The 96,250-nt window shown below is 63.3% G+C and carries 71 protein-coding genes and 2 riboswitches (1 of these 73 cut by a window edge); of the genes, 52 read left to right on the plus strand and 19 right to left on the minus strand.

Going from position 1 to position 96,250, the window contains the following annotated elements; all coding sequences use genetic code 11:
• The 8 genes from F2P44_RS08665 to F2P44_RS08700 all read left to right on the plus strand — a co-directional run.
• A protein-coding gene (locus F2P44_RS08665) for a sensor histidine kinase (protein WP_167086291.1) crosses the window boundary here: on the plus strand, positions 1 to 1,063 show its 3' portion. The gene continues 281 nt to the left of window position 1, outside the view; 1,063 of the gene's 1,344 nt are visible here — the last part of the coding sequence; its start codon lies beyond the left edge, outside the window; the stop codon is at positions 1,061 to 1,063.
• A 154-nt stretch (positions 1,064 to 1,217) separates the two neighbouring features.
• Positions 1,218 to 1,799, plus strand: a complete 582-nt coding sequence (locus F2P44_RS08670) for a GspH/FimT family pseudopilin (RefSeq protein ID WP_167086292.1) — start codon at positions 1,218 to 1,220, stop codon at positions 1,797 to 1,799.
• A gap of 15 nt (positions 1,800 to 1,814) precedes the next feature.
• Entirely contained in the window at positions 1,815 to 2,258 is a 444-nt protein-coding gene (pilV, locus tag F2P44_RS08675; RefSeq protein ID WP_167086293.1) for a type IV pilus modification protein PilV, read from the plus strand.
• Entirely contained in the window at positions 2,255 to 3,067 is an 813-nt protein-coding gene (locus F2P44_RS08680) for a PilW family protein (RefSeq protein ID WP_167086369.1), read from the plus strand. The genes pilV and F2P44_RS08680 overlap by 4 nt, the downstream gene beginning before the upstream one ends.
• Positions 3,067 to 3,621 carry a pilus assembly PilX family protein gene (locus F2P44_RS08685; RefSeq protein WP_167086294.1) on the plus strand — a complete coding sequence of 185 codons (555 nt, stop codon included), beginning with the start codon at positions 3,067 to 3,069 and terminating at the stop codon, positions 3,619 to 3,621. The genes F2P44_RS08680 and F2P44_RS08685 overlap by 1 nt, the downstream gene beginning before the upstream one ends.
• Before the next feature lie 32 nt (positions 3,622 to 3,653).
• The gene (locus tag F2P44_RS08690; protein ID WP_167086295.1) at positions 3,654 to 7,124 is read left to right on the plus strand and encodes a pilus assembly protein; all 3,471 of its coding nucleotides are present in this window, start codon (positions 3,654 to 3,656) and stop codon (positions 7,122 to 7,124) included.
• Entirely contained in the window at positions 7,121 to 7,537 is a 417-nt protein-coding gene (locus tag F2P44_RS08695) for a type IV pilin protein (protein WP_167086296.1), read from the plus strand. Before F2P44_RS08690 ends, F2P44_RS08695 begins: the two co-directional genes overlap by 4 nt.
• Positions 7,538 to 7,655: 118 nt before the next feature.
• On the plus strand, positions 7,656 to 9,317 hold the full coding sequence (locus F2P44_RS08700) for a peptide chain release factor 3 (RefSeq protein ID WP_167086370.1): 1,662 nt from the start codon (positions 7,656 to 7,658) through the stop codon (positions 9,315 to 9,317).
• Between the two features lie 7 nt (positions 9,318 to 9,324).
• On the opposite strand, the gene F2P44_RS08705 is transcribed toward F2P44_RS08700, so the two are convergent.
• The 5 genes from F2P44_RS08705 to F2P44_RS08725 all read right to left on the minus strand — a co-directional run bounded on the left by F2P44_RS08705 (position 9,325) and on the right by F2P44_RS08725 (position 14,638).
• A complete protein-coding gene (locus tag F2P44_RS08705; RefSeq protein WP_370662654.1) occupies positions 9,325 to 11,241 on the minus strand; it encodes a putative bifunctional diguanylate cyclase/phosphodiesterase in 1,917 nt (638 codons plus the stop codon).
• Positions 11,238 to 11,777: a YfiR family protein gene (locus tag F2P44_RS08710; protein WP_167086297.1), complete on the minus strand. Its 540-nt coding sequence runs from the start codon at positions 11,775 to 11,777 to the stop codon at positions 11,238 to 11,240. The genes F2P44_RS08705 and F2P44_RS08710 overlap by 4 nt, the downstream gene beginning before the upstream one ends.
• A complete protein-coding gene (locus tag F2P44_RS08715; RefSeq protein ID WP_229423462.1) occupies positions 11,767 to 13,779 on the minus strand; it encodes a TonB-dependent receptor plug domain-containing protein in 2,013 nt (670 codons plus the stop codon). Before F2P44_RS08715 ends, F2P44_RS08710 begins: the two co-directional genes overlap by 11 nt.
• Positions 13,780 to 13,883: 104 nt before the next feature.
• Entirely contained in the window at positions 13,884 to 14,252 is a 369-nt protein-coding gene (locus tag F2P44_RS08720; protein WP_370662656.1) for a cupin domain-containing protein, read from the minus strand.
• A 14-nt stretch (positions 14,253 to 14,266) separates the two neighbouring features.
• Complete coding sequence (locus tag F2P44_RS08725; RefSeq protein ID WP_167086299.1) at positions 14,267 to 14,638, minus strand: hypothetical protein; 372 nt, start codon at positions 14,636 to 14,638, stop codon at positions 14,267 to 14,269.
• A 215-nt stretch (positions 14,639 to 14,853) separates the two neighbouring features.
• Between F2P44_RS08725 and F2P44_RS08730 the strand changes: the two genes are divergently transcribed.
• Positions 14,854 to 15,291, plus strand: a complete 438-nt coding sequence (locus F2P44_RS08730; RefSeq protein ID WP_167086373.1) for a cache domain-containing protein — start codon at positions 14,854 to 14,856, stop codon at positions 15,289 to 15,291.
• Between the two features lies 1 nt (position 15,292).
• Positions 15,293 to 16,915, plus strand: a complete 1,623-nt coding sequence (locus F2P44_RS08735; protein WP_167086300.1) for a methyl-accepting chemotaxis protein — start codon at positions 15,293 to 15,295, stop codon at positions 16,913 to 16,915.
• 73 nt (positions 16,916 to 16,988) lie between these two features.
• Here the strand turns inward: F2P44_RS08735 and gcvP are convergent, their stop codons facing one another.
• From gcvP to gcvT, 3 genes are all read right to left on the minus strand, one after another.
• Positions 16,989 to 19,886: an aminomethyl-transferring glycine dehydrogenase gene (gene gcvP, locus F2P44_RS08740; protein ID WP_167086301.1), complete on the minus strand. Its 2,898-nt coding sequence runs from the start codon at positions 19,884 to 19,886 to the stop codon at positions 16,989 to 16,991.
• 102 nt (positions 19,887 to 19,988) lie between these two features.
• On the minus strand, positions 19,989 to 20,369 hold the full coding sequence (gcvH, locus tag F2P44_RS08745) for a glycine cleavage system protein GcvH (protein WP_054262937.1): 381 nt from the start codon (positions 20,367 to 20,369) through the stop codon (positions 19,989 to 19,991).
• A gap of 61 nt (positions 20,370 to 20,430) precedes the next feature.
• Positions 20,431 to 21,549 (minus strand): glycine cleavage system aminomethyltransferase GcvT, encoded by a 1,119-nt coding sequence (gcvT, locus tag F2P44_RS08750; protein WP_167086302.1) that lies wholly within the window; start codon positions 21,547 to 21,549, stop codon positions 20,431 to 20,433.
• A gap of 72 nt (positions 21,550 to 21,621) precedes the next feature.
• Positions 21,622 to 21,727, minus strand: a riboswitch (glycine riboswitch).
• Between the two features lie 18 nt (positions 21,728 to 21,745).
• Positions 21,746 to 21,831: riboswitch (glycine riboswitch) on the minus strand.
• A 127-nt stretch (positions 21,832 to 21,958) separates the two neighbouring features.
• Between gcvT and F2P44_RS08755 the strand changes: the two genes are divergently transcribed.
• Complete coding sequence (locus F2P44_RS08755) at positions 21,959 to 22,519, plus strand: ATP-dependent Clp protease proteolytic subunit (protein WP_167086303.1); 561 nt, start codon at positions 21,959 to 21,961, stop codon at positions 22,517 to 22,519.
• A 174-nt stretch (positions 22,520 to 22,693) separates the two neighbouring features.
• On the opposite strand, the gene F2P44_RS08760 is transcribed toward F2P44_RS08755, so the two are convergent.
• Together F2P44_RS08760 and F2P44_RS08765 are read right to left on the minus strand one after the other, a co-directional pair.
• Positions 22,694 to 22,972 carry a hypothetical protein gene (locus F2P44_RS08760; protein WP_167086304.1) on the minus strand — a complete coding sequence of 93 codons (279 nt, stop codon included), beginning with the start codon at positions 22,970 to 22,972 and terminating at the stop codon, positions 22,694 to 22,696.
• Between the two features lie 182 nt (positions 22,973 to 23,154).
• On the minus strand, positions 23,155 to 23,838 hold the full coding sequence (locus tag F2P44_RS08765) for a hypothetical protein (protein ID WP_167086305.1): 684 nt from the start codon (positions 23,836 to 23,838) through the stop codon (positions 23,155 to 23,157).
• A gap of 178 nt (positions 23,839 to 24,016) precedes the next feature.
• On the opposite strand from F2P44_RS08765, the gene F2P44_RS08770 reads away from it, so the two are divergent.
• The 8 genes from F2P44_RS08770 to F2P44_RS08805 all read left to right on the plus strand — a co-directional run bounded on the left by F2P44_RS08770 (position 24,017) and on the right by F2P44_RS08805 (position 36,046).
• The gene (locus F2P44_RS08770) at positions 24,017 to 26,440 is read left to right on the plus strand and encodes a DUF1631 family protein (protein WP_167086306.1); all 2,424 of its coding nucleotides are present in this window, start codon (positions 24,017 to 24,019) and stop codon (positions 26,438 to 26,440) included.
• Between the two features lie 128 nt (positions 26,441 to 26,568).
• Positions 26,569 to 27,237: a phosphatase PAP2 family protein gene (locus F2P44_RS08775; protein WP_187363272.1), complete on the plus strand. Its 669-nt coding sequence runs from the start codon at positions 26,569 to 26,571 to the stop codon at positions 27,235 to 27,237.
• Positions 27,238 to 27,360: 123 nt separating this feature from the next.
• The gene (gene smc / locus F2P44_RS08780; protein WP_167086307.1) at positions 27,361 to 30,888 is read left to right on the plus strand and encodes a chromosome segregation protein SMC; all 3,528 of its coding nucleotides are present in this window, start codon (positions 27,361 to 27,363) and stop codon (positions 30,886 to 30,888) included.
• Positions 30,885 to 32,018 (plus strand): cell division protein ZipA C-terminal FtsZ-binding domain-containing protein, encoded by a 1,134-nt coding sequence (locus F2P44_RS08785; RefSeq protein ID WP_167086308.1) that lies wholly within the window; start codon positions 30,885 to 30,887, stop codon positions 32,016 to 32,018. Before smc ends, F2P44_RS08785 begins: the two co-directional genes overlap by 4 nt.
• A gap of 63 nt (positions 32,019 to 32,081) precedes the next feature.
• The gene (gene ligA / locus F2P44_RS08790; RefSeq protein WP_167086375.1) at positions 32,082 to 34,115 is read left to right on the plus strand and encodes an NAD-dependent DNA ligase LigA; all 2,034 of its coding nucleotides are present in this window, start codon (positions 32,082 to 32,084) and stop codon (positions 34,113 to 34,115) included.
• Positions 34,102 to 34,995, plus strand: a complete 894-nt coding sequence (gene galU / locus F2P44_RS08795) for a UTP--glucose-1-phosphate uridylyltransferase GalU (RefSeq protein ID WP_167086309.1) — start codon at positions 34,102 to 34,104, stop codon at positions 34,993 to 34,995. Before ligA ends, galU begins: the two co-directional genes overlap by 14 nt.
• Positions 34,992 to 35,528, plus strand: a complete 537-nt coding sequence (def, locus tag F2P44_RS08800; protein ID WP_167086310.1) for a peptide deformylase — start codon at positions 34,992 to 34,994, stop codon at positions 35,526 to 35,528. The genes galU and def overlap by 4 nt, the downstream gene beginning before the upstream one ends.
• An 8-nt stretch (positions 35,529 to 35,536) precedes the next feature.
• Positions 35,537 to 36,046, plus strand: coding sequence for a hypothetical protein (locus F2P44_RS08805; protein ID WP_370662657.1), 510 nt, complete (start codon positions 35,537 to 35,539; stop codon positions 36,044 to 36,046).
• Here F2P44_RS08805 and F2P44_RS08810 read toward each other — a convergent pair.
• Both F2P44_RS08810 and F2P44_RS08815 read right to left on the minus strand, forming a co-directional pair.
• Complete coding sequence (locus F2P44_RS08810; protein WP_167086311.1) at positions 36,030 to 36,743, minus strand: dienelactone hydrolase family protein; 714 nt, start codon at positions 36,741 to 36,743, stop codon at positions 36,030 to 36,032. The two genes, F2P44_RS08805 and F2P44_RS08810, sit on opposite strands and share 17 nt — an antisense overlap.
• 82 nt (positions 36,744 to 36,825) lie before the next feature.
• Entirely contained in the window at positions 36,826 to 38,460 is a 1,635-nt protein-coding gene (locus F2P44_RS08815) for a M28 family peptidase (protein ID WP_167086312.1), read from the minus strand.
• Between the two features lie 213 nt (positions 38,461 to 38,673).
• Between F2P44_RS08815 and F2P44_RS08820 the strand changes: the two genes are divergently transcribed.
• Both F2P44_RS08820 and aqpZ read left to right on the plus strand, forming a co-directional pair.
• Entirely contained in the window at positions 38,674 to 39,561 is an 888-nt protein-coding gene (locus tag F2P44_RS08820) for a CPBP family intramembrane glutamic endopeptidase (RefSeq protein ID WP_167086313.1), read from the plus strand.
• Positions 39,562 to 39,686: 125 nt separating this feature from the next.
• Positions 39,687 to 40,400 (plus strand): aquaporin Z, encoded by a 714-nt coding sequence (aqpZ, locus tag F2P44_RS08825; protein ID WP_370662658.1) that lies wholly within the window; start codon positions 39,687 to 39,689, stop codon positions 40,398 to 40,400.
• A gap of 30 nt (positions 40,401 to 40,430) precedes the next feature.
• Here the strand turns inward: aqpZ and F2P44_RS08830 are convergent, their stop codons facing one another.
• The 3 genes from F2P44_RS08830 to F2P44_RS08840 all read right to left on the minus strand — a co-directional run bounded on the left by F2P44_RS08830 (position 40,431) and on the right by F2P44_RS08840 (position 55,678).
• Positions 40,431 to 46,364 (minus strand): Tc toxin subunit A-related protein, encoded by a 5,934-nt coding sequence (locus tag F2P44_RS08830; protein WP_167086315.1) that lies wholly within the window; start codon positions 46,362 to 46,364, stop codon positions 40,431 to 40,433.
• 215 nt (positions 46,365 to 46,579) lie between these two features.
• Entirely contained in the window at positions 46,580 to 53,974 is a 7,395-nt protein-coding gene (locus F2P44_RS08835) for a SpvB/TcaC N-terminal domain-containing protein (protein ID WP_167086316.1), read from the minus strand.
• A 231-nt stretch (positions 53,975 to 54,205) separates the two neighbouring features.
• Positions 54,206 to 55,678: a family 43 glycosylhydrolase gene (locus tag F2P44_RS08840; RefSeq protein ID WP_167086317.1), complete on the minus strand. Its 1,473-nt coding sequence runs from the start codon at positions 55,676 to 55,678 to the stop codon at positions 54,206 to 54,208.
• Between the two features lie 993 nt (positions 55,679 to 56,671).
• Between F2P44_RS08840 and F2P44_RS08845 the strand changes: the two genes are divergently transcribed.
• The 9 genes from F2P44_RS08845 to F2P44_RS08885 all read left to right on the plus strand — a co-directional run bounded on the left by F2P44_RS08845 (position 56,672) and on the right by F2P44_RS08885 (position 67,691).
• Complete coding sequence (locus F2P44_RS08845; protein WP_167086318.1) at positions 56,672 to 56,851, plus strand: hypothetical protein; 180 nt, start codon at positions 56,672 to 56,674, stop codon at positions 56,849 to 56,851.
• 490 nt (positions 56,852 to 57,341) lie between these two features.
• The gene (locus F2P44_RS08850) at positions 57,342 to 57,944 is read left to right on the plus strand and encodes a hypothetical protein (protein WP_167086319.1); all 603 of its coding nucleotides are present in this window, start codon (positions 57,342 to 57,344) and stop codon (positions 57,942 to 57,944) included.
• Complete coding sequence (locus tag F2P44_RS08855) at positions 57,941 to 59,284, plus strand: YcaO-like family protein (RefSeq protein WP_167086320.1); 1,344 nt, start codon at positions 57,941 to 57,943, stop codon at positions 59,282 to 59,284. Before F2P44_RS08850 ends, F2P44_RS08855 begins: the two co-directional genes overlap by 4 nt.
• Before the next feature lie 4 nt (positions 59,285 to 59,288).
• A complete protein-coding gene (locus F2P44_RS08860) occupies positions 59,289 to 60,146 on the plus strand; it encodes a TOMM precursor leader peptide-binding protein (protein ID WP_167086321.1) in 858 nt (285 codons plus the stop codon).
• Positions 60,143 to 61,009, plus strand: a complete 867-nt coding sequence (locus F2P44_RS08865; RefSeq protein ID WP_167086322.1) for a SagB/ThcOx family dehydrogenase — start codon at positions 60,143 to 60,145, stop codon at positions 61,007 to 61,009. The genes F2P44_RS08860 and F2P44_RS08865 overlap by 4 nt, the downstream gene beginning before the upstream one ends.
• Entirely contained in the window at positions 60,996 to 62,144 is a 1,149-nt protein-coding gene (locus F2P44_RS08870; RefSeq protein WP_167086323.1) for a M50 family metallopeptidase, read from the plus strand. Before F2P44_RS08865 ends, F2P44_RS08870 begins: the two co-directional genes overlap by 14 nt.
• A gap of 5 nt (positions 62,145 to 62,149) precedes the next feature.
• The gene (locus F2P44_RS08875) at positions 62,150 to 64,831 is read left to right on the plus strand and encodes a lantibiotic dehydratase (protein ID WP_167086324.1); all 2,682 of its coding nucleotides are present in this window, start codon (positions 62,150 to 62,152) and stop codon (positions 64,829 to 64,831) included.
• Positions 64,828 to 65,856 (plus strand): thiopeptide-type bacteriocin biosynthesis protein, encoded by a 1,029-nt coding sequence (locus F2P44_RS08880; protein ID WP_167086325.1) that lies wholly within the window; start codon positions 64,828 to 64,830, stop codon positions 65,854 to 65,856. Before F2P44_RS08875 ends, F2P44_RS08880 begins: the two co-directional genes overlap by 4 nt.
• The gene (locus tag F2P44_RS08885; protein WP_167086326.1) at positions 65,853 to 67,691 is read left to right on the plus strand and encodes a nitroreductase family protein; all 1,839 of its coding nucleotides are present in this window, start codon (positions 65,853 to 65,855) and stop codon (positions 67,689 to 67,691) included. The genes F2P44_RS08880 and F2P44_RS08885 overlap by 4 nt, the downstream gene beginning before the upstream one ends.
• Positions 67,692 to 67,973: 282 nt before the next feature.
• Here the strand turns inward: F2P44_RS08885 and F2P44_RS08890 are convergent, their stop codons facing one another.
• The 3 genes from F2P44_RS08890 to map are packed head-to-tail and all read right to left on the minus strand — an operon-like array spanning position 67,974 to position 72,194.
• Entirely contained in the window at positions 67,974 to 68,720 is a 747-nt protein-coding gene (locus F2P44_RS08890; protein ID WP_167086327.1) for a pseudouridine synthase, read from the minus strand.
• A 51-nt stretch (positions 68,721 to 68,771) separates the two neighbouring features.
• On the minus strand, positions 68,772 to 71,354 hold the full coding sequence (locus F2P44_RS08895) for a [protein-PII] uridylyltransferase (protein WP_167086328.1): 2,583 nt from the start codon (positions 71,352 to 71,354) through the stop codon (positions 68,772 to 68,774).
• Positions 71,355 to 71,366: 12 nt separating this feature from the next.
• Complete coding sequence (gene map, locus F2P44_RS08900; protein WP_167086329.1) at positions 71,367 to 72,194, minus strand: type I methionyl aminopeptidase; 828 nt, start codon at positions 72,192 to 72,194, stop codon at positions 71,367 to 71,369.
• 363 nt (positions 72,195 to 72,557) lie between these two features.
• On the opposite strand from map, the gene rpsB reads away from it, so the two are divergent.
• The 17 genes from rpsB to F2P44_RS08985 all read left to right on the plus strand — a co-directional run bounded on the left by rpsB (position 72,558) and on the right by F2P44_RS08985 (position 89,195).
• Positions 72,558 to 73,307 (plus strand): 30S ribosomal protein S2, encoded by a 750-nt coding sequence (gene rpsB / locus F2P44_RS08905; protein ID WP_166879227.1) that lies wholly within the window; start codon positions 72,558 to 72,560, stop codon positions 73,305 to 73,307.
• Between the two features lie 95 nt (positions 73,308 to 73,402).
• Complete coding sequence (gene tsf, locus F2P44_RS08910; protein ID WP_167086330.1) at positions 73,403 to 74,311, plus strand: translation elongation factor Ts; 909 nt, start codon at positions 73,403 to 73,405, stop codon at positions 74,309 to 74,311.
• A gap of 102 nt (positions 74,312 to 74,413) precedes the next feature.
• Positions 74,414 to 75,130, plus strand: a complete 717-nt coding sequence (gene pyrH, locus F2P44_RS08915) for a UMP kinase (RefSeq protein ID WP_054262915.1) — start codon at positions 74,414 to 74,416, stop codon at positions 75,128 to 75,130.
• 27 nt (positions 75,131 to 75,157) lie between these two features.
• The gene (frr, locus tag F2P44_RS08920) at positions 75,158 to 75,718 is read left to right on the plus strand and encodes a ribosome recycling factor (protein ID WP_167086331.1); all 561 of its coding nucleotides are present in this window, start codon (positions 75,158 to 75,160) and stop codon (positions 75,716 to 75,718) included.
• Positions 75,719 to 75,807: 89 nt separating this feature from the next.
• Entirely contained in the window at positions 75,808 to 76,560 is a 753-nt protein-coding gene (gene uppS, locus F2P44_RS08925) for a polyprenyl diphosphate synthase (RefSeq protein WP_167086332.1), read from the plus strand.
• A complete protein-coding gene (locus tag F2P44_RS08930; RefSeq protein ID WP_167086333.1) occupies positions 76,560 to 77,393 on the plus strand; it encodes a phosphatidate cytidylyltransferase in 834 nt (277 codons plus the stop codon). The genes uppS and F2P44_RS08930 overlap by 1 nt, the downstream gene beginning before the upstream one ends.
• Before the next feature lie 21 nt (positions 77,394 to 77,414).
• Positions 77,415 to 78,596: a 1-deoxy-D-xylulose-5-phosphate reductoisomerase gene (ispC, locus tag F2P44_RS08935; RefSeq protein WP_167086334.1), complete on the plus strand. Its 1,182-nt coding sequence runs from the start codon at positions 77,415 to 77,417 to the stop codon at positions 78,594 to 78,596.
• A complete protein-coding gene (rseP, locus tag F2P44_RS08940) occupies positions 78,593 to 79,987 on the plus strand; it encodes an RIP metalloprotease RseP (protein WP_167086335.1) in 1,395 nt (464 codons plus the stop codon). Before ispC ends, rseP begins: the two co-directional genes overlap by 4 nt.
• A gap of 17 nt (positions 79,988 to 80,004) precedes the next feature.
• Positions 80,005 to 82,338, plus strand: a complete 2,334-nt coding sequence (bamA, locus tag F2P44_RS08945; protein WP_167086336.1) for an outer membrane protein assembly factor BamA — start codon at positions 80,005 to 80,007, stop codon at positions 82,336 to 82,338.
• Positions 82,339 to 82,379: 41 nt separating this feature from the next.
• Positions 82,380 to 82,895 (plus strand): OmpH/Skp family outer membrane protein, encoded by a 516-nt coding sequence (locus F2P44_RS08950; RefSeq protein ID WP_167086337.1) that lies wholly within the window; start codon positions 82,380 to 82,382, stop codon positions 82,893 to 82,895.
• A gap of 30 nt (positions 82,896 to 82,925) precedes the next feature.
• Positions 82,926 to 83,975 (plus strand): UDP-3-O-(3-hydroxymyristoyl)glucosamine N-acyltransferase, encoded by a 1,050-nt coding sequence (gene lpxD / locus F2P44_RS08955; RefSeq protein WP_167086338.1) that lies wholly within the window; start codon positions 82,926 to 82,928, stop codon positions 83,973 to 83,975.
• 7 nt (positions 83,976 to 83,982) lie between these two features.
• Positions 83,983 to 84,483: a 3-hydroxyacyl-ACP dehydratase FabZ gene (fabZ, locus tag F2P44_RS08960; protein WP_099878183.1), complete on the plus strand. Its 501-nt coding sequence runs from the start codon at positions 83,983 to 83,985 to the stop codon at positions 84,481 to 84,483.
• Positions 84,484 to 85,272 carry an acyl-ACP--UDP-N-acetylglucosamine O-acyltransferase gene (gene lpxA / locus F2P44_RS08965; protein WP_167086339.1) on the plus strand — a complete coding sequence of 263 codons (789 nt, stop codon included), beginning with the start codon at positions 84,484 to 84,486 and terminating at the stop codon, positions 85,270 to 85,272.
• Positions 85,256 to 86,449: a lipid-A-disaccharide synthase gene (gene lpxB, locus F2P44_RS08970; RefSeq protein WP_370662655.1), complete on the plus strand. Its 1,194-nt coding sequence runs from the start codon at positions 85,256 to 85,258 to the stop codon at positions 86,447 to 86,449. Before lpxA ends, lpxB begins: the two co-directional genes overlap by 17 nt.
• Positions 86,446 to 87,132 (plus strand): ribonuclease HII, encoded by a 687-nt coding sequence (gene rnhB / locus F2P44_RS08975; RefSeq protein ID WP_167086341.1) that lies wholly within the window; start codon positions 86,446 to 86,448, stop codon positions 87,130 to 87,132. The genes lpxB and rnhB overlap by 4 nt, the downstream gene beginning before the upstream one ends.
• The gene (locus tag F2P44_RS08980) at positions 87,129 to 87,917 is read left to right on the plus strand and encodes a TrmH family RNA methyltransferase (RefSeq protein WP_167086342.1); all 789 of its coding nucleotides are present in this window, start codon (positions 87,129 to 87,131) and stop codon (positions 87,915 to 87,917) included. The genes rnhB and F2P44_RS08980 overlap by 4 nt, the downstream gene beginning before the upstream one ends.
• A 78-nt stretch (positions 87,918 to 87,995) precedes the next feature.
• Positions 87,996 to 89,195: an EAL domain-containing response regulator gene (locus F2P44_RS08985; protein ID WP_167086343.1), complete on the plus strand. Its 1,200-nt coding sequence runs from the start codon at positions 87,996 to 87,998 to the stop codon at positions 89,193 to 89,195.
• 7 nt (positions 89,196 to 89,202) lie between these two features.
• Here F2P44_RS08985 and F2P44_RS08990 read toward each other — a convergent pair whose 3' ends face one another.
• Entirely contained in the window at positions 89,203 to 89,529 is a 327-nt protein-coding gene (locus F2P44_RS08990; protein ID WP_167086344.1) for a hypothetical protein, read from the minus strand.
• A gap of 378 nt (positions 89,530 to 89,907) precedes the next feature.
• On the opposite strand from F2P44_RS08990, the gene F2P44_RS08995 reads away from it, so the two are divergent.
• The 5 genes from F2P44_RS08995 to F2P44_RS09015 all read left to right on the plus strand — a co-directional run.
• Positions 89,908 to 90,384 (plus strand): DcrB-related protein, encoded by a 477-nt coding sequence (locus F2P44_RS08995; protein WP_167086345.1) that lies wholly within the window; start codon positions 89,908 to 89,910, stop codon positions 90,382 to 90,384.
• The gene (locus F2P44_RS09000) at positions 90,385 to 94,656 is read left to right on the plus strand and encodes an RHS repeat-associated core domain-containing protein (RefSeq protein ID WP_167086346.1); all 4,272 of its coding nucleotides are present in this window, start codon (positions 90,385 to 90,387) and stop codon (positions 94,654 to 94,656) included.
• Between the two features lie 230 nt (positions 94,657 to 94,886).
• Positions 94,887 to 95,357 (plus strand): hypothetical protein, encoded by a 471-nt coding sequence (locus tag F2P44_RS09005; protein WP_167086347.1) that lies wholly within the window; start codon positions 94,887 to 94,889, stop codon positions 95,355 to 95,357.
• 4 nt (positions 95,358 to 95,361) lie between these two features.
• Complete coding sequence (locus F2P44_RS09010) at positions 95,362 to 95,922, plus strand: group-specific protein (protein WP_167086348.1); 561 nt, start codon at positions 95,362 to 95,364, stop codon at positions 95,920 to 95,922.
• Between the two features lie 30 nt (positions 95,923 to 95,952).
• Positions 95,953 to 96,250, plus strand: a 298-nt coding sequence (locus tag F2P44_RS09015; protein ID WP_502572629.1) for a transposase, incomplete at its 3' end; no start/stop codon positions are given.

The following is a 96,250-nucleotide window of genomic DNA, read 5'->3' on the forward strand; positions in this document are numbered from 1 at the left end:
CGGGGACAGCGATTTTCCGGCGCTGGCCACGCCCAGTAGCCAGGCCTATGACGACACCATCCGCGGCGAACCGGTGCGGGTCACCAGCCGCATGGTGCTGGCCGGCGGCGAAAAGATCCGCATCGGCGTGGCCAAGACGCTGCGCAAGCGCAAGCAAATCCGCTCGGCCACGGTGCGCGCGCTGATGCTGGTCGAGTCCCTGTTTACCGTGGCGCTGGTCGGGCTGATCTGGTTTTCGGTCACCAACGGCCTGCAACCGCTGGCGCGCATGCGCGCCAACCTGCTGGCGCGCGAGGGCAACGAGCTCGCGCCCATCGATGGCGCCGCCATTCCCGATGAACTCAGTCCGGTCGTCAACGCCTTCAATGAGCTGCTCGACAAGGTGCAAACCGGCGCGCGCGCCCAGCACGATTTTTTGGCCGACGTCGCGCACCAGCTGCGCACGCCCCTGGCCGGGCTCAAGCTGCAGCTTGAATGGCTGGGCGCGCGCCACCAGGCCGACCCCGACACCGTCCATTCGGTGCGCCTGATGCTGCTCTCGAACGAACGCATGATCCGTCAGACCAACCAGTTGCTGGCCCTGGCGCGCGCCGAGCCGGCCCGCTTCGAAAAAACCCGGCTCGAACGGCTCGACCTGTCGGTGCTGATCGAGCAGGTAATCCAGTATTTCGTCGACGAAGCGGGCAAGAAACGCATCGATATCGGTTTCGAGCTGCAGCCGACCCGGGTCAGCGGCGACAGTTTCCTGCTGCGCGACCTGATCGACAACCTGATCGACAATGCCGTGCGCTACACCCCGGACGCGGGCACCGTGACGGTCCGCTGTTATCGGGAAGGCAAGTGCGGGGTGCTGGCGGTGGAAGATTCCGGCCCCGGCATCCCGCCGCACCAGCGCGCCACGGTGTTCCAGCGCTTCGTGCGCCTCGACGACAAGATTCCCGGCAGCGGCCTGGGGCTGGCGATCGTGCGCGACATCGCCCAGGCCCACGGCGCCACGGTCGAGATCGGCAACGGCCCTGGCGGCGCCGGCGTGCAATTCGTGGTCAGGTTTCCCGCCAGCTGAGCATGGTTGTCGTATTTATCGCGCGAAAAGGCGGTTTACTTCGCCTTGTCAGCATTCTGTCAGCCTTTCCTCAGTGTAATGCAAGCTTCGTTCTTTATAATTAGCAACAACAGGGGCATTCCGTCCCGGCTATCTACTTCAAAGGTGCAGGATGATGTTATCTGCGAAACCAAACAGAGCACGCGGCTTTTCGCTCACCGAGTTGCTGGTCACGCTGACCATTATCGGCGTGACCAGTGCCATCGGCTTTCCCATGTTGACCGAATACGTCGACGATGCGGCCGTGTCGACCCAGGCCGATCTGATGCTCGACACGCTCAATTACACCCGCTCCGAAGCGGTCAAGCGCAATACCCGGGTCACGATGTGCCGCAGCGCCACGGGCACGAGCTGCGCGGTGGGGGTCACCTCCGGCGACTGGCGCATGGGCTGGATTGTTTTTGTCGATGACACCGTCGGCGGCACTGTCGGGCAGGTCGACGCCACCGAAACCGTGCTGCGCGCGCAATCGAAGTTTTCGGGACGCGGCCAGCTGGTCGCTACCGGCGGCGTGCAGAACTTTGTGTCGTATGCCAGCAATGGCCAGACCAGGGATCAGGCCGGGTTGGCCATTGCCGGCAATTTCTTCATGTGCGGCAAATCGGTCAAGACCAAGCGCAGGCGCATTGCGCTGACCGCCGGCACCGGCTGGGTCGGAGCGACGATCCTCAGCCCCGCAAGCAGCTGCTCAGCTTAAAAAGGAGATTTAGAAATGCGACGTCAACAGGGTTTTTCGATGCTTGAAGTATTGATCACGATGATCGTGATCAGTGTCGGCTTGCTCGGCATTGCCGGGCTCATCATCACCAACATGAAAGCCAACCACAGCGCCTACTCGCGCGGCCAGGCGACCATCCTGGCGATGGATATCATCGACCGCATGCGCGCCAACCGCAATATCGCCCAGGCCGGCGCGCCGTACGTGATCGATGTCAATGCGGCCACCCCGGCCGCGGCGGCGACCGTGGGCGACCGTGACATCAAGGAATGGCGCGATGCGCTTGCCAGTGCGCTCAAGGAAGGCACCGGCGGGGTGGCCTTCGACGTCGATGGCAATGTGACCGTCACCATCCAGTGGGACGACACGCGCGCCACGGGCGACGGCGCCAGGATCGGCCTGAAGAAGCAAACATTTACGCAGGAGACGCGGTTATGACAGTTCGTCCAAGCGCGCCGCGCCAGCTCGGCGCAAGCAAGCAGCAGGGTATCGGCCTGGTAGAAGTGCTGGTGGCCATGACGGTCGGCCTGGTGCTGCTCGGTGGGGTGGGCTATATGTTCATCGGCTCGAAGCAGATGAACACGGCCCAGACCGATATGGTTCGCATCCAGGAGAGTACCCGCAATGCCCTCGACGTGGTTGGCACGGCCCTGCGCCAGGCCGGCTACCGGCTCAATATGAACCGCATCGAAATCGAGGGCCGGTCGGTCGAAGGCACCGTCGGTGGCGACTCGGATACCCTGATCGTGCGCCACGATCCGAACTGGGTTGTCGATACGGCCGTGCCGCCGAACCGCATGCTGGGCCGCGAGCGCAACTGCGTCGGGGTCGACATCACCTCCGACAATGCATTCAATCCGGCGACGGCGGGTGCCCAGATCAACAATAACCTGATCATCTACCAATTCAGGGTCTTGAACGGTCAGCTGATGTGCTACGCCAACGCCTCCGCGACAGCGCCCGGCACGGGCGTGGTCGTGGCCGACAATGTCGAGCGGATGAAGATCACCTACGGGATCGGCGTCGGGGGCGGCCAGGAAACGGTCACCACCTATGTGGCGGCACCGGCCGATTTCACCCACGTGTCGGCCGTGCGCGTCAGCCTGCTGTTGCGCGGCCCGTCCGGCGGCGTCACGGTCGGCCCGCAAACGGTCAGTTTCAATGGTGCCAACGTCACCACCAATGATGGCCACCTGCGCCGGGTTGTCACCGCCACCTTCAACGTTCGCAATCGGTCGAGGTTCTAATGTCCCACGCTACTTTTTTCCGTCCACGGGCCACGCAATCGGGCGCCGTTCTGGTGACCGGACTGGTTTTTTTACTGGTCCTGACGATGTTCGTCCTCGCCCTGGTGCGTAGCGGCACGCTCGAAGAGCGCATGGCGCGCAATGCGCGCGACCAGCACATGGCGCGGGAAGCGGCCGAAGCGATCTTGCGCGACGGCGAAACCGTGTTGTTCAACAAGGCGCCCTTCGATCCTTACGATTCCTCGGCGTTTTCGCCGAAGTGTCCGAATGGGCTGTGCTTCAAGCCGGGCGCCGCGTCCAGCTGGGATAGCGTCGACTGGAAGGACCCGGCCGTCACGCGCGGCTTCTCCGCTGCCGCCCTCGACCTGGCTGAGATCACGACCCAGCCACGTTATATCGTTGAAATGATCACGCCACCTGCGAAGGCAAGCAGTTCCGGAGACTGCGATTACGGTGTCGTACGGCTTACCGCGCGTGGCCAGGGTAATGGCGGCGCGACCTCCTTTGTGCAAACCACCGTGCGCTTTCGTGTGTATTCCAAAATTTGCGATTAGTACTGCAACCACCCTTCTGCGGGAGAATTCTCATGCAACTGAAAACAAAAGTCGCCGTCGGGGCGGGCCTCGTCGGCCTCGCCACCGCGGCAATCGTCACCGTCATGGCGGCAGCGCCATTCGATTCGGCCCAGCAGCCGATCGGCTATGTCGGCCAGCCGGTCGCGTCCAATAGCAATGTGGGCAGTGGCACTGCCCGGATGTTTGCCATCGATTACAACGCCGCCACCCTGGGCGGCAACGTGCACTCGTTTCCGATCAGTACCACGGGCGCCATCGGCACCACCGATAACTGGAGCGGCGGTGCCGAGGCCATGATCGCGGCCCAGGCGCTGGCAGGCAAGCGCAATATCGTGACCATGAGCGACGCAGCGACCCCGTCCGGTATTCCATTTACCTGGGCCACGCTGTCGACCGCCCAGCGCAACCTGGTCGACAAGGCTTCGGCCACGGCCAATAGCTCAGTGTCGCCGGTCGTCAGTTACCTGCGCGGCGTCAAGACCGGCGAAGGCACCACCTACCGTGTCCGTACCAGTTCGCTCGGCACGATCATCCATTCGACCCCGGTCTACTGGAAAGATGCGTCAGGCAATGAAACCGTGTATGTCGGCGCCAACGACGGCATGATGCACGCCATCGATGCGGTCACCGGCAATGAGCGCTTTGCCTACATTCCCCGCACCTTGTTGCCGCGACTGGAAGTACTCTCGAGCAAAACTTTCACGCCGCAATACTACGTCGATGGCCGTCTGGACGTGCGCAAGTTCAGCACCAAGACCGTTCTGGTCGGCACCCTGGGCGGCGGCGGCAAAGCCGTTTTTGCGCTCGATGTGAGCGATGGCGCGGCCGCCACCGAAGCGGGCGCCGCGGCAAAAGTCATGTGGGAAGTGAACAATACCTCCACCGGCTTTGCCAACCTGGGCGATACCTATGGCGCGCCAGTGCTGACCCGCTTGCTCAAAAAGAAGGCAGTTTTGCCAACCGAGCAAAACGAGTATTATGAAGCGCTGGTGATGGGCAATGGCTACAACAACAAGGGTACAGGTGCTGCCTCCTTGCTGGTGATCGATGCCCTGACCGGTAAGCTGATCAAGGAAATCACCACCCCGGGCGGCAGCCCGACGGCGCCGAACGGCCTGTCGTCGCCGTCGCTGTGGGATACGGACGAAGACGGTGTCAAGGACACCGCCTACGCCGGCGACATCGACGGCAGCCTGTGGAAGTTCAATCTGAACGACCTGACGGCGGCGCCGGTGCAGGTGCACGTGCGCGAGGACAGCGATCCGGCGCGCGCCATCACCACGGCCCCGGGCCTGGTGCGCCACCCGAGCGGCGGCGTGCTGGTGGCGTTCGTCACCGGCCGTTTGTTTAATGAGGCCGACATGAAAGTGAACGATACCGTTCATTACGCTTACGGCATCCGCGACATTTCCGCCAGCAGCCTGCCGCTGCTCGAGCAGACCTTGACCGAGTACACCTTCGGTACCGGCGCCAGCGCAATCCGGGTACGGACATCGAGCAACAAGCCGATGAACTGGCTCACGAACCGCGGCTGGAAAGTAGCGCTGCCGAAAGGCGAACGCGTGGTTGGCGATGGTATCTTTATCATGGGCGATGTGTTCCAGTTCTTCAGTACCAATCCGACGGTCAGCACCACGGCCAAACCGCCTGGCGAAAACTGGTGGATGCAACTGAACTGGCTCACTGGCGGCAGTACCGGCGATGTCATTTTCGATCTGAACAGCGATGCCAAGTTTAACTCCGATGACATGGTCAAGGAGGCCGGCACCAACCTGAACCTGCCACCGGTAGGCCGCCATATGGGTGGGGGCGTGCGTTCGCAGCTGATCGGACTGTCGGCTGGCGGCCTGGACGTATACCAGTCCAATTTCGACCAGAACGATGCACCGAAACCGGACACGATCAACGTCAGCACCGCCACCGTCGGCGGCGAGCGCGGGGTCGCGGGCGGCCACTTCGATACCGATATTTTCTGCTACGACAAGTGCGGCGGCGCCACGACCTTAGGTTACTTTGGTGGTCCGGCTTCCGCCAGCGGACGGTACGCATTCGGGCGTGAAGCGACCACTGGTGCGGTTGCTAACCAGAACTACATTCACGTCCACGAATACGACGATATTTACGACGTGCTCGGCCTGAATATGCTGCACCCGAGCCAGGATGAGCAACGCCTTTCCTTGACCGTCGCCTCGTCGCAAGACACGTATTCGCCGAACCTGCCGCTCTTGATGAGCCAGAACAGCGGCCCGCCGAATCCGACGATCGTGTCGACCAGCAACTGGACTGGCAAGACGTCGAATGGCCAGGCCTCGCCTTCGAGTACCTATACGGAGGGCGCACGCACGGCTGTGGCCGGTTATCCGGTGACGGTGGTCGCCGCCGACGGCTCGATCACCTTCACGACCCAGGTCACCTATCTCACCACGCGCCGCTCCGTCGAAGTGAGGAACGTCCAAAAAGTATGGGGTACCAACAACACCTATTCGTATGAACAGCGGGTCATCGTCAGCACGTGGACCACGACCCAGACCATGGTCGATACGATCCCGAATACGCGCTTCAAGGTATTGGTGTCGAATCAAGCTTATTCGCCGGCCATCAAACTGAGCCTCCTCGGTTCGGACGGCACCGGCACGGGTGGCACCTACAGTGGCGCGGTGACGGGTTACCAGACCGGTGCCCTGACGGTTTCCACAATGCCTGCTTACAAGATGAATGACATCAAGGACTTGCAGGTATCGATGCCGCTCGACGCCTTCGTCGCCCGCGACTGGGGCAGCGGCATCGTGCGTAACGGCGTCCATCCGATCAAGCCGCAATGCGCCGGCGTGGTCGATGGCTACTCCGATCTGGGCCCGAAAGGCGAGTGGCGCAACGGTGCGCTGACCGTCCAGGTGGTCAAAGCCGACATCGCCCAAAGCGACGTCCAGCTCAACGTGGCGGGCCGTCCGGACCTGGGCTACCGCTTGGTTAATGGCAAACTGCAGGACAAGCTGGTTGCCGAGTATCTGATCTATTGGCACCATCCGACCAATCTGTGCATGGGCGATCCAGGCTGGACATTTGCCGCTGCGCCGGATAACGAGGCGTCCACCGCCATGCAAGGTTCGCCGGCACCCGGCGCGCTCGATCCGAAGGGTTCGTTCCAGCAAGGTAATGGCGATCCTGCGCCACCGACCAAGCCGGCGACCAATCCGCCACCGGTCGTCGTCGTCAATCCTGACGGCAGCACGACCACGACGACGATCAAGTACACCGACCTGGCAAGCGGCGGTTACGTGATTGAAACCACGGTCAAGATCAGCTGGCCGGCCTCGTCGGGCAGCCCGACAACCGGTATCGTCACGGGTGGCGCGGTCAGTCCCGGTGGGACCGACCCGTCCTGCACGGTCAACTGTGGTGGTGGTGTCGTCGATAAAAAAGGGCTACTGCAGGAAACAGCCACACTGGGCCGTATTAACTGGAGGGAGCTGCAGCGATGAAACACTTTCATTTGAATCGGCCGGCCGCCGGCTTCACCCTGATCGAATTGATGATCACGGTGGCCATCGTCGGAGTCCTGTCGGCGGTCGCGTTCGAGTCGTACACGAAGAACGTGCTCAAGTCCCAGCGTTCGGTCGCCAAGGGCGTGTTGATGCAAAACGCCCAGTTTCTCGAGCGTTACAACACGACCAAGGGCGACTATGCGGGGGGAACCCTGTCCTCGGCCACCTCGCCCAAGGACGTGGCTGTTGGGGCGGTGCGGTATAACATCACCAACACCATTTCGGCGGACGGATCGACCTTCTTGCTGAAGGCAACGCCGACCATCAAGCAGGCAGCCGATGAGTGCGGCACATTGACCTTGAGCAACACCGGGGTCCAGGGCCCCACCACGCCGGCCGACTGCTGGTAAGTAAATAAATAGCAGGACCCGGGCGCGGCTCTCCGCCGCGCCCGAATCAGTTCACACGAGCAGGGCAAGTATCGGTAAAATCCACGGTTTTGTGCGAGGCCATGTTATGGCTGAGAATATGGCCAACGATACCGATACTTCCCTTCCCGATTCAGACCTTCCCGCACCGAGCGCGACGGTCGCCCCTGCGGCGATTGCCCGCGAAGTTGCGCGCCGCCGTACCTTCGGCATCATTTCCCACCCCGACGCCGGCAAGACCACGCTGACCGAAAAGCTGCTGCTGTTTTCGGGCGCGATCCAGATGGCCGGCACCGTCAAGGCCCGCAAGAGCGGCCGCCACGCCACCTCCGACTGGATGGAAATCGAAAAGCAGCGCGGCATTTCCGTGGCCAGCTCGGTGATGCAGTTCGAGCACCGCGACCACGTCATCAACCTGCTCGACACCCCCGGCCACCAGGACTTTTCGGAAGACACCTACCGCGTGCTCACCGCCGTCGACTCGGCCTTGATGGTGATCGACGCGGCCAAGGGTGTGGAAGCGCAGACCATCAAGCTGCTGGCCGTGTGCCGCATGCGCAGCACCCCGATCGTCACCTTCATGAACAAGATGGACCGCGAAACGCGCGATCCGCTGGACCTGCTCGACGAACTCGAATCGGTCCTGAAAATCCAGTGCGCCCCGGTGACCTGGCCGATCGGCATGGGCAAGAACTTCCGCGGCGTGTACCACCTGCTGCGTGATGAAATCATGCTGTTCAAGGCCGGCGAGGAAAAGGCCGACGGCGCCTTCGAGATCGTCAAGGGCATCGACAATCCGAAACTGGCGGCCATGTTCCCGCTCGAAATCGAGCAGCTCAAGATGGAAGTGGAACTGGTGCACGGCGCTTCGCACCCCTTCGACCTGGCGCAATTCCTGGCCGGCGTGCAGACCCCCGTGTTCTTCGGTTCGGCGATCAACAACTTCGGCGTGCGCGAAATCCTCTCGGCGCTGGTCGACTGGGCCCCGGCCCCGCGCGAGCGCGACGCCACCGTGCGCGTGGTGGCCCCGGGCGAGCAGCCATTCTCCGGTTTCGTCTTCAAGATCCAGGCCAATATGGACCCGGCCCACCGCGACCGCATCGCCTTCCTGCGCGTGTGCTCGGGGCGCTTCGAGCGCGGCATGAAGGTCAAGCACCTGCGCCTGGGACGCGAGATCAAGGTCTCGTCGGTGGTCACCTTCATGGCCTCCTCGCGCGAGCAGGTCGAGGAAGCCTACGCCGGCGACATCATCGGCCTGCCGAACCACGGCAACATGCAGATCGGCGACAGCTTCTCGGAAGGCGAGATGCTGCAATTTACCGGCATCCCGTACTTCGCGCCGGACTTCTTCCGCTCGGTGCGGATCCGCAATCCGCTCAAGATCAAGCAGCTCCACAAGGGCTTGCAGCAGCTGGGCGAAGAGGGCGCGGTGCAGGTCTTCAAGCCGGTGCAGGGTGGCGAGCTGGTACTGGGTGCGGTCGGGGTGCTGCAGTTCGAAGTGGTGGCCAGCCGCCTGCTCAACGAGTATGGGGTGGATGCCGTGTTCGAAGGCACCAGCATCAGCAGCGCGCGCTGGGTCAGCGGCGACGACAAGCGCATCCTGGCCGATTTCGAGTCGGCGCTGGGCCACAACGTGGCCTACGATGCGGCTGGCAACATGGCTTACCTGGCCACTTCCAACGTCAACCTGCGCCTGACCGAAGAGCGCTGGCCCAAGCTGACCTTCCACGCCACCCGCGAGCACGCGGTCAAGCTGGCGTAAGCCGACTCTAGGCCCGCTCGCCCCAGCTGCTGCGCTTTTCGCGCAGCAGCGCGGTCAGCTGCGCGGCCGGCATCGGCCGCGCAAAATAATATCCCTGCATGATGTCGCAGCCGGCCTGGCGCAGGAAGTCGAGCTGCGCCAGCGTTTCCACGCCTTCGGCCACTACGCTTAACTGCAGGCTGTGTGCCATCGCGATGATGGCCGTGGCGATCGCCTCGCCGTCGCCCGGCACGTCGTGCACGAAACTGCGGTCGATCTTCAGCTGGTCGATCGGGAAGCGCTTCAGGTACGCCATCGACGAGTAACCGGTGCCGAAATCGTCAATCGACAGATGGATGCCGGCCGCCTGCAAGCCATGCAGCAGGTCCAGGTTGGCGTTCACGTTCTCCATCAGGACACCCTCGGTGATTTCCAGTTCCAGCAGGCTGGCCGGCAGGGCGGTTTCGTCGAGGATGGCGCGGATTTCGTCCATCAGGGCGCCGTCGCGGGTCTGGCGCGCCGACAGGTTCACCGCCACGTGCACCAGCGTGTCGAGCAAACCCTGGTCGCGCCACGCCGCCGCCTGGCGGCAGGCGGTGCGCAGCACCCAGCCGCCGAGCGCCACGATGATCCCGGTCTCTTCGGCCACCGGAATGAATTCGGCCGGGCTGACGTGCCCCAGTTCGCGGCAATGCCAGCGCGTGAGCGCCTCCACCCCCACCACGCGCCCGCTGCGCACGTCGATCTGCGGCTGGTAGTGCAGTTCCAGTTCGCCCAGGTCGAGCGCGCGGCGCAGGTTCGCTTCGAGCTTGAGGCGCTTCTGGGCGCGCTGCTCCATGGCCGGCTGGAACGCTTGAAAGCCGTTCTTGCCCTTGGCCTTGGCGTGGTACATGGCGGTGTCGGCGCTGCGCATCAGGGTGCGCGCGTCGAGCGCGTCGCGCGGATAGACGGCCACGCCGATACTGGCGCTCATATGCAGCTGGTGTCCTTCCACCTGGAACGGCGCGGCCAGCGCGGCGAGGATCTTGCGCGCCACTTCATCGACTTCGTCCGGCTCTCCGGCGGCCGTCTCGCGCGGCTCGACGATGATCACGAATTCGTCGCCGCCGATGCGGCAGATGATGTCGTTCTCGCGCAGGGTGTGCACCAGGCGCGCGGCCACCAGCTTGAGCAGGTGGTCGCCGCTGTCGTGGCCGAGCGTATCGTTGACCACCTTGAAGTTATCCAGGTCGAGCAGCAGCAGGCCGACCTCGCCCTCGGCCCGGTCGGCGCGCTCGAGCGCGAACGGCAGGCGCTCGTTGTATTCGTGGCGGTTGGGCAGGGCCGTGACCGAATCGACGTGCGCCAGATGGTGCAGGTGCTCCTCGGCGCGGCGCACCGCGCGCCGCATCGACGACACCAGCGCATAGGCCAGCGCGAGCGACGCCAGGGCCACCGCCAGGGTCAGGCCGGCGTAGGTGAGCAGGCGCGCGAACAGCTGCTCCAGGGTGGCGCGGATCAATACCACGCCGACCCGCTGCTGGTTCACGCGCACCACGTGCACCACTTCCACCACGTCGGGCCCGTAGCGGTAACCGGCATCCAGCAGGGCGCCATCGGGTGCGGCCGGCTGGGCGCCGGTGCCGCGCTGGTAGTGCGCCAGCAGCACGCCGCGCGCGTCGAAAATGCTGGCGCTGTCCACGCTGGGCGAGACCGCCAGGCCCGCCAGCGTTTCCTCGCCCGCCTTGACATCGTTGAACAGCAGGGCCGCGCTGCTGTTGTTGCCGACGATCTGGGCCTGCACCCGCAAGTCGTCCGCCAGCACGCCGCGCATCGACAGGAACTGGAAGACGATCAAGGCCAGGCTGGCCACGAACAGCGCGGCGGCGGCCGTCAGGATGGTGGTCAGCGCCAGCTTCTTGCCGAGCAGGCGCGGAGCGCTCATGAGCGCCGGGCGCGCGCTCACTGCACGCTCCTGGCAAGGCGCAGCAGCTTGGAACTGAGGTTCAGCCGGGCCGCGCGCGCCGGCGCCATGTCGACGTCGAACACGATGCGTTCATCCATCACCGCCATGGCGATGACCACGCCGTCCGGACCGATCACGCGGTCGTCCGAGACGGTCAGCACCGGCGCGCCGGCCAGCTCGCGGCGCAGCTCGCGCCAGCGCTCGCGGTCGATCTGTTCGACCACCAGCACATGGCAGCCGCGCAGGGAAGCGCCGGCATGGCGCACCGCGATGGGGTGGCCGTTGACGACCTTGTCGTGCAGTTTGCTCAGCGACGCGAACAGCGCGCCGCCGGCGTTGGCGCACAGGCTGATCGGCGCGCCGCCTGCCAGCGCTTCCGGTGGCCACTCGGCGAACACGGTGAAATTGAAGACAAAGGCGGCCTTCATCGCGTTTTCCGGCACCGGGTCGGCGCGCGCCGCCGCTGCGGCGGCCAGGCCGGCCGCCAGCAGCCAGAAAAAGCGCCGCGCGCGTGGAGGGCGGCGTTCAGAAGGCATACGCCAGCCTTGCGCGCAGGCGCCGCCCGTCCTGCGCGATCACGCCCTGGCGGTGTTCGATGGAGGCGGGATCGGCATACGCGCGGTCGAACAGATTGGTCACGCCGAGCGAGAGTTCAACATTGCGCAGCAGGCGCGCGCGCACCAGGTTCGCGTTGACCACCACATAGCGCCCGGCCGTGCCCGACATGCCATGGCGCGCGCCCGCATACTGGCCTTCGAGCGCGGCGCGCCAGCCGTCGGCGCCGAGCGGTGCGGACAGATTGAGCTTGGCCAGGCGCGCCGGCGCGTTGACCGGCTGGCCGAGCGCGTCGCTGACCCGGAACGCGCTGTAGCTGGTGCGCAGCGACAGGCCGCCCAGGGTGCCGCGTTCGTATTCGATTTCCACGCCGCGCGCGCCCAGGCGGCCGATATTTTCGAAGCGCACGCTGGCCGGCTCGTGCTGTTCGAGCGGCGCGATCAGGTTGGACAACGCGGTCCGAAATGCCGACACGCTCACGCGCGCATTCTCGCCGAACTGCCGCACCAGCGCCAGTTCGGCCGAGCGCACCCGTTCCTCGCGCAAGCCGGGATTGCCGGTCTGGCCGTCGGCGCCGGGGAAGGCATAGAATTTCTCATAACTGTTGGGCGAGCGGAAGGCAGCGCCGTAGATCGCCTTGACGGTGGTGGCGGCGGCCACATCCCAGATCAGCGCTGCGCGCGGACTCCATACGCCGCCGCTGCCGCTGTTGCGGTCGTAGCGCAGGCCCAGGTTGAGCAGCACGGCCGCGCCCAGCGCCACCTGGTCTTGCAGATACAGGCCGGCGCGCCGCCCGCTGCGGCGGTCGTCCAGGTAGCTGTAAAACGGCGCGACGTCGAAACTGTACTGGTGCAGGCGGTAGTCGCGCTGCAGGTCGATCCCGGCCAGCACGGTGTGCCCGGCCAGGCGCGTGCTCAGCACGCTGGCGTCGATGCCCCACCAGCGCGCGCCGCTGCCGTCGTGGCTGAGCGTGCGCGCCTCGTCCTGCGCCACGTAATCGCCGAACGAATCGTACTGGCCCCAGAACAGGCGCGCCTTGAGCTGTTCGAGCGCGCCGGGATCGCTGCGCCAGGCCGCGTTGACATAGGTCTGGCGGTCGGTGGTGGCCGGGCGCGGATCGTTGAAGCTCTGGCCGTAGGAGGCGGTCGGGATGCCCTTGACCCGGTTTGCGTGGATCAGGCTCAGGGTGGCCGCGCCGTGCGTGGCGCGCGCGAAAAAGCGCTGCCCGCGTTCGTCATCGAGGCCGCTCGCCACGCCGTGGTTTTGCTCAGGCGTATCGAATTCGGGGAAGTACAGGTCGCGCCCATCGCTGCGCCAGGCGCTGGCGGCGAGCAGGTACTCGCTGCCCTGGGGCGAGCGCCAGCCAACGCTGGCCGCCGCCTTGCGCGCGCCGTCCTGGCCCGCTTCGAGCGAGCCGCGCGTGCCGGCCAGCGCGCCCGGCTGCTTGGTGATCACGTTGATCACGCCGATGATGGCGTTCGAGCCGTAGATTGACGACCCCGGGCCGGGCACGAACTCGATGCGTTCGACCAGGTCCAGGTCGAGCGGGAATTCGGCCCCCACCGGCGCCTGGTCGTACACCGCGTCGTTGATGCGGTTGCCGTCGACCTGCAGCAGGAAGCGGGTATTGAAGTCGCCCGGCCGCAGGATGCCGCGCTGGCCAAGATAGCTGTAGTTGCGGTCATAGCTGACCATCATGCCGCGTACACTGCGCGCCACGTCGGCCAGGGTGTTCCAGCCGAACTGGCGAATGTCGGCGGCCGTGATCACCGTCACCGACGAGGGTGCGCGGCTCGACTTTTGCATGAACCTGGAGGCGCTGTAGACCTCCATCGACATCAGCTGTTCGAGGGGCAGGGTGGTCAGGTCGGGCGTGTCGCCGGCGCGCGCGCCGGCGCTGGCGATGGCCAGCATCGACAGCGCCAAAACGCACGCATGGCGCGGCAGGCGGAGCGGGGTCGGACGGGTGGGCGCTGGCATCATAGTGGGTACGTCTTGAGAATTGACGTACAACAACATCTTGGCAGCTTGTGGCTTGCTTGTACAGAAATGACCCTGCGCTTGTCGGTCCAGCGCCACAATCGTGTCTATTTGGCCGGGGTGGCCAGCGGCTTGCCCTGTTCGACCATGTAGACGCCGACCAGGCGCATGGTGGCGGTGCCGGGATTGTGGGCGTCATGCACGGTGCCGGCCGGGATCACGAAGGCCTCGCCGGCGCGTACCGTGCGCGGCGCGGCGCCGTCGACCAGCAGTTGGCCCTCGCCTTCGAGCACGTAGCCGATTTCGTCGCCCGGGTGGCTGTGGCGCCCGGCGCGCGCGCCGGCGGCCAGTTCGACCCGCATCACCACCGCCTCGGTGTTGGGAAAGGAGGATGCGGCCCTGAGCACCGGCGTACGCACGATGCCGCCGGCCTTTGGCGCGGCGCAGCCGGCCAGCGCCAGCACGCCGGCCGCCATCCAGCCGAGGCGGATCATGATGTACTTTCCTGCTTGCGTGGCGGCGCGCCCCGTTCCTGCGCGCGCGCCAGCAGCCAGGCGTCGACCAGGCTCGCCACCCAGCACGCCAGCATCACGGCGGCGGCGATATTCATCAGCGGCGTGGCCGTCTCGCCCTGCCGGTGCAGTTGCTCGGCGATCAGCACCGGATCGGCCGCCAGGGAACCGCTCAGCACGTCGTCGACCATGCGCGAGGCGGTGTCGACCACTTGCTTGAAAAAATAAATGGCCGCGAGCAAGGTCGGCACGATAAACAGGCAGGCGCGCGCGCGCCGGCCCAGGTAATACTGTCCGGCACCCGGAAACACCAGGCCCGACAATAGCAGGGCAACCACAGAACGATTCATCTCTCTTCCTTGACTGATAGGCGCGATCCGCACGATTGATCCCGCGCAAACCGGCGCCCCGCGCGAACGCGTAAATTAACCTATGCGCTCAGGAAACATTGCGCCAACTCATCTTGCGCAGGCCGGCTGGCAGCCAATCATACCTGTCCCGGCGCCCGAATGCGCGTTCACCGACGTTGAAGGACATCATTGTGAAGATACTCATCAAGGCTGGCATGCTGCTGGCCTGTTTCTGGAGCGGCGCCGGCTGGAGCGCCCCTGCCGTCGCCGAGCCGGACGAAAAAGACGCGGTGGCGCTGGTGGAGAAGGGCGCGCGCTTCATGAAGCTGCGCGGCAAGGAAGAAATGATCCGGCTAATCAATACCCGCGACCCCGAGTACAACCGTGGCGCCCTGTACGTGGCCATGCGCGACCTGTCCGGCATCACGGTCGCGCACCCGACCACGGCGCTGATCGGCAAGGACTTGCGCGACGTGCCCGATGCCGACGGCAAGCTGTTCCGCCACGAAATGATCGCCATCGCCAACGGCCCGGGCCGCGGCTGGGTCGACTACAAGTTCAAGAACCCGGTCAGCGGCAAGGTCGAGGCCAAGACCACGTATGTGTTGCGTATTGGCGACGTGGCCCTGGAAGCCGGCGTCTACAAGCACTGACATGCTCGAGCGCCTGCGCATCGGTCCCAAGCTGCTGCTCGCACCCGGCCTGGTGCTGCTGTTGCTGATGCTTTCCTCGGGCAGCGCATGGTATGCGATGGTGCGCCAGAACCAGGCGGTCGACATCATCGTGGGCGAGCGCGCAGCCCGCATCCGCGACGCCAATGAACTGGTGGCCGATGCGCAGCACGCGCATGCGCGCATGTACCAGCTGCTGACCTGGATCAGCGCCAGCTTTTCCGCGCCGCGCATCGATGCGCTCGGGCAGGACATTTATCAGCGCCACGCCGCCATCGAACGCAAGTTCGCGGCCCTGGCCGGGCGCACCGGCAGCGCCGCTCCCGAGCACCGCTTCGTCACCCAGGCCGGAGCCGCGCATGGCGTCTACATGCGCGCCATTCTCGATGTGATCGAACTGTCCCAGGTCGACCACTCGATGAGCGCCAACGCCATGTCCAAGGCCGAACAAGCGTTCGGCGTGGTGGCCTTGCGGCTGTCGGAACTGGCGCGCCTGGAGCAGGAACTGAGCGAACGCGCCTCCGCGCGCGCCGCCGCCGATTTTGCGGCGCTGTCGGTCCTGATGCCGCTGCTGGTCGCCCTGTCGGTGGCCGGCACGCTCGGCATCACCATGCTGGTGCGGCGCGCGCTGCTGCGCGAAGTGCGCGATCTCAGCGAGACCGCCGGCGAACTGGCCAGCGGCAACCTGACGGTCAAGAAGCGCAGCTACGGACGCGATGAAATCGCCGACACCGCGCGCACGCTCGATGCCAGCATCGGCACCCTGAACGCGACCCTGAAAAGCATCCTGGTGTCGGCACGCTCGATCGACAGTGCCTCGCGCGACATCGCCTTAGGCAGTGCCGGCCTAGCCAGCCGCAACGCGGCCCAGGCCAGCGTGCTCAAACACGCCGCCAGCGCGGTCGAGGGGCTGGGCACCACGGCGGGCATGGCCGCCGACAGCGCGTACAGCGCCAACCGCCTGGCCGACGAAACCTCGGCGCAAGCCATGTGCGGCGGCGGTGTGCTCGACCGGCTGGTGCTGACCATGGCCGCGGTACGCGGCAGTTCGCAGCGCGTTGCGCAGATTATTGGCGTGATCGACAACCTGGCTGGCCAGACCAATGCGCTGGCACTCAACGCGGCCGTCGAAGCGGCCAAGGCCGGCGAGCAGGGCCACGGCTTTGCGGCAGTGGCGGGCGAGGTGCGGATACTGGCGCAGCGCTCGGCCAGCGCCGCGCGCGAGATCAAGGAACTCATTGCGCAGGCGCTCGCCGAGATCGACGGCGGCAGCGCGGGCGCCTCGGAAGCGGGCATGCGCATGGTGGGCATCGCGCAATCGGTGCAGCAGGTGGGGGACATGGTCAGCCAGATCGGACAAGCCAGCGCGGGGCAGGCCGGCGGCATCGGCGCGGTGAGCGACGCGATCGTGCAGATGGACCAGATGACACGGCAGAATTCCGTGCTGGTGGAAGAAGCAGCATCGGCGGCGCAAAGGCTGCAGCGCCAGGCGCTGACCCTGTCGAAAGCGGTCAGCGGATTTCGCATCGACGACAGCGTGCCGGATGCGGCAGGGCCGCCGGCGAAAACCACGCCGCATCTGCGGCTGGCCTCGCGGCGGCCCTGACCAGGGCGGCCCTTACCTGGGCGGCCCTTACCCGGGCGGCCCTTACCCGGGCGGCCCAGGCGACACTACAGGCTTACTCGTAGTCGCTGATCGGCGCGCAGCCGCAGAACAGGTTGCGGTCGCCGTACACATTGTCGGCGCGGCCGACCGGCGGCCAGTACTTCTGCTTGCGCAGCGACGCCACCGGGAAGGCAGCTACCTCACGGCTGTACTTGTGTTCCCAGACGTCGGCGGTGACCACTTCGGCGGTGTGCGGCGCACCCTTGAGCGGGTTGTCCATGCGGTCGTATTCGCCGCGCTCGACCTTGACGATCTCGGCGTGGATCGCGATCATCGCATCGATGAAGCGGTCCATCTCGGCCTTCGATTCGCTTTCGGTCGGCTCGATCATCAGGGTGCCCGGTACCGGGAAGCTCATCGTCGGCGCATGGAAACCGAAGTCCATCAGGCGCTTGGCCACGTCTTCGTTGCTGATGCCGGTGGCGTCGGTGATCGGACGCAGGTCCAGGATGCACTCGTGCGCCACCAGGCCATCGTGGCCCGTGTACAGCACAGGGTAGTGCGGCGCCAGGCGGCGCGCGATGTAGTTGGCGGCCAGGATTGCCGTTTCGGTGGCGGCGGTCAAGCCTTCGCCGCCCATCATCGCGATGTACATCCACGAGATCGGCAAGATGCTGGCCGAGCCGAATGGCGCCGCGCTGACCGCGCCGATGCCGGCTTCGTCGCGCGTGTAGCCGCTCGAACGCTGGTTCGGCAAGAACTTGGCCAGGTGCGCGCCCACGCCGATCGGACCGACGCCAGGGCCGCCGCCGCCGTGCGGAATGCAGAAGGTCTTGTGCAGGTTCAGGTGGCTCACATCGCCACCGAAGCTGCCCGGTGCCGCCACGCCGACCAGCGCGTTCATGTTGGCGCCGTCGATGTAGACCTGGCCGCCGTGCGAATGGATGATCTCGCACAGCTCTTGAATGCCTTCCTCGAACACGCCGTGGGTCGACGGGTAGGTGACCATCACGCAGGCCAGGCTGGCGCTATGCTGTTCGGCCTTGGCGCGCAGGTCCGCCAGGTCGACGTTGCCGCGCTCGTCGCAGGCGGTGACGACCACCTTCATGCCGACCATATTGGCCGATGCCGGGTTGGTGCCGTGCGCCGAGGAGGGAATCAGGCAGATATTGCGGTGGCCTTCGCCGCGCGATTCATGGTAAGCCTTGATCACCAGCAGGCCCGCGTACTCGCCCTGCGAGCCGGCGTTCGGCTGCAGCGACACGGCGGCATAGCCGGTCAGCGCGCACAGCATGTCTTCCAGCTGGCCGATCATGTCGCGGTAGCCGACCGTTTGCGCGTCCGGCGCGAACGGGTGGATGTTGGAGAATTCGGGCCAGGTGACCGGGATCATTTCGCTGGTCGCGTTGAGCTTCATGGTGCACGAGCCAAGCGGGATCATGGTGCGGTCCAGCGCCAGGTCCTTGTCGGCCAGGCCGCGCAGGTAGCGCAGCATTTCGTGTTCCGCGTGGTAGCGGTTGAAGGTCGGGTGGGTCAGGTAGGTGCTGGTACGCGCCAGCGCTTCCGGATAGGCGTCCTGCGCGCTCGCTTCGATGGCATCAAAATCGGGCGAAGCAGGGGCGGTCGAGACGCCCTGGGCGAAGATGGTCCACAGCAGCGCAATGTCTTCGCGGGTGGTGGTTTCATCGAGCGAGATGCCGACGTGGCTGGCATCGACCTTGCGCAGGTTGACGCCATGTTCGATGGCGATCGCGTGCAGTTCGGCCGCGCGCGCACTCTTGATGGTGAGCGTGTCGAAATACGTCTTGTTGACGACGTCGTAGCCGAGCTGGCCGAGCTTGGCGGCCACGATGGCGGTGAAGCGGTGCACGCGGCGCGCGATGCGCTGCAAGCCTTCAGGACCGTGGTAGACCGCGTACATCGATGCCATCACCGCCAGCAGCACCTGCGCGGTGCAGATGTTGGAGGTGGCTTTTTCGCGGCGGATGTGCTGCTCGCGCGTTTGCAGCGCCAGGCGGTACGCCTTGTTGCCCTGGGCATCGATGGTCACGCCCACCAGGCGGCCGGCCATGCTGCGCTTGAATTCGTCGCGCGTGGCCAGGTAGCCGGCGTGCGGGCCGCCGAAACCGAGCGGCACGCCGAAGCGCTGGCTGTTACCGACGACGACGTCGCAGCCCCAGTCGCCCGGCGGCGCCAGCAGGGTCAGTGCCAGCAGGTCGGCGCAAGCGATCACCATGGCGCCGGCCGCATGCAGTTTTTCGACGGCGGCGCGGTAGTCGCGTACATCGCCATTCACGCCCGGGTACTGGATCAGCACACCGAAGCAGGGCTCGGACAGGCCGGCGATGTCGGCCGCCGCGATGGTGCGCACTTCCACGCCGATCGGCTGGGCGCGCGTCTGCACCACTTCCAGCGTTTGCGGCAGCACGTCGTCGGCCACGTAGAACACGTTCGAGGCCGATTTGCCGACGCGCTGGATCAGCGTCATCGCTTCGGCGGCGGCGGTGCCTTCGTCGAGCATCGACGAGTTGGCGATGCCCATGCCGGTCAGGTCGGTGATCATTTGCTGGAAGTTCAGGATCGCTTCCAGGCGGCCTTGCGAAATCTCGGGCTGGTACGGCGTGTAGGCGGTGTACCAGGCCGGGTTTTCAAAGATATTGCGCAGGATGACGCCTGGCGTATGGCTGTTGAAGTAGCCCTGGCCGATCATCGACTTCATGACCTTGTTCTTGGCGGCCAGCGCCTTGAGTTTGCCCAGCGCAGCCTGTTCCGGCATCGGGTCGAAGAACTGGCCCAGTTCCAGCTTGCTCTTCTTGCGGATGTTGGCGGGCACGATGGCGTCGATCAGCGCCGCGCGCGATGGATAGCCGAGCGTGGCCAGCATGGCTGCCTGTTCGGCGGTGGACGGGCCGATATGGCGCGGAATGAACGAATCGCGTGCTTCGAGTTGGGTCAGGCTGGTGCGGGTCATGGTAGTCGGGGCCGAAAAAGGACTGCCACCGGCGCTGTCGGATACACGGCGCGGCGGCGGACTGGAAAGAAACGGCCGCCAGCGGGCGGCGGCCAGGAGTTTTTATTCTGCGGTGGCTTTGCCGTAGGCAGCGGCGTCGAGCAGGCCATTGATGGCGCCGGCGTCGCTTGGTTTGAGCTTGAACAGCCAGGCCGCGAAGGCGTCGGTATTGATCGAGTCCGGCGCGTCGGCGACGGCGTCGTTGACGGCGATGCACTCGCCCGATACCGGCGCGTAGATGTCGCTGGCCGCTTTCACCGATTCGACCACGGCGGCGTCGTCGCCGGCGGTGAAGACCTTGCCTACCTTCGGCAGTTCGACGAAGACGATATCGCCCAGCGCGTCCTGCGCATATTCGGTGATGCCGACGGTGAGGGTGCCGTCAGCTTCGGCGCGTACCCATTCGTGGGACTCGGTGTATTTCAGGTCGGCTGGGATGTTCATAATGTTTGCTCCAAGAGGTCGCGGTCGATGTAAATGCTACTTAATGAGTGTGTTGCCCCGATCAGGCAGCGAGGATTTTACCGTTTCGCACGAACGGCAGCTTGATCACGCTGGCGGCGAGCTTTTTGTCGCGGATTTCAACGTGCACGGTGTCGCCCACGGCCACGCCCATCGGCACGCGCGCCAGGGCGATCGCTTCCTGCATGGTCGGGCTGAACGTGCCGCTGGTGATTTCGCCGGTGCTGCCATCCTGCGCGACCACTTTCTGGTGCGCGCGCAGGATGCCGCCTTTTTCGCGCAGGATCAGGCCCACGTACTGCGCGTTCTGGCCCATCGCCTTGAGCGCGGTCTTGCCGATGAAGTCGCGCTCGGCGTTCAGGTCGACGGTCCAGGCCAGGCCGGCGTCAAGCGGGTTGACCGTGTCGTCCATGTCCTGTCCGTACAGATTCATGCCCGCTTCCAGGCGCAGCGTGTCGCGCGCGCCCAGGCCGGCCGGCTTGACGCCGGCGGCGACCAGCGCATTCCACAGCGCCTCGGCCTGGGAAGCGGGGAAGGCCAGCTCGAACCCGTCTTCGCCGGTGTAGCCGGTGCGCGCCACCATCACCTCGCCGAAGGCGGTGTCCTTGACGATGACGGCGTTGAACGGTTTGAGTGGCTCGGAAACAGCCTGGGTGGTCGGCAGCACCTGCCACACCTTGGCGCGCGCGTTCGGACCCTGGACGGCGATCAGCGCCATCGGCTCGTTGCCGTCGCGGCGCTGGGTGATGGTCACGCCGCTCCTGGTGGCGTGGTTCTGGGCGCTGATCCAGGCCACGTCTTTTTCGGCGGTGCCGGCGTTGACGACCAGGCGGAACCAGGTCTCGCTGAAGAAGTAGACGATCAGGTCGTCGATGACGAAGCCCTGCGGATTGAGCATGCATGAATACAGTGCCTTGCCGGCCACCTGCAGCTTGTCGACGTTATTGGCCAGCAGGCCGCGCAGGAAAGGGCGGGCGCTCTCGCCTTCGATATCGACCACGCACATGTGCGAGACGTCGAACATGCCGACATCGCTGCGCACCCCGTGGTGTTCTTCGATTTGCGAGCCGTAGTTGACGGGCATGTCCCAGCCGCCGAAATCGACCATCTTGGCGCCGGCGGCGCGGTGTGCGGAATTGAGCGGGGTCGCTTTAAGCGTCATGGAATCCTCAGGGCAGAATGAATGGGGGTACGACGAGCAGACGTGGAGCGGCTCTTGCCGTTCCGGTATGCTTCGCGCCCCTCTGTCCTTGGTACCTGAGAGATAGCGGATTGACGTCCGCTTGCCCCTTCGGTGGGCCGCCGGCATGGTGCCGCGGCCGCTCTCCAGAGTTCAGCCGGTAGCGCTGCGCGCCGCCGACCCCTGACCGGTCCTTTTGCCTGAGAGTTTTTGGGTGATGCCCCTTCGGCGGCAGCGTGCGCTGCCCTCTCCCGATCAAGACTGTGGAGCATATGCCAGCAAGGCGTAACTGTCAACCTTGCCTGGGGTGCGCACGAATGAGATACGCATGGAAAAACCCTGGCTCGTCCGATTTGTTAAAATAATTCATCTACTTTGCGAGCAGACAGCCATGAGCGAAGAAAAATCCACCAAAGAGACCGATGCCTGGTTCACCTTGTCGGGCGATGTCAACAGCGATATGGTGCACCGCGTGTTCGAGGCGGTGTCCGGCATGAGCGAAAACGGCGTCGAAACGGCGCACGTGCTGATCCAGTCGAACGGCGGCTACGTCAGCGACGGGCTGTGCCTGTACAACTTCCTGTCGAACTCGCCCGTCAAGTTTGTCATGTACAACGCCGGGGCGGTGGCGTCGATCGCCGTCATCCTGTTTCTGTCCGGCACGCGCCGCTACGCCAGCGAGACTGCGCGCTTCATGGTGCACAAGTCGCATGCGACGGCCTCGCCCGGCGCGCGTCCGGATGCGCTCAATATCATCGTCGAAGGCTTGCGCGCCGACGATGCACGCACCGAATCGATCTTGCGCAAGCATATCGAGTTGCTGCCGGAGCAGTGGGCAATCCACCAGTATTCCGATCTGCACCTGACCGCGCGCGATGCCAAGGTCGCCCGCATGATCAATGACGTGGCCGACTTTGCGCCGCCCAAGGGCGTTCACATTCGCAATATCTGAACGCGCCGCCGTGATTGGCCCTTGCCGTGCCGGCCGCAGCGGCCCGGTCCGGCGTCCGGCCAAAAAAAGAGCCTGTCAACGGCCGGGCCGATGCAGACTCTGTCTATTGTTCCCTGTTTAAATAGGGCATGGCGCCGCCCGCAAACCCGGCGACGCCCGCTGTGCTAGCGGTGATCAGCGTTTGTCGCCGCCGCTTTTGCTGCCGCTGCTGCTGCCGGAATTCGATCCCGACTGCTTGCTGCCCGAGCCCGAACCGGATTGCTTCGAGCCGCTCTCCTTGTCGTCATTCTTGTGGCTTTGGCGGCCGGCTTCCACGTGCTGCTCATGGGTTCCGCCCTGGGTGCCGCCGCCGGAGCGCGAACCGCTGCCGGAACCTTGCGAGCCCGATTGCTTGTTCGAGCTGGAACTATCGCTTTGCTTGCTGCCTTGACCGCTTTTCTGATTCGAGTTCATGTCCATTCCTTTTCAAAGTTTGAAAATGTCGTGCTCGCCGGTGATGCTGATGGGGAGCTCTCTTCAGCGTTTCCGGTAACACAATCATGCGAGCCGCACCGTTGAAGAGGTATCGGAATTCACCTTGAACTTGTGTAGGAGGAGTTCCTACAGGATTGCAACTAATGCACAGCGGAAATCGTTCAGGATTGCGGCGGCAACTGCCCGGTGCGTGCCGCCTCGACTGCGGCATTGACGGCGAGAATGGTGGTGTGGAAGGCGAGGGCATCGATGATCCGGCTCAGCCGTGCAAGCCGGGCCGCCGCCTCGCCCGTTCCCGCCGCGGCGCTGCGCGGCGCCGGAACAGTGTGCGCCCGGGCGCTCCCATCGCCCGCGCCGTGGGTGGCGGCTGCGTCGCGCGGCGCGCCGCCCTCCATGGCACGCACGATCAGGCTGCGGCCGGCCGCGCCAGGCTTGCGCCGCAGCGGCGCCGCAGGCGCTACCGTCACTGCCCGCAGCCACAGCGCCAGCAGGATGGCTGCCGCCGCATTGGCGCCGATGCAAAACCAGACCCACAGGCGGGCGGCGGCGTAATCTTCCCCGGCGCACGCGGCGGCATCGTCGAGCGTGATCCCGGTCAAGGGGCCCAGGCTGCGGCCTAAACTTTGCAGCGCCGGCGCCGTTACCGCTTTCATCTGTTCAAGCTGACTCAGCAGTACAATGGAAAGCCAGGCACCCAGTCCGAGCACGATGGCAAAGCCCAGATACAGGGGGAACTTGAGATCGCGGCGGCACATCGTTATCATGGCGTAGTCCTCAAGAATAAAATTGCTGTGTGGAATTGTGATTATCCTAGAGAAACTTCTGGCTTTGAATTTGTGTTCCATCAACAGTTCAAATGATGAAAACGGGCTTCCTCTGGAGGGAAAAGCAAGAGTGGACATGGAAATAATGCGGTTGAACAAAAAATAACGGGTTGTTTCAAATTTTCCCGTTGCCAGTCGGCAATAATGTGAGAGAATGTTTGTTATGGCAAAAGATATCTAACCCCCCAACGAGCAGACAATGGCTCCACCTTCACCGTCCGTAGCTGCAGCAAGGAAGACAGGTCCGTCGCGCCACGAGCTGTTGGAGGCGCTTGTCGCGACCGTGACCAAGCATGCCAACGACCACTTGATGGCGGTGGCGACACGTCTGGTTGCAAGCTTGCTCGATGTGACGGACCCGGCGCTCGATGCACGCTCCGTGTTCCAGCGGGTCAAGTCGGGGAATCTGCTAAAAAACAACACCTACGCTTTCTTTCATGTCGCTGCCGCCGGCATCGCTCGCGCCATGCGTGCCGAAGTCGACGTGCTATTGCCGCCGCTCAAAAAAGCCGCGCTAGCCTTGCCCACCTCGCTGGAATTGGTGCCCTACGAGGAAATGGATAGCCGCGTCGCCTTCGACGCCATCAGCCGTCCATTCGAAATGCAGTATGCGAGCCAGATCGCCACCCTGAATGTACGCCTCGGCTTCCTGCTGGAGCGCGATGTGCTGCGCATCAGCCAGAATCCCTTCCGTCCCGAAATGTTCCTGTCGGCCTTGAACCAGGCCTGGCGTGAGTTCGAGCCGGACGAGGAGGCCCACGGGCTGATTCTGCCGATGCTGCGCCCGTCGCTGCTGTTCGACTTTGCGCCGATGTACGATGCGCTGTGCGACCTGCTGATGAACAAGGGCGTCCAGCCCGGCTCGGTGGACGCCTTCAAGATCAAGAAAACCGAAAGCGCGGCCGCAGCCAGGAAGGCGCGCGCCAGCGGCCAGGCCGAACTGGCCAAGCAGCTGCGCCAGTTCCTGCGCGACGACGACGATGACGCGCCCGCGTCCGGCTTCGATATCCCGATGATTCCCGACCTGCCGGCCATGGCGCCATCGGGCGGCGGCTGGCGTCCGAGCGGCGCCGCCGCCTTCCAGGGCGCGCCCGGCAGCGCGGGCGAGGCCAGTGTGCCGGCCGCGCCGTGGCATGGCGGCCCGGCGCCCCAGGGCGGTGCGCCAGGGCAGGGCGTGCACGCCGCGGGCGGTTTTGCGCCGGCCGCGTTTGGCGGCGGCGGGGGCATTGCCGCCGGCGGCTTCGGTCGCGCCATGGAGGGCGGCCAGGTGATGGTGCCCGCGTCCCTGCTGGAGATGCTCAAGGGTTTGCAGGGCCGCCTGCCGGAACAGTTCAGCAACGTGGCGCCGACCCCGGCCGAGGCGCAGGCGGGCAATGTGTTTTATCTGCCGCGCCTGAAGGAAAGCATCCCGAAAGGGGCCCTGTCGCGCGGCGATGAGAGCACCATCGACCTGTTGTCGAAGATTTTCGAAACGGTGTTGCTCGACCCGAACATCCCGAAAGATTCGCGCGACCTGATCCAGTCGCTGCAGATTCCGGTGCTCAAGGCGGCGCTGGCCGACAAGAATTTCTTCTTCGAGGAAACGCACCCGGCGCGCCGCATGATCGACCTGATGTCGACCATGGGCCTGGAGCAGCGCTCCGGTCCGGACGATCCTGTGTTCCAGGTCATGCAGCGCAGCGTGGAGCGGGTCGGGCGCGACCAGGACGATGGCGGCGCGCCGGCCGACGTGTTCTCGAAAGTGGTGGCCGAGCTCGAAGAGACGATGAAGGCCGAGGAAACGGCGGCAGCGACCGCCATCGCGGCGCCGATCGCCGCAGCCTTGCGCCAGGAAAAAGTCACCGCCGCGACACGCTCGGCCCGCAGCGCGGTCGCCGCGCGGGTTGGCAGCGGCCAGGTGGTCGCCATGCTGGAAACCTTCCTCGAAAACAAGTGGACCTCGGTGATGACGGTCGCCTACAGCGTCGAGGATGACAAGCCCGGCGCGGTCGGCAACGCCACCAAGACGATGGATGAGCTGATCTGGAGCGTCAAGCCGAAGATCACCCACGAACAGCGGCGCGACCTGATCGGTAAGTTGCCGAGCCTGCTGGCAACCCTGAACAAATGGCTCGATGTGATCAAGTGGCAGGATGCCGACCGCATCCAGTTCTTTGCCGACCTGGCCGAGTGCCATGCGTCGATCGTGCGCGCGCCGCTCGACATCACGCCCGAACGCCAGCTCGAAATCGCCGTCGAAGTGGCCCAGCAAGACGCGATGCGCCGGCTGGAAAAGGAAAACGAAGCCCTGGCCGCCGCCGAGGAAGCCGCGCACGCCGAGCTGGACGACGCCGAACTGGGCGTCGACGCCCTCGAACGCAATATGTGGATCGAATTTACCGATCCGGACGGCAGCATCCGCAAGGTCAAGCTGGCCTGGATCAGCCCGTTGCGGACCCTGTATATTTTCTCGACCGGTGCGCGCCAGGAAGCGTTTTCGCTTTCCTCCGACAAGCTCATCGAAGCGTACCGCGCCCAGCGCGTGCGCCTGATGAAGGTCGAGGGCGTGGTCGGACGCGCGCTGTCGCAGGCCATGGACGAAGCGCTCGGCGAGTCGGAAAAGGCGCAGTCGGTCGCCGCCTGAGGCGTGCGCCGGCACGCCTGATATCGTTGGCAATCCCATATTATTAACATTGGCGTATCATTCGGGCCGGGCCTGATCGGCATTGCAGCGCCGGCCAGGCCCGGCTTTTTTCACTTCCGACCCTGTCTATGAATTGGTATCACCTTACCGCGCTGGGCGGCATCGCCGTCACCGCGCCCCTGGGCATCGCCATTGCCGTCTGGCTGGCCGCCGCCCACTGCCGCCGCCGCGCCCTGTACTGGTGCCTGCTGTTCGGCGCCACCCTGTTGATCGTCATCGCCAGCAAGATTGCCTTCCTCGGCTGGGGGATCGGCATCGAAGCTGTGCATTTCGCGGGCTTCAGCGGCCATGCCGCGCGCGCCGCGGCCGTGTTCCCGGTGGCCGCCTATCTGGCGCTGTGCGGGCGCGCCAAGGCCTGGCGCTACCTCGCGGTCGGCCTGGGCGTGGCGCTGGCGCTGGCCGTCACGCTTTCGCGCGTGATGGTCGACACCCATAGCGTCTCGGAAGCGATCCTCGGCTGCCTGCTCGGGCTGGCGTGCGCTGGCGCTTTCATCGCGCTGGTGCGCTCGAACCGCCAGTTCCAGCCCAGCCTGACCCTGATCGCGCTCACCTTGGCCGTACTGCTCATTCCCTACAAGGGCGAGCCGCACAATTCGCAGCAATGGATGACGGGCCTGGCGCTCGGTTTGTCCGGCGCCGACCGGGTCTACACGACCGCTACCTGGGGCCCGACGCGCAATCCGTACTCGCCGCCATGTCCCAAGGCCGATCGTTACTTCAACTACGTCTGTTTTTAGGCCCGACAAGCGCCGCCTGCCCGCCTGGAGCAACTGCGCGGGCGGGGCGACGGCTGTTCTCCGAAAACATGGCAACAAATGGTATGATGGACACCTTTAGGATTCCCGAGCTAGCTATACAACGTGCGCCTGTCTTCCATTAAATTGTCGGGATTTAAGTCTTTCGTCGATCCCACCAATTTCCAGGTGCCGGGGCAGCTGGTTGGCGTGGTCGGCCCCAATGGTTGCGGCAAGTCGAACATCATCGACGCGGTGCGCTGGGTGCTGGGCGAATCGAAGGCCTCCGAGCTGCGCGGCGAGTCGATGCAGGACGTCATTTTCAACGGCTCGACCCACCGCAAGCCGGCCGGGCGCGCCTCGGTCGAACTGGTGTTCGACAATAACGACGGCAAGGCGTCCGGCCAGTGGGGCCAGTATGCCGAAATCGCCGTCAAGCGCACCCTCACGCGCGACGGCACCTCGACTTACTACATCAACAGCCAGCCGGTGCGCCGGCGCGATATCCAGGACATCTTCCTCGGCACCGGCCTGGGGCCGCGCGCCTACGCCATCATCGGCCAGGGCATGATCTCGCGCATCATCGAGTCGCGCCCGGAAGAACTGCGCGTGTTCCTCGAAGAAGCGGCCGGCGTGTCGAAGTACAAGGAGCGCCGGCGCGAGACCGAAAACCGCCTCAACGACACCCGCGAAAACCTGCTGCGCGTGGAAGACATCCTGCGCGAACTGAACGCCAACCTCGAAAAGCTCGAAGCGCAGGCGGTCGTCGCCAACAAATTCCATTCGCTGCAAGCGGACCAGGAAGAAAAGCAAAAACTGCTCTGGCTGCTGCGCAAGAACGAAGCGCAGACCGAGCAGAATCGCTTCTTCCGCGAGATGGAGCAGGCCCAGACCGACCTGGAGGAGCAGACGGCCAAGCTGCGCCACGTCGAACTCAATCTCGAACACATGCGCCAGGCGCATTTTTCGGTGGGCGACCGCCTGCACACGGCGCAGGGCCACCTGTACCAGACCAATGCCGAAATCGGCAGCCTGGAAGCGCAGATCAAGTTCGTCATCGAATCGCGCAGCCGCCTGCAAAACCAGCTGGCCGCGCTCAACGCCCAGCGCAACCAGTGGCAGACCCAGGGCCAGGATGACCAGCAGCAGATCGAGGAAGCCGAGTACCTGCTCGAAGAACTGGGCGGACGCGTCGAGCAATCGCAGATGAACGCCGAAGCGCAGGGCGAGCGCCTGCCGGACCTGGACGCGGCCTGGCGCGCGGCCCAGCACAAGACCACCGAATCGCGCGCCCGCATCATGCAGGCGCAGCAGCAGATCGAACTCGAATCGGCGCACCAGCGCAATGCCTCGAACATCCTCAATGGTTTGCAAACGCGGCGCGAGCGCCTGCAGCAGGAAAAGAACGGCCTCAATCTGCCCGACAGCAGCCACCTGGCCAACCTGCGCATGCAGCTCGAAGAAAAGCAGCAGGCGCTGGAAGAGCAGACCATGCTGCTCGAAGAAGCGACTGAACAGCAGCAGCGCACCGAGGAAGAGCGCAGCGCCGCGCAGGCGCAGGTGAACCTTGAGACCGCAGCCAACGCGCAGCTCGAAGCGCGCCTGTCGGCCCTGAAGCAGATGCAGGAACGCGTGCAAACGCAGGGCAAGGTCCAGCCCTGGCTGCAAAAGCACGAACTCGACGCGCTGCCGCGCCTGTGGCACAAGCTGGGCATCGAACAGGGCTGGGAAACGGCGCTCGAATCGGTGCTGCGCGAGCGCACCGGCGCGCTCGAAATGTCGAACATCGACTGGGCCAAGGCCTTTTTCAGCGATGCGCCGCCGGCCAAGCTGGCGCTGTACGCGCCATCGCTGGCCGGCGCCGCCGCGCCGCTGGAAACGCCGGGCCTGAAATCCTTCGCCAGCCTGCTCAAGCTCAATGAACCGGGCCTGCGCGGCTTGCTGCAAGACTGGCTGCACAATGTCTTTGCCGCCGAAGACACCGCCAGCGCCTTTGCCGAGCGCGCGCGCCTGCCGCAGGGCGGTTCGTTCATCACGCGCCAGGGCCACGTGGTGACCCAGTCCAGCGTGCGTTTCTACGCGGCCGACAGCGAGCAGGATGGCATGCTCGGGCGCCAGCAAGAGATCGACAACATCGGCAAGCAGTTGCGCGCGCAAACCATGCTGGCCGACCAAGCGCGCGCCCGCGCGGTGCGCGCCGACGCCGCCATGTCGGACCTCACGCGCCGTTTGCAGGATGCGCGCCAGCGCGTCGCCACGCTCACGCAAGGCGTGCACGCGCTGCAAATCGAGGTGGTCAAGCAGTCCGAGGTCGAGGCGCGCTTCAACCAGCGCAGCACGCAGATCCAGGCCGACCTGGCCGAGATCGCGACGCAGGAAGCCGAGCAGCAGCAGGTCCGCATGGAGTCCGAAGAAAAATTCGAACAGCTCGACATGGAACTGGCCGAGCTGCAGGGCGCGCACGAAGATGGCCAGACCGATTTCCTGAACCGTGAACAGGCGCTGACGGACGCGCGCGAAAAGCTGCGCGAGCTCGAACGCGCGGCCCAGGAAGCGCAGTTCGCCGAAAAAACCCAGCGCAGCAAGATCGAGGAACTGCGCCGCAATATCGCCACCGCCACGCAGCAGGCATCCCAGGTGGGCGAGTCCATCGCGCTCGGCCAGATGGAGCTCGAAGCGCTGGAAAGCGGCGCCGCCAGCGATGGCCTGCAAGACTTGCTGGAGCGCCGCACCAACCAGGAAAAGGCGCTGTCGGACGCGCGCCATGAACTGGACCAGATCACGCAGCAGCTGCGCGCCGCCGAAGACACGCGCACCCAGTCCGAACGCAGCCTCCAGCCGCAGCGCGACAGGATCTCGGAAATGCAGCTCAAGGAGCAGGCTGCGCGCCTGAACCAGGAGCAGTTCGCCGAAGCGCTGAAAACGGTCGATGCCGACGAAGCGGCGCTCTCCGAAAAGCTGCACCCCGACATGAAGCCGTCCTACCTGCAGGGCGAGGTGACGCGTTTGACCAATGCCATTGCGCTGCTGGGCGCGGTCAACCTGGCCGCGCTGGACGAACTGGCGCAGGCGTCCGAGCGCAAGAACTTCCTCGACGCGCAGAACAATGACCTGAACGAAGCGATCAACACCCTGCAAGACGCCATCGCCCGCATCGACAAGGAAACGCGCGAGCTGCTGCAGGATACCTTCGACAAGGTCAATTACCATTTTTCGGAACTGTTCCCGATCCTCTTCGGCGGCGGCAACGCCAGGCTGGTGATGACGGGCGACGAAATCCTCGACTCCGGCGTGCAGGTCATGGCGCAGCCGCCGGGCAAGAAGAACGCCACCATCCATTTGCTGTCGGGCGGCGAAAAAGCGCTGACCGCGACCGCGCTGGTATTTTCGATGTTCCGCCTCAATCCGGCCCCATTCTGCCTGCTCGACGAGGTCGATGCGCCGCTGGACGACGCCAACACCGAGCGCTTCTGCCGCATGGTAAAACGGATGTCCGACCATACTCAATTCCTTTTCATCTCGCACAATAAAATTGCGATGGAAATGGCCAATCAACTGATCGGTGTGACGATGCAGGAGCAGGGCGTATCGCGCATTGTGGCGGTGGACATGGAGTCCGCCGCGAATTTTGCTACCGAGGCACAAGCAGCATGACTGATTTACAAATGAGCCTGATCGGCGCGGCCGGCGTATTCGTCGCCGGCGTCTTCGCGTACAACAAGTGGCAGGAGCACAAGGCCAAGAAGAGCGTCGAACGCGCCTTCGCGTCCGAGCACGACGACGTGCTGCTGCGCCCCGGCGACATCGTGCGCAGCGAACCGAGTTTCGACCTGAAACCGGCCCCGCCGGCGGACGATACGCCGGCAACTGCCGCAACGCCGGTCGCGGCGCCCGCCGCTGCGCATGCGGACGAGGCGGCGGAGGAGCCGGCCGCGCCGCTGGCCCCCGTGGCGGCGCCGGTCGAAGCGATCACCCCGGCCACCGAGCTGGCCACCAGCCTGGTCGACCCGCTGATCGATGTCCTGATTCCGCTGGCGCTGGAAGCGCCGGTGCGGGGCGACAAAATCCTGCCGGTCCTGCACACCCTGCGCCATGTCGGCAACAAGCCGGTGCACTTCATCGGCCTGCACGTCAACGGCGACTGGGAACCGATCGTCCACGGCGGCGTGTACACCAAGCTGCAGGCTGGCGTGCAGATGGCCAGCCGCACCACGGCGCTGAACGAACTCGAATACTCGGAGCTGGTCACGCGCCTGCGCGCGGTGGCCGACGATATCGGCGCCGAACCGGAAATCCCGGACATGATCGAAGTCATGGGCGAGTCGCGTACCTTGCACCGCTTCGTTTCCGGGCATGATGCCCAGCTGGGCGTGAACCTGTTGTCCTACGGCGCCCCGTGGTCGATCGCGACCCTGATCGGCGCGCTGGAGAAGCAGGGCTTCGACGTGCGTCCCGACGGGCGCTACATCATGCCCGATGGCGATGGCGGCCAGCTGTTCACGCTGACCACCAACGTCACCCTGGGCGCCGATACCACCTCGCGCCTGACGCTGCTGCTGGACGTGCCGTGCGTGGCGCCGGCGCGCGACGGCTTCGGCGCCATGCTCGCGTGCGCCAAGGCGCTGGTGGGACGCCTGGATGCCGTCATCGTCGACGACAGCGACCAGGCCCTGACCGACCAGGCCCTTGCCGAAATCAACAGCCAGGTGCTCGATTTCTACCAGGAGATGGAAGCGGCCGACATTCCGGCCGGTTCGACGCGCGCCATGCGCTTGTTCAGCTAATACAAAAAGATCATCGTGACGACAATAACTCCAACCACCCAGCACGGCGACGACCTTGGCCGCATGGCGCAGCTCACGGCCGAACTGAATCGCCATATTTTCTCGTACCACGTGCAGGATGCGCCGACCATTCCCGACGCCGAGTACGACCGTCTGTTCCGCGAATTGCAGGCGCTCGAAGCGGCCCACCCGGAAGCGGTATCGGTCGACTCGCCCACCTACCGCGTGGGCGCCACGCCGCTGCCCGAATTCAAGCAGGTCACGCACAGCATCCCGATGCTCTCGCTGAACAACGGCTTCGAGGACGAGGATATCGAGAACTTCGACCGGCGCGCGCGCGAAGGCCTGGACGCGGAGCAGGTCGAGTATGCGGCCGAACTCAAGTTCGACGGCCTGGCGATCAGCCTGCGCTATGAAAACGGCGTGTTCGTGCAAGCGGCCACGCGCGGCGACGGCGCCACCGGCGAGGACGTCACGGCGAATATCCGCACGGTGCGCGCCATTCCGCTGCGCCTGCACGGCGATACGGTGCCGGCGGTGCTCGAAGTGCGCGGCGAAGTGCTGATGTACAAGGCCGATTTCGCCAAGCTCAATGCGCGCCAGCGCGACGCCGGCCAGAAGGAATTCGCCAATCCGCGCAACGCCGCCGCCGGCAGCCTGCGCCAGCTCGACTCGCGCATCACGGCCCAGCGCAGCCTGCGCTTCTTTTCGTACGGTGTCGGCGGGCTGGAAGGCGCCGCCATGCCGCCATCGCATTCGGCCCTGCTGGACTGGTACCAGGCGCTCGGCCTGCCGGTGTCGAGCGAGCGCGCCGTCGTCACCGGCGCGCAGGGCTTGATCGACTACTACCGCGACATCGGCAAGCGCCGTCCCACGCTGGCTTACGAAATCGATGGCGTGGTGTATAAAGTCAACCGCCTCGAACAGCAGCAAAAACTTGGTTTTGTGTCGCGCGCGCCGCGCTTTGCCATCGCCCACAAATTCCCGGCCGAAGAAGCGCTCACCCAGGTGCTCGATATCGAAGTGCAGGTCGGCCGCACCGGCGCGATCACGCCCGTTGCGCGGCTGGCGCAGGTCAACGTCGGTGGCGTGAACGTCACCAACGCCACCTTGCACAACGAAGGTGAAGTGCGGCGCAAGGATATCCGCATCGGCGACACGGTCATCGTGCGCCGCGCGGGCGACGTGATTCCCGAAGTGGTGGCCTTCGTGGCCGAGCGCCGTCCGGCCGACGTACGCGAATTCGTCATGCCGGCCAATTGCCCGGTGTGCGGCTCGCCCATCGTGCGCCTCGAGGACGAAGCCGTGGCGCGCTGCTCCGGCGGCTGGACCCATTGCAGCGCCCAGAAAAAAGGTGGCCTGATGCACTTCGTGTCGCGCCGCGCGCTCGACGTCGAAGGCCTGGGCGACCAGCTGATCGAGCAACTGGTCGACAAGGGCTTGATCAACAACGCGGCCGGCCTGTACACGCTCGACAAGGACAAGCTGGCGGGCCTCGACCGCATGGCCGCCAAGTCGGCCCAGAACGTGGTCGACGCGCTCGAAAAATCGCGCGATACCACCATGGGGCGCTTCATCTACGCGCTCGGCATCCGCAACGTCGGCGAGTCGACCGCCAAGGCGCTGGCCCAGCACTTCGGCAACCTGGAAGCGCTGCTGCACGCGGCCAGCTTCGAAGGCGGCCTGCAATTGCTGGAAGTGCCCGACGTCGGCCCGATCGTGGCGCGCTCGATCAGCGAATTCTTGACCGATGCCGACAACCTGGCGCTGGTGCGCACCCTGGCGGACAAGCTGCGCTGGAAGGAAGGCGAGCACGTGATGAAAAACACGGGCGCCATGGCCGGCAAGACCTTCGTCATTACCGGCACTCTGCCGACCCTGTCGCGCGACGAAGCCGGCGCGCTGGTCGAAGCGGCCGGCGGCAAGGTCTCCGGGTCGGTATCGAAAAAGACCTCATACGTCGTTGCCGGCGCGGATGCCGGCAGCAAACTGGCCAAGGCGCAGGAGCTCGGCATCACGCTCCTCGACGAAGCGGCCCTTCTTTCACTGCTGGCGACAGCATCTTCCACGGAACCGAATCAAGATGAATCCAGTTAGAAAAGCAGTCTTTCCCGTAGCCGGTCTCGGTAGCCGTTTTCTGCCGGCCACCAAGGCGCAGCCGAAGGAAATGCTGCCGATCGTCGACAAGCCGCTGATCCAGTACGCGGTCGAAGAGGCGGTTGCCGCCGGCATCACCGACATGATCTTCATCACGGGCCGCAACAAGCGCGCCATCGAAGACCATTTCGACAAGGCCTACGAACTCGAATCGGAACTCGAAGCGGCCGGCAAGGCGGAGCTGCTGGAACTGGTGCGCAACGTCATCCCGAAGAACATCAACTGCATCTACATCCGTCAATCCGCGCCGCTCGGCCTCGGCCACGCGGTGCTGTGCGCGCAGCCGGTGGTGGGCGACGAACCGTTCGCGGTGCTGCTGGCCGACGACTTCATGGACACCGAACCTGGCGCGCGTCCGGTGCTGGCCCAGATGACCGATGTCTACGCCTACGAGCAATGCAGCGTGCTGGCGGTGCAAGAGGTACCGCGCGCGAACACGCGCCAGTACGGCATCGTCAAGGCCACCTCCTACCGCGAAAACCTGGAGCTGGTGTCCGAGATCGTCGAAAAACCGAAGCCGGAAGTGGCGCCGTCGACCCTGGCGGTGGTGGGACGCTATATCCTGTCGCCCAAGATTTTCCGCTACCTGGAACACATCGGCACCGGCGCCGGCGGCGAAATCCAGCTCACCGACGGCATCGCCGCGCTGATGGCGGCCGAACGCGTGCTGGCCTACCGCTATGCGGGCCAGCGCTACGATTGCGGTTCCAAGCTGGGCTACCTGACGGCGATGACGGCAATGGGCCTGAAGCACCCCGAAACGGGCGAGGGCTTCCGCACCTTCCTCGAACAGCTGCACCGCGAGCAGAACTTCTCATGACCGTCCGCGACATCCTCAAGATGGGCGATGCGCGCTTGCTGCGGGTGGCCGAACCGGTGCGCGAGTTCGGCACGCCGGCCATGGAGGCGCTGATCGCCGACATGTTCGACACCATGCACCATGCGAATGGCGCCGGGCTGGCCGCGCCGCAGATTGGCGTCAATCTGCAGCTGGTGATTTTCGGCTTCAAGGATAACCAGCGCTATCCGGACGCGCCGGCGGTGCCGCAGACGGTGCTGATCAATCCCGTGCTCACGCCCCTTTCCGACGACAAGGAAGAAGCCTTCGAAGGCTGCCTGTCGGTGCCGGGACTGCGCGGCAGCGTGCCGCGCTTCACGCAACTGCGCTATGAAGGCGTGGACCAGCATGGCAAGCGCATCGTGCGCGAGGTCGATGGTTTTCACGCGCGCGTGGTGCAGCACGAAGTCGACCACCTGCTCGGCATCCTGTACCCGATGCGGATCGAGGACTTCACCAAATTTGGCTACACGCAGGTCATGTTCCCCGACCTGGACCCTGACGACGACGATTGACCACCATGATCTTGAAGAACTTGCCGGCCCTGGGCCTGGCGCTGCTGGCATGCGCACCGGCGCTGGCCGAAAATGTCACCACGCCGGACGCCACTGCCACGGCCTTCGACGGCAGCGAAAAGCGCAGCCAGGTATGGCTCACGAGCGGCTTTGCGACGCACCACTTCCAGAGCGACAAGCACCTCAACGGGCGCAATCCCGGCTTGGGCGTGGAGTATCGCCTGTCGGAATATTCGGCGCTCACGGCCGGCCGCTTTTTCAATAGCGACCGCCAGCACTCGAAGTATGTGGGGATGTATTACCAGCCCCTGTCGTACGCGGGCGTGCGCTTTGGCGCGGTGCTGGGCGGCTTCGATGGCTACCCCAAGATGCGCGGCGGCGGCTGGTTCCTGGCCGCGATTCCGACCGCCACCTTCGAGTACCAGCGCGTCGGCGTGAACGTGGCGCTCGTGCCGACCTATAAAGACCGCCTGCATGGCGGGATTTCGGTGCAGCTCAAACTCAAGCTGTTCGAGTAGCCTGCTTGAGGTGCTGTGCGAAAAAGGCCCGCGTCCTGTCGTTGGCCTGGGCGGCCGCCTGGGCGTCGAAATGCACGCCGTTCCAGCGCGCGAAGGCGTGGTTCTGGCCGGGATAGGTGAAGATCTGCACGCGCGGGTTGCCCTCGGCGGCCTTGACGATGGTGGCGCGCGCGCCGGCTGAAATATACTCGTCGGCTTCGCCCAGGTGCATCATCAGGGGGCAGGCCAGGGTCTCGAAGGCGTCGACGTGCTTCTCGGTGCCGCCGCCGTAGTAAGCCACCGCGCAATCGGGCCTGGCGCGGGTGGCGGTCAGGAAGGTCAGCAGGCCACCCATGCAAAAGCCCATCACACCCGCCTTGCCGGTCGCGCCGGGCAGGGCGCGCGCCGCCGCCAGGGTGGCGGCGATATCATCCAAGCCCTTGTCCACGTCGAACGCCTTTTTCAGCGCCATGGCCTTTTTCCATTCGAGGTCGCTCTTGTCGCTCAATTCCACGTTCGGTTCCAGGCGCCAGAACAGGTCGGGGCAGAGCGCGATATAGCCTTGCGCGGCGAGACGGTCGCACGTTTCGCGCAGGTCGGCGTTGATGCCGAAGATCTCCTGCAGGACCACGATGGACGGGGCGGGCGTGGCGGCCGGACGGGCGACGTAGGCACTGAAACTGCCGTCCGGCGTGTCGATGGAGATGCGTTCGTTCATGTGCGGCCTCCTTGCGCTGGTGATGAGACAATTGTGGCACAAACCGGCAAACCGGAACGCCCGCGTGGCGCGGGCGCCACCGTCAGCGCTTCACCTTCCCCAGCGGGTCACCCTTGTTCCAGGTTGGCATGGCGGCCGCATTGGCCACCTCGTAGCCGAGATTTAGCGTGAACTGCGCCTGCTGCACCATGCCGCGCAAATCCCACGCCGGGTTGTACTCGTCGCTGACCTGATGGTAGTGATCCTTGAAGCCGACCATCTTCGCGCTCGACGCGCCGTTGTCATGCTCGAACTCGAAGCTGCCGTCGCCCGAAAACACGGCCGAACCGACGTTAAACGCCGGTACGCCCGCTTTCGCGAAATTGAAATGGTCGGCGCGGAAGTAAGCCCCGCCCAGGTCGGGCGTCTGCGGCGCCAGGCGCATCCCCATGGCCTTGGCCACCTTGGCGGCGCTGGCGTACAAACTGCTGCGCTGCGCGCCGGCCACGCCGATGTCGCGCGTGGGGCCGACGAAGTTCATGCTGTCCAGATTCAGGTCGGCCGCGGTATCGGCCAGCGGCCAGACCGGGTCGCGCACGTAAGCGAGGCTGCCGATCAAGCCTTGTTCCTCGGCGCACGGCCACAGGAAAATCTGGGTGCGGCGGGCCGGCTGGCGCACCGCCGCCTGCGCCATCGCCAGCAGGGCGGCGGAGCCGGACGCATTGTCGACCGCGCCATTCCAGATGTGATCCGGCTTGCCGTCGGCGCTGTCGATGCCGAGGTGGTCCCAGTGGGCCGAATAGATCACGGCCTGCTGCTTGAGCGTCGCATCGGTGCCGGGCACGATGCCGACCACGTTGAACTGCTCGACCGGGCGGATGGCGCTGTCGACGGCGACCCGGGCACGCGCTTTCAAATCGACCGCCTTGAAGCCGCGCACCTCGGCCCTGGCGCGCAGGGCGTCGAGATCCTGGCCGGCGGCGGCGAACAGGGCGCGCGCCGTCTCTTCCTGCAGCCAGCCTTGCAGCGCGTTGCCTTCGCCAGCCAGGTGGAACTGTTCCTTGCTCATGCCGTTGGCCGGCACGCTCCACGGGTAGGAGCTTGACTCGGTCGTGTGTATCAGCAGCACGCCGGCCGCGCCGCGCCGCAGCGCTTCTTCGTACTTGTACATCCAGCGGCCCGCATAGGTCAGTGACTTGCCGCCGAAGCGGTTCGGTTCCGCCGCCGTCGGTTTGGGGTCGTTGACCATCATGATCAGGAGCTTGCCCTTGACGTCGGTGCCCGCGTAGTCGTCCCAGCGTTCATCCTCGGCGCTGATGCCGTAGCCGACGAACAGCAGCGGCGCGTCGAAGCGGACTTTCGGCTTGCCGCTGGCATTGTTGAAAACGATCTCCTTGCCAAGCTGCGGCGCCAGCGTCTTGCCGCCCACCTCGAAGCGCACCGCGCTGGTGGGCAGGGTCTTGGTGCCGACCATGTTCACCGACTGGCGGTACACCTTCCCGACGCCGGGCAAGAGGCCGATCGCGGCGGCCTGGGTTTCGAGGTAGCGCACGGCCAGTTCGCCGCCGCGCTGGCCGGTGCCGCGCCCTTCGAGCATGTCGTCGGCCAGGAAGGACAGGTGGGCGCGCAGGGGCGCTTCGGCTACCTTCGGCGTGGCCGGCGCGGCGGCGCGTTTCTGGGCGAAGGCCGGCTGGCTTGCAAGGACGAGGCCGATGGCGAGTGCGGAAACGCGGCGCATTGATACTCCAATGAAAATGTACAGGGGGAGCATCGTGCCATGAATGGGGCAGGGGCGCAATCGGCCATCCTCGCGCACGGCAGTCGCCCCGTTGCTTCTCGCGCGCCAATCAATTACAATTTTGCAACTTTATCGAGGCGCATGCTGATCTATGACACCCACTCTTCCCCGTATTGCCCTTGTTGCCGAAGCCAGCCCGAGCGGAGTACCGGCATGATGCATCTCAGCGCCGCGCTGGTGACGACCTACGGTCTGCTTGCGCTTGCCGTTTGTTCGGTGTGGCTGGCCCCGCTGACCCTGCGTTCCGGACTGGCGCTGCCGCCGTGGCTGTGCATGCTGACGCTGGCCTGCGCGAGCGGCGTGGCGACCGGCCTGCTGTCCCTGCCAGCCATCGCCGCACTGCTGGCGCTGGGCGCGCTGGCGTACGCCGCGCGGCGCAGCAAGAGCGGGCCGCTGCACGTGCTGCTGATGGTGGCGATGGGGTGCATGCTGCTGGCCATGTCGATGCACCGTTTTCCGGGCTTCGTCAATCCGCCGCTGGTGTCGGACCTGGTGATCAGCGCGGCGGCGGCGCCGGTGACGCAACGGCTCAATTTCGATACCGCCGCCGCCGGACTGATCCTGTTCGCGCTGTTTTGCGTGCCGGCCCGTACCCGCGAGCAATGGCGCGAGGTGGGGCGGCATTCCTGGATCATCCTCGGCACGCCGCTGATCGTGCTGCCGGTCGGCTTGCTGGCGGGCTATGTCGATGTCGACCTCAAGCTGTCCGCGTACACGCTGTGGTTCATCGCGATCAATCTGCTGTTTACCTGCGTGACCGAGGAAGCGTTCTTCCGCGGCTTCATCCAGGAGCAGCTGACGCGCGCCATGCGCCGCTGGAAGGCCGGGCCGACGATCGCCCTGTGCGTGGCGGCGCTCCTGTTCGGGCTTGCGCATGCGCGCGGCGGGGCGCTGCTGGCTGGCCTGGCGGCCCTGGCGGGGCTGGGCTACGGATATGCCTACTTGCGCTCGAAGCGCATCGAAACGGCCATCCTGACCCACCTGGCGCTCAACAGCATCCACTTCATCGCGTTCACCTATCCACGCCTGGGCGCGGCCTGAGGCGGCGCCAGCGTAGCCTGGCGCCCGCTTCCTCATGAATCAATCCGCAATTTTGTTGTTGCGATAATGATTTGTAGGTGGCAATATGCTTGCTCAGCGGCTACAGATTCCTCTGTCGCGCCGCGATCTCATTCAATAAGGATAATTTCATGAAACATTACAGCGCCGAATTTCTCGGAACCTTTTGGCTCGTGCTTGGCGGTTGCGGCAGTGCCGTGCTGGCGGCGGCATTTCCGGGCGTCGGCATCGGCTTGCATGGCGTCTCGCTGGCCTTCGGCCTGACGGTGCTCACCATGGCGTATGCGATCGGCCATATCTCGGGCTGCCACCTGAACCCGGCGGTATCGATCGGCTTGTGGGCGGGCGGACGCTTTCCGGCGTCGAAACTGTTGCCGTACATTGTAGCGCAGGTGATCGGCGCCATCGCCGCCGCTGGCGTGCTGTACGTTATCGCCAGCGGCGCCGCCGGCTTTGACGTGAGCAAGGGTTTCGCGTCCAACGGCTACGGCGACCATTCGCCGGGCGGCTACTCGCTGCTGGCGGCGCTGGTCACGGAAGTGGTCATGACGATGTTCTTCCTGATCGTGATCCTGGGCGCGACCGACAAGCGCGCGCCGGCCGGCTTCGCGCCGCTGCCGATCGGGCTGGCACTGACCCTGATCCACCTGATCAGCATTCCGGTCACCAACACCTCGGTCAACCCGGCGCGCAGCACCGGCGTGGCGCTGTTCGCGGGCGATTGGGCCATCGGCCAGCTGTGGCTGTTCTGGGTCGCGCCTATCGTTGGCGCGCTGCTGGGCGCGCTGGCCTACCGCTTCATCGCCAGCGAAGACAAGTAAAGCCGGCACGACGCGCCAATCCGGCGTGGCTCATGTCAGCCACGCCGGACGCAGTCCGGACGCGGTAAAGACGAGGATAATGTCGTCCACGTTCGCCTCCTGGAACGATTCGCTGAGCGAAAAGCTCGAAAATTGATCGGTCGTTAGCGTAAATTTCCACAAGGCGCCTGTTCCTGCCGCTCCCCTCAACACGCTCCAGCTCGGTGTACCGGATTGCGTCGAACTGGCGAGCCCATGGATCAAGGCGGCCGCTGCACCCGTGGTCGGGGCCGCGCCCCCGGAAGGCGTCAACGCCGGCGCAACGAAGGCCGCCGGATAGCTGCCGTCCTTCAAGTGCATCGACAGCGCCACTTCATCGATCTGGAGATCGGACAGCCCTGCGGGAAACGATCGCGCATCCATATGGAGATCGATCTCGTACACGCCCGCACGCGAGGGATTGGACAGCTGATACCAGACGTCGGGCAGGTCGCGCCGCACGCTATAGGTCAGATCGCCGCTCCAACGGCGCGGCAACTTCTTGATTACCCGGTCACGCAGTTCGTAGCTCATCAGCGCACTGTAATCAACGGTCAGCACCACTTCGGCAAGCGTATCGAAAGCGAAGGGATTCGCGGCCGGTGGCAGTTCGAAGTACCAGGTCGTGTCCACGCCCGTTCCCTCGAAGGGGTATAGCATGTCCGGCTGGGCATCGAGTTCGAATACACCCGTGGCGGCCACGGGCGACGTCAGCGCGACGCTCTGGGGATCCTGGCGCACCACGACGGTCGGAAAGCCCGGCTCGGCGGTGACGACGCGCGACAGGCCGCCGTTGGTCAAGGTGGCGCGGATGCCCTGGCCTGGCGGGATGAGCGCGGCAACCGAGATGCGTGCACGCTTGAGCAAGCGCATATAGTGCCCCGGGAAGCCTTCATCGAACCATTGCATCGGTGTGGAAATGGTCAACACACCGGTACGCCGGAATTCCTCGAATTCAAGGGGCATCAGGCGGGAAAGCGAAAAACTCTGGCTCAGGTTTAGCAAGCGGCGTTCGGAACTGAAGGCTTGCTGGTCGAGCGTGTAGAGGTCTTGCAACAGCCGGGTCGACCCGCCGATCCCGCGCCGGTCCGGTGTGGCGCTGCCATCCGCCCCACCCGATGCTTCCGATGCAGATAACCAATAGTCTGACTTGATCTGACGCACAGGCGTTTCCTGGCGTTCGAAGGCGAGTTGCAGTTCGGCCTGTTGTGCGGTACTGGCTGCCGTACGCAGGAAAAATGCATAGGTCTCGGCCAGCACCCCGGTCAGCCATTGGTAGAATTCGACGCTGGTAAATTTGTTATTGAGAAATGCCAGCATCTGGCGCGATTGGGTCAACTGGGTACGGGCGATCAGCGACTCTTGCACGGCGATGGCAATGCGATCGTCCGCGGCCACGAGCTGCTGCGTACCAATCATCACATCCTGCCTGGACAAGTCGTGTTGCAGCTGCCATTCCTGGGCCCTGCGCTCGTGCGAGGCGAGGATGCCGTTCAACTGGCTTCTGGTTTCCTGGTCAATCAGGAACCCCTGGGCTACCGCCTTGCCGGCGGCCGCAGCCGCGATGGTGACACCGAGTGCCATTTTGGCACCCGCCGATAGCACAGTCTCGATCAGGCCGGCCGCCACTTGTATCGCTTGCGTGCCACTCATGACCGCATCGGCAATATTCATGACCTGACGGCTCGTGCTCGACTCTTGAATATACTTCATTTGCAATCGTTCATGCTCGCTCGTGCCGGCGGCAAGCCAGCTTTGGTACCGATCGGTCTGCATTTGCGAACGGCCTTGTTGCAGCTGCGCCAAAACCTTTCCTGTCCGGGCATCGTCCTCGCCTAACTGGCGCAGCGTGACGGTTTGTCCGGCGATTTCGGAAATGAAATTCTCGCGCATGAGTTTTTCGGCTTCCGCCTCGCCTTTTTCCATGACGGACAAATAGTGCGACTCGAACTGCTGGGCCTGTGCGGCCAATTGCCTGGCACGCTCCATCAATATCTTGAAGCGGTACGGTGTCGGCCTGGTCAGGCTCGATGCCGCGCCCGCATTCGGGCCCCGGGTCAGGTCCGGCGCCAAGGGTGTGCCTGAAAAACTCAAGCCGCGCCGCAATTTGCGTAAAGCGACATCGACGTGCGCCCGTTGTGCCGCCACGACCGGATTGGGCAGATAGGCCTGTTCCGGCCGCACCGGTTTCAGGTCGCGCAGTTCATCGAAGGCGAGCACTTGCCTGGCTTCCAGGTAGATCGACAGTGCCTTGTTGCGCGCGTCTTTGGTTCCTGCCGCATACTCGCCGTCCGCTTGCGCCAGCAGGCAGTGGGCGATCTGGGTGATCGTATGGCGCGTGTACGGATTGCCCCAGATGCGCTGGCCATTGTCGTCCGTCCGCAAGGCGACCGCATGCGGGTCGGTCAGTTCCAGGGTCCAGCGGTCATCGAAGAAGGGGGCCGGGGCTTGATGATCGTGTTCGCTCCTGAGCAAGGCGGCGCGCTTGCGTGCGGCTCCCGCCCGGCTCGCATCGAACACTTGCCGGTAGGTGTCGAGGGCGGAGGCATACAGTCCCGCCCTTTGCAGCGCGAGGCCGATTGCCATCGGCGCAAAATACTCGGCCTCGTCGCCGCCGAGCGCATTGCGTGCAAGGGTAAAGGCGGCCGGCGGCCTGGCCAGGCTGCCCGACGACAGCGGCTGCATGTTGCGCAATTCAGTTTGAAATGTTTCGAACGCGGCCGATCGTCCTTTCCTCAGCTCCGGGAACAAGAGATTTTCCGGATACAGATAGCTCAGCACTGCGGCGCGCCAGTGTCCATAGTTGCCCAGCCACTGCCATTCATCGTCGAATTGCTCGCGGTATTCGGGCTTGATGGTCCAGCGCCCGGCCACGTGACTTGCTTCGTACCATGCATGGCGAATGCCATTGATGAGTGTTTGCAAGCTGAGCGTCGCCTGTTCGAGCGGCGTGACCAAGGTGGCACTGGTCGCGGCAAAATCGACCAGCCAGCGTTCGGTCAACTGATCCATGCGTTGGGTTGCGAAAGGCAGCGCCGCGATCCCGAGCAAATCGTCGCGCAGCGAGGGCAGCGTGATGCGCTGCACCTCGCCCACCGAGCGTTCTTGCGCATCCCGGATGGTTTGCCAGGCCCGCAGCCTGCCGCCCAGGCGCCGCTCGATGGCGGTTCTTTGCAGTGCGTTGCCGCGCCAGGGCAAGAAGCCGGACTTGTAGGAGCCGGGATGCCAGGCCGCCGCCGTTGTCGCGGTGGGCCAGAGGCGCGATCCGAGGGCCGTCTCCGCCTGTTTCCAGGGCGTGTAGCGGGTACGCACTTTCCATAATTGCGTGAGCAAATGGGCAAAGTCATTGCGTTCTTGCGGGCCAAGCGCGACAGTGAGCTGGTCGATGTACGCCAGCAGGCGCCGGAACATCTTGTGATCGAGGTGGAAATGCGCGAGTTCGGCGCCAATCGGTATCCCTGCTTTTTCCGCAATCGACAAGGCCTGTAATTTGCTCAGTTCGTCGCGCGAATAGACTTTGTCGAGCGCGGCAGCGGCCGACCCGGCGCCGAGCAGTGCAGCGAAGGCATCGAACTGCACCGTCAATTCCGTGCTGCGCGCGCGTAGCAGGGCTGACCAATCGAGCGCGGCAGGGGCGAGGTCCGCCATCTCCACCAGATCCGGATCGAGTTCCGGCGGCATGGCTTGCCGCGCGTCTTCCTGCGACCATCGATAGCTCAGATTGAAGCGCTGTGCCGACACGATCCCGGTGAAGTCGATGGGCAATTCCGACGGAAACTCTGGCGTGTAGGTAAGAGGCAATCCGAAGGCGCCTGCCAGCCACGGCTCGAACATGGTCGAGCCCGGTGGATAAGTGGGCATGATGGTGGCCAGGTTGTCCCCGCTGGCGACCGGCGTGAGCAGTCCCAGGCGTTCGGCCAGGGCATGGCGCTGGGCGCCGGACAAGGCACCCAGTCCGCGCAGCTCTTCCAGCGAGGTACCCAGTCCGAGCAGCAAGGCCTCGTAGGCGGCTTCATGGTAGTCGGCAATCGGCGTTGCCGTCATGCCGAGGCGGCGATTCAAGGCCAGTTGTTCCACGTCTTCCGGCTGCAATGCATAGCCGTACAAGCGAAGTTCCGCGAATCCGCCCAGGTAGCTATTCGAGTAGGGACTCTTGCCGATAATGAGGGGATCGGTATTGGCCACGACACTGCCCGCCAGTGTCACCTCGGCGTCCAGTTTGCCATCGATGTACAGCTTGAGTTGCCCGCCTGATTTTACATAGGCAAGATGCGACCAGCGCTGGACCGGCAAGGTGCTTGCGGAGGCGCCGCCATCGTCCACATTGCCCGTTGTTGAAATACGAAAGTACACGGTATTCGAGTCGGGCATGAGCCACAGGCTGAAGGTGCGGTTCACATCCGTGGGCCATACTGGTTCATGCCCTTTGTACAGGATCTGGCGCCACGTGCCGTTGCCGGTATCGTTCGGATATACCCAGCACGAGAGCGTGAAATCGCGCTCGTCGCGGCCGACTTCGAGCACCGGGCGGTGCGCGATCTGGGCGTACGATTCGCCGTCGAGCACCATGGCGCCCTCCATGTCGGTGCCTGGGGCGCCAACCATCCGGGCCACCACGTCGGCATAACGGCCGCTACCGTGATAGCCACCGTTCAGGTCGAAGCGTCCGGCCCGGTCGCGTACGCCGTCGGGTGCCTGCTGCGCCAGTTCCGAAAACGTCCAGCGTCCGATCAGGCTGGCCGTGTCGGCGGATTTGACATCCCGCAAGATCTGCACTGGCGTCAGCAGGTCGGAGACGGGCCGCCCGGCGGCGACCGAACCCGGTTGCGCGAGCTCGCCGAATGGCTGCCGAAATTCGCGCGTCAGATCGACGGCGCTTGCCGCGCCTGCGTTTGGGGTATCGCCGGTCAGCAGATGGCTGCGCGCGAAGCGCAGCAGTTCGTTGAGATAGGCTGAAGGGCTGAGCAACTCGTCGATCGACTTCGGCAGATACGAGGACACCACCTCGAACTGGCGTACCGCGATGCGCGCGCGCGTGTTACCCACCCCATCGGCCGCCGTCATGGTCAGCTCGTACTGGCCATAGCTGGCCACGCTCAGCTCGAAAACCCAGGCGCCGCCGGCGACGTTGACCGGCACGTCGGTTTGTCCGGCGAACGAGTAGGTCAGCGTACCGTCCTTGTAGCCGCTTTGCGGATCGCTCACGGTGCCACGCACCGCCAGGGTCAATGGCAGTTGCCCCACCACGATTACCTGGTCTTCAGCCGGTTCGGTGATCGCGATGGCCGGATCGGTGAAGTCGCGCGTCTGGAAGTTGAATTGGGTGGTGGTGGTGACACCGAAGAAATCCGTGTCGTCGACCAGGATGGCCGGCCCCATGGGTGCGTATTTTCCCGGAAGGAAGGACGAGAAGGCGAGGGCGGCCAAGGGCGTACCCGGAGAACCTGTCTGGCGCGGCAAAAGATCGCCTTGCGCGCGAAGCTGCACGCCGATCGCGCGTGTGGGACTGCGCGGCAAGACCTCGATCTGCAAATGACGGCCGCCTTCCGGCAAGTCGATCAGTTGATTGCCGCTTGCGTCCAGGCCTTCCAGCTTGAGCGCGAGCGGCACCCGCAGGTTCGGTGCGATATTGAACGCGACGCTCTCCAGCACCTCGGCCTGGTCGAGCAGGGACACATCCGCATGGCCGGGCTTGCAAGAGGAAAAAGTAATTTTCCAGTCGCCGTTGTGATCGGTCCTTGTATTGCCTGTCTGATCGGGCGTATTCGCTTGCTTCAGCGTGACGGACAGCGGCGCGTTTCTGTAAGGGACCTCGATCGTATGCGTCGCCCCATGGCTGTTCTCGGTCTCGATCACCTCGAACCAGCGACCCGCGCAAAACAAGCCATTTCCTTGCGCCGGACCCGCGACGAGCTGCCCGGCGGTGGGTGTTGCGATGAATGCCATGCTGTCTCCTTTGTTCGACGCTTCGATCCGGGCGGCGTTCCGGCTATCCGGGAGCGCATCGCGGCGGACGTGCCGCCGCGTCTATCCGGATTCAACATCGGTTTCTTCGTTCATTTGTCACGAACAAACAGCCTTTACCCCCGGTCCAGATCGCACTGCCTTGACGCCCTATTGCGGCCGTGGCATTCACCAGGCCGGCGCACCTGCCACCCTGGTCATGGTTGGAATACGCCGCGCATGCCATCGACCGCGCCCGACTCGATTCCCGCTTGCGCCGCTTTCCCGCCTATCCATGCCGCCGCGCCGCCCACCGCCAGGCCGACGAAAAAGCCCAAGGCGGCGCCGCCCGGACCCGCCGCGCCACCCAGCAGCGTCCCTTTGATCGCAAAGGAAAAGACCACGCCCGCAGCCAGGCCGGCGCCCCAGGCACCGGCTTGCCTGATCGCTTCATCCTCAAGAGGCCTCTGCGAACCGGTTTGCACCGACTCGGCGTAGGCCGCATCGAATGACAATTTCGTTTGAATCAGGGCCACGACGGTCATGGTGATGCCAGCCATTGACAGCGTCGCGCCCAGATTGGCCTGGCCACGCGGCCCGCGCAGCGATCTGGATACTTTCAAGGAATCATCATGCTTGACCGCATCGGCAAATTGGTCTCCCGCCGTGACATTGGCCTGGTATCTGGACCTGGTCGTCTCGTTGAGCCTCAGATTGTCGCCCGATAAAACCACTTCCGGTATCACTTCACCGGCCTTGGCGCCTTCGATCGCATGGTAGGCGGTGGAAGGATCCAAGGTGGCGTTGGCGCGGGCGGCGCGGATGTTCGTTACCAGCTGGCCGTAGTCGTTTTTTGCCGCACTGTCGAATGAGCTGATCCCCGCACCTGTTTCTTTTCCGCGAAAGGACTTCGACGTTCCAGTGCGCTCAGGCGCTTGCGAATGCTTGACTTCGCCCATGACGTTGACAGCGGCCTTGTCTTTTCCCACCACAAGGTGGGTATCGACACCGTTTTCCGTCAGACATTTTCCCTGTGGCGTGATGTCCGTGGTCGGTGCGACCTTTGAATACTTCTTCACCAAAATTTCAGTACCGGCTCGCTCGGCGGTAACGGCAGCTTCCACATTGACGTCGCCGGCCGCGTAGCCGTTTGCGTCGCTCAGCGTGATCGGTGAGCATCGCGCGAAAACGTAGAGATTCAAGCCATCGATGGGTCCAGCCGGATCGCACGAGATCCAGCGCGCCAGCGCGCCCGACAGGTAACGCACGCCATTCCGGTTCAAGCCGCTTTCCTCGTCTCGCTCCTTGCCCGCATAGCGGTATCGTTTTTTCCCGAAGCTGCCAAAACTCGTTTCGCCGTACGGGAAGAATTCTTCGCGGTTGATCCAGGCGCCGCTGCCGCCGACAACGACGGTACTGCTGCCCGCATGGTCGCCAAAGTGATACTGCACCGGATGGCCGCTGGCGCCGTCGCCGTCGAACGCGTCGCCGATACGCTCGATGGCGATGCGGCTTGCACCGTCCATCACATGCACATGATTGTTTTCGCGAATGCCGCCCGGCTTGACTTCCCTGTGCTGCTCGAACGTCTCGCCAAGATAGGTCGTGGTGGTGTAACTGCCGCTTTTCCAGACGAGTTTCTTCACGCGCATGCCGGCGGAATCGTACAGATAGAGTGCGTAGAGACTCGGCCCGGAGGCGCCGGCCTGGATGCGAAACGCTTTCATGCGGTCGGCGTGATCCCAGTCGGCATGGCGTTCGGCATGTTCCTGCGTCATATTGCCGTTGCCGTCAAAAGCGTGCGACAGCGCCGCTGCCGCCTCATTGCCGAAGTGCGTCAAGCGGTTGCCGCCACTTCCCCAATCGGGGGCAATGCCGCCGGCGGCCTGCGCGATCTTGTCGTTCCATTGCGCCGGGTTGAATCCGGCCATGCCGAAATGACGTGACCAGACGCTGGCGCCATCTCGCCGGTGGATCAACTTCAACATATTGCCGGCGGCATCGTATGCATAATCCTCGTCATACAGCGAGGTCATGTCCGGCGCATTGTCCTGGTCGGGCGAGCCATGATTGCCCGAGTTAAAGCCGGCACGCGCGTCATCGCTGGCGGCGCGCGGCACGCCGATGGCGCTGCTTTCGCGGCCGCTGGCCGATGCCAGCCGGTACAGCGGGTCATAGGTGAATTCGCGCACCAGCGCATCGCCCGCGGCCAGCAGGGTCTGCAATGCGGGATAGAGCAGGGCGCGCGGATTGTTGCGTACGCCGCAACCCGGGGTCCGATCGGTGGTACGCACGATATTGCCGCCCAGGTCATATTGGTAAGCCAGGTCTTGCAGCACCGCGCCGCCTGGCTGGTAGGCCAGATCACTCGCCCGGGAATAGCCTTCCGTACGCATTCTCAACAAACCGAAGGTCGCCGGATCGTAGGCGTAGCGCTTGATCTTTCCATTGCCGTAGGCGATGAAGGTGCGCTGTCCCCTGGCGTTGTAGGCCAGCCGTTGCACGTAAGTTTGCCGCGCACCGGCGTCATTTGCCCCCAGCGGGCCTTCGAGATCGACCCGCTCCAGCGCCCCGGCGCGGTCGTAGCCGGGCCGCAGGCGGTAGCGCTCGCCGTTGGCGGCTTGCGGATAGTCGGACCACTTGATGCGGTTCATCGCGTCGTACGCGTTGCGGGTACGGTACTCGGCGGCGTCCAGCATGCCGGCCGGCGCGCCGTTCCAGTCGACACGGGGAGCGCTCAAGTCCCAGGCCGTCCCGGTCTGCGCGCGCAGGTTGGCAAGCATGAAGTCGTCCGACAGCACGCTACGGCGGGAATCGAGCACATTGCCTTTGAAATCGTAGTCGGCAATGGTGATGACACCGGCTTCGTCATGGTGCCGGTACAGCTTGCCCAAGAGGTTGTGCTCGGCCGACGCGGCCAGGCTGGGGTCGTCGCCGTAGAGGCATTTTTCGCGCAGTGTGAGCGCATCGGCAGCGCTGTCGCGCGCCCACAGTCCCAGCGGGCGATTGAGTTCATCGTAGCGGCGCAGGCTGCATGCGCCCTTGGCGTCCATGCTTTCGATGGCACTGCCAAGCGCATTGAATACAACCTGGCTGGTCCCGGCATCGATGTTCTCGGTGCGTAAAGCGTGCCTGGCAAGGTCGTAGGCGTATTCAAAGGCGTAACGGCCCAGCGGGTCGATAATGAGCAGCAAATCGCCCTGGACGTCGTACGCGGAGACGGTCAGGTGCTCGTCGATGGCGGCCAGCGCCGTGGGACGATGCCGCGCCACCGCGCCGACGGTGCGTCCCAGGGCGTCGATCATGATACTGGACGGCGTATTCCAGTGGTGCCGGTAGCGTAGCGCCGCGCTGTCGCCGGCATGGGTGCGGCCGGCATTATCGTTCGGATCGTAGGTGTAGGCTTCCCATGGCGTCGGGATGAAGTTGAACGGGTCGTCCAGGCTGGCCGGCACGCCGAACAGGACACGCCGCTCGGAGCCGTCCGGATTGACCGTGCGGATCACCTGGCCGCGCGGGTCGTAATACATCTGCGCATGCACACCGCGCTGCGCATCGGCCTGCGCCTCGTACGCCCATCCCTGCGAGAAAAACGGTTCGTACTTCTCGACCGGTTTTCCCTTGTTGTCATACACCTGCCAGCCGCTGACCAGGACGTTGGGACGGTCGACATCGGCGTTGACAGTGGCGGCCAGCGGAGCGCCGTGCGCTTCATTCTGGTCAGGCGATAAAATGCCGTCGCCGAAGCGTACCGATGCGCCTTGCTTACGGGTCTGGATGACACGGCCGAATCCATCGGAATAGTCGCGCGACTCGATCGTTTCACCGGTGTCGTCGGGGTCGGTGTCGTGATAAACCCGCTGGATGGTCCGCGTATGAATCGGCTGGCCCGAGCGCTGGAAGGCCAGGAAATCGTACGAGCGCCTGCTGCCGGAACTGCTGCCATCGCCTTCGCCATGCTTGCCCTTGACCCAGGTATCGGTAACGAACCCCGCAGGCGAAAATGCCACTTCGCTGACATTTCCATTTGGATCGATCACCTTGCGCGGACGAAGCACACGCAAGTTGTACTCGGCCGTGACGGACATGCCGCGGGCGTCGCGTAGCTGAAGCGGAAGGAACAGGAAGTCGTCGTAGCGCTCGATCCTGGTTTCGTGGTCGAGCGCATCGCGCATCGCCACCGGCAAGCCGCGCGGATTGGCGGCGCCATCCTGGAAATCGAACTTGTGTTGTCCGGTGCTGGCATAGTAGCCGGGAACATAGCCGGCGACATGGTTGCGCTTGTCCAGATACCCATGGTCCGCGCCGAAACCGGCTGGCGCACCGGACGGCGACGCAGCCGTGCCGCCGAGATAGGCGGGGCGCCGCGTGGTGCCGTCAACATGGTAGACACGGTCCAGGATCTCATCGGTGACGACCAGGGACTCGGATCGGGTCAGGGCGCCGTAGCGACCCGCCAGGCCCAGCGCTTCGCCCTGGTAAGCCGCTCCATCGTAGTAGCTCAGCGCATGCGCGATGATGCGGTAGCCGGCCGGATTGCCTTGCTCGGGCTGCCAGCTTGTCAGGCTGGCCTCGAACTGCCGGTGCAGTGCTTCTGCAAGCTGCATGTGATCGCGTAAAACGGCAAGGACATCGGCGGGCTGCGTCTCCACCACCCGCGCCGCAGGCACGAGCGCGAAACCGGTGCTGCGCGCGATGCGGTTGCAGATGCGGCTCGCCGGGCTCGTGGCTTGTGTCGCATACGCGCTGCACGTATGCGTGGCAAGAACAGCGGCTTGATCCGTCGGACTGTTTTCGCGCTGCGGCAAACGCTTGAGGCTACGGCGCGGCATCGCGAGCGCGCTGTGGATCAAGGGTTGACCGTAATCATCGTATTGGCTGGAGAAACTGAATGTCGTCAAGGGATCGTCACCCCGTTCCCACTGCGTGGTGCGCTGTACCGTACTGTGCGCGAAAAAAACGCGGGCGCGCGCCGGCGCGGGGCCGCCGGCGGCCGGTTCTTCGCGCAGCCCGTATGCGTGTTCCGTGACGGTGTACGGCCGCTCTTCCAGCGCCGCCCCATCCAGGGCGAACAGTTCGCTGCGCAAGATCCTGCCGCGCAGCGCGCGTAACGCGTCGCGCTTGGCGCGGCGATGCGGCAAGGTGCTGGTAAACGCATCGACCGCCGCGCTGTGCTTGAGCAGCTGCGGATCACCCGGCCAGTATTCGCTGGTGAAATCGCGCTCTGGCCAATCGCCGGACTCCGCGCCGGCCGGACCTTGATGAAACCATGTCCTGGTGAGCGTGGGCGCCGAAAAGAAGCGCCGCTCGACGCTGGCGAAAAAGGCCTCGGCGCCATGCAGGCCGGCTGCGTTATATTTTGCGAAGGAAACGGTATCGATCTGCTCCACCATGCCAAAGCCGCGAAACTCGCGCTCGGCGCCATCCCAGTAGCCGTGGTGGTAGCGATATTCCGTGGTGAGTTTTCCCTGGGAGATCTGGTCGAGCACCTCGACGCGCGTCACTACCTGTACCGGAAACGGCAAGGGCGTGCGCCAGGCGGTCGCCCGGTCGGCCTGATCGCGCACATACTCGCGCGTGGAGGAGGCATATTCCACGCTGGTGACAGCGCCGATATGGTTGTTCATGCCGGTCAGGAGATACGGCTTTACCGCGCCGGTGAAATCGAGGAAGAAATAGCGATCGCGGCTGCCGCCACGCGCATCCTGGGTCCACAGCACCCCGCTCACGCCGGTTCCCAGCAGGTCGACCAGACGCACGCTATCGTTGTCGGTGACCTGCGGGGTGCCGTGGATCACGACCGGCGCGCTCCAGCCGTTGCCGCACTGGTTAATCCAGAGCGTCAACCGGCCCTGTTCGATATACACGATATCGGCAATCCCGTCGCCATCGACATCGCCGATCAGCAGGCGGCGCGGATCGTAGTCGACCGGCAGATGCGGTGCATCGCGCATGTGCACGCGTGGACCGAACTCGCCGTAGCCGAGGTTCGGCCAGTAATCGATCCGGGCATTGTGGACCAGTACAACATCCTGCATGCCGTCGCCCGTCATGTCGGCCCACCTCACGCGCGGATCGGAGAAACTGGCGGGGAATCCGTCAGGGCGCCGCTCGACAAAGCGCACGTGATCCGTGCCCGGCTGCCATCCCTGGAGCGGATCGTTGAAGTAGCATTCCAGCCGTGTGGCGGCACGAATGGCATCGGTGACGCCATCGCCATCGAGGTCGACCAGGTGCACTTCCGGATCCTCCAAGTTGAAGCCCGGGGCCTGGCGATAGCGCTGAAAGGATTTTTTGCGGTCCCAGGCCCCCTGGAACGTGGCCGCGTAATAGCCGGACAACTCGGCGTTTGTCACCAGCAGGTCGCTGCGCCCGTCGCCATTGGCATCGATCAGCTGGACGCCACGATCGGAAAGGCGCAGGCCGGCAGGGGCGTCCGGCATGGCGCGCGGCAGGTCGAACTGGCCGCCGCCGAGGTTGCGCCAATAGCGCACGCTGTCGCCCATTTCAAACAGGTCCGGCAGACCGTTTCCGGACAGGTCGACCAGGGCGATATCCGGATTGGCTAGCGACACAGGGGGCAGGTTTTGTCCGATCACCGCCGCAAATTTTCGCTGCCGCGGTTCGAAACTGCTGTAGGTGAATTCAACAGGCGGCAATTCGCGGGCCGGCCGATTGTCATCGTCGTAACCGATGACGTCGATCAGGCTCATCAGCGACATCGCATTCAGCGGCAGGCGCTCTGGCAGATCGGGCAAGTCGGTACGCTCATCGAGATAGATCAGTTCAAGCGCTCGCACCAGTTGTTCGCGCGCCGGTACGGGACGGGTCTTGACCACGATCCATTTGCAGCGGCGCCGGGTGCGGATCTGGAAGCCTGCGCGGCCCTCCGAGAAGGGATCGGGACGTTCGCGCGCCGCACTTGCCCCGGGAGGAGGGACATCGTTGTCGTATAAAAAATCGACATGCACCAGATAGTGCAGCTGGCCGGCGGAATCCGGATAGTCGACATAACGGATTTGCTTGAGATAAAGCTGGTCCCATTCCAGCGCACCGGCATCGCCCTGGTCGCGCACATAGGCGTACTCGATGCGGTTGCCGAAAGGGTCGACCGTGCAGCTCAGGTTCCAGGTGAATACCTTGCGCCGGTCGCCAGGGTTGGCGATGACTGCCGGATCGTTTCCCGCCATTCCGGGCGTGCCGTAAAAGCTGGTCAAGCCATCTTTCGTTTGCACTTGCCAGTAATCGTTGCCGGCCTCATGAAAACGATCGATCAGCGCAAACAAGCCTTCGGCCCTGGGCCGGTAGCGCTGGGCGCCGGGCGGCCCACCATCGACCGGAACCAGGTCTTCGGCGCCGAACAGCATGAACACGTCGGGTTTGATCGAGCTGGCACCGGCATTGTCGCGATAGCGCGGAATGCCTTGGGAGGTTTTGCGGCTGAGCGCAGGGATGCCAGTCGACCAGCCGGCGCCGAAGGCACCGTTTCCATGACCGGTGCTGAACGATAATCCGAGCTGTGGCTGGAAGCCGTTGCGCCCTGGCGGTAGCGGGACTGGAATCGAGAAGTTGCCGGTGCCAGTGTAGAGGTCCGGCGAAAATTTCTCGCTCAAGCCTTTCAGTGCGCCTCCTCCCTGTGGAAGAGAAATTGTGGCAGAATTATCACTGGCCATCTGACCCCCGCCCGTGCTGATGGTTGATGTCGGTTGAGTTACATTACCAAGTCATAAACGAGTGTGGGTGACGGACTGCGCTTTGTCAATGTTAGCTGGTCGTACGTGGCCGGATTCGGACAGCCAGCGTTTGCCACCCCTCACTCACACCGCTGAGCTCCGGCCTGCTGTCTAGTTGGCCCGCTCAAGGCGCCAGCGTTGCGGCGCCAGTCCATTGGCAGTCCACTGCTGGATCACGGCGCCGTCGAGCAGGCTGCCATCGCGGTTGTCGAGCATCAGCCCACTGTTGCGGTTGCGCACGCCGACATGCTGGGTCGTGCCCGGCACCAATTGCCACTGCTGGTTGTAGGTCGCCGCGTAAGGATAGGTCTTGAGCGCCACTCCGGGCGCGGTGCTGTGGCCCGCCACGTCGACCACATTGCCGTTGTAGTTCGAGCTGAGCTTGAACCATGCGCCGTCGACCGGGTCGAGCGACCACAACTGGTCGGAATTGTTGAGGTTGGTGAATTGCCAGATGGCGGCGCCGTTGGCTGCGGCGGCGCGGTCAACGCTCATGACCTTGCCGCTGGCCTCGTTGCGCACGCGGTACCAGATCGTGCCGCTTCCTTCACCCGATGGCCGCGTCACGGGCGTGCCGGCAGCGACCGGCGCGCCGATCACCGGAACGTCGCCATTCCAGCTCACCTTCTGGATGCGCGTGGTGCGCGCGTCGCCGCAGCCCTGGCCGTTGGCCGGATTGGCATGGTAGACGATCCAGTCTTCGGTGCCGTCGGGCGACTTGGTAAAGCCGTTGTGGCCGGGGCCGAAGGCGCCGTTGCCCTTTTGTAGGATCGGCGTGGCCGCCTTGCTCCAGTTGGACGGCATGGTCAGGTCCGCGCCCAGGTTGGCGGTCAGCAGGCCGAGCTTGTAATCGTCGGTCCAGCAGCCGCTGGCCGAGATACTCATGTGCACCTTGTTGCCGTGCACGATAAATGCAGGCGCCTCGTTGACCGCCGCGCCGGATTTTTCCCAGGCGAGAGTCGGGGTGGAAATGATCGCGCCCTTGCCGATGAGCGTGGTCGGACTGCTCATGCGTGCGATCTTGATGCGCTGCGGTTGTCCGCCGGAGATGTCCGACCAGGCCATGTAGAGCTGGCCGTTGATGGTGGCCACGGTCTGGTCGATTGCCCAGCTATCCTCGCTGTCGGCCACCTTGACCGGTGCGCTCCAGGTGCCTGTGGTCGGATCGGCGCTGGGGTTGCGGATGGCAAACACGCGGTGCTGGTTGTCGGTGCCGGCTCCCGAAAAATAGATGTACCAGGCGCCGTTGATATGGTTGATCTCGGGCGCCCAGATTTCCTTGCTGGTGCAGTTGTTGCCGCTGCAGGCCGCTGTCTTGACGAACACCGTGACCGGCGTGCGCGCGCCGATGCCGGACAGCGAGGGCGACTTGCGCAATTCCAGCTTGTCCCAACCGGGCGCGGTGGACACGAAGTAGTAATTGCCATCGCTGTGGCGCATGACGTGGGGATCGGCCGAGGAGGTGGTAGCTGGTCCGACCGGATTGATGAAGGTGGTCGAGGCGGCGCTGGCAAAGGCAGGCAGGAACAGGGCGGCGAGGCAGGCGGCGAGCCGGCGCGCCGGGATGACAGGGTGTTTCAACATTGGCAGTCTCCATGGGTGGACCGCCGCCCTGGGGGGCGGACGGTACGGCCATGGTGGGCCACGGCTCGCCAGCGGAGTATGGTCGTCGGTTCAAGGACCGTCCAATCCCAAAGTGGACATCGCGCACGACAAAAAAGTGATCGCAGGTTGTGCTTGTTACCTCGGTTCTCACCGTGCGCTGCTGACAGGCGCGCGGGGCACCTTTATTGATGCGATGCGGACGATAAGCCGACCGGGCCGGGCCCGTCCCGTCAGGCTAGAAAGCGAAGCGCCGGCTCGACAGCTGCTAATGGGACATCCAGAAGCCGTCGCCGTCATCAACGGGGATATTGAGATGGCGATAACAAGCGAATCAAGGAAAATCATGCAGGCCCACCGTATCGGTCGGCTGGAGTCGGGGAGCGGCACTCCGATCGGTTCTGCCGCCGTGGTCGGCGGGGCCGGATCCTTACCGCGGGGCACGTCATCCTCGCAACGACCGCCGACTCGATCAAGTTCGTCCCCGGCTACTCTGCCTCGGAACTCGCCAGCACAAATCAAGATCGCTCAAAAGGGAACTCAGGCGGTCCTCGCCGGGCGGTTCGGACGCAAGCGTCCTATATCGTCGAGCTTACTTCGGGTGAGCATAAAACTCAGTACGGCCCGTTCGGGAGCGACTACGACGTCATGAACGCGGGGGGGGCTAGGCGATGGTGGATCTGATTGCCTTGGCAAGACTCGACATCGACACCACCATTGATGCCAACCCGCCCGACAACGCTTCATCGCACATTTGCTGCAATCTTACCCATTTCTGCGTAAAACAGCACAATCATGCCAAAAGCATAAAAATAATAAAAAACAAATATTTAATGTGGGCATTTTTGCTTAAGATGCATTCCGTCGAGCATTAGTCCATCTGCAAGCACTTTTCCGGTTGAGGTGTGAGCGATGGCTGCGACTTGATGACGTTAGTTGGAATTTTCCTTTACTTAAACTTATAAGAGATAAGCCATGAACAAAGCCATGAACGAAACGATGATTAACTCGATTGAAGCCGAAGAGATCAACGCCGCAGAACTCGACCTTTTCGCTGAAGAAATCGAAGTCCGTGGCAACGCTGTTGCTGTTGCCAGCACTGCCAGCAGCCTCAGCACCGCAGCTTCCATCAGCACCTCGGCCTGCCTCGCCTAAGTGTTAAAAGCGGCGTACCTGCGATCAGGTACGTCGCCAGCATCGAACGCCTGCGCGGGCGGTATGAGCGCAGTCGGGTCTCGCGTCACGACAAGCTTCGGGCTCACGCAAATTCCCGCTCGATGGGGAGATCATTGCGCGCCAACTCGCGCGGCCTGATCTGGTGCACACCAATAAAGCAGCCGAACAAGCTTTGCGTCATTGGCCGTGCGCGCATCATCCGCGTGCCACCGGCAGTGAGGCGGGCCGGACGCATTCGCGCGGCTGACAAACGTGAACGGAACTTGCCGAAAGCAGTCGATTTCCTCGGGGGGCGTCATTGCCGCTTTCCGTAAGAACTTGACCATCGCGTCCTGCCAGGGGATGAACGACGACGTATTTGCAGCATGTCGCCGTACCGAATTCCTTGGAAATTTCTGATCGCTATTTCTGTAAGCGCCCCTCTGGGGCATATCACCCTGGGTTACAACATGTTCGAATTGACATTACGATGCCTTTCCAAGACTTAGATCCGCCCGAATCCCGTTTGCATTGCGACCTCGTTGCTTATAGTCCCGTTTGCGCAGCGCTGGCCGATGATCTGATCTCATGCTGGCCAAATTCACGCACGCCTGCGGCGCTGGAACTGGACGGTGCTGTATTGCCCCAGTGGCTGCATTCGCATGCCGTTCAAGGTTGGGTGCTGCTGCTCACCGCCGAAGCGGCCGATGCGCCGGTCCTGGACTTCAACCGATGGCTCGTGGCTCGCCATGCGCGTACGCTGATTGTTCTCGCTCGGCCCGACAGTCTTTGGGCACTTCGGCGCGACGACGCCCGTGTCTCGCCATGTGTGGCCTGTCTGTGCAGTCAGGGCGAATTCCTGCCGCGACATGCCGCCACTCCCTCGCCCAGCACGCGCGATAGCGCGCAGTCGTTGTCGCACTGGATCGGCGAACAGATGGCGGAGAATCAGGGCGGGGAACATTGCGCCTTGCATCCTGTGCTCGCAGGGCCGGATGCACGTACCTGCCAGATCCTGCAAGACCCACTTTGCCCCGGCTGCTCGATGCATGCAGTGCGGCCCAATCACGTCTACTTTACAGCCGACTCATGAGAAAAAACGGTTATCTTGACGCAGGGGAGTTACTCGAGCGCACCGCGCCACTGGTCGACGCGGAAACCGGGCTGATCGCCCCACCAGCGGAGATTCCGGTCGAGTGCGGCGAGGCCGACATCGTCGTCTATTCGTCGACAGTCTCCTGGCTACCGCACGCTCAAGCGCATATCACGCTCGCCCTGGACAAGTCCCAAAGCCTGGCTGGCTCAGGATCCTCGACGCAACGCAAGTGGGCCAAGGCCAAGGCGATTTGCGAGGCCTTGGAACGTTACTGCAATTGTTCGTTTGACGAGCGGCGCGTCGTCACCGCGACGCGCGACGAACTGGGCGGCGAGGCCCTCGATCTGTGCCGCTTTGCGCACGCGTCGCGCAGCGAATCCAACGATGGCAGCGCACTGCCCCGCAACGACGTGCCTATACGCTGGTTACAAGGCTATTCGCTTACCCATCGTCGCCCCGCGTATGTGCCCTTTGGCGCGGTCTATGTCAGCTCCGCTTACCAGTGGCAGGGTGAGGCGTTTATCCAACCGATCAGTTCCGGCAGTGCGATCGCGGCCAGTTACGAACGTGCTTGCGCCACCGCGATCATGGAGCTGATCGAGCGCGACACGCTCACGCTCACGTGGCTGCATCAACTACCGCTGTCACACATAGACATTGATGAAAGCGCCGGTCCCGAGCTACGTGAACGTCTGGCGCGCGCGCAAGCAAGCGGCATCGAGACCTATTTCTTTGACGCCACGACCGACTTGGGCATGCCCAGCGCCTACTGCCTGCAATGGCAGCCGGAGGGGGAAGTGGCGATGATGGCGATGGCCGCTACGCGCTTTGACATCGAAGACGCGCTCGTGCGCGTCATTGACGAGGCAGCGTCCTCGCGTGCGGCAATCGCGCCACTGTCACGCCGACCCCGCCTCTATAACCCACTTGATTTCCGGACCTTCACGCGTCTGACCGATGGCGCGGTGTACTACGCGGACCCGGCGCATCGCGCGGCCTTCGATTTCCTGCTGCAATCGCCGCACAGGATCGACTTGGCAACGCTCAAGCGGCGCCAGGCAAGCGCGCCAGAAGATGATCATGAGATGCTGGATCGCCTGGTGTCGCGTTTTGCCGAACTCGACTACGAACTATGCGTCGTCGATCAAACCGTCGGGCCGGTCGCCGACTGTGGGCTGTTCGCCGTGCGCGTCGTCGCACCGGATCTGCTCCCGCTCACCGTTAACTACAACCTCAAATTCGGCGCCGCGCCACGTCTCTATGAAGCCCCGAAACGAATGGGCCACCGCGCCAAGTCCTACGCCGAATTCAACCGCTGGCCACAACCCTTTGCATAAGCACATGTTTACAAATACATTCGAGCTTGCAGCATCAAACTGGCATACACTTTATTTGCAGCGCGTCGATGCCCGCCACGCAGACGACGCCCATGTCACCGATCTTGTGCAGCGACGCTTGAGCAAAGCGCGTGTGAGCTTGATCGTCGACAGCGGCATGGCTGTTCCGGTGCTGCACGCGCTCAAGCACCTGCAACTTGGCCATCTCTGCGTCGCACCGCTAGACCCAGGGGCAATGTCGGTACTGGCACATGAACTGCCAGCGGCGACGGCTACGCAGTCGGTCATCGCCAGACCCGTGTTCGATAACAGGACATTTACATTGGGCTTGTATGACATTGATCTCGTTGCGGTCGCGCTGACACGCCCACATCCGCAACAACTTGCCTCCATCAACGCCATTGCAGTGCGACACGGAATTCCCGTCTGCCCGGTACTGCTCGACGGTGCGCGAGTTGAGCTCGGCCCAACCGTCATGCCGGGTGCCAGCGCCTGCCTGGCCTGTGCCGAGGTGCGCAGCGCCGCCAATGCAGCGCACATCGAAGCGTGGGAAGCCGAGCGTCAATTCCATGACCGCAATCCGGGCTTTGAGGCGCCCGGCCGATTCGATAGTCTTGCGCGCGTGGCGGCATCCATGCTGGCGCTTGAAATCAGTGCCTTGATCGGCGGAGCGCGCGCGCCTGCCGCCGTCAATCGCCTCGTCAGCTACGACCTGACGACGTCTTCAAAGTCTCACCCATTCATCCCTTATTACGAATGGTGTCAGGTGTGTCGTCCACCCATGCGGCCAGGCACGCGCAGTACGCATTTCGAGGACTTCTTGCTCAGACGCAAAGTAAAATTAACAAGGAGCACTTCATGAGCCGCCTCGACGCGCGCGAAGGCATAGGTAGTAACCTCAGCCTGCTACTACACCACGCTACGCGCAACGTTCCCGGCGTGCGTGAGTTCCAGGGCGCTCCCTCATGCGCCGAGCCACTCGGCTGGATCAAGGGCGCCTTTCACCCGTCCAAGGCGGGTGCATGCATCGACTTGCTCTCCCATCTCGGTGCATCGGCCAGTTCCGACGAGCCGCCCATTGCCGCCGCGCTGGCGCAGCGCCAAAGTACCCGCTCCTACTCGGAGCGGCCGTTGACTCTGAACGACGTGGCGCGCTTCTTGCACTGGGCCTATCCAGCGCAGGTGCGCACGCCTGGCGATGCGCCATCCGCACAACCGCATCGCACGCTGCAAGCCTGGAATGGCCACGTTACCATGGTGCGCCAAGTCATGCTGGCACTGCGGGTGGATGGCCTAGCGCCTGGGGCCTATCTCGTGGATGAGCAAAATTTGACCTTGGTGCAACTCAATGCCGATGCCACGCGTATTCCGGATCTGCTGGAAACGGCCTGCTTCCAGGCCGAATTCAGAAGCGCGGCTTCCTTGTTCCTGATGGTCGGTTCGCTCGCGGATGCCATCGAACGTTACGGCGACCGTGGCTACCGTTACATGTTGCTCGAAGACGGGGTGCAATTGCAGCGCAATGGCATCGCCTGCGCGGCCCTGGGCTTCGCAGGTAGCATCACCGCCAGCTTCTCTCAGGATAGCTGGGATGGCTGGCTGGGGCTCGATGGCTTCCACGCCAGCGTGCTCAATGGCTATGCTTTGGGACATAGCGAGCGCCCCAAGGCGCTCGCAGCTGCCATGGCACAGGCGAGTCAAAAGGCAGTCCATGCAAGTGAATGAGGAAAGCGCATCGGCGCAGCATCGTCCGCGCGCGCTACCGGGCTTCCTGGCCAGCCCGTACGGCGATCAGTCCCGCTATCTGGTCAAGGACGCCAATCTCACGCACTACATGCTCACCAACGCGCTGGGCGTGCGCGTGCTCGAGTTGGCCAACGGCGAGCGCACCCTGGCCGAGATTGCCACATCGCTCAGCGGCGGCAGCCCGGTCCGGCTCAAGCCCCAACGCCTGACCGCGTTCCTCGATGAAGGTGCGCGACTGTGTCTGATCGATCCCGCCAGTTGGCCAACGCCTGCCACCGGCAAGGCCCAGGGCGAGCCCCAGTCCTTTATCCAGATCGATGCCGCGCTCGCCTGGCTGGACACTTACCGGGTCTGGTGGCTCAACCCGGGCACAAAACTGGCGGCACTGGCGCTCACTGCGGCTGGAATCGTGCAATTGTTTCTTTACCCGCGTGACGGCGGCCTGCTCGCTCCGCTGCAGATGATCACTTTCACACCGGCCGATGCGATGCTGCTCTTGTTGCCGCTCATTGCCATCGTCGAAATTGCGTTGCACGAACTTGCCCATGCCCTTGCATGCCATCTCTATGGCGCACGAACGCGTGGCTTTGCCTTCAAGTTGATGTGGGGCATCGTACCGTCCATCATTACCGATACGCTCGATGCACACAGCATTGCAAACAAATACCAGCGCATGTTCGTGTCCTTTGCCGGACCGATGGTCAACCTCGTGTCATTCGGGATCGTCATGACGCTTTATCATGCGCTTGACCCAACGAGCGTCGCTGCGCGGATGCTGCTGGCTTACTCCGGATTCCAATTGGCGATCATCGCTGTGACGCTGAACCCGTTTCTGCTCAGCATGGACGGGTATTGGATCGCCGCCGATTATCTCGAACAGCCCAATCTGCGCAAGCTCGCCATGGCACACCTTCGGGACGGCTTGAGCCGATTGCCTGGCCTGGGGCGCTGGCGCAAACGCGCCAGCGCCACGCATAGCGCACGGGCAGCTGTCGGCTATGCGCTATACGCTGCGGTGGCCTTATGCTGGACCGGACTCGTCGTCGCATGCTTCGGCTATGAATTAGTGCGCCTCCTGTGGAGCGCGCTCCAACACCTGCCTTGGGGATCTTGAGACGCATGAAACAAGAACAATTTGACACGAGCGGCGCGGGTTCAGGCGGCGCTGTGCGCCTTCCCGCCTGGCAACTCGACGGCCCGGCACTGTTGAGGCTAGCCGCATTCCCGGCCAGCCGCCTGAACACGCTGACCATGCCGCAGAGTGTGGCGTGGCAGCGGCGTCTTGCCGGACAGGAAAACTTGCTTGACGTTGAGCGCAGCTATGTCTGCGAGCGTATCCTCTTCCAGGCGGCCGGCACGTTTGAAGGTAGCAACAAGTCGGCGCTGGTCGCCATCAAGCGCAAGCTCCACAACAGGCTTTCTCTCCAGGCCGGGGATTGGGTCGTGCTGGCCTTGCTGCCAGGCTTGCGCGAGCGCCGCCTGGTGCGGCGCTACACCCACCGCCTTGAGCGCCTTGAACGCTGGAAAAAAGAAGCGAGGCACGTTTTTGCCGCGGAACTGACGCGTCAACGCTGCCGCCTGCAAGATCTGGTCACCAAGCCCGATTTCTTGCTTGGTCTGCAACTACACAATACGAGCCTCGCCGCCCACGCGCGTAAATTGGCATGTGTGGAGCCTGATAACTGGCGCAAGGCCGAGCGCAATACTGAAGCCACGCTGATGCGTTACGTCGCGCGCGCCACCGCCAAGACCAGCCCATTCGGACGCTGGGGCCTGGTGGCCCCGCTGGCCACCGGGACCGCCAAACCGGAACACTGCCCGACGACCGGATTGGTGCTTGATGCGCGGGCCGCGTGCATTGAAGTACGCTCCCGCCTTAATTTGCAACTGTGCGCGCGCATCGCAGCGAGTTTGCAAGCTCGCTACGCGATCACTGATCAACTGCCGCTGACCCCCAACCCAACGCGTTTTCGCGAAGGCCAGGCTATCGGCTTTTTCAGTGCGGCAACGGCGGGCGTGAATATCGCCTATTCCAGACTACGCAGCGGCCCGCTCTCGGCGCCGGTCGAGCAACTGTTGACCTTGCTGGAGAACGCCACCAGGGGGCTGAGCAAGGCGGACTGGATTGACCAGGCACGGCGCCACCCGGAATTAGCTTCCCTGGGAGGCGACAAGGTAAGCTCCCTCATCAGCCAGGTGCACCGCTCTGGCCTGGTGCAAAGCGCCTCACTGTTGCCCAGCGACGCACTGGACGGCTTGTCGACCTTCGCCCGCCGCGCGCACGCGATGCTTGGCACGCAAATACAGCCAGCATGCGACGCGCTGCATGAACTTGAAGCGCTGGGGCAGGAGTACGCCACGCGGGACGTTGCGGGACGTGACGCGGCACGCACCCGCATCGTGCAGTTGTGCGCGGCACTGGGGGTGGACGATATCGACGGCATCGCGCCCGTGATCGAGGACAGTATTGTGCATGGCGTTGAGGCAGACCTGGGTTCGCGCCTCAGGCTCGCGTTGGAACATCAACTTGGCCCCTTGCTGAGCCTTTTCGCCCGACGCGATAGCAACGGCCTGCACCATCGCATGCTGGTCGACATCTTCGTCGCCAGCTACGGGGTAGGCGGACGCTGCGGCAATCCTGCGCATTTTGCCGCCCAAGCGCTGCGCCTGTGCGAACGGCACAGGACCGACGATACGCACATCTTTCCGCGCTTTGCCCAGGCCAGGGCCGCGTACGCCAGCTTTATGCACACGTTCGCGGCGCTTGCCGAATCAAAGCACAGTGAAGTGTCGCTCTGCGAGCAAGACTTGCAACAGCTCGCGCAAACCTGTATGGCCGCCGATCATGCGACCGGGGTGCCGCGCCGCCTTGGCGTGCTGGTGCAAGTCGCTGCGGCGAGTGCGGAGGCGATGGAATGTGGTGAGTTCGATCTGATTATCAATCAAACCTTGCCTGGTTGGGGACGCTTTTATACACGCTATGCTCAGTTGATCGACAATCCTGCCTGGGTCGATGCCCTGCGCGCGGTGCTGCAACGACTGCAATCGGTAAGCGGCAACGAAATACTGGAGCTGCAAACGACGCTGCAGCACAACGCGCATGTGCATCCGGCGCTGACGCCGCGGGCTTTGTCCATGCCGGGTGAATCTTCCGCGCGCGCCGACCTGCTCGCATTGGACGGCTTGACGGTGGAACACGATGCGGCAAGCGATACGCTACGCTTTGCTTACGATGGGCAAGCGGTACTGCCGCTGTACATGGGCTGCCTGCACACGATGTCGCTGCCACCGGTGCAACGTGTCCTGTCCGATGCCGTGGCCCCCTATGCTTATCAAGCGGAGGCGAGTAACCTGGTCGACTTCATCGAGCGTCAAGCCAGGCCGTGCACCTCGACGGTACGTATCTACCCGCGCCTGCGTTACGGGCGCGTGATCCTGCAGCGCAGGTCCTGGGCGGTCGATGTCACGGCACTGCCGGAGCATACTGCGGACGATTACACCTTGTTCAGCGCCTATCAGCACTGGCAAAGCGTACACGGATTGCCTGACCGCGTTTATGTTCGGGTGATCCTGCGCAAACCTGGCGAGCCGGGCCGCATCCGTGATCACAAGCCCGTTTACCTCGAGTTCGCCAACCAGCTGCTGCTGCGCAGCTTTATTGCCGGTCTCGATAGCGCGAGTGTACAAACCTTGATCTTCGAGGAAGCGCTGCCCGACCCCGAGCTTTCCGTCGTCGATCTTGGCCTGGGTGGACCGCACGTCGTCGAGTTGCAGCTAGAGCTGGAGGAAGTGCTGCCATGACGCTGATGCAGGCAGATGCGCTGCAAGCTCCTTCCACGTCCGGTCACGGTGATCCCGGGAACGCGATAGTGCGCCCGCCACAGCGACGCAACGCGGACGATTGGGTCTACGCCCAACTGTTCCTGTCTCCGGAACTGTCATCGAGAGACCTCGTGCCCGCTGCGGACGAGATTCTGTTTGACATTTTGGCGCCGCTGTTTGCCGCGTGGAAGGCCCAGGGGCACACCTGGTTCTTCATCCGTTATCAGGAACACGGATACCACCTGCGGCTACGAGTTCATGCGGAGTCGGCCATGCACCGTGCGCGGATCAAGGTGCGCTTGAGTAGCGCGTTGGCCGCGCCGCTCGCGCGTGGTGCGCAGTTGCGCTTTGCCAAGTACGAACCGGAGATCGACAAGTATTGTGGGCCGCATGGCAATAGCCTCGCCGAGCAACATTTTTGCGCCAGCAGCGTCGTGTCATTGCGCATTTTGGCTGACGACAGCACCCCCCTGACCGAACGCGCTTTGCGCTTGCTGGCAAGCACGCTGGAAACGACAGGCTTGGACGCGGCGCAAAGCATTAGCTGGTGTCGCGCCTATTACGACTACTGGTGGCGAGCATTTGGCCTACCGCCCGCCTACGAACAGAAGGACGAGGCGATGTTCCAACATTCGCGCGGCGCGATTGCCAGTAAGTTCAGTGCGGCTCAACAAGCGGGCACCGATGGTTCGCCAAGAAACATCGCATGGCTGCACGACTGGACTCGCGCTCTCAAGCAAGATATTCACGCTCTGAAAGACCTCGAAGGCGGCCGCGTCCTGGTTGATCCAATCCGCCAACGCGACAGTGCGCACACATGCTACCCCTATCCAGTGACCGATCTGAGCATGCTGCCTAATTTCTGGCACATGCTCTGTAACCGGCTCGGTGTTTCGGTACGCCAGGAAATGCAGCTGGTTTATTGCCTGATGCGCCACCTGACCGTGCAGCACGGTATCGAGCCTACCCCAATGACCATGAGTTTAATTTCCGACAAGACATGACTACAATTATCGATTTCCAGGCGGCGTTGGTGAGCCTATCGGCCGAGCCGTCCGATCCGCAAATGCGGCTTCCGATGCATCCCAAACTGGTAGCAGGTGTTCAGCCAGTCTGGCACAGCCGCGAATGCCTGATCATGGTGGGCGGTCCAACAACGATCACGCTGCGTGGGAAAGCGGTTTCGGTCGTCCTTCCTTCGCTCCTGCCGCTGTTGGACGGCACACGCACGCTGGCGCAGATTGGCGAGCAGATGCGCGGTATCGGCGCACGTGCCGTTCAGCAGGCTTTGATGCTGCTCTTCATGCGTGGCTTGCTGGTGGGAGAACCCGTGCCATGCACCGACCCACTGCAGCTCGAACTCGAACGCGACGCGCGTTGGCGGCGTCTGCTCAATACCTACGAGCGGTATCTGGACGAGACCCGCGTTTGCCAGTCCGCCGGCGCAGTCCTCGCCGCGATGCGGCGTGGCAAGCTTCTCCTGATCAGCGATAGCGGGTACGCCATTACCGTGCTCAAGGCACTAAAGGAGCTCGGGCTCGGTTGCGCAACCCTGCTCACGCCGCACGCCGACTTGGTGGAACAGGCAACGGCCTTGTCCGATGCCAGTTGGGACCTGAAGGTACAGCAGCAGCCTCTCGATGCGCTGCTTGCGGCGAACGATGAACACGATGCAGTGTGCGCCTTCATCAGTGCAGAGCCGGCCGTCGAACGCGCGCTAGCGCTCGGCGATGCGCTGCATGGCCAGCGCCTGCTCTACGCAGTGCTTGGCGAGCGCGAGCTACGCATCGGCCCTTGCGTCGATGTGCCATCCTCGGCTTGCCTGCATTGCGCCAAGGCGAGCGGCACGTTCGAGCGAGGCAACGACAGGCATTACGGGGCGTTGGAACTGGAGTTAGGTGCCGAACGCGTGGCCCATAAGCTCTTGCAGCTCTTCACGCACGTCGTCGCAATCGACAGCATTGAGCGCAGCGAAACACTGGACAGCGATACCTTGGTGTTTACCGCCCAGCCCGTATTTCGCCAATTCGGCTGCTCTCACTGCGCGCCCTTGAGTGCATCGTGGCCTGAGCGTCCCGGTCTGGATTTAGGGGGGGCACGGTTGGCCCCGCTACCCTGGTTTTACCACCGCAGTAGCCAACATGCGGCGTATGCGATGGCGCCCAAGGGGCACCAGGTGCATTACGCGAGCAAGAACAAGCAAGCCAGTGCCGGTGGCTATAAGATCTACCGCTCAAGGCCGAGCACGGCGCTAGCCGAGCTGGATAAGCAATCCCCCCGCTTCGCACAGCTGTCGCAGCTGCTGGGCTCGGCCGTGGGGCGCCGCGTCTGGCAAGCTGGGCCAAACTTGAGCTTCGCGCTGCGCTTGACGCCCAGCGGCGGCAACATGTCCTCGCAGAATGTGTACGTACTATCCTATGAAGAACACACGCGCGGTTGCTATTACTTCAACCCACGCGGATATTGGCAGCGCTTGGCCGATCACGCGCCGGCATTGACGCAGCTCGGTCTGCTTTGTGATGGTGACTTGCAGCCGCGCTTTGCGTTGCTGCTGACCTGTTCGCATGCGCGGCTCGAGTCCAAGTACAATAATGCCGCCTACCGTTATGCCTTTTATGACGCTGGGACGCTTGTCGCAAGCTTGCAAGCCTTGGCACCGCAACATGAATTTATTTGCCATACCAGCGCCCATTTCGACGACGATGCGGTTGCGGCATTGTTTGGCGGTTTGCAAACCAACGAATTCGCCACTGCCGTCGTTGTTCTGACGGACGCCTCTCTGACTGCAATACCGAATCAAGTCAATGCAGACACGAACATGTTCGCCGCCAACGAATAGGATTCATCTGGCCTTCCGGCTGCACTGGACTTGGCGCGGCCTGCTTAGCGGCAGATCAACGCGGTTGGACTGCGCCAGTCGCACGGCCCCCGACGGCAGCCGCGCCGACGCCAGTTTCGTGGCCGGGGTCTTGCTCGACAAGTGCGCGCGCCACCAGCCCTTGATCGCAGATTGTGCTTGTTACGTCGGCTCGCACCATGCCTGCACCCATGGATGCGTGAGCAGTCCGGGGGCGGCATGGCGAAGCAGGGCGATGAACTGGTCGCGAAAGACAATGAGCATTCAGAACTGCTCGTCAGGCCGCAGATAGCGCCATTGCCCGACCGGCAGGTCGCCCAGCTTGACCTTGCCGATACGCACGCGTTTCAGGCCAAGCACTTTCAATCCCACCATATCGCACATGCGGCGGATCTGGCGCTTCTTGCCTTCTCTCAAGGTGAAGCTGAGCTGGTCGTCATTCTGCCAGCGCACCTTGGCCGCCAGCAGCGGCTTGCCGTCCATCCACAAGCCGAAGCACAGCTTCTTCAGGTCCGATTCCGGCAGCTTGCCTTCCTTGGTGTACTGCACGCGCACCAGGTATTCCTTTTCGATGGCGGTATCCTGACCGATCAGGGTTTTCGCCACGCGCCCATCCTGCGTGAGGATCAGCAGCCCGACCGAATCGATGTCGAGCCGTCCGGCCGGCACCAGCGAGCGCAATTGGGTCGGGTGGAAGGTTTCCGGCGACGGGTCGTCGGCCCAGCGGTTCTCGGCCTTGATCAGCGCCACGGCCGGGGTGTAGCCATCTTCGGCCTGGCCGCTGACATAGCCCATCGGTTTGTTGATCAGCACGGTAACGCGCTTGGATTGCTCGGCCGCGGCCTGGCGCTCGACGGTGATTTTCTGGTGCGGCAGCACTTTGCTGCCCAGTTCGGAGATGACCTGGCCATCGACCCGCACCCAGCCGCGGGCGATCCATTCATCGGCTTCGCGGCGCGACGAGAGCCCCAGTTCGGACATGCGTTTGGAGAGGCGTACTAATTCAGTCATGGCTTGCTTTTAAGGTTACTTAAAGGGTTACTGGAAAGGGAAATCTGGATATCACACGCGCAGCGCGTCGAGCAGGTCGGTTTCGAGCTGGATCTGGTTGCGTGCGTTGTTGAGCACGGCGCCGTCGACCAGGAACACGTCTTCCACGCGCTCGCCCAGGGTCATGATCTTGGCCGTGTGCAGGTTGATGCGGTAGCGCGCGAGCACATTGGCGATGGCGTACAGCAGCCCGGTACGGTCGTTGGCGGCAATCGACAGCAGGTAATACTGGCCGCGCTCGTCGGGCCGCAAATCGACCGTCGGCGTGAGCGGGAAGGTGCGCGACAGGCGCGAGAGGCGCCCGCGCGTGGGCGCCGGCAAGGGCGCCTGCGAAGTCAGCAGTTCGCAAATCTCGTGCTCGATCAGGTTGATGATGTCGCGGTAACTCTTGGCGAAGCTCTGCTCGGTCACCATGAAGGTGTCGAGCGCGTAGCCGTGCCGGGTCGTATGGATCTTGGCGTCGAGAATGCTGAAATTCTTGCGGTCGAAATAGCTGCAAATGCGTGCGAACAGGTCGGGCTGGTCCTTGACGTAGACGGCCACCTGCAAGCCTTCGCCAATCGGCGCCAGGCGGCATTTGACGACCGGCGTGACGCTGCCCAGCTTATCCCACAGGCAGCGGGTCTGCCAGGCGATGTCGGAAGCGTCGTGGCGCAAAAAGTAGGCGACGTCGAGCTGCTTCCACAGGTCGACATGGGCGATGTCGGGCAGGCCGTACAGGCGCAGCGTGGCCATCGCTTCTTCCTGGCGGTTTTTCAGTTCGCGGTCGGCCGAATGCGGCTCGCCCCCCAGCACGCGCAGGGTCACGCGGTACAGGTCTTCGAGCAGCTTGGCCTTCCACGCGTTCCACACCTTGGGGCTGGTGCCGCGGATATCGGCAACCGTGAGCAGGTATAGCGCGGTCAGGTGGCGCTCGTCCTTGACCACTTTGGCGAAGCTTTCGATCACGTCCGGGTCCGACAGGTCCTGCTTTTGCGCGACCTGCGACATGGTCAGGTGGTTCTCGACCAGGAAGACCACCAGTTCGGTATCTTCCGAGCCGATGGCGTGCTCTTCGCAGAACTGGGCGGCGTCCACGGTGCCGAGCTTGGAATGGTCGCCGCCACGGCCCTTGGCGATGTCGTGGAACAGCGCGGCCACGTACAGCAGCCAGGACTTGCGGAAGTTGGCGATCAGCTGGCTGCAGAACGGGTATTCGTGCGCGTGCTCGGTCATCGTGAAGCGGCGCATGTTGCGCACCACCATCAGGATATGCTGGTCGACCGTGTACACATGGAACAGGTCGTGCTGCATCTGGCCCACGATGCGGCGGAAGTTGGGCAGGTAGCGTCCCAGGATGCTGGTGTCGTTCATGCGCCGCAGCGCGTGCACCAGGCCCACCGGCGCTTGCAGGATGCGCAGGAAGAGGGCGCGGTTGACCGGATCTTCGCGGAATTTGGTGTCGATCTCGAAGCGCGCGTGCCACAGCGCGCGCATGGTGCGCGCCGTCATGCCCTTGAGGTGAGGGCGCTCGGTCATCAGCACGAACACTTCCAGCACCGTCGACGGTTGCCGGGTGAAGGTGTGGTCGTGCGCGATGTCGATCAGGCCGTTGACATCGTTGAAGCGCTCGTTGATCGCCTCGGCCTCGTTGGCCTCGGGGAATAGCTGCGCTTCGATATTTTGCAGCATGATGGTGTTGAGCTGGGTGACCGTCTTGGCCGCCCAGTAATAGCGCTGCATCAGGTATTCGCTGGCGCGGCGCGCGTTGATGCCTTCGCCGGTGGTTTTCAGGCCGAAGCTTTCCGCGATCGGCGTCTGGACGTCGAACACCAGGCGGTCTTCGCGCCGGTTGGCGTGCAGGTGCAGGCGCACGCGGATATCCTTGAAGGCGCGCTCCTTTTCCATCAGCTGGCGCGCTTCGGTCTGGGTGATCAGGCCGCGCGTGGCCAGCTGGCCCCAGGAATTGGCCAGCCCGGCCGCCTTGGCCACCCACAGGATGACTTGCAGGTCGCGCAGGCCGCCCGGGCTTTCCTTGACGTTCGGTTCCAGCGAGAAGGCCGTGTCTTCGTATTTGGCGTGGCGCAGGCGCATTTCGGCCGCCTTGGCGTGGAAAAACGCGCGCGGGTCGAGCGCACCGAGGTAACGCTCCTGCAATTGCTCGAACAGGTGCGCGTCGCCGCACACCAGGCGCGCCTCTAACAGGCTCGTTTGCACCGTGATGTCGGCCTTCGACTCGCTCATGCACTCGTCGATGGTGCGGATGCTGTGGCCGATTTCCAGGCCCAGGTCCCACAGCATCTGCACCAGCTCTTCCAGCTTGGCCTGGGTGATGGCGTCGGCAGGTTCGCCCAGCAAGATCAGCAGGTCGACATCAGAGTACGGAAACAGTTCGCCGCGCCCGTAGCCGCCCACGCCTACCAGTGCGGTGGAGGCGGGCAGGCCGACCGTTTGCCACGCTTCGGTCAGTACCTCGTCGACGCTGTGGCGCAGGCCGCGCAGCAGCTTTTCGGGCTTGCCGTCGGCACGGAAGGCGGCGATCAGCAGCGTCCGCTCCGCCTTCAGCCTTTGCTTGAGGAGGTCGCGGGACTGCTTCTTGAGCGCGGCGGCGGGCATGGCGGCTTGGCCTCAGGCCGTGACGGCGGCGCTGGCCGGGATGATGAAGGCCGGCGGCGGCGGCGAGCCGGCCGAGACGGTCAGCACTTCGTAGCCGGTGTCGGTGACGAGAATGGTGTGTTCCCACTGGGCGGACGGCTTCTTGTCCTTGGTCTTGATGGTCCAGCCATCGCCCATTTCCTTGATCTCGCGGCGGCCGGCGTTGATCATCGGCTCGATGGTGAAGATCATGCCCGCTTCCAGGCGCTCCAGCGTACCTGGACGGCCGTAGTGCAAGACCTGCGGCTCTTCGTGGAAGACCTTGCCGATGCCGTGGCCGCAAAATTCGCGCACCACGCTGTAGCCGTTCTTTTCGGCGTGCTGCTGGATAACGTGGCCGATGTCGCCCAGGTGCGCGCCCGGCTTGACCTGGGCAATGCCGAGCCACATGCATTCGTAGGTGACTTCGGAGAGGCGCTTGCCCAGAATGGTTGGCTTGCCGACCAGGAACATGCGGCTGTTGTCGCCGTGGTAGCCATCCTTGATGACAGTGATGTCGAGGTTGACCATGTCGCCATCCTTGAGCACCTTGTCGCCCGGGATGCCGTGGCAGATCACGTCGTTGACGGAGGTGCAGATGGCTTTCGGGTAGGGCGTGTAGCCCGGCGGGCAATAGTTGAGCGGGGCGGGGATGGTGCCCTGCACGTTGACCATGTATTCATGGCAAAGACGGTCCAGTTCGCCAGTGGTGACGCCGACCTTGACGAAGGGCGTGATGTAGTCGAGCACTTCGGAGCCGAGGCGGCCGGCGATGCGCATGCCTTCGATGTCGGCGGGAGTTTTGATCGAGATGTTGGACATAGTTAGCAATCGGCAATAAATCGGTAAGAATCAGTAACAGCGGGAGGATGGTGCGAAAACCCGTGCAAATATGGCGACCATTATAAGGGATAACTCCGCGTCGTTCCTGCGAGGCTGCCCGGTTGCGCTCGCCGCCCCACTTGACGTAGCCACCCATCGTTCCCGCCGAGTGCCGCCTTGGCGCGCGAACGACGGGGGACTTGAAGTAATCCCCAAATGCGGTTAGAATCTCGGGTTGCTTGAATTCGCTTTCGGGCAATGTTGTTAAGTAATGCCACAAATCTTGTTAAAATCGCGAATCCGGTCGCAAAGGGTGCCTGTATGGTGACTGACCGGATTCCAGACCCAACCCTGGAGAATTACATGTCCGTAACAATGCGTGAAATGCTGGAAGCCGGTGTCCACTTCGGTCACCAAACCCGTTTTTGGAACCCAAAAATGGCGCCGTTCATTTTCGGCCACCGCAACAAGATTCATATCATCAACTTGGAAAAGACGATGGGTATGTATCAGGAAGCCATGAAAACCATCAAGCAAGTCGCGTCCAACCGCGGCACGATCCTGATGGTCGGCACCAAGCGTCAAGCGCGCGAAATCATCGCCGCTGAAGCTGCACGTGCTGGCGTTCCTTTCGTCGACCAGCGCTGGTTGGGCGGCATGCTGACCAACTTCAAGACCATCAAGACCTCGATCAAGCGCCTGAAAGACATGGAAGCCCAGGTTGAAGACGGTTCGGTTGAGAAGCTGTCGAAAAAAGAAGGCCTGATGTTCCAGCGCGAAATGGTCAAGCTGCAAAAAGCCATCGGCGGTATCAAGGACATGGGCGGCGTTCCTGACGCAATCTTCGTCGTCGACGTCGGCTACCACAAAGGCGCGATCACCGAAGCCGGCAAGCTGGGCATCCCTGTTATCGGCATCGTCGATACCAACCACTCGCCAGAAGGCGTGACCCACGTCATTCCAGGCAACGACGATTCGTCCAAAGCCATCATGCTGTACGCCCGTGGCGTTGCTGATGCGATCCTGGAAGGCCGTGCAAACGCCTCCAACGAAATCGTTGAGCTGGTTAAATCGGCTGGCGACGAGTTCGTCGAAGTCTCCGAGCAGGCTTAATTGCTTCAGGCGCCAGGCGCCGCGGAAATCAAAAGGGGTAGCAGCAGCTCCCCCTTTTTTTTAAACAGAATATGTCACAAATTTAGGAGAAACACATGGCAGCGATTACAGCAGCGATGGTAGGCGAACTGCGCGCGAAAACCGACGCGCCAATGATGCAATGCAAAAAAGCACTGACCGAAGCCGATGGCGACATGGCACGTGCTGAAGAAATCCTGCGCGTCAAACTGGGCACCAAAGCAACCAGCAACGCAACCCGCATCACCGCTGAAGGCGTTGTAGCAACCTTCATCGCTGGCAATGTCGGCGCCCTGGTTGAAGTCAACAGCGAAACCGACTTCGTTGCCAAGAACGATGACTTCCTGGCCCTGGCGAACAACGCCGCGCGCCTGGTTGCCGAAAACAACCCGGCCGACGTCGCCGCCCTGCTGGCCCTGCCACTCGATGGCAAGACCCTGGACGAAGTGCGTATCGCCCTGATCGGCAAGATCGGCGAGAACATGACGATCCGCCGCTTCCAGCGTTTCGACACCACCGGCAAGCTGGCATCGTACCTGCACGGCACCCGTATCGGTGTCGTGGTCGAGTTCGAAGGCGCCGACGAGCAAGTTGGTAAAGACGTGGCCATGCACATTGCTGCAATGAAGCCAGTGTCGCTGTCGTCGGACCAGGTGCCTGCTGAACTGATCGAAAAAGAGCGTTCGGTTGCTGCTCTGAAAGCTCAGGAAGATGCGGACGTCGCGGTTGCCGCCGGCAAGCCAGTGCAGTCGCCGGAAATCCTGGCCAAGCGCCTGGAAGGCTCGATCCAGAAGTATCTGAAAGAAGTGTCGCTGCTGAACCAATCGTTCGTCAAGAACGACAAGCAATCGATCGAACAGATGCTGAAAGAAAAAAACACCACCGTGAAAGCATTCACGATGTATGTTGTTGGTGAAGGCATCGAGAAAAAGCAAGACGATTTCGCTGCCGAGGTTGCGGCGCAAATGGCTGCTAACAAGCAGTAAGTGTGAAAGCGGGCCGGAAGGCCCGTTTTTTTAATCTGCGCACATGAAAGTGTGCGCACGGCAAGACCGAATACAAACCGTCATTTTTTGGAGCCCACCCCCATGTCGAAACCAGCCTACAAACGCGTACTCCTGAAATTGTCTGGCGAAGCACTGATGGGCGATGATCCTTACGGCATCAACCGCGCGACGATCGAGCGCATGGTCGCCGATGTCGCGGAAGTAGCGAACCTGGGCGTGGAACTGGCCGTCGTCATTGGCGGCGGCAACATCTTCCGTGGCGTCGCGCCCGGTGCCCAGGGCATGGACCGCGCCACTGCCGATTACATGGGCATGCTGGCCACCGTGATGAACGCGCTGGCCCTGGCTGACGCCATGCGCCACGTCGGCATCGTCGCCCGCGTCATGTCGGCCATCGCCATCGAGCAGGTGGTCGAGCCTTATGTGCGCCCGAAAGCGCTGCAATACCTGGAAGAGGGCAAGGTCGTCGTGTTCGCCGCCGGCACCGGCAATCCTTTCTTCACCACCGATACCGCCGCCGCCTTGCGCGGTTCGGAAATCAGCGCCGAAATCGTGCTCAAGGCCACCAAGGTCGACGGTGTCTACACCGCCGACCCGAAGAAGGACCCGAACGCCACCCGCTACGAGTCGATTACGTTCGACGAAGCCATTTCCAAGCACTTGCAGGTGATGGATGCGACCGCGTTCGCGCTGTGCCGCGACCAGAAACTGCCGATCAAGGTGTTCTCCATCGTCAAGCCGGGCGCGCTCAAGCGCGTGATCATGGGCGAAGACGAAGGTACACTGGTACACGTTTAATATCATTCAGAGCTACAGGAGAGCAGCATGACTATCGCTGACGTCAAGAAAAACGCGCAAGAGCGCATGAACAAGTCGATCGATACCCTCAAGGCCGACCTGGCCAAGGTCCGCACCGGCCGCGCCCACACCGGCATCCTCGATCACATCATGGTCGATTACTATGGTTCGGCCACCGCGCTGACCCAGATCGCCAACGTGACCCTGATCGACGCCCGCACCATCGGCGTGCAGCCGTGGGAAAAGAAGATGCTGACCACGGTGGAAAAAGCCATTCGCGATGCCGACCTCGGTCTCAATCCTTCGTCGCAGGGCGACATGATCCGCGTGCCGACCCCGCCGCTGACCGAAGAACGCCGCAAGGAAATGGTCAAGCTGGTCAAGGGCGAGGCGGAAGATGCCAAGATCGCGATCCGGAATATCCGCCGCGATGCCAACGAGTCGCTCAAAAAGCTGGTCAAGGACAAGGCTTGCTCGGAAGATGATGAGCGCCGCGCATCCGACGAAATCCAGAAACTGACCGACAAGTTCGTCATTGATGTCGATAAAATGGTTGCTGAAAAAGAAAAAGAAGTCCTGACGGTGTAGAGTAAGAGGACGCGAAGGCAGGGTCTGCCCACGCGGAGGCGGACCCAAGCGTCCGCTTCCCATGCATTTGTTCTAGATAGTCTGGATTTATGATCTATAAAAGTTCGACGACAGCAGTACCCGAAGTAGCCCGCGTGCCGCGCCACGTTGCGATCATCATGGACGGCAACGGCCGCTGGGCCACCAAGCGCTTCTTGCCGCGCGTGGCTGGCCACGTCAAGGGCGTCGAAGCCGTGCGCGGCTGCGTGGAAGCGTGCATCCAGCGCGGCATCGAATACCTCACCCTGTTCGCCTTTTCTTCCGAAAACTGGCGCCGCCCCGAAGAAGAAGTCTCGCTCCTGATGCGCCTGTTCGTCACCGCGCTCGAACGCGAAGTGGCGAAGATGCACGCAAACAATATTCGCCTGAAAGTCGTGGGCGATTTGTCGCGTTTCGATTCCAAGCTGCAAGACATGATTGCCTCGGCCGAGCGCCGCACCGCCAACAATACGCGCCTGACGGTGACCATCTGCGCCAATTACGGCGGCCGCTGGGACATCATGCAGGCCACCAGCAAGATGGTGGCCGCCCATCCCGGCCTGACCAGTTTCAGCGAAGAGCAGCTGGCCACCCACCTGGCCATGGCGTACGCGCCCGAGCCCGACCTGTTCATCCGCACCGGCGGGGAAGAACGCATTTCCAACTTCCTGCTGTGGCAACTGGCCTATTCGGAACTGTATTTCACCGATACCTACTGGCCCGATTTCTCGATCGAGTCCCTGGATGCGGCGATCGCGTCCTATCAAAGCCGCGAGCGCCGCTTCGGGCGCACCGGCGATCAACTGGCTGAAAAGAAAAGCTGATGCTAATTACCCGGATCATCACCGCCGTCGTGTTGCTTGTCGTCTTGCTGGCGGTGCTGTTCGGTGGGTATTACCCCGCCTTCGCCGCAGTGGTGCTGCTATTCCTGACGGCCGCCATCACCGAAAGCTTTCAGCTGTTCAAGTCCTCGCGCAAGCAAGCCTTCCTGGTCGCCCTGTTCTGGAGCGCCGCCTTCGCCTACGCCTTCCTGTACCAGGCCAATAGCGCCGTCAAGTTCTGGTTCGGCTTGTCGACCTTGCTGTGGCTGTTCCGTTTCGTGCCCTCGCTCAAGACCGGCCTGCCGCCGGCCGAAGGCGGGCGCAATACCATCCTCGCCACCATGTATGCGGTCTCGATCGTGGCCTGCTTTGCCGCCATTGTGGTGTTCTTCAACCGTTCGGCGGTGTACCTGCTGTCGGTGCTGGCGCTGGTCTGGATCGCCGACATCGGCGCCTATTTCTCCGGCAAGGCCTTCGGCAAGCGCAAGCTGGCGCCATCGATCTCGCCCGGCAAATCGTGGGAAGGCGCCATCGGCGGCGGCATTGCCGTGCTGCTGATCGCCAGCGCCTCCATCCTGTTCGGCGGCCCGGTACTGGCCGACACCTTCGCCGCCGCACTCCAGGCCAAGCTGGGCTGGGTCGGCGCGCTGGCGGTGCTGGTGGTGATCGTCGCCGCCAGCGTGGTCGGCGACCTGTTCGAATCGCAGCTCAAGCGCCGCGCCGGCGTCAAGGATAGCAGTAATCTGCTGCCCGGCCACGGCGGCGTGCTCGACCGGATCGATGCGCTGATCCCGGTGCTGCCGCTCGCGGCCCTGATCCATACCGGGCTGCTCTGAACGAAGTTTGAAAGCACAACTATGCAACGCATCACCATTCTAGGCGCCACCGGTTCGATCGGCGTGTCCACCCTGGACGTGCTTGCACGCCATCCCGATAAATACCAGGTGTATGCGCTCAGCGCGCATGCCAAGGTGGAAGAGCTGGCCGAGCAGTGCGCGCGCTTCCGTCCGGCGCGCGCCGTGGTCGGCAGCGCCGATGCCGCCGCCCGCCTGGGCGTCCTGCTGCGCGAGCGCGGCCTGGGCACCCAGGTCGAGCACGGCGAAGCGGCGCTCTGTTCGATCGCCGCCAGCGGCGACACCGATACCGTGATGGCCGCCATCGTCGGCGCCGCCGGCCTGGCCCCGACCCTGGCCGCAGCCCGTGCCGGCAAGAAGATCTTGCTTGCGAACAAGGAAGCGCTGGTCATGTCCGGCCAGCTGTTCATGGACGCGGTGCATGAGCACGGCGCCACCTTGCTGCCGATCGATAGCGAGCACAATGCGATTTTCCAGTCGCTGCCGCACGCGTACGCGCGCAAACCCGGCGCGGCCGGCGTGGCCAAGATCCTCCTGACCGCCTCCGGCGGCCCGTTCCTGAACCGCGCGGTCGACACGCTCGAACACGTCACCCCGGACGAAGCCTGCAAGCACCCGAACTGGGTCATGGGGCGCAAGATTTCGGTCGACTCGGCCACCATGATGAACAAGGGCCTGGAAGTGATCGAGGCGCACTGGCTGTTCGGCGCGCCGGCCGCGCTGATCGAGGTGGTGATCCATCCGCAAAGCGTGATCCATTCGATGGTCTCTTACGTGGACGGCTCGGTCATCGCCGAACTGGGCAACCCCGACATGCGCACCCCGATCGCCAACGCCCTCGCATTTCCCGAGCGTATCGAGTCCGGCGTGGCCCAGCTCGACCTGACCAGCATCGGCACCCTGCAATTCCACAAGCCCGATTTGGCGCGCTTTCCCTGCCTGGCGCTGGCCTTCGAGTCGCTTGACGCGGGCGGCACCGCGCCGGCCCTGCTCAATGCGGCCAACGAAGTGGCGGTGCAAGCCTTCCTGGAGCGCCGCATCGGCTTTCGCGACATCGATCGCGTGATCGCGCGCGTCATGCACGAGAACGAACACCACGCGGCGAGCAGCATCGGCGCCGTGATGGAGTGCGATGCGCGCGCCCGCGCCGCCGCCGGCAGCATCGTGGCCGGCCTGGCCAGATGACGTTCCTCACCACCGTCCTGGCGTTCCTGTGTTCGCTGGGACCGCTGATCATCTTTCACGAACTGGGCCACTACACGGTGGCCCGCCTGTGCGGCGTCAAGGTGCTGCGCTTTTCGCTCGGCTTCGGCAAGGTCATCTGGTCGCGCCGTTTCGGCGCCGACCAGACCGAGTGGGTCATTTCCATGCTCCCGCTGGGCGGCTACGTGCGCATGCTCGATGACCGCGACCCCGACACCCGCGCCACCAGCGAAGCCGACCAGGCCCGCGAATACACGCGCAAGAACGTGTGGCAGCGGATCGCCATCGTTGCCGCCGGTCCGCTCGCCAACTTCCTGCTGGCCATCGCCGTATTCGGCGGCCTGTACATGGTCGGCATTGACGAGATCGGTACCCGCGTGCGCGCCATGGCCGAGACCACGCCCGCTTTCCAGGCCGGCTTGCGCGGCGGCGACCGCATCGTCGGCGTCAATGGCGTGCCGGTCACCACCTTTTCCGAACTGCGCTGGGAAGTCCTGAAAGCGGTGCTCGACAAGGGCGGTGTGCGCCTCGACGCGACCGGACCGGGCGGGGCGCGCTACAGCGCCACCCTGGCACCAGCCGCCCTGGCCGGCAAGGATCTCGAACACGACTTGCTCGGCGAGCTAGGCATTTCCATGTTCCGCGCTCCGGTGTCCATCCGCAAGATTCCCGATGCCAGCGGTCCGGCCGGCCGGGCCGGGATGCGCCCGGGCGACCGCGTGCTCAGCGTCGACGGCAAGCCCTTGCCGGACGGCGCCGCGCTGATGGCCCTGATTGCCCAATCCTGCGGACGCACGCTGGAATTCGGGATCGAACGCGATGGCCGTCCCCTGGTCCTGGCGCTCACGCCGGAATTGAATAAAGATACTAATCGCTACCGCATCAATGCCGAATTGCTGTCCTTGTTCGAGATGGTCAAGGTCACGCTCGGCCCGCTCGACGCCGTGGTGGCCGGTGCCAACATGACCTGGCAGCAAAGCGTGATGAGCCTGAAAATGATCGGCAAGATGGTCACCGGGCAGGTGTCGCTCGCCAATCTGACCGGCGTGGTCACGATTGCCGACTACGCAGGCAAGACCGCGCGCATGGGGCCGATTGAATTCTTGAGCTTTATTGCCGTCGTCAGCGTCAGTCTTGGGGTGATGAATCTGTTACCAATTCCGGTTCTGGACGGTGGTCTTTTGCTGTATTATTCGCTGGAAGTTTTGACCGGGCGCCGCCTGCCGGACCGGATAGTCGAGCTGGCGCAGCGCGCCGGCATCGTGTTTTTGGTGATGCTGATGGCGCTGGCGCTCTTCAATGATACGATGCGCCTGCTGCGACCGGCGCCCACGCCTCCCGCAAATACATATGTACGTTGTCCAAACGATTGACCCATTGAATAACCCCAATGAAATTAAATTCTGAACGTATTGCCTTGCCTTTCTTTCGTCGCAGCTTGATTTGCGCTGCCGTCCTGGCGATGTGCGCCGGACAAGCCCTTGCAGTGAACCCGTTCGTGGTCAAGGATATCCGGGTCGAGGGCATCCAGCGTACCGAAGCCGGTACCGTGTTCAGCTACCTGCCGGTGCGCGTGGGCGAAACGTTCAACGATGAAAAGAGTATCGCCGCCATCAAGGCGCTGTACGCGACCGGCTTCTTCAAGGACGTGCGCCTGGAAGAAGAAAAGGGCGTGCTGGTCGTGCTGGTCGAGGAACGCCCGGCGATCGCCACCGTGGACTTTACCGGCACCAAGGAATTCGAGAAGGACGTGCTGGTCAAGGCGCTCAAGGAAATCGGCGTCGGCGAGACCAAGATTTTCGATAAAGCGTCGGTCGACCGCGCCGAGCAGGAACTCAAGCGCCAGTACCTGTCGCACGGCCTGTACGGCGTCAAGATCACCACCACCGTGACGCCGATCGAACGCAATCGCGTCACCGTCATGTTCAACGTGGACGAGGGCGAGGTCGCGCGCATCAAGCAGATCAGCATCGTCGGCAACAAGACCTTCTCGGACAAGGAACTGCGCGAAGTCCTGCAGCTCGGTACTTCCGGCTGGTTCACCTGGTACACCAAGGCCGACCAGTATTCCAAGACCAAGCTGACCGGCGACATCGAGTCGATCAAGTCGTTCTACCTGAACCGCGGCTACCTGGAAGCGAACATCGAATCGACCCAGGTCTCGATCACGCCCGACAAAAAAGATATTTACCTGACGATCAACATCACCGAAGGCGAGAAGTACACCGTCTCCGGCATCAAGCTCGAAGGCGAAATGTTCGGGCGCGAGGAAGAGCTCAAGGAACTGGTGCGCCTGCGCGTGGGCCAGACCTATTCGGGCGAGCTGCTCACGGCCAGTAACAAGCTCATTTCGGACCGCATGGGCACCTTCGGCTATGCCTTCGCCAACGTCAATGCGAACCCCGAAATCGACCGCGAAAAGCGCGAAGTCGCGTTCACCTTCTTCGTCGATCCGGGCAAGCGCGCCTACGTGCGCCGCATGAACATCGCCGGCAACACCACCACCCGCGACGAAGTCATTCGGCGCGAGTTCCGCCAGTTTGAGGGCTCCTGGTACGACGGCAACAAGATCAAGATGTCGCGCGACCGCGTCGACCGCCTTGGCTACTTCAAGGACGTGACCATCGACACGCCGGAAGCGCAGGGCACCTCCGACCAGGTGGATGTGAACCTGACCGTGGTCGAAAAACCAACCGGTAACTTCCTGATCGGCGGCTCGTTCTCGCAGGCGGAAAAATTCACCTTCACGGCGTCGATCCAGCAAGCCAACTTTGCCGGCAGCGGCAACACGGTCGGCATCGACCTCAATACCAGCGATTACAGCCGCACGATCGCCTTCTCGCACACCAATCCGTACTTCACCGAAGACGGCGTGTCGCAGCAGTTCGAGCTGTACCTGCGCACCCTGAACCCGCCGGCGCTGAACATCGGTACCTACAAGGTCAAGCAGACCGGTGGGCGCGTCAGCTACGGCGTGCCGTTCTCCGAAACCGATACCGTGTACTTCGGCGTGGGCGTGGAACGCACCACCATCGAAACCGATGTCACCAGCCCGGTCCGCTACAAGGAGTATGTACGCCAGATCACCAAGATCGACACCGGCATCGGCAGCGCCACCACCAACGCCTTGCCGCTGACCGCAGCCTGGCAGCGCGATAGCCGCGACAGCGCCATCACGCCATCGTCGGGCCGCTACCAGCGCGTCAACCTCGAACTCGATGTGGTCGGCGACACCAAATACTACCGCGCGGTGTACAACCAGGAATGGTACCGTCCGATCACCAACAAGATTACCCTGGCGCTGCGCGGCGAACTCGATTACGGCCAGGGCATCAGGAAAAGCCCGTATCCGGTCTTCAAGAACTTCTACGGCGGCGGCATCGGTTCCGTGCGCGGCTACCTGAGCTCCTCGCTCGGCGTGGTCGATCGCAACGGCGACGCTGTCGGCGGCGCCAAGCGCCTGATCGGCAATGCCGAATTGCAGATGCCATTCCCGGGCAGCGGCGCCGACCGCAGCCTGCGCTGGTTCGGCTTTGCCGACGCCGGCCAGGTCTACGGCGAAGACCAGAAAATGCGTTTGAACGAACTGCGTTACTCGGCTGGCCTGGGCGTGAGCTGGATTTCGCCGGTCGGTCCGCTCAAGTTGAGTTATGCTAAGCCTTTGAACGCGAAACCTGGCGATCGCCTGGAACGCTTCCAGTTCCAGATGGGTACCGGTTTCTGATCGCACTACGCGAGCGTTTCCATTTTAGATTGCGGAGAACTATGTTGAACACTGTGACTGCCTCCTGGCCCAAGCACATCGCCTTGCTGGCGTTGTGCGCATGCTCGCTGGCCCAGGCGCAAAATGCGCCGAGCAGGATTGGCTTTGTTTTCACCGAACGCCTGATGACCGAGTCGAAACTGGCCAAGGCCGCCGATGCCAAGATCGAAGCCGAGTTCTCGAAGCGCCAGAAGGCCATCCAGGACACGGTCGCGCGCTTCAAGTCGATGGAAGCGAAGTTCGAGACCGACGCGCCCAACCTGCCCGAACTCGAACGCACGCGGCGCGCGCGCGAACTGCTCGACCTCGAAAAAGACGTGCAGCGCACCCAGCGAGAATTCCGCGAAGACCTGATCCAGCGCAAGAGCGAAGAGCGCGGCAATATCGCGCAAAAGGCGGGCAAGCTGATCGAACAGATCGCCGAGCAGGAAAAGCTCGATATCGTCTTGCAGGAATCGGCCTGGACCAGCCCGCGCATCGATATCACGGACAAGATCCTCAAGCTGCTCGACAAGTAAAATCACACCAACTCAAGACAGGAATCAAAGATGGGCACTCGACTAGGTGAATTGGTCGAACGCTTGGGAGGACAGCTGATTGGCGACCCGAATACCGAGGTATCCGGGGTCGCGCCATTGGCTGACGCAGGCGTTTCGCACATCAGTTATCTCAGCAACAGCAAACTGCGGGCCCAGGCCGCGCAGAGCGGCGCGGCGGCCATGATTGTCTCCGCCGCCGACGACGAGATTGTCGGAGCGACCTACCAGGGCGCGCGCATCGTCGCCAAGAACCCGCACGTCTACTTCGCTTACGCCGCCCAGTATTTCGCCTCGCTCGATCCGTTCGTGGCGCCGGCCGGCATCGACCCGAGCGCCAGCGTCGCGCCGAGCGCGAAAGTGGACCCGAGCGCGCATATCGGCCCGCAGGTGACCATCGAAGCGGGCGCCGTGATTGGCGCGAACGCCATCATCGACGCCGGCAGCTTTGTCGGACGCGACGCCGTCATCGGCGAAGGCACGCACCTGTTCGCGAACGCCACCTTCCATGCGCGCTGCCAGATCGGCAAGCGCGGCATCATCCATTCGGGCGCCGTGATCGGCACCGACGGATTCGGCTTCGCCAACGAGGGCGGCGTGTACATCAAGATTCCGCAGACCGGACGCGTGATCATCGGCGACGACGTCGACATCGGCGCCAACACCACGGTCGACCGTGGTGCCATGGCCGACACCATCATCGAAGACGGCGTCAAGCTCGATAACCTGATCCAGATCGGGCATAACTGCCATATCGGCGCGCACACCGCCATGGCCGGCTGCGTCGGCGTGGCCGGCAGCGCCACCATCGGCAAATACTGCACCTTCGGGGGCGCCGCCATGGTCTCGGGCCACATCACCATCGTCGACAAGGTGTACGTCACCGCCGGCAGCCTGGTGGCCAACTCGATCAAGGAAGCGGGCCAGTACACGGGCTTTTACCCGATCGCCAAGAACAGCGACTGGGAAAAGAACGCCGTCCTGCTGCGCAACCTGACGTCGATGCGCGAAAAAATCCGCGCGCTCGAAAAAGCCGTCAAGGCACTCACAGAACAAAAATAGAAGACATATGACCATTACCGACAACAAGGGCGTACCCGGCAAGACCCTCGACATCTGCCAGATCAAGGAATACCTGCCGCACCGCTATCCGATGCTGCTGGTCGACCGCGTGCTGGACTGGGAAGCGCACAAATCGATCAGCGCGATCAAGAACGTTACCGCCAACGAGGAATTTTTCAACGGCCACTTCCCGCACAAGCCGGTCATGCCGGGCGTGCTGATGATCGAAGCGATGGCCCAGACCGCGGCGATCCTGTCGTTCATGTCGATCGGCGTCAAACCCGACGCCAATTCGGTGGTCTATTTCGTCGGCATCGACAACGCGCGCTTCAAGCGTCCGGTCGGTCCCGGCGACCAGCTGCGCATGGATATTGAAATCGTGCGCTGCTCGCGCGGCATCTGGAAATACAAGGCTGTCGGCAGCGTCGATGGCGCCATCGCCCTCGAAGCGGACCTGATGTGCACCATCCGCAGCGCGAGCGACGCGAGCCAGCCGATGGGGAACTAAATGGCCACGATTCATCCCAGCGCCATCGTCGACCCGCGCGCGCAGCTAGAGAGCAGCGTCGAAGTCGGCGCCTTTTCGATCATCGGCCCGCACGTGTCGATCGACGCCGGCACGGTGGTCGGTCCGCATGTGGTCATCGAAGGCCACACCACGATCGGCAAGGACAACAAGTTCTTCCAGTTTTCCTCGATTGGCGCGCCGCCGCAAGACAAGAAGTGGGATGGCGAGCCGACCCGCCTGGAAGTGGGCGACCGCAACACGGTGCGCGAATTTTGCACCTTCAACACGGGCACCGTGCAGGATGAAGGCGTCACCCGCCTGGGTAACGACAACTGGATCTCGGCCTACTGCCACCTGGCGCACGACTGCCAGGTCGGCAGCAACACGATTTTCTCGAACAATGCCCAGTTGGCCGGGCACGTGGAAGTGGGCGACTGGGCGATCCTGTCCGGCTTCGCCGGCGTGCACCAGTTCTGCAAGATCGGCGCGCATGCCTTTATCGGCATGTACACCAGCCTGACCCAGGATGTGCCGCCGTTCGTGCTGGTGTCGGGCAATCCGGCGTCGGCCCATGGCGTCAACATCGAAGGCATGAAACGGCGCGGCTTTACCCGGCCGCAAATTGACGGCGTGCGCGCGGCCTACAAGCTGATTTACCGCTCCGGCATGACGCTGGAAGCGGCCAAGGCGGCCCTGGTCGACCAGCAGCATGAGTCGCCCGATGCGGCCGCCGATATCGGCGCCATGCTCACTTTCCTGGGCAGCGCGTCCCGTGGCATTGTCCGCTGATTCAGGGCGCGGCGCGTCGGCTGGCGCATCCGTAGCCCTGGTGGCGGGCGAGGTATCCGGCGACATGCTCGCCGCGCGCCTGCTGGCCGGCCTCGCGCCCCATCTTCCCGGCGCGCGCTTGCACGGCATTGGCGGTGCGCGCATGGCCGAACAGGGTTTTGTGTCGGACATCGAGATGGACCGCCTGACCGTGCGCGGCCTGTTCGAAATCATTCCCCGCTACCGCGAAATCAAGGGCATCCAGAACGCGCTGCGCGACCGCCTGCTGGCCGAGCGCCCGGACGTGTTCATCGGCGCCGACTACCCGGGCTTCAATCTTGGACTGGAACTCCAGCTCAAAGAGGCCGGGATTCCGACCGTGCACTTCGTCAGCCCGCAGATCTGGGCCTGGCGCGGTGGCCGTATCAAGAAGATCATCAAGGCCGTCTCGCACATGCTGGTGATCTTCCCGTTCGAGGAAGAGATCTACCGCAAGGCTGGCGTGCCGTGCACCTACATCGGCCATCCGCTGGCCGAACTGATACCCATGGAGCCCGACGTGGCGGCGGCGCGCAGCGCGCTTGGCATGCCGCAGGACGCGCGCGTGATCGCGCTGATGCCGGGCAGTCGCATGGGCGAACTCAAATACCTGGCCGAGCCCTTTGTCGGCGCGGTCAAGCTGCTGGCCGCGCGCGACCCGGACCTGCGCTTTGTCGCGCCCATGGCGGGCGAACGCCAGCGCCAGTATTTCACCGAGCTGATCGCCAAGGCTGGCTTGCAGGATGTGCGCATCGACCTGCTCGACGGCCGCTCGCACGAGGCCATTGCCGCCGCCGACGCGGTGCTGGTGGCGTCCGGCACGGCGACCCTGGAAGTGGCGCTGTTCAAAAAGCCGATGGTGATCGCCTATAAAGTCATGCGCGCCTCCTACGAGATCATGCGCCACATGGGTTACCAGCCCTGGATCGGCTTGCCGAATATCCTGGCGCGCGAATTCCTGGTGCCGGAACTGCTGCAGCACGACGTCACGCCGCAAAAACTGGCGGACGCCATGTGGGAACAACTTAACAACGTGGCCAACCGCAAACTGCTGGTGCAGCGCTTCACCGACATGCACCACAGCCTGCTGCGCAACAGCGCGCAGGAAAGCGCGGCCGCCGTCATGCGCGTCATCGCGGCATCGAAGAAGTCATCATGAGAACCAAAAAAGTCAATTTCTATCCTGGGCTGAAAAAGAACGCCTATCCGTTCACGCCCGAGGATATCGTCTGCGGCGTCGACGAAGCGGGGCGCGGGCCACTGGCCGGCCCGGTGTTCGCGGCCGCCGTGATCCTGCATCCGGACCGCCCCATCGAGGGCTTGCGCGACTCCAAGAAGCTCAGCGCCGAAAAGCGCGAGGCCTTGGCCCCGCAGATCAAGCAATACGCGCTGGCCTGGGCGATTGCCGAGTGCTCGCACGAGGAAATCGACAGCATCAACATCTTGCAGGCCACCATGCTGGCCATGCGGCGCGCGGTGGAAGCGCTGTCGACCATCCCGACCATCGCCCTGATCGACGGCAACCGCAGCCCTGTGATGCAGATCCGCTGCGACCCGATCATCGAAGGCGACGACAAGGTGCACGCCATTTCGGCGGCATCGATCCTGGCCAAGACCGCGCGCGATGCCGCCCTGGTGACGCTGCACGAACTCTATCCGCAGTACGGCTTCGACCAGCACAAGGGCTACGGCACCGCCATGCACCTGGAGCGGCTGCGCGAGCACGGCGCCTGCCCGGTGCACCGGCGCTCGTTCGCGCCGGTGCGCGCCACCTTGCCTGTCTCGGTGGCCAACACCATCGTCGGCATGGACATGTCGTTCGACTTCGGCGAGGCCGCATGAAAACCATCACCTCGCGCGACAATCCGCTCTATAAAGACCTCAAGCACCTTGCCGGCAGTTCGCAGGCGCGGCGCAAGGCCGGCCAGACCCTGCTCGACGGCGTGCACCTGTGCCAGTCGTACCTGGCGCTGCGCGGCGCGCCGCTGCACTGCATCGTCTCCGAAGGCGCGCTGGCCAACCCCGAAGTGGCCGATATCGTGATGCAGTGCGAAGCCGCGCGTGCCCATGTCAGCGCCATGCCGGACGCACTGTACAACGCCCTGAGCCAGGTCGAACACGGCGTCGGCCTGATGTTCCTGATCGCCACGCCGGTGCTGGACGCGCCGGGCGTGCTCACGGCCTCCGCGGTCCTGCTGGACAACCTGCAAGACCCGGGCAATGTCGGTTCGATCCTGCGCAGCGCGGCGGCGGCCGGTATCACCCAGGTCTATTGCAGCGGCGGCACGGCCTTTTGCTGGTCGCCCAAGGTGCTGCGCGCGGCGATGGGGGCGCACTTCGTGGTCGACATCCACGAAAATGTCGACCTGGCCGAACTGGTCAAGGCGGCCGCCATTCCCGTGCTGGCCACCAGCGGCTACGCCACCGACCGCCTGTACGATGTCGACCTGGCACGCCCGGTGGCCTGGCTGCTCGGGCACGAAGGGCAGGGCGTGGCGCACGACTTGCTGGCGTTGGCAACTCATCAAGTCGTGATCCCGCACCTGGGCCAGATCGAGTCGCTCAATGTGGCGGCGTGTGCAGCTGTCTGTTTTTTTGAACAGTTGAGGCAGATTCAATCAAAGTAAGGCGAAACAGTTTCTTGACAGCATAGACGACGCTGGGTTGTCGGGGTAAGGTCAATACCAGAACTTAGCGGAGGTATGATGGACATCGCCCACTTGCACTTTCTTGTCGCCGACGCCGACGCGGCCCAGCGCCAGATCCTGATCGACATGCTTGGCCGCCTCGGCGCCACCCGCATCAGCGCGGCGCCGGACGGCGAAACCGCGTTGCGCAGCATCGAAGCGCCGGCCGGGCCGCCGATTGACATTGCGATCATCGATCTGGGCCTGTCCGGGCGCGACGGACTTGAACTGATACGCGACATCACCGTGCTCAATGCCGGCACGCGCGCCATCATTACCGGCAGCTGCCATGCCAGCCTGCTGTTTTCGGTCGAAAGCCTGGCGCTGGCGTATGGCCTCGACCTGCTCGGCACCATCCCCAAGCCGCTCACCAGCGGCCATCTCGAAGCGGTGCTGTCGCACTACACGCCGCCGGCCGCGCCGGTGCTGGAGCGCCGCGTGCTGCCGCGTTTCAGCTTTGCCGAAGTGGGCGAGGGGCTGCAGGCGCGCCAGTTCGAGCCGTTTTTCCAGCCCAAGATCGAACTGGCCAGCGGCGAGGTGAAAGGACTGGAAGTGTTCGCGCGCTGGCGCCACCCGGAGCACGGGGTGCTGGGGCCGGCAGCCTTTATCGACGCGCTGGAACAGAACCAGCGCATCGACTTTCTCGACTGGACCATGATCGAGCGCTCGTCCGAGCAATGCCGCGCTTTCCTGGACAAGGGATTGCCGGCCGCGATATCGCTCAACATGTCGGCCGAAACGATCGGCCATCCCGATTTCCTGCGCCAGGTCAAAGTGTGCACCGACCGCCACGGCATCGCGCCATCGCTGCTCACCTTCGAGCTGCCCGAATCGGCGGTGCTGACCAACGACCCGAGCTTCCTGGAGCGGCTGCTGCGCCTGCGCATGATGGGCTACGGCCTGGCGGTGGACGATTACGGGACGGGGCGCTCGAATGTGCAGCAGCTGGCGCGGGTGCCGTTTTCGGAATTGAAGATTGACCGCAGTTTTGTCGATGGCGCATCGCGCAAGCGTTCGCTGGCCACGGTGCTCAGTTCCTGCCTGGGACTGGCGCGCAGCCTGGACCGCAAATCCTGCGCGGTGGGGGTCGAAACGCGCCAGGACTGGGACTTTTTGCAGGGCCTGGGCTGCACGTACGCGCAGGGCCATCACATTGCGAGGCCGATGGAGGCGGAACGCTTTCCGGACTGGCTGGCGGACTGGCGCCAGTTTTTCTAAAGTGCGCTCAGCGGGCGCGCCGGCGCACGGCCAGCGTGTGGGCCAGCCATAACAGCGCGGCGGGAAACAGCGGCACCAGGATGCAGGCGAGCATGCCTGCGACGAAGCCGCCGTCCATGTAGTTGATCCTCGCAGCAAAGCCGGAGACGACGGCGAGGTAGGCGAGCCCGTTGAGCAGCACGATGATGCCCGCGCCCAGCCAGCGGTTTCCCTTGCCCGCCACGGCAAGGAAGATGGCGGGGCCAATCGCCGACCCGAGCAGGAAATAGATCGCCGGTCCGAAGCGGATATGCAGGAAAAACACGCCGACCATCATCGACACCATCGTGCTCACGTGTACGTACCAGGGCAAGTAGCGGGGTGCGTCCGGCGCGCTGGCCGTGGGGATTTGGGCGTACGGATTCATCGTGTTATTGGCTAGTTATCGGCGCATGGGCCGGGATATCCAGCGGGTCGCTGATCTTCTGTGGAAAACCAATCGCCGCGTTTTGGAGAAAGTTTTTCAATGATAACATTAATTATCAAGATGATCATAAAAATGAGGCCAGCTGCGTGAGGTTTTTGCGTGGCGAGACAGGATTAACATATTAATATCAATTTGCTTCAAGGGTTATAATGCATAACCTTTTGAAAATATTGCCAAGCTTGCCGGCCGAATTCAGCGCCGATCCGATTTTCATCCCCTCCGATTCCATCAACCAGAGTCACTGCAATGAGCCAATTCAATCTCGACGAAGCGAGCTTCGATTTGCACCCTGATTTGAAAGACCGCACCGTCAATCAATTCATCATCAACGACAACGGACCGAGCGATTTCTCGTTCGTCATCTCGCGCGCCGAAGACTTCACCGAAACCACGGTCGACGCCTTCGCCCTTCGCCTTGCGAGCGAGCTGCGCAAAGCGTTGCCGAAATTTGAACTGCTCGGCAAGCGCGACCTGGTCGTGGACGGCTCGGCAGCAGTGGAATTGCACTACACCTGGCGCAATGGCGATAGCGAGATGCACCAGCGCCAGGTTGCCGTTTTTGTTCAAGCCGCCAGCGTCGACCGCAGCAAGGCATTGCTGCTGACCGGCACCAGTCACGGTGCCTTCAAGGACGAGTGGAATACGGCGTTCGAGACCATGCTCGGCAGCATGCACCTGCACGCGCCGGTGCCGGCCGCGGACCACGCTGCCCAGGAGTCCTGATTGAGCGCGGCGGCCGGACGGGTCGACGATCCCATCGCGCATACCCATGCGATAGGCGGTTTGATCGCCGGCCTGGTGATCGGCGCGCTGGCCGGCGCCTTCATCATTGGCACCGGTGGCCTGGGGCTGGTGGCGGTGGCCGCGGCGGTGGGGGTCACGGCCGGTGCCGCCGGCGTGGGGGAAGTGGTCGGTTCGATGAACGTGACGGACAAGATCTTTGGCGCCAACCTGACCGGGGTGGTCAAGACCGGCTCGGCGAACGTCTTTGCGAATGGCAAGGAGGCCGCGCGAGCCCACCTCTCCACGGCCCTGTGCGCCACCCATGGACCGGCTCCCCAGCTGGTCGTGCAAGGCTCGTCCACGGTGTTCGTCAACAGCCAGCCCTTCGCCCGCGTCGGCGACATGATCAGTTGCAGCGCGAAGATCCATGCCGGCTCGCCCAATGTCTTCGTCGGCGGCGCGACAATCACCACGGATATCGACCTGATCACGCCGGAAGTGCCGGGCTGGGTGCACACGACCCTGCTGGTGGCGGGATTGGCCAGCGCCACGATCCTGGCCGGCCCCCTGGTCGCCCTCGGCGGACTGGCGCTCGGCATGGCGGGCGGCAAGGGCGGTGAATACGTCGGCGGACTGATGTTCGGCGAAGGGTCGGACGGCCAGAAAGCCATGATGCTGGCCGGCAGCATGCTCGGCGGCGCCGCCGGCGCCAAGGGCGGCGCATGGCTCGGCAACAAGTACATTCCCACTCCGAGCACGCCGGCCATGGCTTTTGTCAAGGGCGGGGTACCTGGCGTCGCCAAATTCAACCCCGCCAACGAGCGTCCCAACGGGACGAAATGCAAGTGCGGCGATCCGATCGACGTCATCACAGGCGACGTCATCCTGGAACAAACCGACTTTGCCCTGGCGGGCGCTTTGCCCATCGTGCTGCGGCGCGTGCACACGTCCGGCAATCCAGTCGGCACGGTATTCGGCAAGGCCTGGGCCAGCACCTGGGGGCAATGGATCGAAGTGAAGGGCGACGCGGAACTGGTTTTCCACGCCGAGGATGGCGCATCGATGCGTTTCGACATGCCGGAGCCCGGCGCCAGCGTCACCCATGGCGTCTATCAGGCGTACAGCGTGAGCCGGCTCGACGGCCACTTCCTGATCGCGCAGCGGCATCAGCCCACCTTGCGCTTCGAGCAGCGCGATGCGACCCATTGGCATTTGTCGGCCATCACGGACCGCAACGCCAACCGGATTGCGCTGGTCTACGACGGTGCGGTGCTGGCCGAAGTGCGCCATAGCGGCGGCACGCGGCTCAAGATCGAGGCGAGCGAACACGCCATCACCCGCATCAGTCTGCTGCATGCGGATGGCGGACAGACCACGCTGGCCAGCTACACCTATCACGCTGACGGCGAACTGTCGGCCATCGTCAACAGCAGCGGCTTGCCGCTGACATACACCTATGACGGCGCCCATCGCCTGACCCGATGGCAGGACCGCAATGGCGTGTGGATCGGCTACCGCTACGACGCCAGCGGGCGCTGCGTACAGACCAGCGGCGGTGGCGGCGGCCATATGACCGGCGGCTTCGTCTACGACGATGCGTGCAAGGTCAACACCTACACAGATTCAATGGGGCACGCCACCGAATACCACTACAACGACGCCTGGCAGGTCATCAAGGAAGTCGATGCCCGCGGCGGTGTCAGCCAGTTCGACTTCGATGCCAACGGCAACCTGGTCGCCGCCTTCACGCCGGGCGGCGCGGTACTGCGCTGGGCCTACGATGCGCGTGGCAACATGGTCGGCCACATCGATGCGTTGAGCAAGGAAACCGTCGTCGCCTACAACCAGCTCGACCTGCCGGTGGCCGTGACCTCGCCCGACGGCAAGCGCGTCGAACGCGGCTACGACGAACGCGGCAACCTGGTCCGGGTAGGCGACAGCGGCGCGTGGACGCGCTTCGAGCATGACGCGCAGGGCAATGTGCTGCGCGTCGTCAATCCTGCCGGAGCGCAGGCCGCCTTCGCGCACGATGAGCGCGGGCTGTTGACCAGTGCCACCGATTGGCTGGGCAACCCGACCCGGATCACGCGCGACGCCTTCGGCCGCGTCAGCGCGCGCACCGACCCGCAGCAACATACCAGCCATTACGTCTACAACGTCGAAGGCTTGCCGCTGGAGATCACCTTGCCGGGTGGCAGCCGCCACCTTGCCAAGTATGATCCCGAAGGCAATTGCATCGCACGCACCGATGCGCTGGGCAACGTGACGCGCCACGCTTATGGCGCTTTCGACAGGCTGACCCAGACGACCGAGGCCAACGGCGCGGTCACGCGCTACGAATACGATACCGAGCTGCGCCTGAGCGCCGTCGTCAATCCCATGGGCGAGCACTGGACCTATCTCAGGAACGCCACCGGGCAAGTCATCGCGGAAACCGATTTCGCCGGCCGCACCGTTCAATACGAGGTCGACGCCGACGGTCTGGTGATCGGGAAACGCACGCCGTCGGGCCAGCACACGCGCTACCTGCGCAATCACGCGGGCCAGCTGCTCGAGCAGGTCGCCAGCGAGGGCAGCACCCGCTATGGCTACGATGCACTGGGGCGCTTGAATAGCGCCGTCAACGCCGACAGCGACATCCGCTTCGAGCGCGATGCGCAGGGCCGTGTGGTCAGGGAAACCCAGAATGGCCGCAGCATCCTCAGCGGCTACGACCTGATGGGCCGGCGCACCGAGCGCAGCAGTTCTGGCGGGCACAGCAGCGTGTGGGAATTCGACGCCAACAGCCTGCCGCTCGAACTGACCTTGCCGGATGCGCAGATGTTCAGCTTTCTTTACGACAGTGGCGGCCGTGAAACAGGGCGCCAATTGCCGGGCGGCGCGCGTATCGAGCAGGAATACGACCCGCTCAACCGCCTGACCCGTCAATGGACCGGCATCGCGGCGGACAAGGGCCGGCAGGCGCGCACGCTGCAGGAACGCGCGCTCAATTACGACGGCAACAGCAATCCGCGCAAGCTGGGCGAGCGCAGCGCCGGCGTGGTCGACATCGGCTACGACAGCGTCGGCCGGGTGACGCAAGCGAGCCGCGGCAATGGCGGTGAGCAATACGCCTACGATCTGGCAGGCAACCTGATCGATGCAATCAAGCAGAAGGCGCTGCTCGACACCGACGACGGCAACGCCGATACGCGTGGGCAACGCATTCATCAGCGCGGCAAGCTCATGCAAGCTGGCAAGGTCAAGTATGAGTACGACCCGGAAGGGCGCGTCACGACGCGTATCGAAGGTAAGCGCTGGGGCCGGCAACAGCACTGGCACTATGTCTGGAACAGCGAGAACCGCCTCAAGCGTGTCATTACGCCCGATGGCGATGCCTGGGAGTATACCTACGATGCCCTGGGCCGCAGGCTGACCAAAAAGCAGGTGCCGAGTGATCGCGCTGCGCGCTTTACGGAAGTGGAATACCTGTGGGATGGCCACACGGTCGCGGAGGAAAGGCGTTTTGGGCGTAAGCCGGACGGCAAGGGCGGATCGGACCTCGTCGAAGAGATCTGCGCCACCTGGGATTACGAGCCGGACAGTTTCAGGCCGCTCGCCAAGACCGAGACGATCCGGCGCAAGGGCAAGGAAACCAGCAAGACGTATGCGGTGGTTCTCGACCATATCGGAACGCCCAAGGAGCTGATCGACGCCGACGGTGGCATTGCGTGGCAGGCGAAAAGCAATCTGTGGGGCGAGATCGAGGAAACGACGGTCAGCCAGACCGACTGTCCGATCCGCTTCCAGGGGCAGTATTACGACGCCGAGTCGAAGCTGGCGTACAACTGGCATCGCTATTATGATGCGAGTACCGGGCGCTATCTGACGCTGGATCCGCTGGGCTTGGCGGGTGGGCCGAATCCGTATGCGTATGTGGATAATCCGCTGAGCTTTATTGATCCTCTAGGACTAATGAACTCGTGTCCAAAAGATTTTTCCAAACAAAAGCAAGCTGGACATGTGTTGGGGACTCCGCAGCAGGTGCAGCGAGCTAAAGCCAATAAACCGACGTCAGTTTTCGAAAGCTGGGAAGATGCAATAAAATATACGGTTGAGGCATCGGAAAAAGGAACACCGGTTCCTGGGCGAGACGGAGTGATGGATTATGAATTCGGTCACCCAATAGGGTTAGGGCCAAAGGGAGGAACGCAATCAAAGGTACGTGTTCATAAGGATGCAAAGGGAATGATTCATGGTCATCCTGCTGGGCCAGAAACGCCTCTGTTGTAGAAGGTGTATTGCCGAGGTCATGAAAGGCATGGTTTGGGTTGTTCTGCTGACTTATTTAACGCGTGCCAGAATTTAAATGGGTAATTTTAGTTGTTGCCGCGCCACGCTAAAAAAATTTTAACTTCATTATTTTTCGGATGTTTTTTTATCGATTGACTCTGGTTCTTGTTTGGTGAAGTGATTTGCTGGTCAGCGTTATTGATAGGGTGAATATCTATGCGGAGGATTCCATGAGTTTGGATGATCGTGACATTGGCGTGTTAATTGCGAGATTAATTGGTAAATATGGTTCATTGGATGATCCTCAATTCGAATTCGTCGAAGAAGATTTTGACGGGGAGGACGGAAGAAAATATTTGGCGATGTTTAATGAGCTAGGTGAAATAGATGAAGATACCGATATTAATGATGATGTCAGCTTTGGTTATTTGATAAAATGCGATGCTTGTCAGTTTTACGTAAGAATTTCCATGATCAAACCTTACGCATTTGTGCGAAATTTAGCAGATCGTAGTTTTTTACACGCTGAAAATCGCGGAACCAGTGAATGTAGTCGGCGGCTGGTTGATCTATTAATTGCAAAGGGGCTAGTTGTTCTGGGTAAAGACGATCTTATGAGAACGGTGCCTCTGAGGATAGACGGCGAAGAGCAAGTTAGCATCTTCCGAGCTTTATTTACTGATTCCTATTTCTATTCATGACAAAATGTTCAACGATGAGTTTGCAGCGATAGCTGACCTGCTCGATCAACAAAATGTGGTGGCCGTGGTGCGCTACAATGGAGCCATTCAGTGGTACTTATCAGATCGTGACAACTGGGTGCTTGACTGGAACAAGTGGTGGAGTGCGTTCGCCGCGGCGGGCCACCAGGTTCCAGCGTTGAGTGCGGCTGTTGCGCAACGATCAGGCATTGCGGTTGTTAACGAGGAGTCAGCCGAAGCTTTTTTAAACGCAAAAGAGGTTATCCCTCTGGATGCCGGTTTATTGCGGCAGGTTCTGCTGGAGTACTTTCCAAATGCGCAGTCGTGGTGGGAGGTGAGTTTTTTGTTTCCCGTTGCCTTCGTTGATTTCGATGCCAGGCGTTTTGCCGGTTTTTATCAAGATGGTCCACGGCTGGAACAGTACGTTCCAGACGGATGGCTAGGCGAGTTCGCCGACTTTGCCCATATCTACCGAGCCTCTTGCAAAACTAGCGGAACGGATGAAAATTGCTTGGCAGCGCAAGCGAAAAGGTGGGGGTGGGCGCCCATTTCTGGCATGATTTAGTTTCTAACGCTTAATCAAAACGCCCACACCATGAATGCTACCCGACCTGCTCTGATCATGCAACGCTGGAACGCGGTTCAATATGACGTGCTGCCGGAACTGTGCGCAGAACTGGGCGTCGTGACGCCGAAACTTGAGCGCATTATCTACGTTCTGGAGTGGGCGCGTATCGAGGAGTTCGCTGACGATTCCTGGGACGGCATCGGCCGACCGCCACATGTTCGGGCTTGGCTGGCGAATGCTTTCGTGGCCAAGGCGGTGCTGGGCATCACCACTACCGTCGGGCTGGTCGAGCGCCTGACCATGGACAAGACCTTGCGGCGCATTT

This window comes from Massilia frigida, assembly GCF_011682175.1.
Taxonomy (GTDB): Bacteria; Pseudomonadota; Gammaproteobacteria; order Burkholderiales; family Burkholderiaceae_D; genus Telluria_A; species Telluria_A frigida.

Bases quoted from the DNA above. Each gene is read 5' to 3' on its own strand.
- F2P44_RS08670 (WP_167086292.1), top strand. From the start codon at position 1,218: ATGTTATCTGCGAAACCAAACAGAGCACGCGGCTTTTCGCTCACCGAG.
- pilV (WP_167086293.1), top strand. From the start codon at position 1,815: ATGCGACGTCAACAGGGTTTTTCGATGCTTGAAGTATTGATCACGATG.
- F2P44_RS08680 (WP_167086369.1), top strand. From the start codon at position 2,255: ATGACAGTTCGTCCAAGCGCGCCGCGCCAGCTCGGCGCAAGCAAGCAG.
- F2P44_RS08685 (WP_167086294.1), top strand. From the start codon at position 3,067: ATGTCCCACGCTACTTTTTTCCGTCCACGGGCCACGCAATCGGGCGCC.
- F2P44_RS08690 (WP_167086295.1), top strand. From the start codon at position 3,654: ATGCAACTGAAAACAAAAGTCGCCGTCGGGGCGGGCCTCGTCGGCCTC.
- F2P44_RS08695 (WP_167086296.1), top strand. From the start codon at position 7,121: ATGAAACACTTTCATTTGAATCGGCCGGCCGCCGGCTTCACCCTGATC.
- F2P44_RS08700 (WP_167086370.1), top strand. From the start codon at position 7,656: ATGGCCAACGATACCGATACTTCCCTTCCCGATTCAGACCTTCCCGCA.
- F2P44_RS08710 (WP_167086297.1), bottom strand. From the start codon at position 11,777: ATGCCTTCTGAACGCCGCCCTCCACGCGCGCGGCGCTTTTTCTGGCTG.
- F2P44_RS08715 (WP_229423462.1), bottom strand. From the start codon at position 13,779: ATGATGCCAGCGCCCACCCGTCCGACCCCGCTCCGCCTGCCGCGCCAT.
- F2P44_RS08720 (WP_370662656.1), bottom strand. From the start codon at position 14,252: ATGGCGGCCGGCGTGCTGGCGCTGGCCGGCTGCGCCGCGCCAAAGGCC.
- F2P44_RS08725 (WP_167086299.1), bottom strand. From the start codon at position 14,638: ATGAATCGTTCTGTGGTTGCCCTGCTATTGTCGGGCCTGGTGTTTCCG.
- F2P44_RS08730 (WP_167086373.1), top strand. From the start codon at position 14,854: ATGCTGCTGGCCTGTTTCTGGAGCGGCGCCGGCTGGAGCGCCCCTGCC.
- F2P44_RS08735 (WP_167086300.1), top strand. From the start codon at position 15,293: ATGCTCGAGCGCCTGCGCATCGGTCCCAAGCTGCTGCTCGCACCCGGC.
- gcvP (WP_167086301.1), bottom strand. From the start codon at position 19,886: ATGACCCGCACCAGCCTGACCCAACTCGAAGCACGCGATTCGTTCATT.
- gcvH (WP_054262937.1), bottom strand. From the start codon at position 20,369: ATGAACATCCCAGCCGACCTGAAATACACCGAGTCCCACGAATGGGTA.
- gcvT (WP_167086302.1), bottom strand. From the start codon at position 21,549: ATGACGCTTAAAGCGACCCCGCTCAATTCCGCACACCGCGCCGCCGGC.
- F2P44_RS08755 (WP_167086303.1), top strand. From the start codon at position 21,959: ATGAGCGAAGAAAAATCCACCAAAGAGACCGATGCCTGGTTCACCTTG.
- F2P44_RS08760 (WP_167086304.1), bottom strand. From the start codon at position 22,972: ATGAACTCGAATCAGAAAAGCGGTCAAGGCAGCAAGCAAAGCGATAGT.
- F2P44_RS08765 (WP_167086305.1), bottom strand. From the start codon at position 23,838: ATGGAACACAAATTCAAAGCCAGAAGTTTCTCTAGGATAATCACAATT.
- F2P44_RS08770 (WP_167086306.1), top strand. From the start codon at position 24,017: ATGGCTCCACCTTCACCGTCCGTAGCTGCAGCAAGGAAGACAGGTCCG.
- F2P44_RS08775 (WP_187363272.1), top strand. From the start codon at position 26,569: ATGAATTGGTATCACCTTACCGCGCTGGGCGGCATCGCCGTCACCGCG.
- F2P44_RS08785 (WP_167086308.1), top strand. From the start codon at position 30,885: ATGACTGATTTACAAATGAGCCTGATCGGCGCGGCCGGCGTATTCGTC.
- ligA (WP_167086375.1), top strand. From the start codon at position 32,082: ATGGCGCAGCTCACGGCCGAACTGAATCGCCATATTTTCTCGTACCAC.
- galU (WP_167086309.1), top strand. From the start codon at position 34,102: ATGAATCCAGTTAGAAAAGCAGTCTTTCCCGTAGCCGGTCTCGGTAGC.
- def (WP_167086310.1), top strand. From the start codon at position 34,992: ATGACCGTCCGCGACATCCTCAAGATGGGCGATGCGCGCTTGCTGCGG.
- F2P44_RS08810 (WP_167086311.1), bottom strand. From the start codon at position 36,743: ATGAACGAACGCATCTCCATCGACACGCCGGACGGCAGTTTCAGTGCC.
- F2P44_RS08815 (WP_167086312.1), bottom strand. From the start codon at position 38,460: ATGCGCCGCGTTTCCGCACTCGCCATCGGCCTCGTCCTTGCAAGCCAG.
- F2P44_RS08820 (WP_167086313.1), top strand. From the start codon at position 38,674: ATGATGCATCTCAGCGCCGCGCTGGTGACGACCTACGGTCTGCTTGCG.
- F2P44_RS08830 (WP_167086315.1), bottom strand. From the start codon at position 46,364: ATGGCATTCATCGCAACACCCACCGCCGGGCAGCTCGTCGCGGGTCCG.
- F2P44_RS08840 (WP_167086317.1), bottom strand. From the start codon at position 55,678: ATGTTGAAACACCCTGTCATCCCGGCGCGCCGGCTCGCCGCCTGCCTC.
- F2P44_RS08845 (WP_167086318.1), top strand. From the start codon at position 56,672: ATGAACAAAGCCATGAACGAAACGATGATTAACTCGATTGAAGCCGAA.
- F2P44_RS08850 (WP_167086319.1), top strand. From the start codon at position 57,342: ATGCCTTTCCAAGACTTAGATCCGCCCGAATCCCGTTTGCATTGCGAC.
- F2P44_RS08855 (WP_167086320.1), top strand. From the start codon at position 57,941: ATGAGAAAAAACGGTTATCTTGACGCAGGGGAGTTACTCGAGCGCACC.
- F2P44_RS08860 (WP_167086321.1), top strand. From the start codon at position 59,289: ATGTTTACAAATACATTCGAGCTTGCAGCATCAAACTGGCATACACTT.
- F2P44_RS08865 (WP_167086322.1), top strand. From the start codon at position 60,143: ATGAGCCGCCTCGACGCGCGCGAAGGCATAGGTAGTAACCTCAGCCTG.
- F2P44_RS08870 (WP_167086323.1), top strand. From the start codon at position 60,996: ATGCAAGTGAATGAGGAAAGCGCATCGGCGCAGCATCGTCCGCGCGCG.
- F2P44_RS08875 (WP_167086324.1), top strand. From the start codon at position 62,150: ATGAAACAAGAACAATTTGACACGAGCGGCGCGGGTTCAGGCGGCGCT.
- F2P44_RS08880 (WP_167086325.1), top strand. From the start codon at position 64,828: ATGACGCTGATGCAGGCAGATGCGCTGCAAGCTCCTTCCACGTCCGGT.
- F2P44_RS08885 (WP_167086326.1), top strand. From the start codon at position 65,853: ATGACTACAATTATCGATTTCCAGGCGGCGTTGGTGAGCCTATCGGCC.
- F2P44_RS08890 (WP_167086327.1), bottom strand. From the start codon at position 68,720: ATGACTGAATTAGTACGCCTCTCCAAACGCATGTCCGAACTGGGGCTC.
- F2P44_RS08895 (WP_167086328.1), bottom strand. From the start codon at position 71,354: ATGCCCGCCGCCGCGCTCAAGAAGCAGTCCCGCGACCTCCTCAAGCAA.
- map (WP_167086329.1), bottom strand. From the start codon at position 72,194: ATGTCCAACATCTCGATCAAAACTCCCGCCGACATCGAAGGCATGCGC.
- rpsB (WP_166879227.1), top strand. From the start codon at position 72,558: ATGTCCGTAACAATGCGTGAAATGCTGGAAGCCGGTGTCCACTTCGGT.
- tsf (WP_167086330.1), top strand. From the start codon at position 73,403: ATGGCAGCGATTACAGCAGCGATGGTAGGCGAACTGCGCGCGAAAACC.
- pyrH (WP_054262915.1), top strand. From the start codon at position 74,414: ATGTCGAAACCAGCCTACAAACGCGTACTCCTGAAATTGTCTGGCGAA.
- frr (WP_167086331.1), top strand. From the start codon at position 75,158: ATGACTATCGCTGACGTCAAGAAAAACGCGCAAGAGCGCATGAACAAG.
- uppS (WP_167086332.1), top strand. From the start codon at position 75,808: ATGATCTATAAAAGTTCGACGACAGCAGTACCCGAAGTAGCCCGCGTG.
- F2P44_RS08930 (WP_167086333.1), top strand. From the start codon at position 76,560: ATGCTAATTACCCGGATCATCACCGCCGTCGTGTTGCTTGTCGTCTTG.
- ispC (WP_167086334.1), top strand. From the start codon at position 77,415: ATGCAACGCATCACCATTCTAGGCGCCACCGGTTCGATCGGCGTGTCC.
- rseP (WP_167086335.1), top strand. From the start codon at position 78,593: ATGACGTTCCTCACCACCGTCCTGGCGTTCCTGTGTTCGCTGGGACCG.
- bamA (WP_167086336.1), top strand. From the start codon at position 80,005: ATGAAATTAAATTCTGAACGTATTGCCTTGCCTTTCTTTCGTCGCAGC.
- F2P44_RS08950 (WP_167086337.1), top strand. From the start codon at position 82,380: ATGTTGAACACTGTGACTGCCTCCTGGCCCAAGCACATCGCCTTGCTG.
- lpxD (WP_167086338.1), top strand. From the start codon at position 82,926: ATGGGCACTCGACTAGGTGAATTGGTCGAACGCTTGGGAGGACAGCTG.
- fabZ (WP_099878183.1), top strand. From the start codon at position 83,983: ATGACCATTACCGACAACAAGGGCGTACCCGGCAAGACCCTCGACATC.
- lpxA (WP_167086339.1), top strand. From the start codon at position 84,484: ATGGCCACGATTCATCCCAGCGCCATCGTCGACCCGCGCGCGCAGCTA.
- rnhB (WP_167086341.1), top strand. From the start codon at position 86,446: ATGAGAACCAAAAAAGTCAATTTCTATCCTGGGCTGAAAAAGAACGCC.
- F2P44_RS08980 (WP_167086342.1), top strand. From the start codon at position 87,129: ATGAAAACCATCACCTCGCGCGACAATCCGCTCTATAAAGACCTCAAG.
- F2P44_RS08985 (WP_167086343.1), top strand. From the start codon at position 87,996: ATGGACATCGCCCACTTGCACTTTCTTGTCGCCGACGCCGACGCGGCC.
- F2P44_RS08995 (WP_167086345.1), top strand. From the start codon at position 89,908: ATGAGCCAATTCAATCTCGACGAAGCGAGCTTCGATTTGCACCCTGAT.
- F2P44_RS09005 (WP_167086347.1), top strand. From the start codon at position 94,887: ATGAGTTTGGATGATCGTGACATTGGCGTGTTAATTGCGAGATTAATT.
- F2P44_RS09010 (WP_167086348.1), top strand. From the start codon at position 95,362: ATGTTCAACGATGAGTTTGCAGCGATAGCTGACCTGCTCGATCAACAA.